Origin of the sequence: Pseudomonas allokribbensis (genome assembly GCF_014863605.1) — a bacterium.
Classification (GTDB): Bacteria; Pseudomonadota; Gammaproteobacteria; order Pseudomonadales; family Pseudomonadaceae; genus Aquipseudomonas; species Aquipseudomonas allokribbensis.
Genome location: NZ_CP062252.1, coordinates 6469175 through 6565027 on the forward strand (window position 1 = coordinate 6469175; position 95853 = coordinate 6565027).

Annotated in this window: 86 protein-coding genes (1 of these 86 running past the window's edge); 34 read left to right on the plus strand and 52 right to left on the minus strand. The window is 60.8% G+C overall.

Features of this window, described 5'->3' with window-relative positions:
• Both IF199_RS29850 and IF199_RS29855 read left to right on the plus strand, forming a co-directional pair.
• Nucleotides 1–724: the 3' portion of an autotransporter outer membrane beta-barrel domain-containing protein gene (locus tag IF199_RS29850; RefSeq protein WP_192559341.1), read on the plus strand. The gene continues 2234 nt to the left of window position 1, outside the view; 724 of the gene's 2958 nt are visible here — the last part of the coding sequence; the start codon falls outside the window, past its left edge; its stop codon occupies nucleotides 722–724.
• A gap of 595 nt (nucleotides 725–1319) precedes the next feature.
• Complete coding sequence (locus IF199_RS29855) at nucleotides 1320–2393, plus strand: autotransporter outer membrane beta-barrel domain-containing protein (RefSeq protein ID WP_341807711.1); 1074 nt, start codon at nucleotides 1320–1322, stop codon at nucleotides 2391–2393.
• A 104-nt stretch (nucleotides 2394–2497) separates the two neighbouring features.
• On the opposite strand, the gene oadA is transcribed toward IF199_RS29855, so the two are convergent.
• Nucleotides 2498–4306 carry a sodium-extruding oxaloacetate decarboxylase subunit alpha gene (oadA, locus tag IF199_RS29860; RefSeq protein ID WP_096817122.1) on the minus strand — a complete coding sequence of 603 codons (1809 nt, stop codon included), beginning with the start codon at nucleotides 4304–4306 and terminating at the stop codon, nucleotides 2498–2500.
• Between the two features lie 11 nt (nucleotides 4307–4317).
• Entirely contained in the window at nucleotides 4318–5733 is a 1416-nt protein-coding gene (locus tag IF199_RS29865) for an acetyl-CoA carboxylase biotin carboxylase subunit (RefSeq protein ID WP_096817120.1), read from the minus strand.
• Between the two features lie 191 nt (nucleotides 5734–5924).
• On the opposite strand from IF199_RS29865, the gene IF199_RS29870 reads away from it, so the two are divergent.
• Complete coding sequence (locus tag IF199_RS29870; protein ID WP_096817118.1) at nucleotides 5925–6887, plus strand: LysR family transcriptional regulator; 963 nt, start codon at nucleotides 5925–5927, stop codon at nucleotides 6885–6887.
• Here the strand turns inward: IF199_RS29870 and IF199_RS29875 are convergent.
• From IF199_RS29875 to IF199_RS29885, 3 genes are all read right to left on the minus strand, one after another.
• Nucleotides 6829–7035: a PA3496 family putative envelope integrity protein gene (locus IF199_RS29875; RefSeq protein WP_096817116.1), complete on the minus strand. Its 207-nt coding sequence runs from the start codon at nucleotides 7033–7035 to the stop codon at nucleotides 6829–6831. The two genes, IF199_RS29870 and IF199_RS29875, sit on opposite strands and share 59 nt — an antisense overlap.
• 108 nt (nucleotides 7036–7143) lie before the next feature.
• Nucleotides 7144–8010, minus strand: a complete 867-nt coding sequence (hexR, locus tag IF199_RS29880; RefSeq protein WP_007954250.1) for a transcriptional regulator HexR — start codon at nucleotides 8008–8010, stop codon at nucleotides 7144–7146.
• Nucleotides 8011–8160: 150 nt separating this feature from the next.
• On the minus strand, nucleotides 8161–11034 hold the full coding sequence (locus IF199_RS29885) for a GGDEF domain-containing phosphodiesterase (protein WP_192559343.1): 2874 nt from the start codon (nucleotides 11032–11034) through the stop codon (nucleotides 8161–8163).
• Between the two features lie 259 nt (nucleotides 11035–11293).
• Here IF199_RS29885 and uvrD point away from each other — a divergent pair, with 259 nt between their 5' ends.
• From uvrD to IF199_RS29905, 4 genes are all read left to right on the plus strand, one after another.
• On the plus strand, nucleotides 11294–13477 hold the full coding sequence (gene uvrD / locus IF199_RS29890) for a DNA helicase II (RefSeq protein WP_192559344.1): 2184 nt from the start codon (nucleotides 11294–11296) through the stop codon (nucleotides 13475–13477).
• A gap of 80 nt (nucleotides 13478–13557) precedes the next feature.
• Entirely contained in the window at nucleotides 13558–13998 is a 441-nt protein-coding gene (locus IF199_RS29895; protein ID WP_016984014.1) for an EamA family transporter, read from the plus strand.
• A 175-nt stretch (nucleotides 13999–14173) separates the two neighbouring features.
• Nucleotides 14174–15049 (plus strand): Tim44 domain-containing protein, encoded by an 876-nt coding sequence (locus tag IF199_RS29900; RefSeq protein ID WP_102620644.1) that lies wholly within the window; start codon nucleotides 14174–14176, stop codon nucleotides 15047–15049.
• Nucleotides 15050–15187: 138 nt separating this feature from the next.
• The gene (locus tag IF199_RS29905; protein WP_007995855.1) at nucleotides 15188–15595 is read left to right on the plus strand and encodes an SMI1/KNR4 family protein; all 408 of its coding nucleotides are present in this window, start codon (nucleotides 15188–15190) and stop codon (nucleotides 15593–15595) included.
• 21 nt (nucleotides 15596–15616) lie between these two features.
• On the opposite strand, the gene IF199_RS29910 is transcribed toward IF199_RS29905, so the two are convergent.
• Nucleotides 15617–17380 carry a cation:proton antiporter gene (locus tag IF199_RS29910; protein WP_192559345.1) on the minus strand — a complete coding sequence of 588 codons (1764 nt, stop codon included), beginning with the start codon at nucleotides 17378–17380 and terminating at the stop codon, nucleotides 15617–15619.
• 283 nt (nucleotides 17381–17663) lie between these two features.
• Between IF199_RS29910 and IF199_RS29915 the strand changes: the two genes are divergently transcribed.
• Nucleotides 17664–18146: an acyl-CoA thioesterase gene (locus tag IF199_RS29915; protein ID WP_003229693.1), complete on the plus strand. Its 483-nt coding sequence runs from the start codon at nucleotides 17664–17666 to the stop codon at nucleotides 18144–18146.
• Nucleotides 18147–18189: 43 nt separating this feature from the next.
• Here the strand turns inward: IF199_RS29915 and pdxY are convergent, their stop codons facing one another.
• A complete protein-coding gene (gene pdxY / locus IF199_RS29920) occupies nucleotides 18190–19062 on the minus strand; it encodes a pyridoxal kinase PdxY (RefSeq protein ID WP_085708787.1) in 873 nt (290 codons plus the stop codon).
• A 117-nt stretch (nucleotides 19063–19179) separates the two neighbouring features.
• On the opposite strand from pdxY, the gene IF199_RS29925 reads away from it, so the two are divergent.
• Nucleotides 19180–19593, plus strand: coding sequence for a DUF3301 domain-containing protein (locus tag IF199_RS29925; protein WP_096817106.1), 414 nt, complete (start codon nucleotides 19180–19182; stop codon nucleotides 19591–19593).
• A 1-nt stretch (nucleotide 19594) separates the two neighbouring features.
• Here the strand turns inward: IF199_RS29925 and IF199_RS29930 are convergent, their stop codons facing one another.
• Complete coding sequence (locus IF199_RS29930; protein ID WP_192559346.1) at nucleotides 19595–20566, minus strand: CobW family GTP-binding protein; 972 nt, start codon at nucleotides 20564–20566, stop codon at nucleotides 19595–19597.
• Nucleotides 20567–20591: 25 nt separating this feature from the next.
• Here IF199_RS29930 and IF199_RS29935 point away from each other — a divergent pair, with 25 nt between their 5' ends.
• Nucleotides 20592–20948: an NADH:ubiquinone oxidoreductase gene (locus IF199_RS29935; protein ID WP_102620641.1), complete on the plus strand. Its 357-nt coding sequence runs from the start codon at nucleotides 20592–20594 to the stop codon at nucleotides 20946–20948.
• A 4-nt stretch (nucleotides 20949–20952) separates the two neighbouring features.
• Here IF199_RS29935 and IF199_RS29940 read toward each other — a convergent pair whose 3' ends face one another.
• Both IF199_RS29940 and zigA read right to left on the minus strand, forming a co-directional pair.
• Nucleotides 20953–21603 carry a DUF1826 domain-containing protein gene (locus IF199_RS29940; RefSeq protein ID WP_192559347.1) on the minus strand — a complete coding sequence of 217 codons (651 nt, stop codon included), beginning with the start codon at nucleotides 21601–21603 and terminating at the stop codon, nucleotides 20953–20955.
• A complete protein-coding gene (gene zigA / locus IF199_RS29945; protein ID WP_192559348.1) occupies nucleotides 21603–22808 on the minus strand; it encodes a zinc metallochaperone GTPase ZigA in 1206 nt (401 codons plus the stop codon). The genes IF199_RS29940 and zigA overlap by 1 nt, the downstream gene beginning before the upstream one ends.
• Nucleotides 22809–23070: 262 nt before the next feature.
• On the opposite strand from zigA, the gene IF199_RS29950 reads away from it, so the two are divergent.
• On the plus strand, nucleotides 23071–23406 hold the full coding sequence (locus IF199_RS29950) for a glutamine synthetase (RefSeq protein WP_244142427.1): 336 nt from the start codon (nucleotides 23071–23073) through the stop codon (nucleotides 23404–23406).
• Here IF199_RS29950 and IF199_RS29955 read toward each other — a convergent pair.
• Complete coding sequence (locus tag IF199_RS29955; protein ID WP_192559349.1) at nucleotides 23403–24602, minus strand: N-acetylmuramoyl-L-alanine amidase; 1200 nt, start codon at nucleotides 24600–24602, stop codon at nucleotides 23403–23405. The two genes, IF199_RS29950 and IF199_RS29955, sit on opposite strands and share 4 nt — an antisense overlap.
• 84 nt (nucleotides 24603–24686) lie before the next feature.
• Here IF199_RS29955 and folE2 point away from each other — a divergent pair, with 84 nt between their 5' ends.
• Genes folE2 through IF199_RS29985 form a run of 6 tightly spaced genes read left to right on the plus strand, consistent with a single transcriptional unit; the run spans nucleotide 24687 to nucleotide 29899 of the window.
• On the plus strand, nucleotides 24687–25583 hold the full coding sequence (gene folE2 / locus IF199_RS29960) for a GTP cyclohydrolase FolE2 (RefSeq protein ID WP_192559350.1): 897 nt from the start codon (nucleotides 24687–24689) through the stop codon (nucleotides 25581–25583).
• Complete coding sequence (locus IF199_RS29965) at nucleotides 25580–26248, plus strand: metal ABC transporter ATP-binding protein (RefSeq protein ID WP_096817093.1); 669 nt, start codon at nucleotides 25580–25582, stop codon at nucleotides 26246–26248. Before folE2 ends, IF199_RS29965 begins: the two co-directional genes overlap by 4 nt.
• Nucleotides 26248–27114, plus strand: coding sequence for a metal ABC transporter permease (locus tag IF199_RS29970; RefSeq protein ID WP_102620635.1), 867 nt, complete (start codon nucleotides 26248–26250; stop codon nucleotides 27112–27114). Before IF199_RS29965 ends, IF199_RS29970 begins: the two co-directional genes overlap by 1 nt.
• An 11-nt stretch (nucleotides 27115–27125) precedes the next feature.
• Nucleotides 27126–28001 carry a metal ABC transporter substrate-binding protein gene (locus IF199_RS29975; protein WP_102620634.1) on the plus strand — a complete coding sequence of 292 codons (876 nt, stop codon included), beginning with the start codon at nucleotides 27126–27128 and terminating at the stop codon, nucleotides 27999–28001.
• On the plus strand, nucleotides 27998–28558 hold the full coding sequence (locus tag IF199_RS29980; protein WP_096817088.1) for a gamma carbonic anhydrase family protein: 561 nt from the start codon (nucleotides 27998–28000) through the stop codon (nucleotides 28556–28558). Before IF199_RS29975 ends, IF199_RS29980 begins: the two co-directional genes overlap by 4 nt.
• Nucleotides 28559–28561: 3 nt before the next feature.
• A complete protein-coding gene (locus tag IF199_RS29985; RefSeq protein WP_192559351.1) occupies nucleotides 28562–29899 on the plus strand; it encodes a dihydroorotase in 1338 nt (445 codons plus the stop codon).
• Between the two features lie 40 nt (nucleotides 29900–29939).
• Here IF199_RS29985 and IF199_RS29990 read toward each other — a convergent pair whose 3' ends face one another.
• Nucleotides 29940–30458, minus strand: coding sequence for a DUF3617 domain-containing protein (locus IF199_RS29990; RefSeq protein WP_096817084.1), 519 nt, complete (start codon nucleotides 30456–30458; stop codon nucleotides 29940–29942).
• A gap of 146 nt (nucleotides 30459–30604) precedes the next feature.
• Between IF199_RS29990 and cls the strand changes: the two genes are divergently transcribed.
• Nucleotides 30605–32044, plus strand: coding sequence for a cardiolipin synthase (gene cls / locus IF199_RS29995; RefSeq protein WP_192559352.1), 1440 nt, complete (start codon nucleotides 30605–30607; stop codon nucleotides 32042–32044).
• Between the two features lies 1 nt (nucleotide 32045).
• Here cls and cfaB read toward each other — a convergent pair whose 3' ends face one another.
• From cfaB to hflK (IF199_RS30020), 5 genes are all read right to left on the minus strand, one after another.
• Nucleotides 32046–33233, minus strand: coding sequence for a C17 cyclopropane fatty acid synthase CfaB (cfaB, locus tag IF199_RS30000; RefSeq protein ID WP_192559353.1), 1188 nt, complete (start codon nucleotides 33231–33233; stop codon nucleotides 32046–32048).
• Nucleotides 33234–33410: 177 nt separating this feature from the next.
• Nucleotides 33411–35318 carry a heavy metal translocating P-type ATPase gene (locus IF199_RS30005; RefSeq protein ID WP_192559354.1) on the minus strand — a complete coding sequence of 636 codons (1908 nt, stop codon included), beginning with the start codon at nucleotides 35316–35318 and terminating at the stop codon, nucleotides 33411–33413.
• Nucleotides 35315–36373: a protease modulator HflK gene (gene hflK, locus IF199_RS30010; protein WP_192559355.1), complete on the minus strand. Its 1059-nt coding sequence runs from the start codon at nucleotides 36371–36373 to the stop codon at nucleotides 35315–35317. Before hflK (IF199_RS30010) ends, IF199_RS30005 begins: the two co-directional genes overlap by 4 nt.
• A complete protein-coding gene (gene hflC / locus IF199_RS30015) occupies nucleotides 36370–37413 on the minus strand; it encodes a protease modulator HflC (protein WP_192559356.1) in 1044 nt (347 codons plus the stop codon). The genes hflK (IF199_RS30010) and hflC overlap by 4 nt, the downstream gene beginning before the upstream one ends.
• On the minus strand, nucleotides 37410–39368 hold the full coding sequence (gene hflK, locus IF199_RS30020; protein WP_192559357.1) for a protease modulator HflK: 1959 nt from the start codon (nucleotides 39366–39368) through the stop codon (nucleotides 37410–37412). Before hflK (IF199_RS30020) ends, hflC begins: the two co-directional genes overlap by 4 nt.
• 193 nt (nucleotides 39369–39561) lie before the next feature.
• Between hflK (IF199_RS30020) and lpdA the strand changes: the two genes are divergently transcribed.
• The gene (gene lpdA, locus IF199_RS30025) at nucleotides 39562–40962 is read left to right on the plus strand and encodes a dihydrolipoyl dehydrogenase (protein ID WP_192559358.1); all 1401 of its coding nucleotides are present in this window, start codon (nucleotides 39562–39564) and stop codon (nucleotides 40960–40962) included.
• A 37-nt stretch (nucleotides 40963–40999) separates the two neighbouring features.
• On the opposite strand, the gene IF199_RS30030 is transcribed toward lpdA, so the two are convergent.
• Nucleotides 41000–41473, minus strand: a complete 474-nt coding sequence (locus IF199_RS30030; RefSeq protein ID WP_007954205.1) for an Lrp/AsnC family transcriptional regulator — start codon at nucleotides 41471–41473, stop codon at nucleotides 41000–41002.
• 144 nt (nucleotides 41474–41617) lie between these two features.
• On the opposite strand from IF199_RS30030, the gene IF199_RS30035 reads away from it, so the two are divergent.
• A complete protein-coding gene (locus IF199_RS30035) occupies nucleotides 41618–42247 on the plus strand; it encodes a LysE family translocator (RefSeq protein ID WP_192559359.1) in 630 nt (209 codons plus the stop codon).
• On the opposite strand, the gene IF199_RS30040 is transcribed toward IF199_RS30035, so the two are convergent.
• From IF199_RS30040 to IF199_RS30070, 7 genes are read right to left on the minus strand one after another with little or no spacing between them, the layout of a single operon-like run.
• Complete coding sequence (locus IF199_RS30040) at nucleotides 42244–44382, minus strand: tetratricopeptide repeat protein (protein ID WP_192559360.1); 2139 nt, start codon at nucleotides 44380–44382, stop codon at nucleotides 42244–42246. The genes IF199_RS30035 and IF199_RS30040 overlap by 4 nt on opposite strands.
• Nucleotides 44369–45562, minus strand: coding sequence for a DUF3142 domain-containing protein (locus IF199_RS30045; RefSeq protein ID WP_192559361.1), 1194 nt, complete (start codon nucleotides 45560–45562; stop codon nucleotides 44369–44371). Before IF199_RS30045 ends, IF199_RS30040 begins: the two co-directional genes overlap by 14 nt.
• Before the next feature lie 48 nt (nucleotides 45563–45610).
• Nucleotides 45611–46429: a class I SAM-dependent methyltransferase gene (locus IF199_RS30050; RefSeq protein ID WP_192559362.1), complete on the minus strand. Its 819-nt coding sequence runs from the start codon at nucleotides 46427–46429 to the stop codon at nucleotides 45611–45613.
• The gene (locus IF199_RS30055; RefSeq protein WP_192559363.1) at nucleotides 46423–47577 is read right to left on the minus strand and encodes an acyltransferase family protein; all 1155 of its coding nucleotides are present in this window, start codon (nucleotides 47575–47577) and stop codon (nucleotides 46423–46425) included. Before IF199_RS30055 ends, IF199_RS30050 begins: the two co-directional genes overlap by 7 nt.
• On the minus strand, nucleotides 47574–48458 hold the full coding sequence (locus IF199_RS30060; protein WP_192559364.1) for a class I SAM-dependent methyltransferase: 885 nt from the start codon (nucleotides 48456–48458) through the stop codon (nucleotides 47574–47576). The genes IF199_RS30055 and IF199_RS30060 overlap by 4 nt, the downstream gene beginning before the upstream one ends.
• On the minus strand, nucleotides 48455–49759 hold the full coding sequence (locus IF199_RS30065) for a glycosyltransferase (protein WP_192559365.1): 1305 nt from the start codon (nucleotides 49757–49759) through the stop codon (nucleotides 48455–48457). The genes IF199_RS30060 and IF199_RS30065 overlap by 4 nt, the downstream gene beginning before the upstream one ends.
• Nucleotides 49753–51315 carry a glycosyltransferase gene (locus IF199_RS30070; protein ID WP_244142428.1) on the minus strand — a complete coding sequence of 521 codons (1563 nt, stop codon included), beginning with the start codon at nucleotides 51313–51315 and terminating at the stop codon, nucleotides 49753–49755. The genes IF199_RS30065 and IF199_RS30070 overlap by 7 nt, the downstream gene beginning before the upstream one ends.
• Nucleotides 51316–51739: 424 nt before the next feature.
• Between IF199_RS30070 and IF199_RS30075 the strand changes: the two genes are divergently transcribed.
• From IF199_RS30075 to IF199_RS30110, 8 genes are read left to right on the plus strand one after another with little or no spacing between them, the layout of a single operon-like run.
• Nucleotides 51740–52654 carry a GDP-mannose 4,6-dehydratase gene (locus IF199_RS30075; protein ID WP_192559367.1) on the plus strand — a complete coding sequence of 305 codons (915 nt, stop codon included), beginning with the start codon at nucleotides 51740–51742 and terminating at the stop codon, nucleotides 52652–52654.
• Nucleotides 52651–53622, plus strand: a complete 972-nt coding sequence (gene gmd, locus IF199_RS30080; RefSeq protein WP_096817063.1) for a GDP-mannose 4,6-dehydratase — start codon at nucleotides 52651–52653, stop codon at nucleotides 53620–53622. Before IF199_RS30075 ends, gmd begins: the two co-directional genes overlap by 4 nt.
• A gap of 3 nt (nucleotides 53623–53625) precedes the next feature.
• Complete coding sequence (locus tag IF199_RS30085) at nucleotides 53626–55068, plus strand: mannose-1-phosphate guanylyltransferase/mannose-6-phosphate isomerase (RefSeq protein ID WP_096817061.1); 1443 nt, start codon at nucleotides 53626–53628, stop codon at nucleotides 55066–55068.
• On the plus strand, nucleotides 55069–55866 hold the full coding sequence (locus IF199_RS30090) for an ABC transporter permease (protein WP_192559368.1): 798 nt from the start codon (nucleotides 55069–55071) through the stop codon (nucleotides 55864–55866). It abuts the gene before it with no gap.
• Nucleotides 55866–57116 (plus strand): ABC transporter ATP-binding protein, encoded by a 1251-nt coding sequence (locus IF199_RS30095; RefSeq protein ID WP_192559369.1) that lies wholly within the window; start codon nucleotides 55866–55868, stop codon nucleotides 57114–57116. Before IF199_RS30090 ends, IF199_RS30095 begins: the two co-directional genes overlap by 1 nt.
• Nucleotides 57113–58480, plus strand: a complete 1368-nt coding sequence (locus IF199_RS30100; protein WP_192559370.1) for a glycosyltransferase family 4 protein — start codon at nucleotides 57113–57115, stop codon at nucleotides 58478–58480. Before IF199_RS30095 ends, IF199_RS30100 begins: the two co-directional genes overlap by 4 nt.
• Nucleotides 58464–59594: a glycosyltransferase family 4 protein gene (locus IF199_RS30105; RefSeq protein ID WP_192559371.1), complete on the plus strand. Its 1131-nt coding sequence runs from the start codon at nucleotides 58464–58466 to the stop codon at nucleotides 59592–59594. The genes IF199_RS30100 and IF199_RS30105 overlap by 17 nt, the downstream gene beginning before the upstream one ends.
• Nucleotides 59595–60725 carry a glycosyltransferase family 4 protein gene (locus IF199_RS30110; RefSeq protein ID WP_102622630.1) on the plus strand — a complete coding sequence of 377 codons (1131 nt, stop codon included), beginning with the start codon at nucleotides 59595–59597 and terminating at the stop codon, nucleotides 60723–60725. It abuts the gene before it with no gap.
• 4 nt (nucleotides 60726–60729) lie between these two features.
• Here the strand turns inward: IF199_RS30110 and IF199_RS30115 are convergent, their stop codons facing one another.
• The 3 genes from IF199_RS30115 to IF199_RS30125 all read right to left on the minus strand — a co-directional run bounded on the left by IF199_RS30115 (nucleotide 60730) and on the right by IF199_RS30125 (nucleotide 64463).
• Nucleotides 60730–62760, minus strand: a complete 2031-nt coding sequence (locus tag IF199_RS30115) for a 2Fe-2S iron-sulfur cluster-binding protein (protein WP_192559372.1) — start codon at nucleotides 62758–62760, stop codon at nucleotides 60730–60732.
• A 45-nt stretch (nucleotides 62761–62805) separates the two neighbouring features.
• Nucleotides 62806–63432, minus strand: a complete 627-nt coding sequence (locus IF199_RS30120) for a glutathione S-transferase family protein (protein WP_192559373.1) — start codon at nucleotides 63430–63432, stop codon at nucleotides 62806–62808.
• 104 nt (nucleotides 63433–63536) lie between these two features.
• Nucleotides 63537–64463, minus strand: a complete 927-nt coding sequence (locus IF199_RS30125) for a LysR family transcriptional regulator (RefSeq protein WP_192559374.1) — start codon at nucleotides 64461–64463, stop codon at nucleotides 63537–63539.
• Nucleotides 64464–64691: 228 nt separating this feature from the next.
• Here IF199_RS30125 and IF199_RS30130 point away from each other — a divergent pair, with 228 nt between their 5' ends.
• The 6 genes from IF199_RS30130 (at nucleotide 64692) to IF199_RS30155 (ending at nucleotide 69883) form a co-directional block, all read left to right on the plus strand.
• Nucleotides 64692–65468, plus strand: coding sequence for an ABC transporter substrate-binding protein (locus IF199_RS30130; protein ID WP_192559375.1), 777 nt, complete (start codon nucleotides 64692–64694; stop codon nucleotides 65466–65468).
• Between the two features lie 89 nt (nucleotides 65469–65557).
• Complete coding sequence (locus tag IF199_RS30135) at nucleotides 65558–66247, plus strand: ABC transporter permease (RefSeq protein WP_096817045.1); 690 nt, start codon at nucleotides 65558–65560, stop codon at nucleotides 66245–66247.
• A gap of 13 nt (nucleotides 66248–66260) precedes the next feature.
• On the plus strand, nucleotides 66261–66959 hold the full coding sequence (locus IF199_RS30140) for an ABC transporter permease (RefSeq protein WP_096817043.1): 699 nt from the start codon (nucleotides 66261–66263) through the stop codon (nucleotides 66957–66959).
• Between the two features lie 9 nt (nucleotides 66960–66968).
• Entirely contained in the window at nucleotides 66969–68081 is a 1113-nt protein-coding gene (locus IF199_RS30145; RefSeq protein ID WP_192559376.1) for a succinylglutamate desuccinylase/aspartoacylase family protein, read from the plus strand.
• Nucleotides 68082–68099: 18 nt separating this feature from the next.
• Entirely contained in the window at nucleotides 68100–68864 is a 765-nt protein-coding gene (locus tag IF199_RS30150; protein ID WP_096817039.1) for an ABC transporter ATP-binding protein, read from the plus strand.
• Nucleotides 68865–68974: 110 nt separating this feature from the next.
• Complete coding sequence (locus IF199_RS30155) at nucleotides 68975–69883, plus strand: MurR/RpiR family transcriptional regulator (protein WP_096817037.1); 909 nt, start codon at nucleotides 68975–68977, stop codon at nucleotides 69881–69883.
• A 46-nt stretch (nucleotides 69884–69929) separates the two neighbouring features.
• Here IF199_RS30155 and IF199_RS30160 read toward each other — a convergent pair whose 3' ends face one another.
• The 24 genes from IF199_RS30160 to rpmH form a co-directional block, all read right to left on the minus strand.
• Nucleotides 69930–71336: an amino acid permease gene (locus tag IF199_RS30160; RefSeq protein ID WP_192559377.1), complete on the minus strand. Its 1407-nt coding sequence runs from the start codon at nucleotides 71334–71336 to the stop codon at nucleotides 69930–69932.
• Between the two features lie 97 nt (nucleotides 71337–71433).
• A complete protein-coding gene (gene hutH / locus IF199_RS30165) occupies nucleotides 71434–72966 on the minus strand; it encodes a histidine ammonia-lyase (protein WP_192559378.1) in 1533 nt (510 codons plus the stop codon).
• Nucleotides 72967–72968: 2 nt separating this feature from the next.
• Nucleotides 72969–74660 carry a urocanate hydratase gene (hutU, locus tag IF199_RS30170; protein ID WP_192559379.1) on the minus strand — a complete coding sequence of 564 codons (1692 nt, stop codon included), beginning with the start codon at nucleotides 74658–74660 and terminating at the stop codon, nucleotides 72969–72971.
• A gap of 410 nt (nucleotides 74661–75070) precedes the next feature.
• Nucleotides 75071–76903 (minus strand): glutamine--fructose-6-phosphate transaminase (isomerizing), encoded by a 1833-nt coding sequence (gene glmS, locus IF199_RS30175; RefSeq protein WP_096822374.1) that lies wholly within the window; start codon nucleotides 76901–76903, stop codon nucleotides 75071–75073.
• 2 nt (nucleotides 76904–76905) lie between these two features.
• Nucleotides 76906–77682: a DeoR/GlpR family DNA-binding transcription regulator gene (locus IF199_RS30180; protein ID WP_192559380.1), complete on the minus strand. Its 777-nt coding sequence runs from the start codon at nucleotides 77680–77682 to the stop codon at nucleotides 76906–76908.
• A gap of 133 nt (nucleotides 77683–77815) precedes the next feature.
• Nucleotides 77816–79183: a bifunctional UDP-N-acetylglucosamine diphosphorylase/glucosamine-1-phosphate N-acetyltransferase GlmU gene (glmU, locus tag IF199_RS30185; protein WP_192559381.1), complete on the minus strand. Its 1368-nt coding sequence runs from the start codon at nucleotides 79181–79183 to the stop codon at nucleotides 77816–77818.
• 118 nt (nucleotides 79184–79301) lie between these two features.
• Nucleotides 79302–79727, minus strand: coding sequence for a F0F1 ATP synthase subunit epsilon (locus IF199_RS30190; RefSeq protein ID WP_007954164.1), 426 nt, complete (start codon nucleotides 79725–79727; stop codon nucleotides 79302–79304).
• Between the two features lie 45 nt (nucleotides 79728–79772).
• On the minus strand, nucleotides 79773–81152 hold the full coding sequence (atpD, locus tag IF199_RS30195) for a F0F1 ATP synthase subunit beta (RefSeq protein WP_096822377.1): 1380 nt from the start codon (nucleotides 81150–81152) through the stop codon (nucleotides 79773–79775).
• 27 nt (nucleotides 81153–81179) lie between these two features.
• Nucleotides 81180–82040, minus strand: a complete 861-nt coding sequence (gene atpG, locus IF199_RS30200; protein ID WP_092297368.1) for a F0F1 ATP synthase subunit gamma — start codon at nucleotides 82038–82040, stop codon at nucleotides 81180–81182.
• Nucleotides 82041–82090: 50 nt separating this feature from the next.
• Nucleotides 82091–83635, minus strand: coding sequence for a F0F1 ATP synthase subunit alpha (atpA, locus tag IF199_RS30205; RefSeq protein WP_096822378.1), 1545 nt, complete (start codon nucleotides 83633–83635; stop codon nucleotides 82091–82093).
• Between the two features lie 21 nt (nucleotides 83636–83656).
• Entirely contained in the window at nucleotides 83657–84193 is a 537-nt protein-coding gene (locus IF199_RS30210) for a F0F1 ATP synthase subunit delta (protein ID WP_007911956.1), read from the minus strand.
• A 12-nt stretch (nucleotides 84194–84205) separates the two neighbouring features.
• Complete coding sequence (locus tag IF199_RS30215) at nucleotides 84206–84676, minus strand: F0F1 ATP synthase subunit B (protein ID WP_007954149.1); 471 nt, start codon at nucleotides 84674–84676, stop codon at nucleotides 84206–84208.
• Nucleotides 84677–84734: 58 nt separating this feature from the next.
• A complete protein-coding gene (gene atpE / locus IF199_RS30220) occupies nucleotides 84735–84992 on the minus strand; it encodes a F0F1 ATP synthase subunit C (RefSeq protein WP_003097235.1) in 258 nt (85 codons plus the stop codon).
• 134 nt (nucleotides 84993–85126) lie between these two features.
• A complete protein-coding gene (gene atpB, locus IF199_RS30225) occupies nucleotides 85127–85996 on the minus strand; it encodes a F0F1 ATP synthase subunit A (RefSeq protein WP_007954148.1) in 870 nt (289 codons plus the stop codon).
• A 16-nt stretch (nucleotides 85997–86012) separates the two neighbouring features.
• Nucleotides 86013–86420: a F0F1 ATP synthase subunit I gene (locus tag IF199_RS30230; protein ID WP_003229783.1), complete on the minus strand. Its 408-nt coding sequence runs from the start codon at nucleotides 86418–86420 to the stop codon at nucleotides 86013–86015.
• 148 nt (nucleotides 86421–86568) lie between these two features.
• Nucleotides 86569–87441 (minus strand): ParB/RepB/Spo0J family partition protein, encoded by an 873-nt coding sequence (locus IF199_RS30235; protein WP_064600630.1) that lies wholly within the window; start codon nucleotides 87439–87441, stop codon nucleotides 86569–86571.
• 9 nt (nucleotides 87442–87450) lie between these two features.
• Nucleotides 87451–88248 (minus strand): ParA family protein, encoded by a 798-nt coding sequence (locus IF199_RS30240; protein ID WP_007954142.1) that lies wholly within the window; start codon nucleotides 88246–88248, stop codon nucleotides 87451–87453.
• A gap of 18 nt (nucleotides 88249–88266) precedes the next feature.
• Nucleotides 88267–88911 (minus strand): 16S rRNA (guanine(527)-N(7))-methyltransferase RsmG, encoded by a 645-nt coding sequence (gene rsmG / locus IF199_RS30245; protein WP_007911906.1) that lies wholly within the window; start codon nucleotides 88909–88911, stop codon nucleotides 88267–88269.
• Complete coding sequence (gene mnmG, locus IF199_RS30250) at nucleotides 88908–90806, minus strand: tRNA uridine-5-carboxymethylaminomethyl(34) synthesis enzyme MnmG (protein WP_096822379.1); 1899 nt, start codon at nucleotides 90804–90806, stop codon at nucleotides 88908–88910. The genes rsmG and mnmG overlap by 4 nt, the downstream gene beginning before the upstream one ends.
• 552 nt (nucleotides 90807–91358) lie before the next feature.
• Nucleotides 91359–92729, minus strand: coding sequence for a tRNA uridine-5-carboxymethylaminomethyl(34) synthesis GTPase MnmE (gene mnmE, locus IF199_RS30255; RefSeq protein WP_192559382.1), 1371 nt, complete (start codon nucleotides 92727–92729; stop codon nucleotides 91359–91361).
• Nucleotides 92730–92810: 81 nt separating this feature from the next.
• Nucleotides 92811–94493 carry a membrane protein insertase YidC gene (yidC, locus tag IF199_RS30260; protein WP_096822381.1) on the minus strand — a complete coding sequence of 561 codons (1683 nt, stop codon included), beginning with the start codon at nucleotides 94491–94493 and terminating at the stop codon, nucleotides 92811–92813.
• Between the two features lie 2 nt (nucleotides 94494–94495).
• On the minus strand, nucleotides 94496–94741 hold the full coding sequence (gene yidD, locus IF199_RS30265) for a membrane protein insertion efficiency factor YidD (RefSeq protein WP_010465488.1): 246 nt from the start codon (nucleotides 94739–94741) through the stop codon (nucleotides 94496–94498).
• Nucleotides 94734–95135 (minus strand): ribonuclease P protein component, encoded by a 402-nt coding sequence (gene rnpA / locus IF199_RS30270; protein ID WP_011336726.1) that lies wholly within the window; start codon nucleotides 95133–95135, stop codon nucleotides 94734–94736. The genes yidD and rnpA overlap by 8 nt, the downstream gene beginning before the upstream one ends.
• Nucleotides 95136–95151: 16 nt before the next feature.
• Entirely contained in the window at nucleotides 95152–95286 is a 135-nt protein-coding gene (rpmH, locus tag IF199_RS30275; protein WP_003213577.1) for a 50S ribosomal protein L34, read from the minus strand.
• Nucleotides 95287–95853: the final 567 nt, after the last annotated feature.

Genomic DNA, 95853 nt, shown 5'->3' on the forward strand with positions numbered 1-95853 from the left:
CGGTGCCGACTGGGCGCTGAATCCACAATGGCGACTGGGCGTGCTCGGTGGCTATTCGAAGACCGATCTGGACGCCACCGGCGTCGATGGCAATGTCGAAAGCTGGCACGTCGGGGTCTATGCCCAGCATCAAAACGGCCCGATAGCCTTGCGTCTGGGCGCGGCTTACAGCGGTCATCAGGGCGAGAGCAAACGCACAGTTGCGTTCAACGGTTTCAGCGACCGACCCAAAGGCGATTACGACGCCAACAGCCAGCAAGCCTTCGCCGAACTCGGCTACGCCATGGGCAGCGGGCGGCTCAGCGCCGAACCGTTCGCCAGCCTCGGCTACCAGCGCTATCACCGCGACCGCTATCAGGAAAAGGGTGGCGCGGCGGCGTTACAAGTCGACAGTCAGACTCAGGACAACGTCAGCAGCACCGTCGGTCTGCGCCTGGCGCACCTGAACTCGCTCGAAAACGGTATGAGCCTGACTCCGCGCATGGCCGCAGGCTGGAAACACACGTATGGCGATGTCAGCAGCTCGACCCGTCAGGCATTTGTCGTGGGCGGTACCGCGTTCAGCGTCGATGGCAGCTCGCTGGATCGTGACAGCCTGGTTCTCGAGGCTGGGCTGGACCTGGGCGTTTCGGCGCGGCATACGCTGGGGCTCGGCTACAGCGGCGAGATTGGCAATAACAGTCGCAATCACGGGTTGATCGGGCAGTGGCAGATGAGTTTCTGAGGTTTCGCCAATCGATACTTCAGCGGGGGTTGTAGGCAAAGGCATCTGGTCGACCAGGTAAACCAGGGCAGGCTCATCACTCGCCACCGACCGGGCTACAAAAGCAGACGTCATCCCCTGCGCCCGGCTCGGAATCGCCCGGCATCGGTGTACCGGCCTCGACTTTTACAGTTTGGCCTCATCCTTCATGAGGCCAAACTGAATGCCCATTCAATGCAAATACAAGCTCCAACATCTTGTCCTGGCGGTTGCGCTGGCTATCGGTTGCGTAGAATTTTCACTGGCGGAGCAATCAGAACCCGACGCGCACGTCGATATCGAGGTGAAGGTCAAAAAGCCGCGCAAGAAGAAGGAAATACCTGCTCCACTCAGTCTCGCCGAAGAAATACCGCGTGAAGAAAGGATCGTTCCGACACCCGAAACAAGCCCCGTCAGCACTGAGGTTCCGGCAGTACCCGCTCACACATCCGATGACATTCAACCCAAGAAAGTCGCCACAACAGAGAGCGGCAGCGCGCTCGAAGAAAGCATCGAAAAACCAACGCCCTTACCCGAACCGGTTCTGGCCGAAACGCCCGCAGCTCAACAAACCCAAGTGGTTGACCAGCCACCGTCAACGGATTCCCCTCCATCCGCCGGCAACGCAGCCATCGAAGCCCTGCTCGCTGCCGACGAAACCACGACCCCCATCGCCTACGATCAACTCGCCGGCGGCAGCAACGCCAACCTCGCCAAGGCAACCCTGAGCAGCGTCACGCCGGTCAGCGCCAGCCTGCTGTCGGCCATGCACCAACTCGATAATGCCCACGACTCACCGGGAAACTCACCACGCCATGCGGCCGGTAACGCAGACACCGGCAGGGTCTGGCTGCAAGCCCTCGGACACGGCGGGAAGCTGGATCGCGATGTGGAGCCCATGCAGCACTCCACCAAGGGACTGCTACTCGGTGCGGACTGGCGCATCGATGAAGCATGGCGTCTGGGATTGATGGGCGGCACCTCCGACACGCGCATCGACAGCAAAGAGCTGGACGGCGATCTCGACAGTTGGCACCTGGGCGCTTATGCCTTGCGCCAGACGGGTCCGTTGTCACTTCGGCTCGGTGCAGCCTGGAGCAGCCATGAAGGCAGCACCCGTCGCGAAGTCTCGTTCGATCGCTTCCATGACCGGCTCAAGGGCAGCTACCACGCCACAACCCAGCAAGCGTTCATCGAGTCGGGATACAACCTTGACCGGGCCAACGTCAGCATCGAGCCGTTTGCCGGCCTCGGCTACCAAGGCTACCAGCGTGACGGCTACACCGAGAAAGGTGGGGCTGCGGCGCTCAAGGTTCACGCTCAATCCCACGGCAACTTCAACACCACTGTCGGCCTGCGCATGGCGAAAGTCAGCACGCTGGATAACGGCATGCGCCTCACGCCACGATTCAGCGCGGGGTGGAAACACGTTTACGGCGAAACCTACACCAGCACCCGCCAACGACTGGCCACCGGCGGCCATGACTACACCGTTTACGGCGCCGAACTGGATCGCAACAGTCTGCAGCTCGACACCGGGCTGGATCTGGCGATCTCGAACAGCCACGCTGTGGGTGTCGGTCTGACCGGAGAAATCGGCACCGACAGTCGCAACCATGGCGTATCGGGCCAGTGGCGAATGGCGTTCTGAGCCCCGGTCGGGCGCTGCCGCTCACTGCGGCAGTGCCTGAAAGGCAAAAAAAAGGGGAGCACATGCCCCCCCGAGGTTTAAAGCGTTGTATCGAGGCCGTTATCTCAGCCTTCGATCTCGATCAGGATTTCGCCCGGGTTCACCCGGTCCCCCTTGGCAACATGAATGGCAGTGACCTTGCCGGCAATCGCGGCCTGGACTTCGGTTTCCATCTTCATCGCTTCGGTGATCAGCACAGCCTGGCCCGCCTTGACGGTGTCGCCTTCCTTGACCAGCACATCGACGATGTTGCCCGGCATGGTGGTGCTGACGTGGCCCGGTGCCGAAGCCTGCTTGCGCTTGCTGCTGCCGCCACCGACGAATTCGTTGAGCGGCTCGAACACCACTTCTTCCGGCATGCCGTCGATGGACAGGTAGAAGTGACGCTTGCCTTCGGCCTTGACGCCGACACCGGTAATGTCCACGCGGTAGGTTTCGCCGTGGACGTCGATGACGAACTCGGTTGGCACGCCTTCGCCGCCGGCCGAAGCCACCTTGCCTGCTTCCGGGATCGGCAGCAGCACTTCCGGGGTGAGGGTGCCGGCGGCACGCTCTTCGAGGAATTTGCGGCCGATGTCCGGGAACATGGCGAAGGTCAGCACGTCTTCTTCGGACTTGGCCAGTGCGCCGATATCGGCACGCAGCTTGGTCATTTCCGGCTTGAGCAGATCGGCCGGACGAACGTCGATCACTTCTTCGCTGCCGATGGCCTGACGACGCAGCTTCTCGTTCACGGTGCCCGGCGCCTTGCCGTAGCCGCCTTGCAGGTAGAGCTTCACCTCGTTGGTGATGGTCTTGTAACGCTCACCGGCCAGCACGTTGAAGAACGCCTGGGTGCCGACGATCTGCGAAGTCGGGGTCACCAGCGGCGGGAAGCCGAGGTCTTCGCGCACGCGCGGGATCTCTGCCAGCACTTCGTTCATGCGGTTCAGCGCGCCCTGCTCTTTCAACTGGTTGGCCAGGTTGGAAATCATCCCGCCCGGTACCTGGTTGACTTGAACACGGGTGTCGACGGCGGTGAATTCGCTTTCGAACTGGTGGTACTTCTTGCGCACGGCATAGAAGTACAGGCCGATTTCCTGCAGCAGTTCCAGGTTCAGGCCGGTGTCGAACTCACTGCCCTTGAGGGCTGCGACCATCGATTCGGTACCCGGGTGGCTGGTGCCCCAGGCGAAGCTGGAGATCGCGGTGTCGATGTGGTCGGCACCGTTTTCAATGGCCTTCAACTGGCACATCGCGGCCAGACCGGCGGTGTCGTGGGAGTGGATGAACACCGGCAGCGATTGCTCGGCCTTGAGGGCTTTGACCAGTTCACCGGTGGCGTACGGGGTCAGCAGGCCGGCCATGTCCTTGATCGCCACGGAGTCGCAACCCATGGCTTCCATTTGCTTGGCCTGGGCGACGAACGCGTCGATGGTGTGCACCGGGCTGGTGGTGTAGGCGATGGTGCCCTGGGCGTGTTTGCCGGCAGCCTTCACCGCTTCGATGGCCACGCGCAGGTTACGCACGTCGTTCATCGCGTCGAAGATGCGGAACACGTCGATACCGTTGACTGCGGCCTTGGCGACGAACGCCTTGACCACGTCATCGCTGTAATGGCGATAGCCCAGCAGGTTCTGGCCGCGCAGGAGCATTTGCAGACGGGTGTTGGGCAGCGCGGCGCGCAGTTGGCGCAGGCGCTCCCACGGGTCTTCTTTCAGGAATCGTACGCAGGCGTCGAAGGTCGCGCCGCCCCAGACTTCCAGCGACCAGTAGCCGACCTTGTCCAGCTTGTCGCAGATCGGCAGCATGTCTTCGGTGCGCATGCGGGTGGCGAGCAGCGATTGGTGGGCGTCGCGCAGGATGGTGTCGGTTACGAAAATCTTTTTAGTCATTGTTCTATTCCTCACAGGCCTGCGTGGGCGGCGATGGCGGCGGCGATGGCCAGGGCCAGCTCTTCGGGTTTGCGCTTGATCGAGTAGTTGGTCAGTTCCGGGTGGCTTTCAACGAAGCTGGTATTGAACTGGCCGCTACGGAATTCCGGGTTGCGCAGGATTTCCTGGTAGTACGCGGCGGTGGTCTTGACCCCTTGCAGACGCATGTCGTCGAGGGCGCGCAGACCACGGTCCATCGCCTCTTCCCAGGTCAGTGCCCACACCACCAGTTTCAGGCACATCGAGTCGTAGAACGGCGGGATGGTGTAGCCGGTGTAGATCGCCGTGTCGGTCCGCACGCCCGGGCCGCCGGGGGCGTAGTAGCGCGTGATCTTGCCGAAGCTCGGCAGGAAGTTGTTTTTCGGGTCTTCGGCGTTGATCCGGAATTGCAGGGCAAAACCGCGATGCTGGATGTCTTCCTGTTTCACCGACAGCGGCAGGCCGGAGGCGATGCGGATCTGTTCGCGAACGATGTCGATCCCGGTGATTTCTTCGGTGATGGTGTGTTCCACCTGCACCCGGGTGTTCATCTCCATGAAGTACACCTCGCCCTCGGCGAGCAGGAACTCCACGGTGCCGGCGTTCTCGTAACCCACGGCCTTGGCCGCGCGCACCGACAGGTCGCCGATGTAGGCGCGCTGTTCCGGGGTCAGTTGCGGGCTCGGGGCGATTTCGATCAGCTTCTGATTGCGGCGCTGAATCGAGCAGTCGCGCTCGAACAGGTGCACCACGTTGCCGAAGCTGTCACCGAGGATCTGGGCTTCGATGTGTTTCGGATTGACGATACATTTTTCCAGGAACACTTCTGCCGAACCGAAGGCCTTGGTGGCTTCGGAAATGACCCGGGGGAAATTCTGTTCGAGTTCTTCGCGGCTGTTGCAGCGACGGATACCGCGACCGCCACCACCGGAAGTAGCCTTGAGCATTACCGGATAACCGATACGGTCGCCTTCGGTCAGCGCCTCTTCAATGCCCGAGACGTTGCCTTCAGTGCCCGGCGTGACCGGAACGCCAGCCTTGATCATGCTGCGGCGTGCTTCGGTCTTGTCGCCCATGCGGCGGATGACTTCCGCCGACGGGCCAATGAATTTGATACCGCGTTCGGCGCAGATGTCTGCCAGCTCGGCGTTTTCCGAAAGGAAACCGTAGCCGGGGTGCAGTGCATCGCAGCCGGTTTCCACGGCCAGGTTCACCAGCTTGCGCGGGTTCAGGTAACCGGCCAGCGGCTCGGCACCAATGCTGTGGGCCTCGTCCGCACGCTTCACATGCAAGGCATGCCGGTCGGCGTCGGAAAAAATCGCAACCGAGCGGATGCCCATCTCGGCGCACGCACGCACGATTCGTACGGCAATCTCACCACGGTTGGCGATCAGGATCTTTGTTATCACTTGGAGGTTCCCTTGAGCCGGTGGTACCCACGACCTGCTAGACCCAGGTCGACGCGTGACCAAATGTTTCAATCTGGTCGCGCCTTCACACTAGCGCTCACAAGGGATTAACAAAAATGAATAAAAATTGGGTCAGGCATAAGTAAAGACTTATAGTCGTTGCACCAGCCAGCGGCCAGAGCCTGTAGAAAATGCGTAAGTCCTTGATGCGTATGACATTGCGTCAATTGCAGATCTTCAACGAAGTGTGTGATTTGCGCTCCTACAGCCGCGCAGCCGAGGAAATGTCTCTCACACAACCGGCCGTCAGCCTACAGATTCGTCAGCTGGAAGAGCTGATCGGGCAGCCGTTGTTCGATTACGTCGGCAAAAAACTCTACATGACCGAGGCGGCAGAAGCACTCCAGCGCGCCAGCCGCGACATCTTCGGCCGCCTGGAAAACCTCGACATGCAGCTGTCGGACATGCAGGGCTCGCTGCAGGGCCAGTTGAAACTGGCGGTGGAATCCAGCGCCAAATACTTCGTGCCGCACCTGTTTGCAGCGTTCAAACGCCAGCATCCGGAAGTGAATCTGCAACTGACGGTGGTCAACCGCGGCCAGGTGATCCGCCGACTCTCCGACAACCGCGACGATCTGGTGATCATGTCGATGGTGCCGCAGGACATGGGTCTGGAGTTCCTGCCGTTCCTCAACAACCCGATCGTGGCGGCCGCCCGACCGGACCATCCGCTGGCACACATGGGGCCGCTTCGCCTTCAGGATCTTGAGCCCTACACCTTGTTGATTCGCGAACCCGGCTCGGGAACGCGACTGGCTTGCGAGGAGTACTTCAAGGAGAAGCGCGTGCACTTCACCCAGACCCAGGAAGTGGCGTCGGCGGAAGCTCAGCGTGAGTGCGTATTGGCGGGTCTGGGCCTGGCACTGTTGACGCGCCACGCCCTGAACCTGGAGCTGGCGACCGGCGGCCTGGTGGAGCTGCCGGTCGAAGAGTTGCCGCTGTTGCGCAGCTGGTGCCTGGTGCAAGCCAAAGCCAAACGGTTGTCACCGGTGGCCCACGCCTTCCTGGCGTTTATCCGCAGCGAACGGGTGCAGATCAGCGCGCTGGTTGAGCGCTTCGACGGGAAGCTGAAGGCGCTGCCTGCCAGTGATTGATGTCCTCGGGAAAATCGCCGATTTCGGCCTGAAGCTGACGGAGTTCGAAGCGATCTTCGATAGCGCGGCGAAATTCCATGCGGCGCTGGTCTTCCTGCTGACGACGGGTTTTCGCGGCGCTGTTGCGTTCTTCGTAAGGCTGAGCCATTTCGAGTCTCCCAAGGCGATTACGGGAGTTTCACGATAGGCGCGAGGGATGACGGTTTGGCTGCGTCGGGGTTACAGGCAGATGAAGATTGCCTTCACCCCATGACCATCAGTCATCCAGCGCTTTCACCGATTTTGGCGACAGCCGCAAGCTGCGCAGGCTGCGTTTGACGCTCTTGAGGTGGTTGACCAGGCTCGGCCCGCGCGCCATGGCCACGCCCATTGCCAGCACGTCGATCACCACCAGGTGGGCGATACGCGAGGTCAGCGGCGTATAGATTTCGGTGTCTTCATGAACGTCGATCGCCAGGTTGACGGTCGACAGCTCGGCCAGCGGCGTCTGGCTCGGGCACAAGGTGATCAGTGATGCACCACTCTCGCGCACGAGGTTGGCGGTGATCAGCAGGTCTTTGGAACGGCCGGACTGGGAAATGCAGATCGCCACGTCGGTCGGCTTCAGCGTCACCGCCGACATCGCCTGCATGTGCGGGTCGGAATACGCCGCAGCAGTCAGCAGCAGGCGGAAGAACTTGTGCTGCGCATCCGCCGCCACCGCGCCTGACGCACCAAAACCATAGAATTCGACGCGCTGGGCCTGGGACATCAGCGTCACCGCTCGCTGCAATTCCAGCGGATCGAGCTTCTCGCGAACCTCCATCAGCGTGTGCAACGTGGTGTCGAAAATCTTCAGGCTGTAGTCGGCGACGGAGTCGTCTTCATGGATCGCGAACTGACCGAAACTGGCACCGGCCGCAAGACTTTGCGCGAGTTTGAGTTTCAGGTCCTGAAAACCGGAGCAACCGATGGCGCGACAGAAGCGCACGATGGTCGGCTCGCTGATGCCGACGCTGTGGGCCAGGTCGGCCATGGAACTGTGCATCACTGCCGCAGGGTCAAGCAGCACGTGGTCGGCGACCTTGAGCTCCGACTTGCGTAACAGGTGACGTGACTGGGCGATGTGTTGCAGCAGATTCAAGGGGCTGGACTCTTGTTATGGAAAGATGTGCTTTGGCCAGATGCCAAGGATGTAGCAAGCTTGTAGTTATACTACATGAATCCGCATTTTGCCTGCTCAATGCGTAACTGGATCGCCCCGGATCAGGCGACATGCGCTGCATGTAGCCCTTTACCGGGGATTTTCCTGCTGGCGTAACAACCCGGCCAGACCGGTAGCCTCCACCGGACGGCTGATCAGATACCCCTGCACCTCGTCGCAGCCTTCGGCCTTCAAGAACTCAAGCTGCTCCGGCCGCTCGACGCCTTCGGCCACCACTTTCAAAGACAAACCATGGGCCATGGCGATAATCGCGCGGGTGATCGCCGCGTCCTCGCTGCCCTCCCCCAACCCACGGATAAAGGCCTGATCGATCTTCACGTAATCCACCGGAATCCGCTTCAGATAGCTCAGCGATGAATAGCCGGTGCCGAAATCGTCGATCGCCAGTTTCACCCCCAGATCCCGCAGCTGCTGGAACGTGGCGATGATGTGTTCGACGCTGTCGAGCAACTGGCTTTCGGTCAGTTCCAGTTCGAGGTAGTGCGGAGCCAGGCCGGTTTCCTCCAGCACTTGTCGCACCAGGCTGACCAGTTTCCCCTGACGCAGCTGATGCACCGACAGGTTCACTGAAACCCGGATCGGTGCCAGCCCCTGACGCTGCCATTCGCAGGCCTGCCAACAGGCCTGGCGCAACACGAACTCGCCAATCGGACCAATCAACCCAGTCTCTTCAGCCAGACCGATAAAGTCCCCCGGCGGCACCCGGCCCATGGTCGGGTGATCCCAGCGCACCAGCGCTTCGGCCGCGTTGAGACGGCCGGTCGCCAGACACAGTTTCGGCTGGTAGAACACGTTCAGTTGCTGGTCTTCGATGGCTTTGCGCAACTGGTTTTCCAGCTGCAAACGCTCCAGTGTGCTGGCTTGCAGGCTGTCGGTGTAGAACTGGAAGTTGTTGCCGCCCAGATGCTTGGCATGTTGCATGGCCATATTCGACTGGCTGACCAGCGCGGAAATCTCCCGGGCGTTGTCCGGCAACATACTGATGCCCATCGAGGCGCTGACCACCAATTCATGCCCCTCTACCGTCAGTGGCAGGCGCAGTTTGGCCGACAGCCGCGTGGCGACCCGCGCCAGGCTCGACAGGTTGCCATAGGCATCGAACAGCACCGCGAACTCGTCGCCGGACAACCGGGCAATCGTGTCGGCTTCCGGCAAGGCACTGACCAGACGCCGCGACATCCTTTGCAGCAACTGGTCGGCAATCTCGTGGCCAAGGCTGTCGTTGAGCAGCTTGAATCGATCCAGATTAATGTGCAGCAGCGCCAGACTCCGCCGCCCGCCCTGCCGCACGCGCTGATGGGCTTCGTGCAGGCGTTCGCGGAACAGCGAGCGGTTGGCCAGGCCGGTGAGTTCGTCATAGTGGGTCAGGTAGCGCATGCGCTCTTCGGATTCGCGCCGCGCCGACAGATCGGCGAAGAAGCCGACGATATGACTCACATTTCCCCGGCTGTCGCGCACCGCATTCAGTTGCAGCCACTGCGGGTACAACTCGCCGTTCTTGCGGGTCTCCACCAGTTCGCCCTGCCAGCTGCCGTGCTGCTCCAGCGCATGACGGATGGCGACATAGTGTCGGCGGGCATCACGACTGCACGGCAGTTCAACGACGTTGCGCCCGAGCATGTCGTCGATGTCGTAACCGGTGACCCGGCTGAAAGCCTGATTGATGGCGATCAGCGAATAATTCGGGTCGAGGATCACGATACCTTCGCTGGCGGCCTCGAATACCGTGGCGGCCAGTTGCTGCTGGGCCTCCAGACTTTTGCTGACACTGATGTCGCGCCGGGTGCCGACCATGCGGATCACCCGTCCGCTGTCGTCACGCTCCACCGCACGGCCACGGTCTTCGATCCAGACCCAGTGGCCGTCACCATGACGCACGCGGTACTCGATCTGATAATCCTCGGTGCGCCCCTTCAAATGCTCGATCAGTGCTCGCTTGAGGGCCGGAACATCTTCCGGGTGCAAGCGTGGGCGCAGATGCCTGAGCAGCCCGGTGACGTATTCCGGGTCAATGCCGAACAGCTCCTGAATCTGCGTGTGGTGAACCTCATCGGTCTGCAGGTTCCAGTCCCACAGCCCCAGCTCACTGGCCTTCAACGCCAGCGCCAGGCGCGCTTCGCTTTTGCTCAGGGCCTGATTGGCGGCGTCCAGCTCACGGCTGCGTTGGGCCACACGATCTTCCAGTTCGACCTGGGCTTCGCGCAATTTGCCCTCGGCGCAGCGGCGGTGCTCGATTTCTTTCGCCAACTCCTGATTGAGCTGTTCACTGCGCGATTGCGCCTGTTGCAGATGCTCGATCAGGTGCTGATTCTGGAAGCGTCGTAGCAAACCGCGGTCGATCAGCCGATTGACCTGCCACGCCACCACGCTCAGGGAGCCGAGCAAAATCAGCCCGAGCCAGCCCCAGCCACGCGCCTGCTCGTCACCACCCCAGAACAGATAGCCGATGGCCGGCAGCAGGCACGGCAAGGTAAAGGAAAGAAAGGCCGGAATGCTCACGGCGTAAGCCACGCTGGCCGACAGGGTCGCGGCACCGATCAGGCCGAACACCCAGGCTTGCTGCATGAAGTTGTCGGCCGGGACCAGGGCGATGCCGGCGCCGGCCAGGGTCAGGCCGGTCATGGTCGAACCGAGCAGGAACATCCGCCCCCAGATCGGCTGGGCCTGGCGATCGGGAATCGCCGAATCGAAGGCCGCGACCTGAATCACCCGCAGTGCCACCAGCGACAGCAGCCACACCATCCAGACGCTGACCACAAAGTAACGCTGCGGGCTCCAGAGCAGACCGGCGCAGACCAGACCATTGATCAACATGAACAGGGTGGGCAACAGCGAACCCTGATAAAGAAGGCGCGTGCGCTCGACCGCCATCTGGGTGGCGTAATGCTTGCGGATCACCCGGGGTTCCACAGAGGGGCCCGACAGGTCGAAGCTGAGGGTCATAGGCAACGTTCTTGTTCTTATAAGTGTGAGCATGCGCCCGGAAACGTGGACGGAGCATACACAAGCCCAACCACTTGCCAAACTGCTCCAGATCATAATTTCGCCGAAACTTTTCGGCCTCCCGACACCCGCGAAAGCCCCGAAGCGAGGCGGGCCAACGCCTGTAGCCGGTGACCGACCGGTCGTCATTGGCAGCACTTTCATCGGCTAATGCAAAGCTCGGTTTGCCCGGGCCTGCGGCGCACCCTAGAATGCCCCGATGCGCGATGATCTCTCCCTTCTGCTGAACTCCCTCAACGATGCCCAACGCCAGGCCGTAGCGGCTCCCGTTGGTCGTCAATTGGTCCTGGCCGGTGCCGGCTCCGGCAAAACCCGAGTGCTGGTGCACCGTATCGCCTGGTTGATCCAGGTCGAAAACGCCTCGCCCCACTCGATCCTGTCGGTGACCTTCACCAACAAGGCTGCTGCCGAGATGCGTCACCGCATCGAGCAATTGCTGGGAATCAACCCGGCCGGCATGTGGGTCGGTACCTTCCACGGCCTGGCGCACCGCCTGCTGCGGGCGCACTGGCAGGAAGCCGGGCTGAGCCAGACCTTCCAGATCCTCGACAGCGATGACCAGCAACGACTGGTCAAACGGGTGATCCGTGAGCTGGGGCTGGACGAACAGCGCTGGCCGGCCCGTCAGGCCCAGTGGTTCATCAACGGGCAGAAAGACGAAGGTCTGCGTCCGCAACACATTCAGGCCAGCGGCGATCTGTACCTGGCCACCATGCGCGGCATCTATGAAGCCTACGAGGCTGCCTGCCTGCGCGCCGGCGTCATCGATTTCTCCGAACTGCTGCTGCGCGCCCTCGACCTGTGGCGCGACCATCCGGGCCTGCTGGCGCATTACCAGAAGCGTTTCCGGCACATTCTGGTGGACGAGTTCCAGGACACCAACGCCGTGCAGTACGCCTGGTTGCGTCTGCTCGGCAAGGGCGGCGACAGCCTGATGGTGGTTGGCGACGACGACCAGTCGATCTACGGCTGGCGCGGTGCGAAAATCGAGAACATTCACCAGTATTCCTCCGACTTCCCGGACTCGGTGACCATCCGTCTGGAGCAGAACTACCGCTCCACCGCCGGCATCCTGAAAGCCGCCAACGCCTTGATCGCCAACAACACAGGGCGCCTGGGCAAAGAGCTGTGGACCGACGGCGGCGACGGCGAAGCGATCAACCTGTACGCCGCGTTCAACGAACATGATGAAGCACGCTACGTTGTCGAAACCATCGAAAGCGCGCTGAAAACCGGCCTGGCTCGCAGCGATATCGCGATTCTCTACCGCTCCAACGCCCAATCCCGCGTTCTGGAAGAAGCCTTGCTGCGCGAACGCATTCCGTACCGCATCTATGGCGGCCAGCGTTTCTTCGAGCGGGCGGAAATCAAGAACGCCATGGCCTATCTGCGTTTGCTGGAAGGTCGCGGCAACGATGCGGCGCTGGAACGGGTGATCAACGTCCCGGCCCGCGGCATCGGCGAAAAAACCGTCGAAGCGATTCGCGACCATGCCCGTCACAGCGATGTGTCGATGTGGGAAGCCATGCGCCAACTGGTGGCCAATAAAGGCCTGACCGGTCGTGCCGCCGGCGCCCTCGGCGCGTTTATCGAGCTGATCGAGAACCTCGCCGCCAAGTGCGCCGAGATGCCGTTGCACCTGATGACTCAGACTGTCATCGAGCAATCCGGCCTGATCGCTTACCACGAAGCGGAAAAAGGCGAGAAAGGCCAGGCCCGGGTGGAAAACCTTGAGGAACTGGTCAGCGCCGCGCGCAACTTCGAGAACACCGAAGAAGACGAAGACCTGACGCCACTGGCGGCGTTCCTCGGCCACGCTTCGCTGGAGGCTGGCGACACCCAGGCCGACGAGCACGAAGACAGCATTCAGTTGATGACCCTGCACAGCGCCAAGGGCCTGGAATTCCCTTACGTGTTCCTGGTGGGCATGGAAGAAGGCCTGTTCCCGCACAAGATGAGCCTGGAAGAACCGGGACGTCTTGAAGAAGAACGGCGCCTGGCCTACGTCGGCATCACCCGGGCGATGCAGAACCTGGTGATGACCTACGCTGAAACCCGACGCCTGTACGGCAGCGAAACCTACAACAAGGTGTCGCGATTCGTACGGGAAGTACCGAAAGGCCTGATTCAGGAAGTGCGCTTGTCGAACAGCGTCAGCCGACCGTTCGGCGGCAACCAGGCGATGAGCGGCAGCAACTTGTTCAGCGGCGCCGAGATCCCGGAAACCGGTCTCAGCCTCGGCCAGGCCGTACGGCACTCGATCTTTGGCGACGGCGTGATCCTCAACTTCGAAGGCGCCGGCGCCCAGGCGCGGGTTCAGGTGAACTTCAGCGAAGGCAGCAAGTGGCTGATGCTGGGTTACGCGAAGCTGGAAGCGATCTAGAGTTGCTCATCGTTCCCACGTCGAGGCGTCTGCGTGGGAACGATCACACGGCAACGGTTCAATCCTGAAAGGTACGAAACATGGGCTCTGGCTTCTTTTCCTCCTGGACATTCTGGGCCCTGCTCTCGGCCACCTTCGCCGCGCTGACGGCGATCTTCGCCAAGGTCGGCATCGAAAACGTCAACTCCGACTTCGCCACCCTGCTGCGCACCATCGTGGTACTCGTCAGTCTGGCCTTGATTTTGTACGCCACGGGCCAATATCAGTCCTTGGGATCGATCTCTGCCAAGAGCTATCTGTTCCTGCTGCTGTCGGGCCTGGGTACCGGGGCTTCGTGGCTGTGCTACTTCCGGGCATTGAAAGTCGGACCGGCCTCGCTGGTCGCCCCGGTGGACAAGCTCAGCGTGGTGCTCGTGGCGGTGCTCGGTGTGATCCTGCTGGGTGAGAAACTCGACCTGCGCCAATGGGGCGGCATCGGCCTGATCACGGCTGGCGTGGTGATGTTGGCGTTTCGACGCTGATCAATTTCCCACTGAACGTACCTACTTTTCCTACAGACAAAAGTACATGGCCTTATTGCCTCGACCGAGCTGAACGTAACCTGTCAGGCAAAAGCCCGAAACACTCTCTCGCTAGCCAGTGACATTTCAGCTGTGCAACATGGCGCGCGTGTCTCCACAAACGGGAATTCCCTTTATGAAACGTTTTCTTAGCATCGCCATGGCGTTGTGCATCGGCCTGACGATGAGCCTCGACGCCAACGCCAAGCGCTTTGGTGGTGGCAAAAGCGCCGGCGCTGCGCCGACGCACCAGACCAGCCAGATGGCTCCTTCTTCTCCAAGCGTCGGCGGCGCGGCAGCGACCGCGGGCGCTGCCGGTGCCGCTGGCGCCGCCGCCAAGGCCGGTGGCGCTTCCAAATGGCTCGGCCCTCTGGCCGGCATCGCCGCCGGTGGCCTGCTCGCTTCCATGTTCATGGGCGGCGGCTTCCAGGGCATGCAGATCTTCGACATCCTGATCATGGCCGTGATCGCGTTCGTGATCTTCCGCTTCATCGCCGCTCGTCGCCGCAAGCAGCAGGAGCAGTTCGCTCCGGCCGGCGCGCCGATGCAGCGTGAAGTGTTCGAGCAGAAGCCGGCTGCCATGGGTTCGATCTTCGGTGGTTCGGCCGCTCCGGCTGCCGCCCGTCCGGTGATCAACGCACCGGCCTGGTTCAACGAGCAGCGCTTCCTCGAAGCCGCCCGCAGCCACTTCCAGGCGTTGCAGCAGCACTGGGACGCCAACGAAATGGACAAGATCGCCGAGTTCGTGACCCCGCAAATGCTCGACTTCCTCAAGCGTGAGCGTGCTGATCTGGGTGATGGCTTCCAGTCCACCTACATCGACAACCTTCAGGTTCAACTGGATGGCGTGGATGATCGTGCGGACAAGACCATCGCGACCCTGACCTTCACCGGTGTGTCGAAAACCTCGCGTTTCGACCAGGGCGAAGTGTTCAGCGAAAGCTGGAACATGGAACGTCCGCAGGGCGACAACCAGCCTTGGCTGGTCGCCGGTATCCGCCAGAACGGCTGATCACCTCCGACGTTTTACCCGCAGCAATAAAAACCCCGGCCTCGGCCGGGGTTTTCTATTTCGCGGTTGCATCTATAGCGAGCTACTGTATAAACCGCCCCATATAAACCGCGCCATTCAAGCAAGAGGATCCCGGACGTGGAAGAAATCATCGAACAACTGCGCGAAGCCAACGAACCCGTACCGGTTCCCCTGGAGTTGCCTGACGAAGACCAACTGGTGGAAGTCGAAGAAGAGCTCTTCATCAACATCCCGTTTGTCTTCAAGGAATTTCTGCTGACCGTCAGCGACGTGGTTTACGGCAGCCTGGAGCCGGTGACCGTCACCGACCCGCAATCCCACACCTACCTGCCGGATGTGGCGGCCAACGCCTGGGACGCCGGCGTGCCGCGCGACCTGATCCCGATCTGCCAGGACGGCGACAACTACTACTGCGTCGAAGAAGACGGCACCGTGGTGTTGTGGTCCGGCGAAGAAGAGCTGATCACCGAAGAGTCCTGGGAATCGGTCTGGCACTGGGCACGGGACGTCTGGCTGGAAAGCTGATCCCCCAGCCGCCCCGCCGGATCAATGCCCCGACGATTCCTTGTGGTTGTCGAGGGTTTCCAGCAAGGCCACCTGCATCCGCGTGTGTACCCGGATGAACCAGCGCCAGAGTAGCGCCGCCACGGCGGCCGCGACCACGGCGACCAGCACCAGCAGCTTGTTGGTCGGCAAGATACTGGCCGACAAGGCTGCCAGCAGCAGGAAAATCACCAGCAGCGAGAGGATCGGGATCACTTCGGCGATCACCCGGCGCACTCGCTGTGTGTGACGCCCCGCCATCTCCGGCTTCACGCCCATCTCGGCCAGCAGCATCGACAGCGCCTTGAGCTTGCGATAGGCCGCGATCAGGAACGGCAGCGACAGCAGCAACGCCCCTCCCCAGATCAACGCCTTCTGCCAGCTCGGATCGCTGATCCAGTCCTGCAGCCACGTCGAGAGGCGCCCGGCAAAGAACGCGCCGGCAAAGAAGATCGCAATCACCAGCGCCAGATTGACCCCGACCTGCAACAGAATCCGCCGGATCATCGACGCCAGCATCGCGCCCTCGCCCTGCGGCTGAATGCTGCGCAGCCATTCGCCATACATCCCGAACACCCGCCCGAGACGCTGCGGCATGGCAGCAGACAGCTTGATCGACAGCGGATCGGCCGCGCGGATCAGGTACGGCGTCAGCAGCGTGGTGATGACAGAGACCGCCACGGCGACCGGATAAAGAAAGTTGCTGGTCACCTGCAGCGTCATGCCCAGCGCGGCGATGATGAAGGAGAATTCGCCAATCTGCGAAAGGCCCATCCCGACCCGCAGTGAGGTGCGTCCGTCATTGCCAGCGATAAACGCACCGAGGCCGCAGGACAACATCTTGCCCAACACTACGGCGACGGTGATCACCGCAATCGGCCACCCGTATTGCAGAAGGATCATCGGGTCGAGCATCAGGCCGATGGCGACAAAGAAGATCGCGCTGAACAGGTCGCGAACCGGTTCGATCAGGCGTTCGATCTTCAGCAATTGCCGCGACTCGGCCATGATCGCGCCGATCAGGAATGCGCCGAGCACCATGCTGTATTCAAGCTTGACCACCAGCAGGCAGAAGCCGAAGCACAGGCCGAGCACAGTGATCAGAAGCATCTCGTTGCTTTCGAACTTCGCCACATAGGCCAGCAATCGCGGGACCAGCAGAATACCGATGACCAGCGCGACGATCATGAACAGCGAGAGTTTGCCGACCGTGGAAAACACTTCACCGGAGCTGACCGTGCCGCTGACCGCGATGCTTGAAAGCAGCGCAATGATGCCGATGCCGAGAATGTCCTCGACGATCAGCACACCGAAGATCAACTGGGCGAAGCGCTCGTTCTTCATCTTCAGATCGTTGAGCGCCTTGACGATGATGGTGGTCGAGGAAATCGCCAGGATGGCGCCCAGGAACAGCGAGTCCATGGTGTTCCAGTCGAACCAGCGGCCGATTTCGTAGCCGATCCAGATCATCAGGATGATTTCCAGGAACGCCGCGATAAACGCCGTGGCGCCGACCTTGAACAGCTTGCGCAGGCTGAACTCAAGGCCCAGGCAGAACATCAGGAAAATCACCCCCAGCTCGGCGAGGGTCTTGATGGTTTCTTCGTCGTGGATCAGGCCGAACGGCGGCGTGTGCGGGCCGATGATGAAGCCGGCGACGATATAGCCGAGCACTACCGGCTGTTTGAAACGGTGGAACAGCACAGTCACCACGCCTGCGACCAGCATGATCACCGCCAGATCCTGAATAAAGCTGATGGCATGCATGGCGTGGGCTCCTTGAATGACGATGCTCGCGGCAGGCGTCTGAAAACGTCTGGGCGAGCTGAGTAAAAATCCGCTTTAGATGTAGGAATCGCCCTTGGGGTGGGCTTTTGCAGGGTAACACCGCGACTTCCGGCTGAAAGGCGGTGCAATATATGGAAACAGATCGATCCGGGCGTGACGGCGGCCAGTTGCCCGGCGTCCCGATAACGGTGGTTTTGAAAAGCGACCAGGCACCCGCAGAGGTGCTTCTTCCAGCAACCCTGCCTTGACCCGTGAGAACGTTATGGAACCCGGAAACGCCCAGCTGTCGATGACGGTACTGATGACCCCCGACATGGCCAACTTCTCTGGCAATGTCCACGGCGGCACCCTGCTCAAATACCTCGACGAAGTGGCCTACGCCTGCGCGAGCCGCTACGCCGGCCGCTACGTGGTGACCCTGTCGGTGGATCAGGTGATTTTCCGCGAGCCGATCCATGTCGGCGAACTGGTGACCTTCCTGGCGTCGGTCAACTACACCGGCAACACCTCGATGGAAGTCGGCATCAAAGTGGTCACCGAGAACATTCGCGAGCGCTCGGTGCGCCACACCAACAGCTGCTTCTTCACCATGGTTGCGGTGGACGATCAGCGCAAACCGGCCGCCGTGCCGCCGCTGCAACCGCAGAACAGCGAAGACAAACGTCGTTACATGCAGGCCCAGCAACGCCGGCAGATTCGCCAGGAGCTGGAAAAGCGCTATCAGGAAATCAAGGGCGACGCCTGAGTGACAGAGCGCTCGCAGGCCATGCCTGCGAGCGCTGCAATGATCAGAGGCTGATCGCCGTCGCCTCGAACTTCACCCGCGGATGAGCGATCCGGTCCTGCGCCCGCACCAGTTGCAGTTCATAGCTGGCGCAGGCCTGGGTTTCCAGCAGCACTTCATGCACCGCCGCTGCGGTGAATTCAAACGCCGCCACCAGACTGTCGCCGAGCAGCACCCGCGCCAGGAACAGGCCGGACGTCAGATCGCCCACACCGACCGGCTGACGTGGGAACGCCAGAAGCGGACGACGCAGGTGCCAACTGCCCTCGGCCGTCACCAGCAGCATCTCGAAGCCATCCGCCGGTTTCCCCGGGTAATCCAGATGCTTGACCAGCACCGCTTTCGGCCCGCGCGCCAGCAGCGCGCGCGCCATCGCCAGGCAATCGAACAGCGACTGCGGCTTGCGCCCGGAGAAGCTGTCCAGCTCGAGCTGGTTCGGGCACATGAAGTCAGCCACCGCTGCGGCTTCGTCGAGCAGGAAGTCGCTGACTTCGGCCGGCACGCTGCAACCTTTCTCCGGATGACCCATCACCGGGTCGCACAGGTACAGGGCTTTCGGATTGACCGCTTTGATCCGCTCGATGCCACTGAGAATCGCCCGGCCCTGCGCCGCACTGCCGAGATAACCGGACAGCACCGCGTCGCAATTGCCCAATTCACCGATGGCGGCGATACCTTCAACCAGTTCCGGGATCCGCTGCGGTGCCAGCACTTCCCCGGCCCACTGGCCGTATTGGGTGTGGTTGGAAAACTGCACGGTGTTGAGCGGCCAGACATTGACCCCGACCCGCTGCATCGGAAAAACCGCAGCGCTGTTGCCGGCGTGGCCGAACACCACATGGGACTGGATGGCGAGCAGATGAGGCGTACGTTTCATTCGGGTTTTTCCGTAAAACGATTGAAATTCAAGCCGCGCAGTATGCGACGAAACGCAGCCTGTACGACAGACCGGCGACGCAGTTAAGCTGATGCCAACTTTTGGAGTTTCTTGTTGATGCTGACCCTGGAAAACATTTTCGTGCTGATGCTGTTCGCCGTTGCCGGCGCGTGGCTGTGGCACAACCACGGCCTGCGTGAGCGGGCGCTGGAACGGGTCAAGCAGCATTGCGTGAATGTCGGCGTCGAACTGCTCGACGGCAACGTGGCGCTGAAGAAGATCGGTTTCATCAAGGATGCCAGTGGCCGTCGACGTCTGGCCCGGGTCTACAACTTCGAGTTCACCGTGACCGGCGAAACCCGTCACAACGGTACCATCACCCAGTTCGGCCCCCACAGCGCTCAGATCGAACTGGCGCCCTACCCGGCACCGTTCGACGACACCCCACCGGTGGTGGAAGTGGCCAAGCCGACCGCGCAAGTGATCGAGCTGAGCCAGTGGCGCCAGGAACACACCAAGTGGAAGCCTTGAGTCAGGCCGCTTGAATCCGACAGCCGGCCAATCCTGCCTGCAACTCGTCGATCGCCTGCGGCTGGTCGAAAATCAGCTCGATCCGTGAATCCTTGCGCCACTCACTAGGCTGCCAGTCCAGTTTGGTGTTATCCAGCGCATTGGCTGACCGCCAGTCGTCCTGGCTGTGGATAACCAGCTTCGCCCGGCGCCAGTGCAGAGATTCCAGCCACTGAGTGATGCGAATCACGTCAAACGTCTGGCTTGGGTGCCAGCGCCAGCCGATGCTCCAACCGCCCTCCTGCGCCTGACTCAGGCAAATCGGTAAAGCCGGATCGCTCCAGACGGCCGGCATCTGCGCCAGCCCCTTGGGCACGATCAACTTATCCACACCCGCTTGCGCTTGAGCTGTCACACCCGGTAATTCGCTCAGGGGCAACGACGCCTGTTGTGTCCAGATCAGCCTGACCGGCGGTAGCTGGCGGACGATCAGCTCACGCTCGGATTCATCGAGGCTTTCTGCCTTGTTCAACACCAGCAGGCCGGCATTCGGGATCGCCTCCTGTTGAGCCGGAGGCAGTGTCTTGCCCGCCACCAGTGCCTGGGCGTCCAGCACCAGAACGCAGGGCTGAACGGCGAGAACGCCTTGCCATGGCGCCTCGCTCAGTTGTTGCAGCAACTGCACCGGATGCCCCAATCCGGAAGGCTCGATGAACAGGCGATCCGGCTGAGACTTGCGCAATAAACGTCCCAGCCCGATCTGAAACGGCGCACTGTTCACGCAACACAAACAGCCCCCGGCCACTTCGCCCAGTGCGATACCATCGGCGTCCCGGGTCAACAGCGCAGCGTCGAGGCCGATCTGGCCGAACTCGTTGATCAGCACCGCCCAGCGCTCACCGGCCGGTCGCTGCGCCATGAGCTGGCGGATCAGGCTGGTCTTGCCGGCGCCCAAGGGGCCTGCGATGACGTGGGTGGGAATGTTCTGCAACATGATCAAGGTTTTCTGGAGGTCGGGAATGCGGTGGATGGGATGGTCGTTGCTGTTGGCGTTGGTGTCGGGCGAAGCACTGGCCCAGGCCTGTGTGGTGCACAGCCAGGCGGAACGCCTCGACGTGAAGGTCTGCCAGCAGAACCGCAACATCCCGGAGAAACTGTTCAATGACGGCTTCTGCAAACCCACTCTGGCGGGGCAGACAGTCGACGTGCAGTACGTCGATCAGTGCCCAACCGGGGCTTTTGGCGTGTGCAGCAACGCGCAAGTCGCCAATATGCCTTATCGCCAGGATATCCACTATTACGGCGTGCCCACCGATGCGGCCTATTTGAAGCCGTACTGCGAAAGCCAGAGCCAGGGCAACTGGCTCAAGCCTTGAGGCATCAGCCCAGCCAGTCGAGGGTCAGCATCAGACGCCGTTCACCCGAAGCCGATTGCGGAGAACGATGGATCAGGCCGAAACCTTCGTTGCCGTGCCACTTTTCTCCTTTGAGCAGCGCCACTTCGCCGCTGACCAGTTGCTGAATCCGCGATTTTTCCTGCGGTTCGGCGAGTGGTTTTCCCAGTTGCCGGCGATCCATTTCCCCTTCCTTCAGCCACTCGCTGCCAATACCGGCGTAGGTGGTAATCAGCCGGACAGGCACATGATCAACGTGAAAACGCGGGCACATCGCCTTGTCCAGCACACGCAAGCGCAGGCCGATCCGCCGTGCCCCGAGCAGGCAGGCGAAGGCGCCGACCAGCCATTTCAGGTCGGCGATAAAACCTTCGTAGCCTTCCAGATCACGGAATCCACTGGCCAGGCCAGTGAGGTCCGGTTCGGTGTCTTCGTCGTGTAATTCGAGGCTCAGCGCTTCGGCGTAGGGCTCATCCAATGACAGCAACAATCTCGCGAAATCGGCGACATGCAGCGGAAGCTGCCGCTGCCAGACGGCAAGGTTGATTTCATCTTCCAGGATGCTCGCCAGCGCTTGTGGGGTCGGGCCGAGGACTTGCTGACGCGTTCTGTTTTGCAACGGTTTGAGGGCAAGCATCACGCGGCCTCGTCATGCCAAGGGCCGAACGGATCGGCCAGTAATCGCCATCCTTCAACACCGAGCGCCATCTCGGCATCGGTGAGCAGGCAGTCATCCAGGGCTGACTTGAGTTGTGCGAAATCGATGTTCTGGCCGATAAACACCAACTCCTGACGACAGTCTCCTACGCTGGCGGTCCAGTTTTCCATGATTGCAGCGGTGCTTTCCTGATCCTGTGGCCACTGATTCTTTGGCACGAAGCGCCACCAGCGCCCGGCGAAACCGTGGCGCATCAAACCGCCCGCCTGGGACCAGCTGCCGGCATCCGTGGGTTTGCTCGCAAGCCAGAAGAAACCTTTCGAGCGCAGCAGCTTGCCGTTCAGCCAGGGCCGATCGATGAAGTCGAAAAAACGCTGAGGATGAAAGGGTCGACGCGCGCGGTAAGCCGTGGACGCGATGCCGTATTCCTCGGTTTCCGGCACATGCTCGCCACGCAATTCCCGTAGCCAGCCCGGGGCCGTTGCAGCCCTGTCGAAGTCGAAGCGGTGGGTGTTGAGGATCTTCTCGAGCGGCACTTCGCCCATCACCATCGGGATGATTTCGGCGTTAGCGTTGAGCCGCTTGAGGATCGCCATCAGCTCTTCCCGTTCGCTGCTGCTGATCAGATCGATCTTGCTGATCAACAGAACGTCGGCGAACTCGATCTGTTCGATCAACAGATCGGTGATCGAACGCTCATCTTCTTCTCCAAGAATTTCGCCACGGGAGGCCAGGCTTTCGGCGGCCTGGAAATCAGGCAGGAAATTCAGGCCGTCGACGACAGTGACCATAGTGTCGAGGCGAGCGATGTCCGCGAGGCTTTGGCCCTGCTCGTCGCGGAAGGTGAAGGTCTCGGCAATCGGCAGTGGCTCGGAAATGCCGGTGGATTCGATCAGCAGATAATCGAATCGACCTTCCCGGGCCAGTTTGGCGACCTCCTCCAGAAGGTCTTCGCGTAACGTACAGCAGATACAGCCGTTGCTCATTTCCACGAGTTTTTCTTCTGCGCGGTTCAGGTCGACATCACGCTGAACTTCGCTGCCATCAATGTTGATTTCGCTCATATCATTGACGATCACCGCCACACGCAGATCGTCTCTGTTACGTAGTACGTAATTCAAAAGTGTACTTTTTCCGGCGCCAAGAAAGCCGGATAAAACGGTCACGGGAAGCGGGGAAGACATGGGGTAAACCTCATCAAACGGTAGCTAAACGCAGGAAACGCTCTCGGCGGCAGGCGTTCTTGGGCTTCGACGAGACCGTCAGAGAAGCAGACGCTTGAATACAGGAGCCACGGAAAGCCCGATTGAATTTATGTTATAGTATAACAATATTAAAGATCCACTTTCTTCTTGCCGGAAATGACAAAGGGCTGGAAGCTGGAAACACTTCGCCCTTGAGCCGTCTCATGAAACTGCGCTGAAATGCTCACTCCTCGGTCTCGCCTTGCTGGCCTTCGACGTATGGGCACAAGTCCCGGGGCTCGCTACCTGCACGCGCAGCGCTAACCTGCTGGCGTGTGTCGATGCCAATGGCAACGCCTATAGCGTCAACACCGCCGGCAAGACGATTTATTTGCGGGGTTTCGAGAAGATTGGCCAACGTTACTGGGCGCAAACCAACAGCATTTACGGGCAACTGACGTTCTTCACCGGGATCGCTTCCGACGGCGAAGCCTGGGTCGGCTACAACCGCCGGGTGGGCTGGACGACGATCAACCGCTTCTCCAGCTCCGGCGGAAGCACCGGGAAGTTCACCTGCAGCCGACTCACAGGCTGCTAGACACGCGCTTGTTGCTGCTCCTGCTGCCAGGCGATATAGCTGTCGGTCGGTGGGTTTTTCTGGAAATAGCGCTGCAACCCTTCAAACAATCCATCAGCCACCGCTTGCTGATGGCGTGCCGTGACCAGCCGCTGACTGTCCCGCGCGTTAGAAATGAACCCGGTTTCCACCAAAATCGACGGCACATCGGGTGACTTCAGCACCGCAAATCCTGCTTGTTCCACACGCTTTTGATGCAGCGTGGTGATGCCCGCCAGACTCCCCAACACCGTGCTGCCCAACTGCAAACTGGCGGCGATCGTGGCGTTCATCGACATATCGAGGATGACCCCGGCGAGCATCGGGTCCTTGTCCTTCAGATTCAGCAGGCTGGTTGCACCGAGCAGATCTGCGCCGTTTTCCCGCTGCGCCATGAAGCGCGCAGTGGCCGACGTCGCGCCACCTTCAGACAAGCAATACACAGATGCGCCAGAAGCGGTCAGGCGCGGTGCGGCATCCGCGTGCACCGAAATGAACATATCGGCCTTGTGCTGACGGGCAATATCAACGCGCTTGCGCAGCGGCACAAAGAAGTCGTCATTGCGTACAAGCTTCACATCGAAACCTTTTTCCCGCTTCAACCGCCGTGCCAGCAGCTGTGAAATCGAGAGCACAACGTCCTTTTCTCGCTCGCCTTTTGCACCGACTGCACCAGGGTCTTTACCGCCATGACCAGGGTCGACCACGACAATAATGTCTCGTTTTGGATGATTGGTTTTCCCGGGTGTTTCACGTGGAACGCTCGGCGTTGCCACTTTTGAATCGCTCAAAAGATCCAGAACCAGGCGATGCCCCTGCCCATCCTGAGGCGCCAGCAAGAAGGTATTGAGCTGAACCGGACCACTCAAATCCAGAACGATTCGGGTATCACCCTTACCAAAGTGCCCGGAGCGGATGCTGCGAATAACCGTTTCGCTGAGCGCCAATTGACTGAAATCGCCACTCAAACTGGCACCACTCAGGTCGATGATCAGACGATCTGGTGCACTCAGTGTGAACGTCTTGTAGCTCACTGGCCCGCTCAAATCGAAGACCAACCGAAGCTTGTCATCCGAACGCCAGAGGCGTGCATCGCGAATTTGTGTGGCGCTGACACTGAAAGGAAAAGCCAAAGCAGCGCTGGCCAACATCAGGTTAAGCAAATGGCGTCTGTGCATATGAAAGCCCGTTCATGAAAAAGGCATCGTGATTTGAATTGTTATAATGTAACATCAAATTCAATCAACACGATGGTACTGAACATGAATGCGCTGACGCTGCCGGATATCGCCGCGCAAGCTGCCCGCCAAGCTTTGCCGCTTGATTGGGTGGGAATGCGTGGCATCGCTCTACCTGTCTTTATCGAGGGCCAACGCCTGGCAGCAAAAGCCGATGCGGGTGTCAGCCTCGATGACGGCGAAGCCCGTGGCATTCACATGTCACGGTTGTATCTGGCGCTGGAAAGGCTGGAACAACAGAACCTCACTCCCGCACTTCTGCACCAGGTTTTGCAGCGTTTTCTCGACAGCCATGAAGGCCTGGCCAACAGCGCCTATTTGAATATCCATACGGATTTGCTGCTCAGAAGGCCCGCATTGGTCAGCCCATTGGCAGGATGGAAAACCTATCCGGTGACCATTGCAGCCACTCTGAAAAACACAGTGTTCCACGTGGAACTGAAAATCGAGGTGGCCTATTCCTCGACTTGCCCCTGCTCTGCCGCTCTGGCGAGGCAATTGATCCAGCAGCAATTCGTCGACGATTTCGCCAACAAGCCGTTGCAACATGCCGAGGTTCTGGCCTGGCTGGGCTCGACACAGGGGATCGTCGCAACACCCCACAGCCAACGCAGCACCGCACAACTGCATCTGCACCTGGATGAATTCGTCGATGGTTTGCCGCTGACCTCGACCATCAACGATGCCGAAGCGGCCCTCGGCACCGCCGTGCAAACCGCAGTGAAACGCGCCGACGAACAAGCCTTCGCCCTCGCCAATGGCCAGAACCTGATGTTCTGCGAAGACGCCGCGCGCCGCCTGAATCTGGCGCTGCGTCGCTCACCCGGCATCCGCGAATTCCACCTATGCGTGATCCACGCCGAAAGCCTCCACGCCCACGATGCGGTCGCCGAAAGTCACTGGCGCCGGGAGACCGCATGATTCGATTCCAGTCCTTGAGTTGGGGATCACCCGGCCAACCCCTCACTCCACCCCTGAGCCTTCAATTGGAACGCGGCAGCCTGACCGCCATCATCGGTGTCAACGGCAGCGGCAAAAGCAGCCTGCTGAAAGTCATCGCCGGACTGCAGAGACCTTTGGCCGGCGCCGTTGCATTAGGCGTCCCTCGCCAAAGCGGCTTGTCATTCCTCCCTCAGCAACAGCACCTGGACCGACAATTCCCGATCAGTCTTCAGGAATTGGTAGCCGCCGGTTTCTGGGGGCGTCGACTGTCAACGCAATTGCGCGCACAACGCCTCACCCAGGCACTTGAAGATTGGCACTTGAGTGGCCTTGAACAGCGCCCGTTGATGGCCCTCTCCGGCGGTGAACTGCAACGCGCCCTGCTCGCTCGCCTGAGTCTCGCCGACACGCCTTTGCTGCTGCTCGACGAACCCCATGCCGCTCTCGATGAACTGGGTCAGGCATTGCTCTGGCAACACCTGCATACCTGGCATGCGCAAGGCCGGACACTGGTCATGGTGGGCCACGACCTCGCCGCTGTCCGCCAACACATTCCACAAACGCTGCTGATCAAACACAGCGGCTGCGTGTTCGGTCCCAGTGTCGAACTGATCCAGCAAACACCCAATGTACAGGTGGCCTGATGCACGCCGCCGCGCATTTCTGGCAACCGTTCCTTGAGTTCGTGTTCATGCGCCGAGCACTGCTCGGCGGTTTGCTGCTGGCGTGCAGCACTGCGCCATTGGGCGTGTTCCTGATCCTGCGACGCATGAGCCTGATCGGCGATGCCGTCGCCCACGGCATCCTTCCCGGTGCCGCGCTCGGCTTCTGGTTTGCCGGCCTGAGTCTTCCCGCGCTGACCCTCGGCGGCCTCGGTGCCGGCCTGAGCATGGCCGGACTCGCCGCGTGGATCACCCGTCGCACAGGCCTGCGCGAGGATGCCAGCCTCGCGGCCATCTACCCGATCTCCCTGGCCAGCGGCGTGTTGATTCTGGGTATCGCCGGCAAACGTCTCGACCTGCTGCACTTGCTGTTCGGCTCGGCACTGGCGGTCGACGGACCGACCCTCAACGGCATGTTGGGCGTTTCGCTGCTGAGTCTGATTGCCATGGCGCTGATCTACCGCCCGCTTCTGCTCGACACTCTCGATCCACTGTTCCTGCGCACCGTCAGCCGACTCGGCCCGATCGCCCACGGCGTGTTCCTGACTCTGGTGGTGCTCAACCTGGTCATCGGTTTTCAGGCCATCGGTGCGCTGATGGTAGTCGGACTGATGATGCTGCCCGCCGCCGCTTCACGCTTCTGGAGCCGGCGCCTGCCAATCCTGATCGCCATCGCCGCAGTCATCGGTTGCCTGTCGGTGTGGCTCGGTCTGTTGCTGTCGTTCTACTACTCGCTGCCCAGCGGTCCGGCCATCGTGCTGGTCGCGGGCATCGGTTACCTGTTGTCCGTCGTGCTCGGGCCGGTACACGGCCTGCTGCGCCGCCCGCCCTTGCTCACATCCCAATGAGGTGTTTCCCGATGCGCGCTCTACTTGTGTTGTTCAGCCTGATGCTGTCGATGTCATTGTCGGCGGCGGAGAAACTGCCGGTGGTCACCAGTTTCAGCATCCTTGCCGACATGGTGCATCAGGTCGGCGGCGAGCATATCCAGATCACCAACATGGTCGGCCCGGACGCCGACGCCCACACCTACGAACCGACGCCGGACGATGCCAAGGCACTTCTGAAAGCCAAACTGATCGTCAAGAACGGGCTGGGTTTTGAACCCTGGCTGGATCGGCTGGTGACCAGCACCGACACCAAAGCCACCGTCATCAGCGCCAGCCACGGCGTGATTCCCCGCTCTCTGGATGAAGATGGCGAAACCGTTCCCGACCCTCACGCCTGGCACAACCTGGCCAACACCGAGCTGTATGTCGCCAACATCACCAAGGCACTGATCGCCGCCGACCCAGCGAACAAAGCCGACTACGAACGCAACAGCAAGGCCTACCTGAAACAGATCTACGCCCTCCTCGCCGAAGCCAAGGCCAAGCTCGGCTCCCTGCCGCCGGGCAACCGCAAGATCGTCACCAGCCACGACGCCTTCGGTTACCTCGGGCAAGCCTACGGGATCGACTTCATGGCGCCGCAAGGTCTGTCCACCGAGCGCGAGCCTTCCGCCGCCGAAGTCGCTGCACTGATCACCCAGATCCGCCAGGCCAAGGTCAAAGCGGTGTTCATGGAAAACATCAAGGACGCCCGCCTGCTCAAACAGATTGCCGATGAAAGCGGCGCACACATCGGCGGCACGCTGTACTCCGATGCCCTCGCCGCGTCGGGTCCGGCCAGCACGTTCACCGGCCTCTTCGAATACAACCTCAACACCCTTTACGACGCCCTGAGCCAACCATGATCCGCAAAAATCCTTCCGGCGATCTGCCGCAAATTGCCGAGTCTGCCTACGTCGATAAAACCGCGATCATCTGCGGCAAAGTGGTGATCGGCGAAAACGTGTTCGTCGGTCCCTACGCCGTCATTCGCGCCGATGAAGTAGACGCTTCGGGCGAGATGGAGCCGATCACCATCGGCGCCAACTCGAACATCCAGGATGGCGTAGTGATCCACTCCAAATCCGGCGCGGCGGTGACCATCGGTGAGTTCAGCTCCATCGCCCACCGCTCGATCGTGCATGGGCCATGCAAGGTCGGCGACCGGGTGTTCATCGGCTTCAACAGCGTGCTGTTCAACTGCGTGGTCGGCAACGGTTGCGTGGTGCGGCACAACTCGGTGGTCGATGGCCGGGATCTGCCGGATGCGTTCTACGTGCCCTCCACCACCCGCATCGGCCCGAACACCGACCTTTCGCAATTCCCGCCGGTGAGCGTCAGCGCTTCGGAGTTTTCCGAAGACGTGGCGCGCACCAACGTCGATCTGGTGCGCGGCTACAAAGCCCTGCAGAACGAGTTCTGAACCATGAACAGTGTGCTGATTCGCAATGCGCGCCTGGTTGATGACGGGCATGAGTTCTACGCCGATCTGCTGGTCAGCCACGGTCGCATCGTCAAGATCGGCCGCAGCATCTTCGGAGAAAACGCCACACTGGAAATCGACGCCAACGGCCAATGGCTGTTGCCGGGAATGATCGACGACCAGGTGCATTTCCGTGAGCCGGGCTCGCCAACCAAAGGCAGCATCTACACCGAATCCCGCGCAGCCGTGGCCGGTGGCATCACCAGTTTCATGGACATGCCCAACACCAACCCGACCACCCTCACCCTCGAAGCGCTGGCCGACAAAAAGCGTCGAGCGGCGATCAACTCGGTGGCCAACTACGGCTTTCACTTCGGCGTCAGTCACGACAACCTGGACACCGTCGCGGCGCTCAATCCCAGTGAAGTGGCCGGGGTCAAAGTGTTCATGGGGGCATCGACCGGCAACATGCTGGTTGATGACCCCAAAACGCTGGAGCGATTGTTCGCCGAGGTGCCGACGATCCTGCTGGCCCATTGCGAACACACGCCGTGCATCGAGGCCAACACCGCCAGATTGCGCGAGCAGTTCGGCGATCATCTCCCTCCCGACGCCCATGCGCTGATCCGTAATGCCGAGGCCTGCTATCGCTCCTCTTCGCTGGCGGTGGATCTCGCCAAACGCCATGGCACTCGCCTGCACGTGCTGCACCTGACCACCGCCCGGGAACTGCAACTGTTCGAGGACAAACCTCTGGCGCATAAACGCATCACGGCGGAGGTTTGCCTGCATCACCTGCTGTTCGATGATCGCGACTATCCGGACTTCGGCAACCAGATCAAATGCAACCCGGCGATCAAAAGCCAGGCTGATCGCGATGCGCTGCGTCTGGCCTTGTCGAGCAATCGACTGGATGTGATCGGCAGCGACCACGCCCCGCATACCTGGGCGGAGAAACAGCTGTCGTATGCCCAGGCACCGTCCGGCCTGCCTCTGGTGCAACATGCGTTGCCGGCGTTGTTGGAACTGGTAGCGGATGGCGTGCTGCCGATCACCACGCTGGTAGCGAAGACCAGCCACCGGGTGGCCGACCTGTTTGCCATTCCGGATCGCGGTTATTTGAGGGAAGGTTATTGGGCGGATCTGGTATTGATTCAGCCAGAGCCCGAGGGTGTCGCGGTATCACGACAACCGATCCTGTCACAGTGCGGATGGACGCCGTTTGCTCGCCGAAGCTTTCGCCATCGGGTGAGTACGACGCTGGTGTCGGGACAGGTTGCGTGGAACGACAATCGGCTGCATGACGGGTGTCAGGGATTGCCGTTACGGTTCATGCGCTAGAAAAAACCGCCCCCACACTGTTGTGGGGGCGGTTCGATTTTCAGGCTCTTGGTTTGACGGTGCCGCAATCCTGGCCCAACCACACGGCGCGGGTTTCCAGACTGCCCTTCTGGTTGATCCCGATGGCATTGAACGTGCCGTTGGCGATGGTGGTGAACTCACGATCGCTGACGAACGTCGCCACACCGGTGCCCGAGGCTCGCGGGCAACTGAAACGGAATTTCCATTGGTTGCCGTTGCGCTCGGTGATCTGCTGTTTGCAGCCCGACTGCGGGTCTGCCAGCGGAATATCATTGGTCGCCACTTGCTGCGGTGTCAGGCAGGCACGGATGCCTTTGCCACCGATGTTGATCCCTTGCTTCTCCAGCGCCGCCCGCTGTTGCGGGGAGATCTGGCCCTGAATCTGGCCGAGGATCGATTGCACGTCCATGGCCTGATCATCGACCTTTACGTTGCTCGACGTCATTTCCCACAACCCCGGCTGCAGCATTTGCGCCTGAGCAACCAACGGCAAGGCCAACCCCAGACCCAGCGCCAAACCCAGCAGACGAACGTTCATTGAAAAACTCCTGATCAGTAGTGGCCGTTAGACGCCGGCCGCTTGTTTCGGTTCATGGCCTGCTTTCATGGCTAAAAAGAAAATAGCGACAACCGCAAAGGAACATGGTCTGTTAAGCATTGAATCTTCAGGAGCAAGGTTGCCCCATGGATTATTTTGGACCGCACATCTTCGGTTATCTGATCGCTCTGATACATAGCCTGGGCACGATTGCCGCCATCCATGCGGTGTTGACCGTCCGTACCGCGCAAGGCTCGATCGCCTGGGCGCTGTCGCTGATCTTCATTCCCTATCTCACCCTCATTCCCTACCTGGTGTTCGGTCGCAGCACCTTCGACGGTTATATCAAGGCCCGGCGTCAGGCCAACGAACAGATGCGTCAGGCCGTTTCCGAACTCAACTGGCGGCCGTGGGTAGAGGAAGCCCTGACCGCTCGCGCCTCGAATGCCTACGACTCACTACGGGCGATGCCGAAGCTGGGCCGCATGCCGTGCCTGGCCAACAATGAAGTGCGATTGCTGATCAACGGCACCGCCACGTTCGACGCGATTTTCCACGCAATCGACCAGGCTCGGGAAGCCGTGCTGATTCAGTTTTTCATCATTCACGACGATCACCTCGGCCAGCGCCTGCGCGAACTGCTGCTGAAGAAAGCCGCAGAAGGCGTTGCGATTCATCTGCTGTACGACCGCATCGGCAGCCACGCCCTGCCCCACAGTTATGTGCAGGCCCTGCGCGATGGCGGAGTCGAAGTTAAAGCGTTCGCTACCCGCAGCGGCTGGCTCAATCGCTTCCAGGTGAATTTCCGCAACCATCGCAAGATCGTCGTGGTCGACGGAATGATCGGCTTCGTTGGCGGGCATAACGTCGGCGACGAATACATGGGCGAAAAACCACCCCTGGCACCATGGCGCGACACCCACGTTCAGGTGCGCGGCCCGGTGGTCGCTTGCATGCAGGAGTCATTTGCCGAAGACTGGTTCTGGGCCGCGCGTACGCTGCCGCCGCTGATCCTGCCGGACGTCTATCCGGAAGACGGCGTGCTCTGCCAACTGCTGGCCAGCGGCCCGGCGGATGCCTACGAAACCTGTTCGCTGTTCTTCGTCGAAGCCATCCATGCCGCGACTGAACGTGTGTGGATCACCAGCCCTTACTTCATCCCCGACGAAGCGGTTTTCGCCGCATTGCGCCTCGCGGTGCTGCGCGGTGTCGATGTGCGATTACTGCTGCCTTCGCGCCCCGATCACCGCATCGTTTACGCAGCATCGAGCCTTTACGCGTTCGAAGCGGTGCGCGCCGGGGTGCGGGTGTTCCGCTACGAACCGGGTTTCCTGCATCAGAAAGTGGTGTTGGTCGACAGCGAAATCAGCGCCATCGGCAGCGCCAATCTGGACAACCGTTCGTTCCGGTTGAATTTCGAAGTGATGTTGCTGACGGTCGATAGCGAATTCGCCGGCCACGTGGAACAGATGCTCAATGAGGACTTTGCCCAGGCCTACGAAATCGCCAAGGAAGAAGGCCGGGAGATCCACCGCCTGCAACAACTCGGCATGCGGATCGCCCGGCTGATTTCACCGATTCTCTAGCTCAAGGGTTATAGATGTCGTCGCGGGTCCACGGCAGTTCATGGCTGCCATCGGGGTGGGCCTTCACCGCGAGAATCTGGTGCAAATTGATCCAGCCCCGGGCAAACGCGTAGGCGCAACCGGCCAGGTACAGGCGCCAGATACGCAGGGCCTGATCCGGCACCAGTTTGCCGGCCGCTTCGAGGTTGTCCTCCAGCCGCTCGCTCCAATGGTCCAGCGTGCGCGCGTAATGCAGACGCAGGCTTTCGACATCGACGACCTCCAGACCGGCCTCGCTGATCTCGGCCGAGATCATCGCCAGGTGTGGCAGCTCGCCATTGGGGAACACATATTTTTCGATGAAGTCGCCAGCACCGCGTCCCACCGGACGGCCATCGGTGTGCTTGGCGGTGATGCCGTGGTTCATCACCAGACCGCCCTCTTTCACCGCGCCGAACAGGGTTTTGCAGTACTCGGCCAGGTTGGCGTGACCCACGTGCTCAAACATGCCGACGCTCACCACTTTGTCGAAACGCCCGTCCTGCGGCAGATCGCGGTAATCGAGCAGTTGCAGTTCGATCTGATCTTCCAGGCCTTCGGCTTTGACGCGCTCCCGAGCCAGCGCCAGTTGCTCCTTGCTCAGGGTGATACCGAAGACTTTGGCACCGAACTCACGGGCGGCGTAACGCGCCAGACCGCCCCAACCGCAACCCACATCCAGCAAGTAGTCACCCGGTTGCAGGCGCAGCTTGCGACACAGGTGCCGGAACTTCGCCTGCTGGGCCTGCTCCAGGGTTTCGCTGCCGGTTTCGAAATAGGCGCAGGAATACGCCATGTCGCTGTCCAGCCACAGCTGATAGAACGCGTTGGACAGGTCGTAGTGGTAGGAAATGGCTTTGGCGTCGGTTTCCTTGTCGTGCACGGTTCGCACCGGCTGACTGTCTTCGTCCTCGTCGAGCAACGCGTTGCTCAATTCATCGCAGACCCGGATGACCTCGCTGATCGAGCCCTCGAGTTCGAGCTTGCCCTCAACGAACGCCGCCCCCAGCGCGTCGAGACTTGGATGGGTCAATTGAGACACCATCAACGGGTCCTTGACCACGATGGTGACGCTGGGCGTCGGGCCCAAATTGAATTCATGGCCGTCCCAGAGTCGCAGGCGAAGCGGAAGCTGCAGATTCTGTAAGGCCGGTGGAAGTTGCGCGAGCATGGAATATCCCCCTGGTTTCAGACGTCTGATCTGAGGGTAGACCATCCTTGAAAATTAGCAGGCTATCGATTCGATAGTCGCCACCTATCAGCCAACGTGGCTGCAACGGCACCGATCTCCGTGCTCCAGTGCGCCTTCTCTGAAGACTTCAAGACCGGCGCACAGTTCGAAAAATGATCAATTCTGCTCGTTCAGCTTCAACAGCGGCTCCTGGAAGCGCAACAAGCGACCGGCATTGCCCAACACCAGCAATGTGCTGAGGTTGTGTAGCAGCGCAGCGATCATCGCCCCGGCGGCACCTAGCCAGCCGAACGCGGCGAACACGACGATGGCCAGCGTCCAGCCCAGACCGATGATCACGTTTACCTGCAGCGTGCGCCGACATTGGCGGCTCAGGCGCACACAAGTGCCGAGACGGCGCAGATCACTGCCGATCAGCACGATGTCGGCGGACGCCAATGCGATGTCCGCACCGCCCGCCCCCATCGCAACCCCCACCACCCCGGCCTTGAGTGCCAGCGAATCGTTGATGCCGTCGCCGACCACCATCGGCCGGAAACCGTTGTCGATTTCCTTCAACACTCGATTGAGTTTGTCTTCGGGCAAGGCTTGGGCTTCGACTTCATGCAGGCCGACATCCCGCGCCAGGGTTTGCGCCACGCTCTGACGGTCGCCGGTCAGCAACAGTTGCCGACCGAGGCCCAATTCGCGCAGTTCGCTCAAGGCGAAGCGTGCTTCCGGTTTGACGCTGTCAGCCAGTAACAACCAGGCGAGAAACTCACCATTCAAGGCCAAGCCGGCGATCGGGCCGTCGTGATCGGGAACCGATGTGGTCGGGATGCCCAGTTGCGCAAACAGCTCCGGGCGACCGAGTGCCGCTTCACCCTGCTCCGTCTTGGCGACCACACCCAAACCTTGTCGTTCGTGAATGTCGGTCAGTACCAGCACGTTGTCTGCATGAACCAGACCCGCCAGTGCACGACTGACCGGGTGACTGCTGGCAGCGCCAAGACTGGCAGCCAGCGCCATCACGGAATCGTGATCCGCCTGCGCGCTGTTGATCGACTGCAAACGCAACGTGCCGTAGGTGAGCGTGCCGGTCTTGTCGACCACCAGGGACGTGAGGTCAGCCAACTCTTCAAGGAAGGCCGAACTGCGGATCAGAATCCCGTGCCGCGCCGCGACCGCCACACCGGCAATCGCCGTGGCCGGTGCCGACAACACCAGCGCGCAAGGACAGGCTGCGACCAGCACCGCCAACATTGCCTGCGCATCGTTGGTGACAAACCAGGTCACCGCCGCCAGCAGCAACACCAGCACCATGTAGCTGCCAGCGTAACGTTCCAGCAGCCGGGTGATCGGTGGTTTGGAACGCTCGGCGTTCTGCATCAGCGCGATGACCTTGCCCAGGGTCGATTCATCGCCGGTGCGGGTCACTTCAATACGCAGCAAACCATCGAGGTTGATCGCCCCGCCAAACACGGTCATTCCGACGCCCGCCTCCACCGGCACCGACTCACCGGTGATCGACGCTGTGTCGAGGCTGGCCTGGCCGGACAACACCCGCCCGTCTGCCGGCACCCGATCACCAGCGCGGACTTCAACGGAGTCACCCGCCTTGAGCGTGCCGTTATCGACTTCGATCACAGTGCCGTCCGCCTGGATTTTCCGTGCATGGCTGCGAGTAAGTTGACCCAACGCGTGAATCGCCTCCTGCGAGCCAATCACGCTGCGCTCCTCCAGCACATGGCCGAAGATCATGATGATCGGCAGCAGCGCAGCGGTGAGCAGGTCACCGGTTGCCCAAGCGCCAAGCATCGCCAGCGCGATCAATTGGTCGGTGATGCCGTGCAGACTCGGATAACGCAAGCTGAACCATGCCGAACGCATCACTGGCACTGCGACCAGCAAAGAAGCAACACCGAGCAGCAACTGACTGACGCCGGTTTGCTCCGGCATCAACCAGCGCCAGATCAATCCAAGCCCAAGCAAGCCAAGGGCGAGCATCGCCAGGGTCAATTGGCGCGCAGCGCGACGTTGCTCAGCCGAGGACAACAGGCTCGGTGCGGCGGTAGTGGCGGTCATTTACTGGCTCCCTGAATGATCAGGCGGGAATCGTCTTTCGGATCGACCGTGGTGACCGAACCGGCCTGGCTGAGAATTTTCGGTATCCGTTCGCGGTACAGGCGCAGCAGCATTTGCGGGTCGGTGCCCTGCTGTCGGGCCTGGGCCAGACTCATGACGGTCGCGGTATCGGCGGAGGCTTTTGCCAACCGCTCACCGGCCTGGGCATGGGCGACCTGCAAGGTACGGTCGGCCAGTTCGTTGGCGGTCTGGGTGATTTTTTCAGCGTCGGTGCGGGCATTGGCCACCGCTTTGTCAGCCTGTTGGCTGGCGGTCAGTACGGCGTTGAAAGCACCGACCGCCGGCTCGGGCAGACTCGATTGCACATCGACCCGTGCCACTTCGATACCGATGCCCTGCCCGCTCGACTTCAATTCAGCCAAGCGACGATTGATGCCTTGCACCAGGTCGCCGCGCAATCGCTCGCGTCGTTCGGCGGCTTGATTGTCGGCGCCGATCAGTTCCGGTCGCGCCACCAGAATGGTGTCCAGATCCCGCGCCGCCGTCAGGGCCACCGCACTGCGGGTCACCAGTCGATCCAGTGCCGGCAGCACATGGTCGCCTTGCAGCACGAAGTCATAAGGATCGGTGACCTTGTAGAACACCCGCACATCCAGCTGCACGACACCGGCATCACCCGTGAGCAAATAGCCTGAACCGGCCAATGCATCGCTCAGCGGTGTGGCGAATGTCGCAACGCGATCGGCCTGTATTGCAGCAGGACTGCGCAACAGGTTTTCCACTCGACGCTCGATGACCCGATCCGCCGCCGGCAGCAAAACAACCTGTTCGAACGGCTGCGGCCAAGCCAATAACAACCCGGCATTCTGGATGCGATCCAGTGCACCGAAATGCATGACCACCGCGCGATTCTGCGGGTCGATCTGCCGCACGTTGGAAAACGCCCAGGCCAACGCCGCCAACACCGTCACCGCGTACAGGGCAAAAAACGCCAGACGTCCCGCCTGAATCCACGGACTGTTCAACGAATTTGTTCCACGTGGAACTTCACTCATGGCTGCGTTCCGGTCTTGCTGTCCATATTCGGCGGGCCATCCACCAGCACTCGGAATGGCGCGGCGTCGGTGCGCAGGATCAATTTGGTGTCCGGCGTGACGATAGTGCCAAGGGTATCCAGCGAACGCAGCAGGTTGTACAGCTGCGGCGATCCAGCATAAGCACGGCCATAAATCTGCGCCGCTTCGACCCGAGATTGCGCTTCGATTTCGGCCGCTTTCACCGTCGCGTCAGCCTGTACGATTCGCGCATCACGTTCAGCGCCGGAACGAATCTGCGCGGCTTCACGCTTGCCGATCGCCGTGCGTTCGGTGGCGATGGTTTCACGCTCGGCGCGCATCCGGTCAACCGTCGCGGTGAGTGTCACCGACGGCAAGGTCAGTCGCTCGATACCCACTTGCACCACGCGCACACCGTAAGTGGCGAGCAACTGCTGATCGATCTGTTGACGCAACTGCGCTTCGAAATCGGCGATGTGCACCTGGTTGGCATCGGTGTTGACCAGATTGGCCAGGTCGAAACTGCTGGCGGTGGTCTCCAGTGCCGAGCCGACAAAGGTACGAATCTGCCGCGCCGCCTCATCTGGCTGATTCTGCACTGCGCGCATGAAACGCTGAACATTGTCCGCGTCACCCTGCACCTGCCACGCGACATACGCTTGCACAATGATGCGCAAACCGTCGCGGGTGCCGACATCCTGCAAACCACTCGATGTGGTGCGCAGACGCAGATCCACCGGGATCGCCGCTTCGAACGGCGCCGGCCAGCGCCAGCTCAGACCGGGCTCCAGCAACACCCGGGACGGATTGCCGAAGCGGGTGATGACCGTGGCTTCACCGGAGCGCACCTGCACCAGACTTGCCGCTGCGATGGCAAACGCCACCAGCAACACAGCCCAGCCCATGTGTCGCCACGGGAAAGGCCCCGCTTCTTCCGGAGCACCATGATGGTGGTGGTGATGCCCGTGATGGTGATGGCCGCCATGAGCATGGTCGTGACCGCTGTGGTCATGGTGATCGTGAGTATGCGACTGGCTCAATGGGTGGCTCCTGGTTGAGCGGTGGTGCGCGCCGGCGTCGGGTCAGCCGGCAGCGTGAACGTACGCAGGTCGATGGTCGGCGCGTTGCTGCTGCCGCCGAGACGATGGTCGAGCACCAACAGTTTGGCTTTACCCAGTCCCTGACTGAGCTGGCTGAGGTACTGCTCCAGCACAAAGGCCTGACCGGCGCTGGCGTAGGCTTTTTGCTCGGCGCTGAATTTCTGGTCCGCCGCGCGGGCGGTCGAGCTGGTTTCGTGGGCATTGGCGCTGGCCTGATCGCGCGCGAGACTGGCCTGCAACTGCGCCTGATTACTTGCTTCGGCAGCCGCGCCACGCTCACGAGAGATCAACGCCTGGGCGCCGATCTGCGCCGCTTGCACGCTGTGGTACGCGTTGGCCGCACCGGCCGGTGGGTGAATTGCCTCGACCACCGTGGCGAGAATTTCTACGCCGCTGTCGAGCTTCTGAAGATCGTTTTGCACGGCGCGGCCAATTTCATCGGCCAGCCCTACCCTGTCTTGCCCCAGCAAACCGTCGAGGGTGCGTGACGCAAAATCGTGGACCAGAATCCGGCTCGCAGTGCTGCGGATCAGCGTCGGCACATCCGCACTGTTGTAAGTCGCGGCCAACGCTGCCTGATCGCTGAGGCCGATGCGGTAGACGAAACGCACGTCCATGTTGACGATCTGGAAGCTCTGTTGCTCGCCACGGCTGCTGGCGATGACCTGGGATTTGTCGTTGACGTGGCTGGCATCCCACAAGCGGTTGGCGGTGATCGGGGCCGGACCTTCCGCCGGATCCGGCAGCACGGGCGCCGGATTTTCGCCCACGCTGGTCGCCAGTTCATGCACCACGCCATTCTCCACGTTCAACACCCGGCCCAGCGGCCAAGGCAGGCCGGCATGCAAACCGGGGCCGAACACCTGCACCGGTTTGCCGAAGCGCTCGTAGATGCCACGACTTTGCAGCGGGATTTCATGAATGCCGGTGAGCAACCAGCCCACCGCCGCCACCAGCACCAACACCGGCAGGAACGCCCGGCGCATGTAACTGAAGGCCCAGATCTGCCGCAGATCGATACCGAAGCGGTTGTGCAATTCGTGCTGCAAGGCGAGCAATGGTTGCGGCGGCCAGCGCAGCAGATCGGCAACAAAACTGCGGGCCAGCAGCACCGGTTCAAGTTGTTCGCGGCGCGGACTGAACAGCGACAGCACGGCACGCAGCAACAACTCCAGCGCGACCAGCCCCGGCAGGATGCCGATCAACACCGCCAGCCGCACAGGCCAGACCGAACTCTCACTGGCGAACAGCAAGCACAATGCACCCAGTACCAGACTGATGATGACCACTCGAACCAGCTGCGCCAGCGCTCCCGCCTCGGGCCATTGCGCCGGGTTTTCCTGAGCCAGTTGCCGCTCCAGCACCAGCAGACCGAACGCCAGCAGCAGCGCAATCGCCGCGCTGACGGAAGCGGACAAACCCACCGCAGCCGAAGGCAATGCCAGGTTCCACATCTGCTCGATGCCGAGCAACGCCAACAGCGCCAGACCGCCCAGCCATAAGGTTGCCGCGCCGATCTGTCCCAGCACATGCAGGCTGCGTCGGCTCAATCGATCCAGCAGTCGCTCGTACCAGCCGTCCGGCCCCGGCGTTTCTGCCTCGACAGTCACCGGCACCACCGGGTTGATCACCCGCGCCCGCCAATCGGCCACCCACCACGCCGATTGCAGCCCGGCAACCAGTACCAGCAACGCCGCACTCTGATTGACCAGCAGCGCCGGCCACAGCGATTGCGAGGCGAACAGGCCAACAAAAAACGCCAGCACCCCTCCGGCCACGGCCAACCCGCCGAGTCCGATGGCCAACCGGCGCAATCGGCGACCCTGAGCCGCCGCCTGCTGAAAGCGCGGCAAACCGGTCACTTGCGTGCCATCAACGTCCAGATCGACTTGCATAACCCCCCAAAACCCTTGGCTCACTGCACAACTCGTTACGATATAACGAAATCCGTGAAATATTTGTACTCAATTTCACATTCAAGGATGCCCAACCTGTCGCGTTCCTGAAGCCTTGACCGAAATGTCCGGAAACGCACATATTACGTACGTAATTTTTAGCGATCCGCATTCTTCAGCCAGGAGTAAGCGCATGAGCAACTATGACGTAGTGATTCTGGGCGGTGGGCCCGGCGGTTATAACGCGGCGATCCGCGCCGGCCAGTTAGGCCTCAAGGCCGCGTGCGTGGAAGGCCGCGCCACGCTGGGCGGCACCTGCCTCAACGTTGGTTGCATGCCGTCCAAGGCGCTGTTGCATGCGTCCGAACTCTACGACGCGGCGATGGGGGCGGAATTTGCCAACCTCGGCATCGAGGTCAAACCGACGCTCAACCTCGCGCAAATGATGAAACAGAAGGACGAAAGCGTCGCCGGCCTGACCAAAGGCATCGAGTTCCTGTTCCGTAAGAACAAGGTCGACTGGATCAAGGGCTGGGGCCACATCGATGGTCCCGGAAAAGTCAGCGTGACCGGCGATCAGGGCAGCCGCATCGAACTGACCGCCACCGACATCGTCATCGCCACCGGTTCCGAGCCCACTCCCCTGCCCGGCGTGGCAATCGACAACCAGCGCATCCTCGATTCCACCGGCGCCCTGTCCTTGAGCGAAGTGCCCAAGCATCTGGTGGTGATCGGTGCCGGCGTGATCGGCCTCGAACTCGGCTCGGTCTGGCGGCGACTCGGCGCGCAAGTGACGGTGGTGGAATACCTCGACCGCATCTGCCCCGGCGTGGACGGCGAGGCCGGCAAGACCCTGCAACGCTCGCTGAGCAAACAGGGCATCAGTTTCAAATTGAGTTCCAAAGTCACCAGCGCCACGTCTTCGGCCAACGGCGTGCAACTGAGCATCGAACCGGCAGCTGGCGGCACCGCCGAGCTGCTGGAAGCTGATTACGTGCTGGTCGCCATCGGTCGCCGTCCTTACACCCAAGGCCTGGGCCTGGAGAACGTCGGCCTGAGCACCGACAAACGCGGCATGCTCGCCAACAAACACCATCGCACCGAAGCACCCGGCGTTTGGGTGATAGGCGATGTCACCTCAGGGCCGATGCTCGCGCACAAGGCCGAAGACGAAGCCATGGCCTGCATCGAGCAGATCGTCGGCAAGGCGGGCGAGGTCAACTACGACCTGATCCCCAACGTGATCTACACCAAACCGGAACTGGCCAGCGTCGGCAAGACCGAAGAGCAGCTCAAGGCTGAAGGCCGGGCCTACAAGGTCGGCAAGTTCCCGTTCACCGCCAACAGCCGGGCGAAGATCAATCACGAAACCGAAGGCTTTGCCAAAGTCATCGCCGACGCGCACACCGACGAAGTCCTTGGCGTGCATCTGGTCGGCCCGAGCGTCAGTGAAATGATCGGCGAGTACTGCGTGGCCATGGAGTTCAGCGCGTCGGCCGAAGACATTGCGCTGACCTGCCACCCTCACCCGACCCGTTCCGAGGCGTTGCGTCAGGCGGCAATGAATGTCGAGGGCATGGCAACGCAGATGTAAGCACTTCGCGGATACTTCCCGCGCAATGCGGGAAATATCAGGACGGCAAATGCCCCAGGGGCAACGCTCCCGGGGTCTTCACCGTGTGAATCGCAAAGTTGCTGCGGATGTCGCTTACCCCCGGCAACTTCAGCAGACAACCGGTTAAAAAACGGTCGTAGGCGCGCAAGTCCGGCACCACCACTTGCAGCAGAAAATCCGATTCCCCTGAGACCAGAAACGCCGAAATCACCTCCGGCAACGCTGTCACCGCCCGGTGAAACGCCTCGGCCTGTTCATCGTTGTGTCGTTCCACCTTGACCCCGACGAACACCGTCAGCCCCAGCCCCACCTCATCACGGTCCAGATTCGCCTGATAACCGCGAATCACCCCCGCCTCTTCGAGCATCCGCACCCGACGCAGGCACGGCGACGCGGACAAACCGATCTCGTCCGCCAGTTGCACATTGCTCAGGCGCCCGTCCCGTTGCAGCGCGGCGAGAATCTTGCGATCGAAGGCGTCGAGTTTCATGGTTGGCAGATCCTGATGGTGTAACCGCAAAAAGAAAGCAGGTTATGCCAATCCCAACAGTTATAGAAGCGAACTACGCAAGCACCTGCCCTGCCCCTCGGTCATAGACTGGTTGCACCGAATCGACAACGAAAGGGGTGCGACATGGCGAGTCTCTGGCTGTTTTTCCTGGCTTTGGCGGTGGTCTATCTGCTGCCCGGTCCGGACATGATCCTGCTGCTACAGACTGGCGCTCGTCAGGGTCGCGGCGCAGCGCTTGCCACGGCAGTGGGGCTGGCGGTTGCCCGAGGTTGTCATGTAGCGCTCGCGGCGCTGGGGCTGGCGGCGCTGTTCAAGGCTGCGCCGTGGACGTTCGATGCGGTGCGGATGGCCGGGGCGGCGTACTTGCTGTGGATCGGCATTCAATGCCTGCGCACCACGCTGCTGCCTGATCTGAACGCCGGCACCGTAATGGACAGCCATGGGCAGTGGCGCGCCGCAATCCGTCGTGGCCTGCTGACCAATCTGCTCAACCCGAAAGCCTTGCTGTTCTGCTCGGTGCTGCTGCCGCAATTCATCGTGGCGAATGGCTCACCGGTGCTGACGCAGTTTGCGGTGCTCGGTGCGATGCTGGTGGCCGCTGGATTGCTGTTCGACAGCGCCTATGCCTTGCTCGGCACGGCGCTGGGCCGCTGGCTGAAACACAGCCCAACGGCCCAACGCGTGCAGCAGTGGTTGTTCGGCAGCCTGTTGATCGGCTTCGCCGTGCGCCTGACGTTCGTCCAGCAGGCTTAGGCTTTGCGGGCCTTGCGCTGGCGGCGGGCAATCAGCAACAACGCCACCGCAGTGAAGACCACAATCGCACCGATCTGCACCGGCCACTTGTATGGCCGCAGTGTCGAACGCACCGAGTCGGTCACCTGAGTGACATAGCGCTTGTCAGCGTTTTCGAAGTCCGGATAAGGGCACTGATGGCCGAAATCCACGGCCCACAGAACGTACGGCCCTTCGTCGACATAACGTTTGTACAACGCGCTCTGTTCTTCCAGGCTGCTGTTCCAGCCGGCGGCCGAACACAGCACGGCGGCGAACGCCTGGCTGGTGTGCGGCAAGTTATCCGCCGCACGGTTGGCCAGCGCTGTGGCAACAAACCGATAGTGATATCGCTCATCCGGCTGCGCTTCGCTGGCCTTCTGACGTTGCACTTCGGCTTCGCTCACCAGAGGCCCGACTTTCAGCTCGGGGGTTTCCAGGCTGTAGTTGCCGCCGAAGGTCGCGTAATCCGGCGCCATTTCGTAACCCAGAATGTCCATGCCCCACTCGCGGGCCGTCCACGCCGCATTGAACAGTGCGCTGGCACGCTTGGTCGGCCACCACGCCGAATCAGCCTTCAGGCGTTGCTCGCCGTAGAGCCGGGCCTTGTTCTGCAGATCGGCATTGTCGAAATAACCGACCGCTTCTTTGTAGTGCCCTTCACGCAACAAACGCCGGCCCAGTAGATTGCGCAGGCTCGCAGCCACCGGCAGCGGCACGTAATTGTCACGATCCTGCTGGCTCAGAGCGGGCGGTGCCGGGACGTTGGTATCGACGTAGTTTTTCAGTTCCTCGACCGTCAGCACCCGCTCGGCCACGGTCGCAGCGTCGAACCAGTAAATGCTCTGGCTGCGATACAACTGATCGAAGGCCTGCAGGTACTCGCCACGTTGCAGCGCCAGAATCGCGCTTTCACCCTCGACCCGGCATTTGGGCTGAAGGGATTCAAGATTCCAGTCGGCGGTACGCCGCTCGCCCCAGGATTCACCCTGCGGGAACGCTTGCGCAGCTTTCGCATAGGCCGCAGCCGCCGCGACCTTGTCGCCATCGCGCACCGCCAGTTTCGCCCGCAGCCACCACGCCAGGCCGCTGTCGCCGGCGTGTTCGAGGAACGCCTTGGCGCTGGCGTAGTCGCCCTGTTGATAATTCATGGCCGCCAGACGATCAGCGTTATCGAGGCTGCCGCGCGTGCTCTCCTGCAACGCCTTGATCAGTTTTTTCTCGTTCGGCGGCTCGTCGCCGAATGACCAGCCGATCCGGCTGATCAGCGACGCGGTCACCAGCTGCTGCACGGCTTTGCCGCGCAACAACTTCTCCAGTCGATCCTCGGGTTCTTCGGCCAGATCGTTCATCAACAGCTTCAGCGAGGTGTAGCCGACGTTCGAGCCATGCAGGTTTTGCGTGGCATAGAGTTCGATGGCCTTGTCCCAACTGCCCGCCGTGCGCAGCGCTCGCGCTTCTTCGCCGAGGCTGGCCACGCCGAGTTCCAGCGGATCGCTGAAACCGTCGATGCTCAGTTGTCGCGTCTGGCGGAAGGCTTCGATGGCGTTTTCCAACGCGTCGAGCGTATCGCCTGCTTCGCTGCTCATGGCAAAGAACGCCCGGCCCAGCGAATAAGCGGCCCAGGTGCTGCGCAACGCGCGTTGATCGGCCGGCAGCGCCAGCAATTGGCGGAAGTACTCGACGGCCAGTTGATGATCACCGGCGCCGAACGCTACCGCGCCCGCCACATACAGACGCAGTTCCGCCGGCAGGCTCGCGCCCTGTACCTCGACCTGACGCGCATCGGTCAGGCTGCGCAGTTGCTTGACCAGCGCCTGCTGCTCCGCGCTCAGGCCTTGCTGCTCGGCCTTCTCACGCAGTTCAGCGAGCTCCTTGGGTTCGCCATAGATGTCATCCGGGTTGTAGGTGACCGCCGTGACGTTCTTCAGCCCGGCAATGGTCTTGCCGAGGCGATTGATCTCGAACTTGAAGTTGCCCTCCGGCAGTTCCGCCAGCGATTGCCCGCGATCATCGAGCAGACGCATCGGGAAATCCGGGCCGCAGGCCAGCGCCGATCCCAGCGGCAGGCTGAGGCTCAGGCAAAGCAGATGGCGGGGCCAGTTACGGGTCAACATGCGAACCTCCTTGATCAATATTTGCGCAACGTGCCCAACCGATCGCACGCTGCCCGCCCGCCGGCAATCGGCCGTCGCGCAGGCGGGTGAAGGTAAGCAGATCCGCTGACTGTTGCAATGCATAACCGGCGAGCGCATCGGCACCATCGCACCCCCGGGCTTTGACGGTGATGCGGGCGGGCCAGGCGCTGTCCAGGTTGCCGACGTTACGCAGGGCGATGTCTTGCAGGCCGTTGTGTTCGGTGAACGTCAGGCTGAGACGGCTGCTCAACGCGTCGCCTCGGGCGACCGCCCGCAGCGTGCTCAGACTCCAGGCCCTGCGGTCGTTGGCCAGCGGCAGGCGAAACCAGATCAGACCGGCCAGATGTTCCGGGCGATTCTCGCGCAATTCATTGGCCAGCCGGCCCAGTTGCTGCGGATCGGCGAGCAACTCGCGTCGCTCGCCGCTGCGATCCAGTGTGACTTCACTCTCCACCACCGGAGCGCCACCGGCGTCCGGCAACAGCGCCACACCGTAGGCGGGCAGCGCCAGGTAGAACGGTCTGTCGGACACCCTCCCCCAGGCGTTGGCCCAGCGTCGAGCCTGCTCGGGGTCGAACAGACCACGACGAGGATCACTGACGGCATGCACCTGCAACACACTGCTGTCGACAGCCGCCAACAGCGCCGGCAATTGCGGGCTGTCGAGCCAGGCGGGTAACGCGGTGATGCTCAAAGGCAGGTTGGCCGGCAATGCGCCGCGCAAATGAATGAGGAAATCGGTGTAGTCCGGCAATCGGGAATTGCCGGCATCATGGTCGATCTCGACGCCGCTCGGGGTCAGTCCCTGCCCTTGCCAGTCGACAAGCACCTGAAGAATCTGCGCCGTGACGGCTTGCTGGTCGAGCGCCTTGAGCTGGCCGTCGAGGCGAATCACCGCAATCAGCGCTCGGGCATCCTGCTTCAGCAGCGCGGAATCGACTCGCGCCCGACTCCATCCGGCATTCGGAAAGGCTTGCAGCACCAGCACCCGAAGCGTCGAGAAGTCGCCATGACTGTCCTTCAGGGCGAGTTCATGGGCCGGCGTCCATTGCCGCTGCCAGACGTAGAGTTGCTGATCGAGCGGCACGGCATCCCGGGGTTCACAACCACACAGCAGCAACGCCGCCACCACGGCTGACCACCCGATAAAAAAGCGCATACCTTGCAGATCCCTGAGACATCAGGCTGCAAGGTTACACAAAAGCGCTCAGGGCTTGCGGGCAATGATCACCTGACTTTTTGCCACCACCGCATCCAGCGCCTGCTTGATCTGCGCCCCGCGCGGCGAGTCGAGCACCGCTTGCCAGGTATCGGCCCAATGGTTGAGCAGCGGATGATCCGGGTTGCTGAATTCGACCTTGGCTTCCCAGAACAGCATCATCCACATCGACCAGTAAAACCCGTACTGGCTGTGGCTGATGATCTCCAGCCCTGCCTCGCTGACCATCGCCTTGAACTGCTCTTCACTGATGATGCGAATGTGGTTGGGCTTCTGGAAATACTCCGGTGCCGCGATGTCTTTCTGCAAATCTTCGGAACTGGGGTGCGGCACGCTCAGCAGGTATAGCGCACCCGACTGGCCGACACGCACCAGTTCGGCAAGAAACTGTGCCGGGTCATCAACGTGTTCGATGACTTCAGTGGACACCACGCGCGTGGCGGTACCATCGGCGATCGGCAGCGGGTTGCAGTCGGTGACGTGACACTCGACGCCGCGGGTCGGTGTATCGCTCAAGCGCTGGCGGGTGGCTTCGACCTTGGCGCCGTCGATGTCGGCGATGATGATTTTCGCCCCGCGCATGCCACAGAAATGTACGTTGCCACCGTCGCCACAACCGACGTCGAGCAAGGTGTCATCGGCGGTCACCGGAAAGCCTTTGAACAGCTCGCCGGTCTCCTGGTTGAACCAGCCACTGAGCACTGCATCGTGCAGGCCGAGCATGTACGGATCGACCTTGTCGGCAGCAGGCTGCGCGGCTACCGGGACAGGCGTCGGTGCTGTGAGTTTCTTCAAAAGGCTCAGCATGAGGTGGCTCCAGAGGATGGGACGGCGTTGCGCGATATACCGAGACGCCGCACCAGGGCGGCGCCGCGATTGCGCATCGGCATTTCGATGAAACGATAATTCAGCTCGCTGAGCAGCACGATCAGGCCACCGGCAATCAGCAGCGTCACGACCGGATGCCCCGCCGGGCTCGGCAGACCGGCACTCTGCAATCGGAACATCAGTTCCCGCACCAGTTGATAGGCCGGTATGTGGATCAGATAAATGCCGTAGGAGCGGCTGCCGATCCATGCCATCAGTCGCTGCACTCTACCGGCCGGCAACAGGTAATCGCGGTTGTACGATGCGATCCACACCAGCAGTGCGCCAAGCACGGCAATCGAGCCGATCCGGTAAGAGGCGAAGGTGAAACGGTCGGTGGCCATGTAGCTCAACAGCAGCGCCAGCACGATCAGCGCAGTCAAACCGGCCCACGGGCGACGAAGGAAGGTTGGCTCCCATCGCCGCCAGGACGGCTGCACGCTCCACATTGCCAGCAACACGCCGAGAGCCAGCGCATCGGTACGGATCACCATCAGCAGCGGCGTGCGCAGGGTGAACAGTTGCACCGCAACCAGCGCCAGCAACGCCCAGACCAGATGCTTGCGGCACACCAGAATCAGCAGCGGGAACAGCAGATAGAACTGCTCCTCCAGCGACAGGCTCCAGTACACGAAACTGCTGCCGTACTCGTAATGAAAAAAGCTGTCGGCAAAACGGAAGTTGGCGTATTGCAACACGCCCGCCAGCGTCGCTTGCAGGTTGGCGGGCAGCGTGCCGAAAGCCCCGGAGCGATTGAGAAACACGCACGCAAGCAGCATCAGCGCCAGCCATAACCAGGCCGACGGCAACAGACGGAAGGCCCGGCGCAACCAGAAGTTACGCGTCTGCTCCCAGTATTCCTGGCGGGTCGAACAGCCTCGCAGCGCCGGAATCAGGCTGCGGGCGATGACAAACCCGGAGATGGCAAAAAACAGGTCAACGCCCCACCACGGCTGTGCCCAGGCATGGACCCTTTCAAGCAGCGGCACCGTGTCGGTGAACAGGCTTCCCTGCAGGTGATGAAACAGCACGCCGAGTACTGCGACCGCACGCAGGACTTCGATGTCCATGATCCGCTTGCCGCTCATGACACACGCCCTGTATCAAGCGGTTTACGGGCAATGATCACCTGACTCTTGGGCATGAACCGGTCCAGCATCTGCTTGATCGCCAATCCGTCGGGCTGCGCCAGCAAGCCCTGCCAGGTTCTGGCCCACCCCTCCATCAAGGGCGGATACGGCGCCTGGATCCGGTCGCGCACGGCACCGCCGAGGTCACGCCCGGCAGCACGTTCGCTGGCCCAGAAAAAGATCATGCCCATGACCCAGAAAAATCCCGTGGCCTGGCGATGCTCGATCACCAGACCGGCGTCCTCCACCAGTGCCGCGAAACGTTCCGGGGTAAAAATCTGCACGTGGTTGGGTGACTGGTAATAACTGGCAGGGGCGATCCCCTGCTGCAAATGCTCACCCACCGGTGCCGGCACACTGAGCAGGTACAACGCTCCGGGACGCCCCATGCGTACCAGTTCGGCCATGAACGGTTCTGGCTGGTCGATGTGTTCCAGCACTTCCATGCACACCACCTTGCTCGCACAACCATCGCTCAGCGGCAGCGGCAGGCTGTTGCTGACCAGACCGAGACTGGGTTTGCGGCTCTGCGCTTCGACTTGCCGGGCGAGGTCACGCACCTTGTCGTGTTCGCTGTCGGTGAAGATCACCGAGGCGCCCTGGCGTACTGCGAACAGTGTCGCCACGCCCTCACCGCACCCCACGTCGAGCAGGGTGTCGTGCGCACCGATGGCAAAGCCCTTGAGCAACTCGCCACTGTCGCCGTGAAACCAGCCGTCGAGCATCGCATCGTGCAGACCGACGTCCCGCGGCGACACACTGGACGCTACCTGTTCAGGCGCAGAGACCGGCACCGAACGCGCAATCGGACGCAAGCGCCTCAGTAATGCGCGGATCATGCGCCTGTGGCTTCCGTTGCAGCGACAGCGCGACACTCGTGCACTTGAGCAAGGAAATCGCGCAAACGCTGCTCGGCCACCGCTTGACTGCAGAACGCCTGGAGACTGGCAACGGCCTGCACCGACATATCCGAATAACGCTGCGGATCGTTCTTCGCCACCTCGTAACTGGCGTGATACGCGCTGCACACCGATGCCCAGTTGGTCACGTAACGCAGCGTGCGGAACGCCTTGCGCGGATCGTGGGGCCACGCGGTGAGTTCGTCGGTGGACTCGACCAGGAACGCATTGTCCTCGCTCAGGTAATCGATCATCGCCGTGGTGCGCGGCGCCACCGCTGGTTTGCCGCAGGACATGAACTCCATCAGCGGCAGGCACTGGCCCTCGCCGTAGGACGTGTTCACCACGTAACGGGTCGCCTGCACCAGTCGCTCGTAGTCCGTGTCCGCGAGGTAGCCGTAGATCAGCACGATGCGGCAGCGGTAGGAGCGGTTTTTGTACAGGTGATGAAGGATGTCGCTGAGGGCCTCTTCGGCATCGTGGTGGGTGAGTTTGAGCACCAGCGTTGCGTCCTCGACCTCACGGAATGTCACGCAGAACGCACTGAGCATGTCTTCCCAGTTCTTGCGTCCGTCGCCGGGGTTGAACACCGAGGTGTACACCACGCCATCCAGCAACAACTCTTGCTCGCGAACCGGCGCCTCGAAATCGATGCCCTTGCCACGACGCAGATGCTTCGGGCCGAAGGCGTCGAGATTGAGTTGGCGACTGTCGGCCACCAGTCCCTTGATCTTCAGGCGCACCGGCCCCGTCGAGGGCTGGCCTTGCAGTTGGGCACCCCGGGCGGCAAAGCGATCCCACACTGGCGCCGGCACCGCGACAATCGGGTAGTCGGCGCCCATGGCCTCGCGCACCGCGTCGACCGTGTAACTGGAATGGGTGATCGCCGCCCCGCAGGCGCGCAACACCGTGCGCCAGTCATTGCGTGGCTCGCCGTCGAAAGGCTCGTTGGGGATAGTGCTGAACTCCCAGGCGAACACCGGCAACGTCGGGCAAGCCAGATGAATCGGTGTGCGATGGGGCGGCGAGAACGACAGGAACACGCACGGCTCGCCACGGGCCAGGCATTCCAGATACAGCGCGTCGACTTCGCGGGCCGGGTCCGTCACTTCCACCACTCGCCCGAGACGCTCGAGCACCGGCCGGTATTCCTTGAGCACGAAGTAATAGCTGTACTCGGAACGGCCAAGATTCTGCGCGATGGTGTGCTGGTTGGTTTCCGAATGAATGATGATCAGCATGAGGCGTTGTCCGTCACGGGGGCGGCATCGGCGGCCGCTGGCTCAAGGCCGAAGAAGTCCGCCAGGCGCTGCTGCACCGGGGCGAAGGCGCAGTAATCGTGCATGCGCTCGACGGCGGCGACCGACATTCGGCGATAGTCCTGCGGTTGCGCCTTGGCCATCCGGTAACTGTTTTCGTAGGCACTTTTGAGCGAGCCCCAGTCCGGTCGGTGACGCAGGGTGCGGTAGATGATGCGGGTGTCCTGCGGCCAGATCGTCAGCTCTTCGCTGGACTTGACGACAAAGGCCACCGAATCGTCGATGTAGTCTTCCATCGCCGTGTGATCCGGAGCGATCACCGGTTTACCGCTGGACATGAACTCCATCAGCGGCAGGCACAGGCCTTCGCAGCGCGAAGCATTGACGTAAAAACTGGCAGCCTGGTAGAGCCGCGCATACTGCGGATCGTCCAGATAGCCGTGCAGCACCAGCACCCGGCAGGCGAACGGCGTCAGTTGCGCGAGCAAGGTCATCAGTTCGCTGTAATAGGACGCCAGATCGTTCTGGGTGATCTTCAGCACCAGCGTTGCGTCAGACGTTTCGCGAAAGGCCCAGCAGAACGCCGTGATCAAGTGATGCCAGTTCTTGCGGCCATCCTTGGGGTTGAACACGGTCACGTAGATCACGCCATCGACCGTGGTTTCGACCACCCCCGAGGTCTCCGGCAAGTCCAGCGGTGGTGGTTCGTCCACCGCCACTTCATGGGGGCCGGCAATGTTCGGCAGGCGTCGTTCGAGCCAGGCATGGGCCTTGTTCGAGAACAGATCGCGAAAGCCTTCCCAGTAGCCGTGATGCAGGTATTTCACACGGGCCATGGGCTCGGGTTGATCGCTAGGGTTCAACACCCACAGACGCAGGTAATGACGGGCAATGACCAGTCGACGCTTGAGTGTCAGGGGTGGCGGGCGGCGCGCCTCGATGTCCGCCAGTTGCTCGGCGGTCAGCGGTTTGGGCAGCAGGTCATCGGCAGAGAGTCCCAGCGTGCGGCTGTCGAAAATGCAGCCCTTGATCGCCAGCGTCGCCCCGGGATTGATCGGCGCGCTGACATGTTGCTCACGAATGGCCGCGAAGTTCTCCCACAGCGGGGTCGGCAATACCAGGACCGGAAAGTCTTCGCCCATCGCTCGTCGGATTGCCCGGGCAGTGTGGCTCGACAGCGTGATGACCCGTCCCTGTCGGGCAAGCATTTGCGTCCAGTCCTGACATTGATCGCCGTCCCATGACTCATCGGGGATGGAATCGAACTCCCACGCAATCACGCAGATCGTCGGGCATTCCAGATCGGTCGGGGTATTTTGCGGCGGGGTGAAGGACAGGAACACACTGCTTTCGCCGGCAGCGAGCAGTTGTCGATACAGTGGATCGACTTCGTCGCGGGTGGACACCACATGCACCCGCCCCAGACTTTCGAGCACCGGGCGATAGGCCTTGAGCACGAAGTAATAGCTGTATTCGGGACGCCCGAGACTCTGGCTGATGGAGCGGTCGTTGACGTCCGAGTAGAGAATGAAATTCATGGCATCCCACGGTGCGACCGCCATCCCGGCAGCCTCACGCTATGACGGCCAGGCATCGGATCGGGTCGGCATGGCCGACAATCGTCCTGTGTCCGAAGCACGTCGTCGTTCTTGTTTTAGTGGTCAGTTTCACCGTATTGCGCAACCACTTGGGCAACGCTCGGGAAACCGCGACGAGGGGCATTCTAAACACATCCGTTCAGGATTCGTGAACCGCCCGGCGAGAAAAACCGGGCTACGCTGACGAGAACTGACCGGTCACGGTTTGGTCGGTTGAAATTGCCGAGCAATTGGCACAGATTGGCAACCAAACAACTACAACAACGACTTCACCCGTCTTGCGACCGGAATTTTACCCGGTCTGACAGACATCCCCTCAAAGCCTGTGGGAAGCGGTGAAAGTTAAAGACCAAGGGGTCGCTGTTTGAAAAAACGTCTGTTCATCACGGGCCTCAGTGGGTTCGTGGGACAACATATCCAGTCGCGCCTGATGCTCGATGACTCGGTGTGGGAACTGCTGCCTGCCGCTTCGCCCTTCGACCTGACGGACCCGCAAAGCCTCATCGACCTCTGGCCGCAATTGCCTGACGCCGTGATTCACCTGGCCGGCCAGACATTCGTCCCCGAGGCGTTCCGCGATCCGGCCCGCACCTTCGACATCAATCTGCTCGGCACCCTGAACCTGTTGCAGGCGCTCAAGGCCAGAGGCTTCAAGGGCCCGTTTCTGTATGTCAGTTCCGGCGACGTGTACGGTCAGGTCGACGAATCCGCGCTGCCGATCACCGAGCAACAGCCGCCCTGCCCGCGCAATCCCTACGCAGTGAGCAAACTGTCCGCCGAATTCCTCAGCCTGCAATGGGGCCTGAGCGAAGGCTGGCCAGTGCTGGTGGCGCGTCCGTTCAACCACATCGGCACCGGGCAGAAAGACAGCTTCGTCATCGCCAGCGCCGCGCGGCAGATCAACCGCATCAAGCAGGGGCTGCAAGCGCCGCAACTGGAAGTCGGCGACATCGATGTCACCCGGGACTTCCTCGACGTCGACGACGTGGTTTCGGCCTATTTCGCGATGCTGGAAAAAGGCACGCCGGGACAGGTCTACAACATTTGCTCAGGCCATGAGCAAAGCATCCGCAGCCTCATCGAGCAGATGGGCGACCTGGCCGAGGTCGAGCTGCAACTGGTTCAGGATCCCGCGCGCATGCGCCGCGCGGATCAGCGTCGTGTCTGCGGCAGCCATCAACGGCTCGCCCAGACCACAGGATGGACGCCGCAAATCTCTATACAACAATCCCTGCGGGCGATCCTGTCCGACTGGGAGAAGCGAGTACGACAAGAATGACAAAAAGTGCATTGATCACAGGGATCACCGGCCAGGACGGCGCATATCTGGCCAGACTGCTGCTCGACAAGGGTTACAAGGTTCACGGCCTGGTGGCGCGGCGCAGCAGCGACTCGCGCTGGCGCCTGCGGGAAATGGGCGTTGAAGCCGACATCGTGTACCTGGACGGCGACATGGCCGATGCCTGCTCGGTGCAGCGCGCGGTCATCAAGTCGGCGCCGGACGAGGTCTATAACCTCGCCGCACAAAGCTTCGTCGCTGCGTCCTGGGATCAACCGGTGACCACCGGCATCGTCGATGGCCTGGGCGTGACTCACCTGCTTGAAGCCATCCGCCAGTTCAGCCCGCACACGCGCTTCTACCAGGCGTCCACCAGCGAAATGTTCGGTCTGATCCAGGCCGAGCAACAGGACGAGAACACCCCGTTCTACCCGCGCAGCCCTTACGGCGTGGCCAAACTCTATGGCCACTGGATCACCGTCAACTACCGTGAAAGTTTCAACCTGCACGCCAGCAGCGGCATCCTGTTCAACCATGAATCGCCACTGCGCGGTATCGAATTCGTGACCCGCAAGGTCACCGACGCGGCCGCCCGGATCAAGCAGGGCAAACAGCAGGAACTGGCCCTGGGCAACATCGACGCCAAGCGTGACTGGGGGTTTGCCGGCGATTACGTCGAGGCCATGTGGCTGATGCTGCAACAGGACAAGCCTGACGACTTCGTGGTCGCCACCGGGGTGACCACCACCGTGCGCGAGATGTGCCACATCGCCTTCGATCACGTGGGTCTCAACTACCGCGACTACGTGAAGATCGACCCGGCGTTCTTCCGCCCGGCCGAAGTCGAAGTGCTGCTCGGCAATCCGGCCAAGGCCCAGCGCGTGCTGGGCTGGAAACCGAAAACCGACCTCGACACCCTGATCCGCATGATGATGGATGCGGACATGAAACGCGTCGCCAAGGAGTAGGCCATGCTGATCCCCGTGATTCTGTCCGGCGGTGCCGGTACCCGTTTGTGGCCGGTGTCCCGCGAGGGCCACCCGAAACCGTTCATGACCCTGCCCGACGGCCAGTCGCTGCTGGGCAAGACCTATCGGCGCGCTGCCGGCCTGCTGGACGGCTGGGGCGACATCGTCACGGTGACCAACCGCGAGTACTACTTCCAGAGCAAGGATCACTATCAGGCCGCGCGCCTGTCCCGGCATCGTGGGCACTTCCTGCTCGAGCCCACCGGGCGCAACACCGCCCCGGCCATCGCGGCTGCGGCGCTGGCACTACAAGCTCTGCACGGCGATGAGGCGATCATGGTGGTGATGCCCGCCGACCACTTGATCGTCAACGAAGACGCGCTCAAGAGTGCGGTCGAACACGCGGTCAACCTGGCAAAGGACGGTTATCTGGTGACCTTCGGCGTAGTGCCGACCGCCCCTGAAACCGGCTTCGGCTACATCGAGACAGGGGCGCCGCTGGATGCCAGGGGCGCGGCCAAAGTGCAGCGTTTCGTGGAGAAACCCGACCTGCAAACCGCCACCCACTACCTGGAAAGCGGCAATTTCCTGTGGAACTCGGGGATGTTCTGTTTCTCCATTGCGACGCTGATCGCCGAACTGCAACTGCACGCTCCGGAATTGCTCGAACAGACCCGCACCTGCATGGCGGCAAGCGAGCCGCTGGAAACCACCGGTTACCTGCAACAGGAACTGTCACCGGCGCTGTTCGCCGAGATCACTGACATCTCCATCGACTACGCGTTGATGGAGCGCTCGGAAAAAGTCGTGGTCGTACCCGCCAGTTTCGACTGGAGCGATATCGGTTCCTGGGGCGCCGTCGCGGCGCTGGTGCCGGCCGACGCCGACAACAACCGCGCCAGCGGCGAAGCGATCTTCATCGACAGCCGCAACAATTTCGTTCAAAGCGAAGGCCGGTTGGTGGCCGCCGTGGGTGTGGAAGACCTGATCGTCATCGACACCGCCGACGCCGTGCTGGTGGCCCACGCCGACCGTGCGCAGGATGTACGGCGGGTGGCCAAACAGCTCAAGGACAAGTCCCACGAAGCCTATCGCCTGCATCGCACGGTCAGCCGTCCGTGGGGCACCTACACCGTGCTCGAGGAAGGCCCGCGCTTCAAGATCAAGCGCATCGTGGTCAAGCCCGGAGGCAAGCTTTCGTTGCAGATGCACCATCACCGCAACGAACACTGGGTGGTGGTCGAAGGCATGGCCAAGGTCACCAACAACGGCAGTGGCACCACACTGGTGGCCAAGAACGAATCGACGTTCATCGCCGCCGGCCACAAGCATCGTCTGGAAAACCCCGGTGTGATCGATCTGGTGATCATCGAAGTGCAAAGCGGCGAATACCTGGGAGAGGACGACATCGTCCGCTTCGAAGACCAATACGGCAGGACGGTGTGAATGCTGCTTTCCCTGTACCGCTCGCTGCACGGCTATCGGGGTTTCATCCTCGGTAGCGTCAAGCGGGAGTTTCAAGCGCGGTATCGCAATTCGCTGTTTGGCGCGCTGTGGACGGTACTCAACCCGCTGTCCATGATCATCGTGTACACGGTGATCTTTTCCCACATCATGCGTGCCCGTCTGCCCGGCGTGGACGACGGCATGGCCTACAGCGTCTACCTGTGCGCCGGGTTGCTGACCTGGGGCCTGTTCTCGGAAATCACCCTGCGCAGCCAGAACATGTTTCTGGAGAACGCCAACCTGCTGAAGAAGATCAGCTTCCCGCGCATCTGCCTGCCGGTGATCGTGCTGCTCAATGCCGGGATCAATTTCGCAATCATCATCGGCCTGTTTCTCGGCTTCCTGTTAATCACCGGGCGCTGGCCGGGCATGGCCCTGTTGGCACTGGCGCCGCTGCTGGCGCTGCAAGTGCTGTTCTGCGCCGGGCTGGGCATGATCCTCGGCGTGCTCAACGTGTTCTTTCGTGATGTCGGGCAGTTGTTCGCCATCTGCCTGCAATTCTGGTTCTGGCTGACGCCGATCGTGTATCCGCTGAGCATCCTGCCCGAGTGGGTGCAGCGCCTGCTGCAACTCAACCCGCTGACCAACCTGATCGGCAGTTACCAGAACCTGTTTCTCTACGGCCAGTGGCCGGTGTGGAGTTCGCTGCTGCCGATCCTCGTGATCGGCGTGCTGTTCTGTGGGATCGGCCTGCGCCTGTTCCGCCAGCGGGTCGGCGAAATGGTGGATGAACTCTGATGGGGCACATACGCGTCACCGGCCTGGGCAAGGCCTACAAGCAGTACCCCACTCGCTGGAGTCGTCTGGCCGAATGGCTGATTCCGTTTTCACCGATGCGTCATCGCCAGCACTGGGTGCTGCAGGATGTGAATTTCGAAATCGCCCCCGGCGAAGCGGTGGGCATTGTCGGGGTCAACGGCGCCGGCAAAAGCACCTTGCTGAAAATGATCACCGGCACCACCCAGCCGACCTGCGGCCAGATTCAGCTACAGGGCCGGGTCGCGGCACTGCTGGAGCTGGGCATGGGCTTTCACCCGGACTTCACCGGCCGGCAGAACGCGGTGATGGCCGGGCAACTGCTGGGCATGCAGGTCGAAGAGATCGAAACCCTGATGCCGGACATCGAACGCTTCGCGGAAATCGGCGAGGCCATCGATCACCCGGTGCGCACCTATTCAAGTGGCATGCAGATGCGTCTGGCCTTCAGTGTCGCCACCGCGCGCCGCCCGGACATCCTGATCGTCGACGAAGCGCTGTCGGTGGGCGACTCGTATTTCCAGCACAAGAGCTTCGACCGCATCCGTAGCTTCCGCAAGGCAGGAACCACGCTGCTGATCGTGTCTCACGACCGCTCGGCGATCCAGTCGATCTGCGACTCGGCGATCCTGCTCGAAGGTGGCCTCATGGCCATGCACGACAAACCCGAAGCCGTCATGGATTACTACAACGCCTTGCTCGCCGAACGCGAAGGCCAGACCGTGCGCCAGGAAACACTCCCCGGCGGCCAGGTACAGACCGTATCCGGCACCGGCGAGGCCGGCATTCTCAGTGTGCGCCTGCTCGATGAACACGAGCGCTCCATCGACGCCGCTGAAGTCGGCCAGCCGGTGGTGCTGGAGGTGCAGGTCGAAGTCCGCCAGGACATCGAGCGGCTGGTGCTGGGCTTCATGATCAAGGATCGCCTGGGGCAGGCCATGTACGGCATCAACACCCATCGCCAGAACCAGGCCCTGGACGACCTGCACGCAGGCGAGCGCATCACCTACCGCTTTGCTTTCGTGATGGGCCTGGGCAAGGGCAATTATTCCGTGGCCCTGAGCCTCTCACGGCTGGACTCGCACCTGGACCGCAATTTCGAATGGCGCGACTACGGGCTGGTGTTCCATGTGATCAATAACCGTCAGGAAGATTTCGTCGGCTGCTCGTGGCTCGGAGCCAGAACATCGATCACCCGGCGCACTGAAGCCCTCGCGGAGCGTGCGCCATGACTCGCCTGCTGGTCGAATGCACCCACGTGTTCCGGCACCCGAAGGTCAATTCCGGGATTCAGCGGGTGGTGCGCAACGTCATCAAGCAATTGCCGCCGAGCGCTGAAGGGGTCGAGTGCGTGCCGGTGGTGTTGCTCAAGGGCAAGCTGTACCGCGTGACGCGCCTGGCGCCACTGGATTCGCCGCTAGTCAACGCCGTCATCACGTTTGGCGAGCGCCTGGAGCGGCTGGCCCATCGTTTCTGGCAACTGCATCAGCGCCTCGACAGTCGTTGCCGGACCCAACTGACACGACGTGCGCTATACGTCAGCTATCGCCTGGCGTCGTTCGGCCTGTTCGGCATTCCGTTGCGGCTGGTCGAGCAGGTCAACCGCTTTCAGTTGCCCCAGCGCTGCGAGCCTTTGCAACACCGGCCGGGCGATCACCTGGTGTTGCTGGATTCGTCCTGGCACTCGGATTTTTTCCTGCATGCCGAACGGCTCAAACGCGAAGGCGTGGGCATCGTTGCAGTGATCTACGACTTGATTCCCCTGACCCACCCGCAGTTTTACGACACGCGGCTGGTGCAGGTTTTCAGCGAATGGTTCGACTGGATTACCCGCACCGCCGACGGCTACCTGGCGATTTCCGCCACGGTGCGCGATCAGGTTCATGAGGAAGTGCAGCGCCGCCTCGGTTCGGCACAGGTCGAAAAACGCTGGTTCGACTATTTCCACCTCGGGTCGGAGCTGGATCTGCAGAGCGTCGAAGCCACCGTCGAGCCGCGCCTGGAACGTCTGTTCGCCACACCGGAGCCGGTGTTCCTGATGGTCAGCACCATTGAGCCGCGCAAGAACCACGACTATCTGCTGGATGCTTTCGAACGTGCCTGGGCGGCCGGTTCGAATGCTCGGCTGGGCATCGCCGGACGCATCGGCTGGAAGTGCGACGCCCTGCTCGCCCGGGTGCGCAACCACGGCGAACTGAACCGGCGCCTGTTCATGTTCAACGACCTGAGCGACACCAGCCTGGAATACGCGTATGCCCATTCCAGCGCATTGGTGTTCCCGTCGTTCGTCGAAGGCTTCGGCCTGCCGCTGGTGGAAGCCATGCAGCGCGGATTGCCGGCGATGGGCAGCGATATCGCGGTGTTCCGTGAGATCGGCGGCGAGTTCATGGCCTATTTCGATTTGCAGGACCCGCAATGCCTCGCCGACCTGGTGATCGCCTTCGAGCGCAGCGGCCAATTCCCCGCTGCCCGCAATGTGGCCGACTGGCAATGGATCGGCTGGCGCGAAGCCAGTCAGCAACTGGCCGAACGCACCGCACGCCATGTGCTGCAAGCGCCTGCGGCGCAAGCGAGGTCCCATGCGCATAGCCCTTAACGCGCGGATTCTCCAGGCACCGCGCACCGGAATCGGCCACTACGTCGCCGAACTGGTGAACGCCCTGCACACCGAGACCGATATCGACGTGGCGCTGTTCCACGGCTGGGGCTGGAGTTCGCAGTTGCCGGAAGCGGCAATGCCTGGTTACTCGCGCCTGACCCCGATGCTGCGCAAGATCCCCGGCGCCTATCAGGCCCGCCGCTGGCTGGAGCAGAAACGCTTCGATCAGGGCCGCACGCCCGACATCGACCTTTACCACGAACCGAGCCTGTGGCCGCTGGCCTTCGACGGCCCGACCGTGATCACCCTGCACGACCTGACGCACCTGCATTTCCCGGACACCCAGCCGCAGGCACGACTCAGGGAAATCGAACGTCGGCTGGCCGACGGCATCCGGCAGGCGCGGGTGATTCTGACCGACTCGCAAGCCATCGCCGACGAAGCCCAAGACTATTTCGGACTGCCCGCCGAACGCTTCGTGGTGGCGCCCCTGGGTGTCGCCGAGCGCTTTCATCCGCGCGAGCCGCAAGCCATCGACGCGGTGCTCAAGGCCCATGCCGTGGAGGCGCGGGAGTATTTCCTGTGTGTCGGCACCCTGGAGCCGCGCAAGAACCTGGGCCTGGCCCTGCGTGCCCACGCGCTATTGCCCGAAGCCGTGCGCCAGCGCTTCCCGCTGTTGATCGTCGGCATGGCCGGCTGGCAGCGTGAGCAGTTCAGTGACGAATTGCGTCAGGCCCTGGCCAGCGGTCATGTGTGCCTGCTCGGCTACTTGCCGGATGAGCAGGTCGCGCAATTGCTGGCCGGCGCCCGGGCGCTGGTTTTTCCCTCGTTGTATGAAGGTTTTGGCCTGCCGGTGCTGGAAGCGATGGCCAGTGGCACGCCCGTGGTGGTCACCCGATCCTCGGCGATGCCGGAAGTCGCGGGTGCTGCCGGCAACTATATTGAAGCTGACGATGCAGAAGGCTTGCGCGATGCGCTGAGCCGCCTGATCGACGATCAAGTGCATTGGCAGGCATGCCGAGAAGCCGGATTGCAGCAGGCACGGCTTTTTTCCTGGAAGCGTTGCGCGCAGGCCACGGCCGGCGCCTACCGCCAGGCTTTGGGAGGTTGAATGAGAGTTCTTCATTTTTTCAAGACGTACCTGCCTGACTCGGTCGGCGGCATCGAGCAAGTGATCTTCCAGCTCTGCGAAAGCGGCGCCCAGCACGGCATCGAGGGCCAGGTGCTGACCCTCAGCGCCAATCCCGAGCCGGCGGTACTGCAACTCGGCCAGCACGAAGTGCATCGCGCCAGGCTCGATATCCAGTTCGCTTCCACCGGGTTTTCCTGGAGCGTGTTCAAACAGTTTCGCGAACTGGCCGCCGAAGCCGACGTGATCAACTATCACTTCCCGTGGCCGTTCATGGACCTGGTGCATTTCGCCAGCGGTGTGAACAAACCGAGTGTGGTGACCTATCACTCGGACATCATTCGCCAGAAGAACCTGCTCAAGCTCTATCGTCCGCTGATGAACCGTTTCCTCGCCAGCGCCGACCGGATTGTCGCGGCCTCGCCGAACTATCTGCACACCAGTGATGTGTTGCAGCAGTTTCAGGACAAGACCCGTGTCATCCCTTATGGCTTGAACAAGGCCGGTTATCCACAGCCCGACGTCGAACGCATGAACCGCTGGCGCCAGCAGCTTGGTGATAAGTTTTTCCTGTTCGTCGGGGTGATGCGCTACTACAAAGGCCTGCACATCCTGCTCGAAGCCTTGAAAGACGTGGACTACCCGGTGGTGATCGTCGGTGCCGGCCCGCTGGAGCAGGAACTGCACGCCCAGGCCGCTGCGCTGGGGCTGCGCAATATCCACTTCCTCGGACGCCTGAGCGATGAAGACAAGGTCGCCCTGCTGCAATTGAGCTACGCCATCGTCTTCCCGTCGCATCTGCGCTCGGAAGCGTTCGGCATTTCACTGCTGGAAGGCGCGATGTACGGCAAGCCGATGATCTCCAGCGAGATCGGCACCGGCACCAGCTACATCAATATCCACAACGAAACCGGGCTGGTCGTGCCGCCAAGTCATCCACAGGCGTTTCGCGAAGCGATGCGCACCCTGTGGGAAAACCCGACCCGCGCCGCTGAAATGGGCGTCAAGGCTGAAGCCCGTTACCGGCAGTTATTCACAGCCGACGAAATGGGTCGCAAGTGGACGGCGCTGTATCAGGAATTGCTGGAGGAAAAGGCGCTGTCCTACGCCTGATCCTCTACAGATCCAGCACCAGCGGCTGGGCACTTTGCGCCGGCACTGCACAGCAGATCAGCACTTGTCCTTCCTCCGGCACTTCGGCCGGGGGCTGTGGATAATTCACCGCGCCGCTGATCAGCCGCGTCTTGCAGGTGCCGCAAGATCCTCCGCGACAGCTGAACTCGGGGCGCAAGCCACGACTTTCCGCCAGTTCCAGCAGACTGCCACCATCGGGCTGCCACCGCGCTTCCTTGGCCGAACGCTCGAAGACCACCGGCACCGAGGTGGTGGCGGCCGGCAATTGTTCGATCACGATGGCGTCCGGGTCGGCCTGCCGCTTGAGGGTCGAGGGGCCAAAGGTTTCGGCGTGAATCTGGTCGTCGCGCACGTCCAGTTCACGCAGGCTGTCGTAAAGGCCTTGGGTAAAGCCGCCGGGGCCGCAAAGCACAAAGTCGATCTGATCGAAGTCCTCGACGTCCAGCAGGTTCCTCAGCAATGAGCCGTCGATGCGCCCGTGCAGGTCGTAATCCTCGCCTTCGACCAGATCAGGCTCCGGCTGGCTGAGCAGGCGCAACACCCGCACCGCATCGCCGGCGTCCTCCAGCAAGCGGTCCAGCTCCGCGCGAAACGGTTGGTCGGCAAGGCTGCGGGAACTCTGGATCAGCCAGGTCGGACGAATCCGCCGGGTGCGCAGGCCCTGATACACCACCTCACGCAGCATCGACAGCAACGGCGTGATCCCGACCCCGGCCGCCAGCAGCACCAAGGGTCGACGCTCCAGCGGCGCCACGGTGAAATGCCCTTGGGGCGAGCGCGCCTCTAGTACGTCACCGACGCGCACCTGATCGTGCAGGTGCGTCGATATCCGCCCTTCACGCTTTACGCTGATCCGGAAGAAGTCGTCGGATGGCGCACCCGACAGGCTGTAGGTGCGGATATACACCTCGCCATCGAGATTGAAGCGCAACGGCAGATGCTGCCCGGCCTGGAACACCGGCAAACCGGCCCCATCCACGGGTTCGAGGTAGAACGAACGAATGTGCTGGCTCTGCGCTTCAATCCGCGCCACCCGCAGCGGCCGACAGCTGTCTCCCAGGGCCTGGGCCTGCAAACGTGCGTCGGCCTGAGCCCAGGTGCCGGTCAACAAACTGGTCGGCGACATGCCGTCGAAGCGCCAGCGCAGGGCCAATGCGCCCGGACGCCGCACCGCTTTTTCCACCTCGAACGTCCACAACCGCTCGGCGCCTTGGAAGGCTGCGATCTGCGGCCCGTCGAGAATGACCTCGGTGCGGCCGCTGAGCTGTAACAGGTCGCCTGTGGAAAAGTCGATGAACAGCAAGCCGGCCCGGGGATTGAGCAGCAGGTTGCCGAGAGTGTTGAAGTGCAGGTTGCCGGCAAAATCCGGGATGGTCAGGCGATTGCCTTCCACCCGCACGAAACCGGCCTGGCCGCCACGGTGCGAAACATCCACCGAACGCTCGCCGTCGACATCGACGTAACTGGCGACGAAGAAGGTGTCGGCCGTTTCGATCAGCGCGACCGCCGCGTCATCGAGCCCATCGAAATGCTCGGCACGCCGGGTCTGCGGATCCGTCAGCGGCACCCGCTGGAACTGGCGCAACTGAATGTACTGCGGGCAGTTACCGAAGGACTGATCGACCGTCAAATCGAAACCCGTAGCCCCCAGATTGCCGATGTGGCCATTGAGGCGATTGCGCCGACGGGTGTGCAACTCGATGCCGAGCAGCCCGATCGCCGCACCGGCCTGCAACTGTGCCGGGTCATCGGTGGCGGGCAGACTGTCGAAGTGCAATTGCGTTGGCTCGGGAGAATGAGCGAAACCCGCCTCGCCCTCCAGCACGCTGGCCCACGGACGGCCCTCGGCATCCACCGCGCCGTACAACATGAAAGGCAATTGCTGATAGAACTGACGATGCTGGTCCGGCATCCAGGTGCGAATCACCTTACGACCGAATTCCTCCATGCGCTCGGCAACGCCGACCTGCGCTTGCAGTTGTCGCTCGCCGGCGTGCCAGGGTGAACGTTCCATGACGACCTCTCCCCCACGCCAGCGGCGCAGTCTGGATGGTGAACCTCAGGCGCTGGTTTGCAGACCGGCGACGGTACGTGGCATGCCGATGAAACCGGGCAATGCTTCAACCCGCGCCAGCCAGGCGCGCACGTTGGCATAGTCGTCCAGCGACACATTGCCTTCCGGCGCATGGGCGATGTAGCTGTAGGCCGAGACGTCGGCGATGGTCGGCTCGTTTCCGACCAGATACGGGGTCTTGCCCAGTTCCAGATCCATCACCTTCAGCAGGTTGTGCGCACGGGTGATCGCTTCATCGGCGTTGAGTTTCGCCCCGAACACCGTAACCAGCCGCGCCGCCGCCGGACCAAAGGCAATCGGTCCGGCCGCTGCCGACAGCCAACGCTGGACGCGCGCCGCGCCGACCGGGTCGCTCGGCAGCCAACGACCGTTGCCGTACTTCTGCGCCAGATACACCAGAATCGCATTGGAATCGGCCAGCACCACGCCGTTGTCATCAATGGCCGGCACTTGCCCGAAGCTGTTGATCGCCAGGTAGTCGGGTTGTTTGTGCTCGCCCTTGGCCAGATCGACGAAGATCAGTTCGGTCGGCAGTTGCAACAGGGACAGCATCAGCTCGACCCGGTGGGCGTGGCCGGAACGCGGGAAGTTGTAGAGTTTGATCGCTTGCATGGTCGACTCCGCAGGGCTTAGGTGCCGCTCAGGAGGGTCGGCGGCCGTGGCAGTCATCTTCCACCTATCGCGAAAACAACAGAATCACCAGCAAACGCAATCCATTATTTCTCTGGATGAAATAACGCTGCGTTTTTCAGGGCCGGATGCTCACGCAAGGCGTTCACGGTGTAATCGACAAAACTGCGCACCCGGGCCGGCGCCTTGCGCCCGCCCTGATACACCACGTGGATCGGCAAGGGCGGCAACTCGTACTCGGCGAGAACGATTTCCAGCTCACCGGAGGCGATCTTGCCGGCAACCTGATAAGACAGCACCCGGGTCAGCCCAAGCCCCAGGCAAGCGGCCGCAATCGCGGCCTGATTCGCGGTGACCACCAGCCGAGGCTCGGGCCTGACGCTCAAGGGTTCACCGTCCTCCAGAAATGGCCAACTGCGCAGTTGGCCGATGGCCGAAGTCGCCACCACCGGCGCGCCCGCCAGCGCTTGTGGATGGGTTGGCCGACCGTGAACGGTAAAATACCCAGGCGAGCCGCAGATCACCCGGCGCACCTCACCGACCCGGATCGCATGCTGGTTGCTGTCCGGCAAGTCACCGATGCGGATCGCCACATCGACCCCTTCCTCGACCATGCTCACCACGCGATCCAGCAGCAAGGCGTTGATGGAAACGTCTGGGTACTGCGTCAGATAACCCGCCATCACCGGTGTGACAAACAGCTCACCGAACAATACCGGCGCAGTCACCGTCAATTGCCCACGGGGCTGGGTGTGGCTGCCGGCGGCGGAGTCTTCCGCTTCCTGCACCTCGGCAAGAATCCTCCGACAGTCTTCCAGGTAACGCTGGCCCGCCTCGCTCAGATGCACGCTGCGGGTGGTGCGAATCAGCAATTGCGTACCGATCCGCTGCTCCAGCGCCGCCACCGCCCGGGTGATGCTGGCCGCCGACAGACCCAAGCGCCGCGCCGCCGCGGAAAAGCCCTGCTCCTGAGCAACGGCCGCGAAAACCTGCATTTCCTGGAAGCGATCCATGGTGTCCCCGAAGTGGATGAAAAACCGCCTCGCATTATAGGCAGTACCCGATCTTCAACGGGCATGGCCGAACGACCGCCGATCCAGAATTGATATTTTTATTTTCAGTTGTATTGATGAATGATTTATTTCGTGTCATTTATAGCCTCGCCGATCACAGGAATGATCCAGCGCGCCACCCGGATGGCGGGCACCTGTTTTCCTAACGCCCTCCCAGGAGTCGACAAAATGAACAAGACAGAACTTCTAGGTGCTCTGGCGCTGTGCGCATTCAGCTTCATGGCTCATGCCGATGAAGACAGCCTGCGTATCGGTATCGAAGCCGCCTACCCACCCTTTTCCTACAAAACGCCGGAAGGCAATGTCAGCGGGTTCGACTACGACATCGGCAACGCCTTGTGCGAAGAGATGAAGGTCAAGTGCGAGTGGGTCATTCAGGAGTTCGACGGCATGATTCCGTCGCTCAAGGTGCGCAAGATCGACGCCGTGCTGTCGTCGATGTCGATCACCGAAGACCGGATGAAGTCGGTCGACTTCAGCAAAAAGTACTACCACACGCCGGGCAAGTTCGCGATGAAGGCCGGCAACGTGATCAACGACCCGCTGGTGGACCTCAAGGGCAAGAAACTCGGCGTGCAACGCTCATCGACCTATGACCGGTTTGCCACCGAGCAACTGGAAAAGGCCGGCGTCGTCGTGGTGCGCTACGGCTCGCAGAACGAAGCCTTCCTCGACCTTGCCTCGGGTCGCCTGGACGCTACCCTCGCCGACATCGTCAACACCGACGAAAGCTTCATCAAGACACCGGCCGGACAAGGTTTCGCACTGACCGGGCCGGACATCAACGACCCGAAATACTTCGGCCGTGGTGCCGGGATCGCGGTGCGCAAAGGTGACGTCGCCAACACGGCGCGCCTGAACGCGGCGATCGACGCCATCCGTGCCAACGGCAAATACCAGCAAGTGATGGGCAAGTATTTCGCCTTCGATATCTACGGCGAATAAACCGTCGTCTCCGCCCGGCGCCAGCCCGCTGCGGGCGCCCTTCGGGCTTGTCTTGCGCGCCTTCGGGCGCACGCTTGAGGAACTTCATCATGCTCCACGGCTACGGATCGAGCATTCTCGATGGTGCCTGGCTGACCATCAACCTGGCCCTGACCTCCATGTCGCTGGCCATTGCCCTGGGCCTGATCGGCGCGGCGTTTCGCCTGTCGCCGCTCAAATGGCTGGCCATGCTCGGGGAAGGCTATACCACCCTGATTCGCGGCATTCCCGATCTGGTGCTGATCCTGCTGATCTTCTATGGCGGCCAGGATCTGGTGAACCGCATCGCCCTGGCGTGCGGTTACACCCGCTACATCGACATCAATCCCTTCATCGCTGGTGTCTGCACCATGGGCTTCATTTTTGGCGCCTATCTCTCGGAAACCTTTCGCGGTGCCTTCATGGCCATCCCCAAAGGTCAGGCAGAAGCCGGTGCGGCCTATGGCATGCGCGGCACGCAAGTGTTCTGGCGGATTCTGGTGCCGCAGATGATCCGTTTCGCCATTCCGGGATTCACCAACAACTGGCTGGTGCTGACCAAATCCACCGCGCTGATTTCGGTCATCGGCCTGCAGGACATGATGTTCAAGGCCAAGAACGCCGCCGACGCCACTCACGAGCCGTTCACGTTTTTCATCGCGGTGGCGGCGCTTTACCTGATGCTCACCAGCGTGTCGCTGCTGGTGCTGCGCGCTCTGGAAAAACACTATTCGGTCGGCATCAAAGCCGCCGAGTTGTGAGGAGAACCTGCCGATGATTCTCGACTACAACCTGATCTGGGAAAACCTGCCGCTGTATTTCGACGGCGCCTTGTTGACCCTCAAAGTCCTGCTCATTTCCCTGAGCCTGGGGCTGGTCCTGGCGGTTCCGCTGGCGCTGATGCGGGTGTCGCGCTCGCCACTGCTCAGCTTCCCGGCGTGGCTCTACACCTACGTGATTCGCGGCACGCCGATGCTGGTGCAACTGTTCCTGATCTATTACGGCCTGGCGCAGTTCGAATCGGTGCGCCAAAGCGTGCTCTGGCCCTACCTCTCCAGCGCCACGTTCTGTGCCTGCCTGGCGTTCGCCATCAATACCAGTGCCTACAGCGCGGAATTGCTGGCGGGCAGTCTGAAGTCCACGTCTCACGGCGAAATCGAAGCCGCCCGGGCGATGGGCATGTCCCGCCTGACCCTGTACCGCCGCATCCTGCTGCCATCGGCCTTGCGCCGGGCATTGCCGCAGTACAGCAACGAAGTGTTGATGATGCTGCAAACCACCAGCCTGGCCTCGATCGTCACGCTGGTGGATATCACCGGCGCGGCGCGCACGGTGAGCTCGCGGTTCTATATGCCGTTCGAAGCGTTCATCACCGCCGGCCTCGTCTACCTCGCCCTGACTTTCATTCTGGTGCGCCTGTTCAAGCTGGCCGAACGCCGCTGGCTGGCCTACCTGGCACCGCGCAAGCACTAAGGAGCTGACATGGAAAAGATTCAATACCTGTTGCCGTGGAGCGCTTCGGGCACCGAGCGGACACTGTCGGTGTTCCGGTTTGGCGCCGGCCCGCGCAAGGCGTACATCCAGGCCTCCCTGCATGCCGACGAGCTGCCGGGGATGCGCGTGGCCGTCGAGCTCAAGCGCCGCCTGCTGCAACTGGAAGCACAGGGTCGCCTGAACGGCGTGATCGAACTGGTGCCGATGGCCAATCCGATCGGCATCGCCCAGATGTTCCAGGCCACCCATCAAGGTCGCTTCGAGTTCGCCAGCGGCAAGAACTTCAATCGCGACTTCCCGGAGCTGGCCGAAGCCGTGGCGCCATTGCTCAAAGGCCGGTTGGGCGATGACGCCGACGCCAACGTCGCGCTGATCCGCCGCGCCTTGATCGACACCCTCGCCGACATGCCGCCACCGACCTCGGAACTCGATGGCCTGCGTCGCCTGTTGCTGCAACATGCCTGTGACGCCGATGTGGTGCTCGACCTGCACTGCGATTTCGAGTCGGTGATGCTGCTCTACACCATGCCGCAACACTGGGGACGCCTGCATTCACTGGCCGCACGCCTCGGTGCCGAGGTCACGTTGCTGGCCGAAGACGCTGGCGGCAGTGCTTTCGACGAGGCCTGTGCGGTGCCGTGGCTGCGCCTGACCGAACTGTTCCCGGAAGCCAACATTCCCTTGGCCTGCGCGGCGACCACCATCGAATTGCGCGGCATGGCCGACACCGAACGCGAGCAATGCACCCACAGTGCGCAGGCGATTCTCGGCTACCTCGCCGAACAGGGATTGATCAGCGGTGAATGGCCGCCAGCACCGTCGAGTCGTTGCGAAGCGATGCCGTTCGCCGGCGCGCAGTACGCCTGTGCGCCGCACCCGGGCGTGGTCAGTTTCCTGCAACCGCTGGGGGCGCGGGTCAAGGTCGGCGATCCGCTGTTCGAAGTCCATGATCCGCTCAACGACCGTCACAGCATCGTCCGCGCCTGCACCGACGGCGTGCTCTATGCCCGCGAACGCCTGCGCTTTGCCCAGCCCGGTCTGTGGCTGGCCAAGGTCGCCGGTTTCACCCCTATTCGCCAAGGCCGCTTGCTCAGCGACTGATGCCAGAGAGTTCACATCATGTACAAACTTGAAATTCAGGACCTGCACAAAAGCTACGGCGCCCACCAGGTGCTCAAGGGCGTGTCCCTGCAGGCCCAGGCCGGAGACGTGATCAGCATCATCGGCTCCAGCGGGTCAGGCAAAAGCACCTTCCTGCGTTGCATCAACCTGCTGGAACAACCCAACGCCGGCAGCATTGTGCTCAATGGCGAACCGCTGAAACTGGTGGCCAACAAACTGGGCGGGCTCAAGGCAGCCGAACCCCGGCAGTTGCAACGCATGCGTTCACGGTTGTCGATGGTGTTTCAGCACTTCAACCTGTGGTCGCACATGAGCGCCCTGGAGAACGTCATGGAAGCCCCGGTGCATGTGCTGGGTGTGGGCAAGAAAGAGGCCCGGGAAAAGGCTGAGCACTATCTGAACAAAGTCGGCGTGGCGCATCGCAAGGATGCCTGGCCCGCCCACATGTCGGGTGGCGAACAGCAGCGTGTGGCGATTGCCCGTGCACTGGCCATGGAACCGGAAGTGATGCTGTTCGACGAGCCCACTTCGGCGCTCGATCCAGAACTGGTGGGTGAAGTGCTGCGGGTCATGCAGGACCTCGCCCAGGAGGGTCGTACCATGGTGGTCGTGACCCACGAAATGGGCTTCGCCCGCGAGGTTTCCAATCAATTGGTGTTCCTGCACAAAGGGCTGGTCGAGGAGCGCGGAGATCCACGTGAAGTGCTGGTCAATCCGCAGTCAGAACGCCTCCAGCAGTTTCTGGCCGGGAGCCTGAAGTAAGCCCGACCGCTTCGCCCGGCGTTGTCCTGCAACGGTTGGCTTCGGATACACTCCAGCCAACCTTGTCAGGCGCAGCCCTTCTCTCACTTTCAGGAACTGTTGATCCGGATATGCCCAGCCCATCGAAAGACACCACGGTCTACGCCGCACCGGTCATGCGCAAACTGGCGGAAATCGTTGCCGATCTGCCGCCGTCGCTGCGCAAGGTGGCTGACTTCATCCTGCGTCATCCGCTGAAAGCCGCGACGCTGACGATCGAGGAAATGGCCCACGAAACATCGACCTCGCCCGCCGCCGTCAACCGACTGGCCAAGGCGATGGACCTCGGTGGTTATATGGGCATGAGGGCTGAACTGGTAGCGACGTTGCAGCAGATGGTGTCGCCGGTCGACAAGCTGCGTAATGAACTGGCTCATCGTCCGGGCGGAGCGTTCGGCCTGCATGAGCAGATCGAGAGCGCCAGCAGCAACCTGGCCACGGCGGCGACCAACAACCATGCCGAAGCCTTCGAAGCGTTCGTCACCCGGCTGACCACTGCGCGCAAGATCTACATCCTCGGGTTCGGCAACAGCGTCTACTTCGCCGGCCTCGCCGCCTCGACCCTGATGCCGTTCTGCGCCGACGCCACCGCCATCAGCATGGAGGGCGGCAACGAAAACGCTGCGTACCGACTGGCCGCGATCACCGATCAGGATGTGTTGCTGGCGATTTCCCTGCCGCGTTATTCCCTCGACACCCTGCAACTCGCCCGATTCGCCAACCAACGCGGCGCGTCGGTACTGGCGATCACCGACTCACCGGCCTCGCCGCTCACCAGCATTGCCGAGCATGTGCTGTTTGCACCCTGCGATCATCCGGTGCTGACCAGCTCCAACGTGGCCATGCTGGCGTTGATCGAGGGACTGGTCGCGGGCGTAATGGCGCGCAACAAGGAAGCGGTCAAACTGGCGACCGAGCTGACCGAAAGCGTGATGTCTTACCTGCACATCCCCAACGGCAGCAAATCGCCGAAGAAGTGATGCGTGAAGGGGGCGCCGGCAAATCCCGGACGCCCCTTCATTCAGATCAGGGCTGAGAAACCGGCTGATCGCTGGTCACCCGCGCAGCCTGCCCGGCCGCCGGTTTGACCCACGTCAGATAAGCCAGCACCAGCAACACGATCCAGACCACGCCGACGATCAGCGCTGCCTGGGTGTCCGGGAAGTAACCCAGCACGCCGAACACGAACAACATGAAGGCAATCGCCGCCATCGGCGCATACGGCCAGAACGGTACCGGGAATTTCAGTTGCGCGACCTGCTCGGCCGTCATGGAACGACGCATGGCCACCTGGGTGAACAGAATCATCAGCCAGACCCACACCGTGGCGAAGGTCGCGATGGAAGCGATCAGCAGGAACACGTTTTCCGGGATCAGGTAGTTCAGCAACACGCCCAGCAGCAGCGCGCAGCTCATCACAATCACCGTCAGCCACGGCACGCCATTGCGTGACAGGCGGGCGAAGCCTTTCGGCGCATGCCCTTGCTGAGCCAGGCCGTACATCATGCGACCCGCACCGAAAATGTCGCTGTTGATGGCCGACACCGCCGCCGAGATCACCACAATGTTCAGAATCGTGGCCGCCGAGCTGATGCCCAGGTGGTCGAAAATCTGCACGAACGGGCTGCCCTGGCTGCCAATCTGCTGCCACGGGAAGATCGACATCAGCACCAACATCGTCAGCACATAGAACAGCAGGATGCGCAGCGGCACGGCGTTGATCGCCTTGGGCAGCACACGGTGCGGGTCCTTGGCTTCACCGGCGGTCACACCGATGATTTCGATACCACCGAAGGCAAACATCACCACTGCAAACGAGGCGATCAGGCCACCCACGCCATTGGGCATGAAGCCGCCCTGGGTCCACAGGTTGCTGATATCGGTCGCCTGCCCGGGGGCGGTGCTGATGCCGAACAACATGATGCCGAAGCCGCCGAGGATCATCGCGACGATAGCCGCGACCTTGAGCAACGACAGCCAGAACTCCATTTCACCGAAGACTTTGACGTTGCACAGGTTCAGGCCGCCGACCACCGAAACGATGCCCAGCACCCAGATCCAGCGCGAGACTTCCGGAAACCAGAAGCCCATGTAGATGCCGAACGCCGTCACATCGGCCATGCCGACGATGACCATTTCGAACGCGTAGGTCCAACCGAGGATGAAGCCCGCCATCGGGCCGAGATAGGTGCTCGCGTAATGCCCGAACGAGCCGGCGACCGGGTTGTGCACCGCCATCTCGCCCAGGGCGCGCATGACCATGAACACCGCCGCGCCACCGATCAGGTAAGCGAGCAGAACCGCAGGACCGGCCATCTGGATGGCCGAGGCAGAACCGTAGAACAACCCGGTACCGATTGCGGATCCCAGGGCCATGAAGCGAATGTGTCGGGCCGAAAGCCCGCGTTTCAAACCTTTTGCTGGCTGCTGCATTTTTCGTCCTTATTTATTGTTATTCGACGCAAAAATCGAAACGCCAACAGGCCGGCCTCCACGCAGTGTGGAAGACAGCCTGTTGGCGAAGAGGCACTTACAGACTCGGCAGCAAGTTCGCCGGAACCAACTCATTCAGCGTGCGCGAAGCCAGCAGCTCGGTCGCTGCATTGATGTCCGGCGCGAAGAAGCGGTCCTTCTCGTAGAACGGCACTTCGCGACGCAGAATCCCCCGGGCCTTTTCCAGTTTGGTCGAGGTCTTCAGGCCGTTGCGCAGGTCCAGACCTTGCGCCGCCGCCAGCCATTCCACCGCGAGAATCCCGCGGGTGTTTTCGGCCATTTCCCACAGACGCTTGCCGGCGGCCGGGGCCATCGACACGTGGTCTTCCTGGTTGGCGGAAGTCGGCAGGCTGTCCACCGAATGCGGGTGAGCCAGCGCCTTGTTCTCGCTGGCCAGTGCGGCCGCAGTCACTTGGGCAATCATGAAACCGGAGTTCACCCCGCCATTGGCCACCAGGAACGGCGGCAGTTGCGACATGTGCTTGTCCATCATCAGCGAGATGCGACGCTCGCTCAGGGAACCGATTTCGGCGATGGCCAAAGCCATGTTGTCAGCGGCCATGGCCACTGGTTCAGCGTGGAAGTTACCGCCGGAAATCACGTCGCCTTCGGCCGCGAACACCAATGGGTTGTCGGACACGGCGTTGGCTTCTATCACCAGCACTTCAGCGGCCTGACGGAACTGAGTCAGGCAAGCACCCATGACTTGCGGCTGGCAGCGCAGCGAGTACGGGTCCTGAACCTTTTCGCAGTTCTGGTGCGAGTCGGAGACTTCACTGCGCTCGCCCAGCAGATCGCGGTAAGCGGCAGCGGCGTCGATCTGGCCTTTCTGGCCACGGGCAGCGTGGATACGCGCGTCGAACGGCGAGCGCGAGCCCAATACCGCTTCAACTGTAAGACCACCCAGCGCCAGCGCGCCAGCAAACAGGTCTTCACCTTCGAACAGGCCGCGCAGCGCGAATGCAGTAGAAACCTGAGTGCCATTGAGCAGCGCCAGACCTTCTTTCGCCGCCAGTGTCAGCGGGGTCAGACCGGCGACTTTCAGCGCTTCGGTCGCTTCCATCCACTCGCCCTTGTAGCGCGCCTTGCCCTCGCCCAGCAGCACCAGCGACATGTGCGCCAGCGGTGCCAGGTCGCCGGACGCACCGACCGAACCTTTCAACGGAATGTGCGGGTAAACCTCGGCGTTGATCAGGGCGATCAGCGCATCGATCACCACGCGGCGGATGCCAGAGAAACCACGGCTCAGGCTGTTGACCTTGAGCACCATCACCAGACGCACCAGCTCATCGCTGATCGGCTGACCAACGCCAGCGGCGTGGGACAGCACCAGCGAACGCTGGAGGTTTTCCAGGTCTTCGCTGGCGATGCGGGTCGAGGCCAGCAGGCCAAAACCGGTGTTGATGCCGTAGGCAGTGCGGTTCTCGGCGAGGATCTGCTCGACGCAGGCGACGCTGGCTTCGATCTGCGCAGCAGCGCTGTAATCAAGGCTCAGTTTGACCGGGTTCTGGTAGACGTCACGCAGTTGGGACAGGCTCAGTTGGCCAGGGATCAGGTTCAGTGCAGTCATGTTCAGGCTCCTTTAACCGAAGTAATCATTGGCAGGTTCAAGCCCTGCTCCTTGGCGCAGTCGATGGCGATCTGGTAACCAGCGTCGGCGTGGCGCATCACACCGGTGCCCGGGTCGTTGTGCAGCACGCGAGCGATACGCTCGGCCGCTTCGTCGGTCCCGTCGCAGACGATCACCATGCCCGAGTGCTGCGAGAAGCCCATGCCGACGCCGCCACCGTGGTGCAACGACACCCAGGTCGCGCCGCTCGCGGTGTTCAGCAGGGCGTTGAGCAGTGGCCAGTCGGAGACGGCATCGGAGCCATCCTGCATCGATTCGGTTTCACGGTTCGGGCTGGAGACCGAGCCGGAGTCGAGGTGATCGCGACCGATCACGATCGGTGCCGACAGCTCGCCGCGACGGACCATTTCGTTGAACGCCAGGCCGAGCTTGGCGCGCTGGCCCAGGCCGACCCAGCAGATCCGCGCCGGCAGACCCTGGAAGCTGATGCGCTCGCGGGCCATGTCCAGCCAGTTGTGCAGGTGCGCGTCGTCCGGGATCAGTTCCTTGACCTTGGCGTCAGTCTTGTAGATGTCCTGCGGATCACCCGACAGCGCCGCCCAGCGGAACGGGCCGATGCCACGGCAGAACAGCGGACGGATGTAGGCCGGGACGAAGCCCGGGAAGTCGAAGGCGTTTTCCACGCCCTCTTCCTGAGCCATCTGACGGATGTTGTTGCCGTAGTCGAAGGTCGGGATGCCTTGCTTCTGGAAGTCGAGCATCGCCTTGACGTGCACGGCCATCGATTGCTTGGCAGCCTTGATCACAGCGGCCGGTTCGGTCTTGGCGCGGGCGCGGTATTCGTCCCAGCTCCAGCCGGCCGGCAGGTAGCCGTTGAGCGGGTCGTGGGCGCTGGTCTGGTCGGTGACCATGTCCGGGCGCACGCCGCGACGGACCAGTTCCGGGAGGATTTCCGCAGCGTTGCCCAGCAGCGCGATGGAGATCGCCTTGCCTTCTTTCGTGTACTTGGTGATGCGCGCCAGGGCATCGTCGAGGTCTTTGGCTTGCTCGTCGACGTAACGGCTTTTCAGGCGGAAATCGATGCTCACCTGCTGGCATTCAATGTTCAGCGAGCAGGCACCGGCCAGGGTCGCGGCCAGCGGCTGAGCGCCACCCATGCCGCCGAGGCCGGCGGTCAGGACCCAGCGGCCCTTGAGGTTGGAGTTGTAATGCTGGCGACCGGCTTCGACGAAGGTTTCGTAGGTGCCCTGGACGATGCCCTGGCTGCCGATGTAGATCCAGCTGCCGGCGGTCATCTGGCCGTACATGGCCAGGCCTTTGGCGTCGAGTTCGTTGAAGTGTTCCCAGGTCGCCCAGTGCGGCACCAGGTTGGAGTTGGCGATCAGTACGCGCGGGGCATTGCTGTGGGTCTTGAACACGCCGACCGGCTTGCCGGATTGCACCAGCAGGGTCTCGTCGTCGTTCAGGTTGGTCAGGCTTTCGACGATCTTGTCGTAGCACTCCCAGTTGCGCGCAGCGCGGCCGATGCCACCGTAGACCACCAGCTCTTTCGGGTTCTCGGCCACTTCCGGGTCGAGGTTGTTCATCAGCATGCGCAGCGGCGCTTCGGTCAGCCAGCTCTTGGCGGTCAGCTTGTTGCCGCGGGCGGCGCGGATTTCGACATTGCGGAATTTTGTAGGCTTATTGTCAGTCACGAAAAAGACTCCTCAGCGATCAATTCAAACCAACCCTGGCGATGGGCAAGCGGCTTGTGCGCCTCAATGCGCGACAAGCGAATCAGTGGACGTGATGCTCGGTTTCTTTCAACTCGTATGCATACGTCTTTACTTGTACATACAAGCATATGCAATTGAACGGCCAACTTGTTGAGAAGCTATCCAACAAGAACCGCAGACATGGCTGGAGAGCGCCAAAATCAAGGGTTGCGGCGTATTTCAGTTTTTTTACAGGGAGTGTTTTGAGCGGCGGGAGACTGTTACAGAAGCGTGGCGTTGCGCCTCGCTGGGGTGTTCGGTAACAAAAAGTGGGGAACATGCCACAACCTGGAGGCCCCAATAGGCCTTCAGGCTGTGACCGTTTATTACGGGTTACCCTTGTGGATAACTTATTCCACGGTCACCGACTTCGCCAGATTACGCGGCTGATCCACGTCGGTGCCTTTGAGTACAGCGACGTAGTACGACAGCAGTTGCAGCGGGATGGTGTAGAGGATCGGCGACAGGATGTCGTGGATGTGCGGCATCTGCACCACGTGGGTACCTTCGCCGTTGGTCATCCCTGCCTTCTCGTCAGCGAACACGATCAGTTCGCCGCCACGTGCACGGACTTCCTGCAGGTTGGACTTGAGCTTCTCGAGCAGTTCGTTGTTCGGCGCAACGGTCACCACCGGCATGTCGTTATCCACAAGCGCCAGCGGGCCATGCTTCAGTTCGCCGGCCGGATAGGCTTCGGCGTGGATGTAAGAGATTTCCTTGAGCTTCAGCGCCCCTTCCATCGCTACCGGGTATTGCGCACCACGACCGAGGAACAGGGTGTGGTTCTTGTCGGCGAACAGTTCGGCGATTTTTTCCACGGTGCTGTCCATGGCCAGCGCTTCGCCCAGGCGAGTTGGCAGGCGACGCAATTCTTCGACCAGTCGGGCTTCAACGCCTTTTTCCAGAGTGCCGCGCACCTGGCCCAAGGACAGGGTCAGCAGCAGCAGGCCGACCAGTTGCGTGGTGAACGCCTTGGTCGAGGCCACGCCGATTTCGCGACCGGCCTGGGTCAGCAGGGTCAGGTCGGATTCGCGCACCAGCGAACTGATGCCGACGTTGCAGATTGCCAGGCTGCCCAGGAAACCCAGCTCCTTGGCGTTGCGCAGGGCGGCCAGGGTGTCGGCGGTTTCGCCGGACTGGGAGATGGTGACGAACAGTGTGTCCGGCTGCACCACCACCTTGCGGTAGCGGAACTCACTGGCAACTTCGACCTGGCACGGAATCCCCGCCAGCTCTTCGAGCCAGTAACGGGCAACCATACCGGCGTGATAACTGGTGCCGCACGCCACGATCTGCACATTACGCACCTTGGCGAACAGCTCGGCGGCCTGCGGGCCGAACGCCTGCACCAGCACCTGATCCGAGCTCAATCGACCTTCCAGCGTGCGTTGCACCACGGATGGCTGCTCGTGGATTTCCTTGAGCATGTAGTGGCGGAACTCGCCTTTGTCAGCAGCTTCGGCACCGTCGGTGTACTGCACGGTCTGGCGCTCGACGGCTTTGCCGGTCACGTCCCAGATCTGCACCTTGTCACGCTGGATTTCGGCGATATCGCCCTCTTCCAGGTACATGAAACGGTCGGTGACCTGACGCAAAGCCAGTTGGTCGGAAGCGAGGAAGTTTTCGCCCAGGCCCAGACCGATCACCAGCGGGCTGCCACTGCGAGCCGCGACCAGGCGATCCGGTTGCAGCGCGTGGATAACCGCCAGACCGTAGGCGCCATGCAGTTCCTTGACCGTTGCCTTCAGGGCGTCGGACAGGTCCGGCAGCGCCTTGAGTTTTTCGGTCAGCAGGTGGGCGATAACTTCGGTATCGGTGTCGGAAGAGAACACGTAACCCTGCGCCTTGAGTTGTTCACGCAGCGCTTCATGATTTTCGATGATGCCGTTGTGCACCACCGCGACGTTGCCGGAGAAATGCGGGTGGGCGTTGCGTTCGCTCGGCGCGCCATGGGTTGCCCAGCGGGTGTGGGCGATACCGAGACGGCCAATCAGCGGATGTTCAGCCAGGGCTGCGTCCAGTTCGCTGACCTTGCCCACGCGACGGGTGCGTTCCAGCGTGCCGTCATTGGTGTACACCGCCACACCGGCACTGTCATAACCCCGGTATTCGAGGCGCTTGAGGCCTTCGACCAGGATGGCGGTGATATTACGTTCAGCTACCGCGCCGACAATTCCACACATGCTTATTTCTCCTGACTGACCGTCGCGCAAATCAAATTGATACCGCGAGCCTGAATCTGATCCCGTGCCTCCTGAGGCAGGCGATCATCGGTGATTAGGGTATGGACACTGCTCCACGGCAGCTCCAGGTTTGGAATCTTGCGGCCGATCTTGTCGGCCTCGACCATCACGATCACTTCCCGCGCCACTTCCGCCATCACCCGGCTCAGGCCGAGCAGTTCATTGAAGGTGGTGGTGCCACGCACCAGATCGATGCCATCGGCACCGATAAACAACTGATCGAAGTCGTAAGAGCGTAGTACCTGCTCGGCGACCTGGCCCTGAAAGGATTCAGAATGGGGATCCCAGGTGCCGCCGGTCATCAGCAGGACAGGTTCGTGTTCGAGTTCGCTCAGGGCGTTGGCGACGTGCAGGGAGTTGGTCATCACCACCAGGCCCGGCTGTTGGCCAAGCTCGGGAATCATCGCGGCCGTGGTGCTGCCGCTGTCGATGATGATGCGGGCGTGTTCGCGAATACGGCTGACCGCCGCACGGGCAATCGCCTGTTTGTATTTGGAAACGTTCTGACTGACGTCGGCCACCAGTTCCTGAGGCATGGTGATCGCTCCGCCGTAACGGCGCAGTAGCAGACCATGGCTTTCCAGTGCGGCCAGATCCTTGCGAATCGTAACTTCCGAGGTTTCGAAACGCTTGGCGAGCTCGTCGACACTGACTTCGCCCTGCTCATTGAGCAAGGCCAGAATGTTGTGGCGACGTTGGGGTGTGTTGCGTTTCGACATAGCGCGCTAAGTTTCGATTCGAAAGATAATGAAAGCAATCAAAACCTATCGCAGCAAAACCGTCAAGACGGGGGATGAAAAAAAATCGCTGCCCGTAGGCAGCGATTTTTCAGATCGAAGCGCTGTGGATAACTCAGCTCTTCTTGATCTTCTCCGGCCGCTTCCAGCCATCGATGTTCTTCTGCCGCGCACGGCCGACGGCCAACTGGGCGTTATCCACATTCTGGGTGATGGTCGAACCGGCTGCGGTGGTTGCACCTGCGGAGATATCCACAGGCGCCACCAGCGAATTGTTGGAGCCGATGAACACATCTTCGCCCAACACGGTTTTCCACTTGTTGGCGCCATCGTAGTTGCAGGTAATCGTGCCGGCGCCAATGTTGGTGCGGGCACCGATCTCGGCATCGCCCAGATAGGTCAGGTGCCCGGCCTTGGCGCCCTCGCCCATGCGGGCGTTTTTCAGTTCGACAAAGTTACCCACATGGGCGCGAGCCTCCAGCACAGTGCCCGGGCGCAGGCGTGCAAACGGGCCGGCATCGCTGCCTTCACCGAGCACTGCACCTTCGATATGACTGTTGGCCTTGATCACCACGCCTTTGCGCAGAGTACTGTCCTTGATCACGCAGTTCGGGCCGATCACCACGTCGTCTTCGATGACCACCTTGCCTTCGAGAATGACGTTGACGTCGATCAGCACATCGCGACCGGCGGTCACTTCACCACGCACGTCAAACCGCGCCGGGTCACGCAGGGTCACACCCTGAGCCATCAGACGACGGCCAGCGCGCAACTGATAGTGGCGCTCCAGTTCGGACAGTTGCTTGCGATCGTTGGCGCCCTGCACTTCCATCGGATCATGGGGTTGCTCGGTCGCAACCACCAGGCCATCACCGACCGCCATTTCAATCACGTCGGTCAGGTAATACTCGCCTTGGGCGTTGTTGTTCGACAGACGACCCATCCAGTCAGCCAGATGGCTGGCAGGCACCGCAAGAATACCGGTATTGCCTTCAGTGATCGCTCGTTGTGCTTCGCTGGCGTCCTTGTGCTCGACAATCGCCGCGACCTTGCCGCCGGCGTCGCGCACGATGCGGCCATAACCGGTCGGGTCGTCCAGTTCGACGGTCAGCAATCCCATCTGCCCTGGTACAACGTGCTTGAGCAGACGCTGCAGGGTTTCGACTTCGATCAACGGCACGTCACCGTAGAGAATCAGAACGGTGTCGGCGGTGATGAACGGTACAGCCTGGGCAGTCGCATGGCCGGTGCCCAACTGCTTGTCCTGCAACACGAAATTGAGATCATCGGCGGCCAGCCGCTCGCGCACCACATCGGCGCCATGGCCGATGACCACGTGAATGCGCTGTGGATCAAGTTGACGGGCACTGTGGATAACATGGCCGAGCATCGAGTCACCGGCAATCGGGTGCAGCACTTTCGGCAGTGCCGAACGCATACGGGTGCCTTGACCGGCCGCGAGGATAACGATTTCAAGAGACATGACTGGCTACCAATCCTGGGTGGTCAGCAACTGCGACCGGGTTTTTGAAAGTCGGAAAAGAAAAAAGGGTAGCCGAGGCTACCCTTTTTAATCAATCGCACAACAAGTGGCTGACGGATTAACCGCCAAACTTCTTGCGGATCTGCTGGACGGTGCGCAGCTGAGCTGCAGCCTCGGCCAGACGTGCGGACGCAGCTCCGTAATCGAAATCTGCGCTCTTCTCATGCAGAGCAGCTTCGGCAGCCTTGAGAGCTGCTTGAGCCTGAGCTTCATCCAGGTCGGCGGCACGTTGCACGGTATCGGCAAGCACCTTGACCATGTTCGGCTGAACCTCGAGGAAACCACCGGAGATGTAGAACACCTCGGCTTCCCCGCCTTGCTTGATCAGGCGGATCGGACCCGGCTTGAGATTCGTGATCAGCGGCGCGTGGCCCAGAGCGATACCAAGATCACCCAGAGCACCGTGCGCAATCACCATCTCGACCAGGCCGGAAAAGATTTCTCCTTCCGCGCTGACGATATCGCAATGGACTGTCATAGCCATCTGATTGCCTCAACCTAAATGAGCGCCCGTTGCCGGGCGCCGGGATTACAGTTTCTTGGCTTTCTCGATCGCTTCTTCGATGCCGCCGACCATGTAGAACGCTTGTTCTGGCAGGTGGTCGTAGTCACCGTTGAGGATGCCTTTGAAGCCAGCAATGGTGTCTTTCAGGGAAACGTATTTACCCGAAGCACCGGTGAAGACTTCAGCCACGAAGAACGGCTGCGACAAGAAACGCTGGATCTTACGAGCACGGTTTACCAACTGCTTGTCGGCTTCCGACAGCTCGTCCATACCCAGGATCGCGATGATGTCCTTCAGTTCTTTGTAACGCTGCAGCACGTACTGAACACCACGAGCGGTCTCGTAGTGATCGTTGCCGATCACGTTCGGGTCCAGCTGACGCGAAGTCGAGTCCAGTGGGTCTACCGCTGGGTAGATACCCAGGGAAGCGATGTCACGGGACAGAACGACGGTGGCGTCCAAGTGAGCAAACGTGGTCGCTGGCGACGGGTCAGTCAAGTCGTCCGCAGGTACGTATACGGCCTGGATCGAAGTGATCGAACCTTCCTTGGTCGAAGTGATACGTTCTTGCAGAACGCCCATCTCTTCAGCCAGGGTCGGCTGGTAACCTACTGCCGAAGGCATACGGCCCAGCAGTGCGGATACTTCAGTACCGGCCAGGGTGTAACGATAGATGTTGTCGACGAACAGCAGAACGTCGTTACCTTCGTCACGGAACTTCTCGGCCATGGTCAGGCCGGTCAGTGCTACGCGCAGACGGTTTCCCGGCGGCTCGTTCATCTGACCGTAAACCAGTGCCACTTTGTCCAGAACGTTGGAGTCCTTCATCTCGTGGTAGAAGTCGTTACCCTCACGAGTACGCTCACCCACACCGGCGAACACGGAATAACCGCTGTGCTCGATGGCGATGTTACGGATCAGTTCCATCATGTTTACGGTTTTGCCTACACCGGCACCACCGAACAGACCGACTTTACCGCCTTTGGCAAACGGGCAAACCAGGTCGATAACCTTGATGCCGGTTTCCAGCAGGTCGTTGCCGCCTGCCTGTTCAGCGAACGAAGGCGCTGGACGGTGAATGCCCCAACGCTCGTCGGTGTCGATCGGGCCAGCTTCGTCGATCGGGTTACCGAGGACGTCCATGATCCGGCCCAGGGTCGCTTTACCGACCGGTACGGAGATGGCTGCGCCAGAATCGGTAACTTCCAGACCGCGCTTCAAGCCCTCGGTGGAACCCATCGCAATGGTGCGAACCACGCCGTCGCCCAGCTGTTGCTGAACTTCCAGAGTGGTTGCGGCCGCGCTTTGAACTGTCAGCGCGTTGTAGATGCTCGGTACGCTGTCGCGTGGAAATTCCACGTCGATAACGGCGCCGATGATTTGAACGATACGTCCGCTACTCATAGCTGGATCCTCTGAATATTTGAACCGTTAAACCGCGGCAGCGCCGCCGACGATTTCCGAGATCTCTTGGGTGATCGCAGCCTGACGCGCCTTGTTGTAGATCAGCTGCAAATCGCTGATCAAATCACCGGCGTTGTCGGTAGCGTTCTTCATCGCGATCATCCGCGCAGCTTGTTCAGCCGCGTTGTTCTCGACCACCGCCTGGTAGACCTGCGACTCCACGTAACGGACCATCAAGCCGTCCAGCAGCTCCTTGGCATCCGGTTCGTAGAGATAGTCCCAGTGGTGCTTGAGTTCTTGATCCGGGGTTGCCACCAGTGGAATCAACTGCTCCACGGTAGGCTGTTGCGTCATGGTGTTGATGAACTTGTTGGATACCACGGACAGGCGGTCAATACGGCCGTCCAGATAAGCATCCAGCATCACCTTGACGCTGCCGATCAGATCATTGATCGACGGCTCTTCACCCAGGTGGCTGATAGCTGCAACGACGTTACCGCCGAAGTTGCGGAAAAAGGCCGCACCCTTGCTACCAACGACACACAGATCAATCTCGACGCCGTTTTCGCGGTTTACCGCCATGTCCTTGACCAGGGCCTTGAACAGGTTGGTGTTCAAGCCGCCGCACAGACCACGGTCACTGCTCACTACGACATAACCAACGCGCTTGATGGCGCGGTCGATCATGAACGGGTGGCGGTATTCCGGGTTGGCGTTGGCCAGATGCCCAATTACCTGGCGGATACGCTCCGCATAAGGACGGCTAGCAGCCATGCGCATTTGTGCCTTGCGCATTTTGCTGACCGCCACTTTTTCCATGGCGCTGGTAATCTTTTGCGTGCTTTTGATGCTCGCAATCTTACTGCGAATCTCTTTTGCGCCTGCCATGTAACACCTATCAGGTTAGCAAGCGGGAGCCTTGCGGCTCCCGCTGCGGCTTACCAGGTTTGGGTGGCCTTGAACTTCTCGATACCGGCTTTCATGCCAGCGTCGATTTCGTCATTGAAGTCACCCTTCACGTTGATCTTCGCCATCAAATCGGCGTGATCGCGGTTGAAGAAAGCAATCAGCGCTTGTTCGAAGCTGCCGATCTTGGCGATTTCAACGTCAGTCAGGAACCCACGCTCAGCGGCATACAGCGACAGCGCCATGTCAGCGATCGACATTGGTGCGTATTGCTTCTGCTTCATCAGCTCGGTAACGCGCTGACCATGCTCAAGTTGCTTACGGGTCGCTTCGTCCAGGTCAGAAGCGAACTGGGCGAATGCCGCCAGTTCACGGTACTGAGCCAGAGCGGTACGGATACCACCGGACAGCTTCTTGATGATCTTGGTCTGAGCGGCACCACCCACACGGGATACCGAAACACCGGCGTTCACTGCAGGGCGGATGCCCGAGTTGAACATGGCCGATTCCAGGAAGATCTGACCGTCGGTGATGGAAATCACGTTGGTCGGAACGAACGCGGAAACGTCGCCAGCCTGGGTTTCGATGATCGGCAGTGCGGTCAGGGAACCGGTTTTGCCGGTCACTGCGCCGTTGGTGAACTTCTCTACGTATTCTTCCGAAACGCGGGATGCGCGCTCCAGCAGACGGGAGTGGAGATAGAACACGTCGCCTGGGTAAGCTTCACGGCCTGGTGGACGGCGCAGCAGCAGGGAAATCTGGCGGTAAGCCACTGCTTGCTTGGACAGATCGTCATAAACGATCAGCGCGTCTTCACCGCGGTCGCGGAAGAATTCACCCATGGTGCAACCGGAGTACGGTGCCAGGAATTGCAGCGCAGGAGATTCCGAAGCACTGGCAGCCACGATGATCGTGTTGGCCAGGGCGCCGTTTTCTTCCAGCTTGCGAACCACGTTGGCGATGGTCGATTGTTTCTGACCGATTGCAACGTAGACGCAGAAAATGCCGCTGTCTTTCTGGTTGATGATCGCGTCGATCGCCAGAGCGGTCTTACCGATCTGACGGTCACCGATGATCAGCTCACGCTGGCCACGGCCGACAGGGATCATGGCATCGACAGCCTTGTAGCCAGTCTGTACAGGCTGGTCTACCGACTTACGCCAGATCACGCCTGGAGCAACTTTCTCGACCGCGTCGGTCAAGGTGTTGTTCAGCGGACCTTTGCCGTCAACTGGGTTACCCAGTGCGTCGACAACGCGACCCAGCAGTTCCTTACCAACCGGAACTTCGAGGATGCGGCCGGTGCACTTGGCGCTCATGCCTTCAGCCAGAGACTGGTAGGAGCCCAATACAACGGCACCTACGGAGTCTTGCTCCAGGTTGAGGGCCATACCGTAGACGCCGCCCGGAAACTCGATCATCTCGCCGTACATGACGTCGGCCAGACCGTGAATCCGCACGATGCCGTCAGATACGCTGACGACAGTGCCTTCGTTACGGGCTTGGGAGGTCACATCGAGCTTGTCGATGCGGCCCTTGATAATTTCACTTATTTCGGAAGGATTGAGTTGCTGCATTGCTCTGCTGCCCCTTCAAACTCAAGATTTCAATGCTTCGGCAAGTTTCGCGATTTTGCCGCGAATCGAGCCATCGATAACCAGGTCGCCGGCGCGGATAACGACACCACCTATAAGGGCAGCATCCTCCGCAACTTGCAGGCGCACTTCCCGGTTGAGTCGTGCACTGAGAACCTTGGCGAGTTTGTCTTGCTGTTCTTGGTTCAATGCAAAAGCACTGGTCACTTCAACGTCTACCGATTTCTCTTGTTCGGCCTTGTACAGGTCGAACAGAGCAGCAATCTCCGGCAGAAGCGGGAGACGGTCGTTTTCGGCAACGACATTGATGAAGTTCTGTGCCTTGGCATCAAACTTGTCGCCGCACACGTCAATGAACGTGGCGGCCTTTTCTGCGCTCGTCAGTCGCGGGGCCTTGAGCACGCGCTGCATGGTGTCGTCTTGCGACACCGCTGCAGCCAGGCCGAGCATGGCTGACCAATTGGCCAGTTGCTGGTGGGCCTGAGCGTGCTCGAAGGCCGCCTTAGCGTAAGGTCGGGCCAACGTGGTCAGTTCTGCCATGATCGCCCTCGCTTAGATTTCAGCAGCCAGTTGGTTAACCAGCTCTGCGTGCGCGTTTTGATCGATTGTGGCACCCAGGATCTTCTCGGCGCCGCCGACAGCCAGCAAGCCCACTTGGGCGCGCAGCTTGTCTTTGACACTGTTCAGTTCCTGTTCGATCTCGGCTTGAGCCTGAACCTTCACACGGTCAGCGTCGACGCGGGCCTTTTCAACGGCCTCTTCGACAATCTGGTTACCGCGTTTCTTGGCTTGCTCGATGATTTCAGCTGCCTGAGCTTTCGCTTCGCGCAGTTGCTGACCCGCTTTCTCTTGGGCCAACTCCAGGTCGCGAGCTGCTCGGCTGGCAGCGTCCAGACCATCAGCGATCTTCTTTTGACGTTCGTGCAGAGCTGCGATGACCGGAGGCCATACGAACTTCATGCAGAACAGTACAAAAATCAGGAACGCAACGGACTGGCCAATCAGGGTCGCATTAATGTTCACGCCAACACCTCGCAGTTACGTTGTCCATCACACCAAATCACTCGGAAAATCCGAATGATTAGCCAGCGATTTGACCAACGAACGGGTTCGCAAAGGTGAAGAACAGAGCGATACCAACACCGATCATGGTTACGGCGTCGAGCAGACCGGCAACGATGAACATTTTAACTTGCAGCATTGGAACCATTTCTGGCTGACGCGCTGCGCCTTCCAGGAACTTGCCGCCCAGCAGGCCGAAACCAATTGCGGTACCCAGTGCGCCCAGGCCGATCAACAGTGCAACAGCGATAGCGGTTAGACCAACTACAGTTTCCATCTTTCCTCCCGACTTTTACGTCGTATGGTTTAGGTTTTTTAGATTAAAGCGGTAAAACAAATCGTTTCATGGTGCCCCGTGAGGAGCCCCTTCCCGTTTTACCGGGAAGGACATCAGACTAGTCGAGACTGGTCTTAATGGTTTTCTTCGTGCGCCATCGACAGGTAGACGATGGTCAGCATCATGAAGATGAACGCCTGCAGGGTGATGATCAGGATGTGGAACACAGCCCACGCCCACTGCAGAACAACGCCCAGGCCGCTGAGCCAGAGCAGGCCGCTGCCGAACATCACAGCGATCAGGATGAACACCAGCTCGCCGGCATACATGTTGCCGAACAGACGCAGAGCCAGAGAGATCGGTTTGGCGATCAGGGTCACGAATTCCAGCAGGAAGTTCACCGGGATCAGCAGCGCCTGAACGAAGATGTTCTTGCTGCCGAACGGGTGCAGGGTCAGCTCGCCGATGAAGCCGCCGAGGCCCTTGACCTTGATGCTATAGAAAATGATCAGTGCGAAAACCGAGAACGCCATGCCCAGGGTCGCGTTCGGGTCGGTAGTCGACACGGCGCGGAACGGGATGTGGTGATCGCCGGAAATCAGGATGGCCAGCTGAGGAATCCAGTCGACCGGTACCAGGTCGACGGCGTTCATCAGGAACACCCAGACGAAGATGGTCAGTGCCAGCGGTGCAATCACCGGGCTACGGCCATGGAAGCTGTCTTTCACGCTGCCATCGACGAATTCGACCAGCACTTCAACGAAGTTCTGCAGTGCACCTGGCTGACCGGAAGTCGCCTTCTTGGCCGCCATGCGGAAAAGAAGAACGAAAATCAGACCCAGCGCGACCGACCAGCCGAGGGTATCGACGTGGAAAGCCCAGAAGCCCATTTCCTTGGCTTCTGCTGCGGTGTGGGCAAAGCCCCAGCCGCCGTTGGGTAGCTGACCGAAGGTCAGGTTCTGCAAGTGGTGCTGGATATAGCCCGAAGCGGTTGTTTCTGCCATGGTTGCCTCAAACGCCCTAAGGTCTCGAAAGTCTTGTTCTCATCAGCAGGGGAGCGAACCAGCTGACCGACTGAGTCAGCACGAAGGCGCCGAATACAGCAATCGGCGCCAGTGGCTTCACACCTGCAAACACCAGTGCAAACAGCACTGCCGTCAAAATCAGTTTGCCTGCCTCGCCGGCGTAGAACGACCGGACGATGGACTGGGCTGCTCGGGCGCCGGAAAACCGAAATGCCTTGTGAGCGAAATAAACATTGGGCAGCAAGGCTATCAGGCCTCCGCAAAGTCCCGAGTATCCGGCAACGACTCCGTGCCATTGCCAGAGCGCCAAAGCGGCAATGAGCAAAATGACAAATTGAGCCATTAACACCGGAAAAACCGCCAGGCGATGGAACGGCAGGCGGTTTGGCTTGCGGGTTTCCATCACGATTGCTCTCCAATGGTCGGCTGCCGAAATTCAATAACTTGGCATAATTTGTGCCGACAAAATGCGCGCAGAGTATAGGGGCGGTTCTGCCCCTATTCAACTGTCAGGTAGTGATTTCCGACTGCGCGCTACAAGAGGAATTGTTTCAGCGGATGTGTGCGAGCACACCCTGAAGCTCGTCGAGGGAGTTGTAACCGATCACCAACTGACCCTTTCCCTTCTTCCCGTGGCGGATCTGCACCGCAGAGCCTAGGCGCTCGGCCAGACGTTGCTCGAGGCGAGCGATATCCGGGTCGGGTTTGGAGGGTTCGACAGGCTCGGGTTTGCCACTCAACCACTGACGAACCAGTGCTTCAGTCTGGCGCACGGTAAGACCGCGTGCGACAACATGTCGCGCCCCTTCCACCTGCTGATTGTCCGGCAGACCGAGCAATGCACGGGCATGGCCCATTTCCAGGTCGCCGTGGGACAGCATGGTCTTGATGACTTCCGGCAGCGCAATCAGGCGCAACAGGTTGGCTACGGTGACGCGGGACTTACCCACAGCCTCGGCCACCTGTTGCTGGGTGAGCTGGAATTCCTGCTGCAAACGCTGCAGCGCTACCGCTTCTTCGATCGGATTGAGGTCTTCGCGCTGGATGTTCTCGATCAACGCAATGGCGATCGCGGTTTCATCCGGCACATCACGGACCATGGCCGGGATGGTTTCCTGGCCGGCCTGCTGGCTTGCGCGCCAGCGACGCTCACCGGCGATGATTTCAAAGCGGCCACCACCAATCGGGCGAACCACGATCGGCTGCATCACGCCCTGGGCCTTGATCGACTGCGCCAGCTCTTCCAGCGCCTGCGGATCCATGTCCCGGCGTGGCTGATACTTGCCGCGCTGCAACAGGTCCAGTGGCAGGTGCTGCAACTCACGGCTGTCAGCCTGCGCCGCTTGTTCTTCCAGCGAGCTGACAGTCGGACCGCTCAGCAGTGCATCCAGTCCTCGTCCGAGACCTCGTTTCTTGACGGCCATGGGGATTCCTTAAGTTGGCTGAGCAGCGGCGATGCGTGAATTTTTGCGCTGACGGCGAACCATCTCGCCCGCCAGGGCCAGATAGGCCAGCGCGCCACGCGATTGCTTGTCGTAGGCCAGCGCCGGCATGCCGTAGCTCGGAGCTTCGGCCAGGCGGATGTTGCGCGGGATCACCGTGTCGTACAGCTGATCGCCGAAGTGTTCCTTGAGCTGGGCCGATACATCGTTCATCAGGCTCAGGCGCGGGTCGTACATGGTCCGCAGCAGACCTTCGACTTTCAGGTTCGGGTTCAGCAGTTCGGCAATGCGCTTGATGTTATCCACAAGGTCGCTCAAACCTTCGAGCGCAAAGTACTCGCACTGCATGGGGATAATCACCCCGTCAGCGGCGACCAGTGCGTTCAGCGTGAGCATCGACAGCGACGGCGGGCAGTCGATCAGAATGTAATCGTAGTTTTCACGGATCGGCGCCAGCGCGCTGCGCAGACGACTTTCCTTCATCTGCATTTCCAGCAGCACCACTTCGGCCGCCGTCAGATCGCGGTTGGCCGGCAGCAGTTGATAACCACCGTGTTCGGAGTAGTGCATGGCCTGGGCCAGATCGCATTCGCCGATCAGCAGGTCGTAGACCGAGTTTTCCAGGCCATGTTTATCCACACCGCTACCCATGGTGGCGTTGCCCTGTGGATCGAGATCGATCAACAGCACCCGGCGCTTGGTCGCGACCAGGGATGCTGCGAGGTTGATGCAGGTGGTGGTCTTGCCCACACCACCCTTCTGGTTCGCTATCGCGAATACCTTAGCCATTCTTGCTTGTGTTCCCAATCATGCCGTGCGGCGCAGTATCAGCAGATGGCGTTGGCCTTGGCAACCGGGTACGGCCAGGGCGTGTTCGCTATCGAGTTTGAAGTCTGCCGGCAATGCTACCAGCTCATCGGCCGGATGGACGCCCTTCATTGCCAGCCAGCGTGTATCGGCGTCGCCAAGGTGGCGAGTCCAGTTGGTGAAGTTCTCCATGCTGCTGAACGCCCGGGAAATGATCCCGTTGAACGGCTGTGCAGGCTGGAACGCTTCGACGCGACTGTGGATAACTTGCAGGTTATCCAGTTTGAGTTCGAGTTTGACCTGGGTCAGGAAGCGGGTTTTCTTGCCGTTGCTGTCCAGGCAGGTCACTTGCGAGTCTGGATACAGGATCGCCAAAGGGATCCCCGGCATGCCGCCGCCGCTACCGACATCCAGCCAGCGGCCGTTTTCGATGAACGACATCACGCTGAGGCTATCGAGCAAGTGACGGGAAACCATTTCGTCCGGATCGCGGACGGCAGTCAGGTTGTAGGCCTGGTTCCATTTGATCAACAGGGCCAGATAACCCAGCAGCAATTCGTGCTGGGTTTCAGTGAGATTGACACCGAGCTCGCGGGCTCCTGTGGATAACTCTTCGGCGTGTTGCGAAGTGACCTTAGAACTCAAGCGCTTTGCTCCAACTGACGGCCCGCGCCGCGTTTTTTCAAATGAATCATCAACAGCGAAATCGCTGCCGGGGTCACACCCGGGATCCGAGAAGCCTGGCCCAGCGTCTCGGGACGAGTCGCGCCAAGCTTGCTCTGGATCTCCTTGGAGAGACCGGAAATGTTGGTGTAATCGATATCCACAGGCAGTTTCGTGTCTTCGCTTGCACGCAGACGGGCGATTTCGTCCTGTTGACGGTCGATGTAACCGGCGTATTTGGTCTTGATTTCGACCTGTTCGGCGACCTGTGGATCTTCGGCGCCCTGCCCGGTCACTTCGACCAGACCAGCGTAGTCGATTTCCGGACGACTCAAGAGGTTGAGCAAGTTGTATTCGTGAGTCAGCGGCGTGCCGAATTTCTCGGCAATCGCATCGCCCTGCTGCGTATTCGGGCGAACCCAAGTGCTTTTCAGGCGCTGTTCTTCGAGTTCGATGCTTTCGCGTTTCTTGCAGAACGCTGCCCAACGCGCGTCATCGACCAGACCCAGTTCGCGACCTTTTTCGGTCAGACGCAGGTCCGCGTTGTCCTCACGCAGGATCAGGCGGTACTCGGCACGGGAAGTAAACATGCGGTACGGCTCTTGGGTGCCGAGGGTAATCAGGTCGTCGACCAATACTCCGATGTACGCCTCATCGCGACGCGGGCACCAGGCTTCTTTGCCTTTCGCACGCAGTGCGGCGTTCGCGCCGGCCAGCAAACCCTGGGCGCCGGCTTCTTCGTAACCGGTGGTGCCGTTGATCTGGCCAGCGAAGAACAGACCGCCGATGACTTTGGTTTCCAGGCTGTACTTCAGGTCGCGTGGATCGAAGTAGTCGTATTCGATCGCATAACCCGGACGCACGATGTGCGCGTTTTCCATGCCGCGGATCGATTGCACGATCTGCAATTGCACGTCGAACGGCAGGCTTGTGGATATCCCGTTCGGATACAGCTCATGGGTGGTCAGACCTTCCGGTTCGATGAACACCTGATGGCTTTCCTTGTCGGCAAAACGGTGGATCTTGTCTTCAATCGAAGGGCAATAACGCGGACCAATGCCTTCAATCTCGCCGGCTGCGGAATACATCGGCGAACGGTCGAGGTTCGCGGCAATGATTTCGTGGGTGCGGGCGTTGGTGTGAGTAATCCAGCAGCTGACCTGACGTGGATGCTGTTCCTTGTTGCCCATGAACGACATCACCGGGATCGGCGTATCACCCGGTTGCTCGGTCATCACCGAGAAATCCACAGACTTGCCGTCGATACGAGGTGGCGTACCGGTTTTCAGGCGACCGACACGCAGCGGCAGTTCACGCAGACGGTGCGCCAGGGCGATCGACGGCGGATCACCGGCGCGACCGCCAGAGAAATTCTGCAAACCGATGTGGATAAGTCCGCCCAGGAACGTACCGGTAGTCAGCACAACGGAATCAGCGAAGAAACGCAGACCCATTTGCGTGACAACACCGCGTACTTGTTCCTGCTCGACGATCAGGTCATCAGCGGCCTGTTGAAATATCCACAGGTTCGGCTGGTTTTCCAGAATTTCGCGGACAGCGGCCTTGTACAAAATCCGGTCGGCTTGCGCACGGGTCGCCCGTACGGCCGGGCCTTTGCGGCTGTTCAACACGCGAAACTGGATGCCGCCCTTATCGGTGGCCATGGCCATCGCGCCGCCAAGGGCGTCGATTTCCTTGACCAAATGGCTTTTGCCGATGCCACCGATGGCCGGGTTGCAACTCATGGCTCCGAGGGTTTCCACGTTATGCGTCAGCAGAAGGGTTTTTGCACCCATGCGTGCTGACGCCAGTGCTGCCTCGGTACCGGCATGACCGCCGCCGATGACGATCACTTCAAAACGGGAAGGGAAATCCACCACGCACCTCGTGCCTGCTTAAGTAGGTAATTCAGGAATAGTTTGAGATCAGGTTTCTGGACCTGGTCGATAAGTATAGGGACTTCGCCCTTCCTAAAGAACCCTTTGCACAAAAATTAACCAGCTGTGGAGAACTCGCGGTTAAAAGAATAAAAAAGAGAGAAAGTTATAAAACCTTTGTTTTAAAGCTTATTCTTACTGCCCCACATTTCTGTGGATAGATTGCTACAGGCCTTAATATTCAAAATGTACAGCGATTTAAAACCCTGTGCCCATGTGGTCAGGAGGCCCTTGGATAACCGGTGTAAGCCTGTGGATGAATGAGGAGGTTATCCACAGAGGCAGTTATGTTCAGTTTTCAAGCCCTGTTATCAACTGCCCTCAGCGGCAGTTATTCACAGGGCTTAATCCACAGAAATCGGACGAATGAAGGAATCGCGGACGCGGAAAATCCGCTCAGGAACAGAAAATCTGTCCGGCACTGGAGGAAGGGAAGTCAAAGAGGAGAGACAGACAGGTCGCGAATGGACCTGTCTGTGGACAACGGAAGGGCTATTTACCGATGCAGAAGCTGGAAAAGATCCGTCCCAGCAGATCATCGGAGCTGAACGCTCCGGTAATTTCCCCGAGGGAATGCTGAGCCTGGCGCAGATCTTCTGCCAACAGTTCGCCGGCACCCGCCAGAGTCAGCTGCGCGCGACCGTGTTCAAGGGCCGCACTGGCATGACGCAAGGCTTCCAGGTGACGACGGCGTGCGCTGAAGCTGCTTTCCGAGGTCTGCTCGTAACCCATGCAGGCTTTCAGGTGATCACGCAGAAGGTCCAGGCCTTCACCGGCAGACTTGGCGCTCAGGCTGATGGTCACGTGGCCATCGTCACTGACTTCCAGGGCAATGGCTTCACCAGTGAGATCAGCCTTGTTGCGAATCAGGGTGACCTTCGCCGGATCTGGTCGGGTTTCAAGGAATTCTGGCCACAACGCGAACGGATCCGCAGCTTCCGGGGCCGCAGCATCGACCACCAACAGCACTCGATCGGCTTCGCCGATGGCTTTCAATGCTCGCTCGACACCGATCTTTTCCACATGGTCGTCGGTATCACGCAAACCGGCAGTGTCCACGACATGCAGTGGCATGCCGTCGATGTGGATATGTTCGCGCAGGATATCCCGGGTGGTGCCGGCGATTTCAGTCACGATGGCGGCTTCTCGACCGGCCAATGCGTTGAGCAGACTGGATTTGCCGGCATTCGGACGACCGGCGATCACCACGGTCATGCCGTCACGCAGCAATGCACCCTGTCCGGCTTCGCGCAAGACGGTGGATAACTCGTCACGAACCTTGTCGAGCATGCTCAGCACGTGGCCATCGGCGAGGAAGTCGATCTCTTCTTCCGGGAAATCGATGGCTGCCTCGACATAAATCCTCAAACCGATCAGTTGTTCGGTGAGGTTATGCACACGCTGGGAAAACGCACCCTGTAAGGAACGCAACGCGTTGCGTGCAGCCTGTGCAGAACTGGCTTCGATCAGGTCGGCAATGGCCTCGGCCTGGGCGAGGTCGAGTTTGTCATTGAGGAATGCTCTTTCGCTGAACTCGCCGGGACGGGCCAGGCGGCAGCCCAGTTCCAGGCAACGCTTGAGCAACATGTCGAGGACGATCGGACCGCCGTGGCCCTGCAGTTCCAGCACATCTTCACCGGTGAACGAGTTCGGCCCGGGGAAATACAGCGCCAGACCTTCATCCAGCACCTGTTGATCGTCACTGAAGAACGGGCCGTAGTGGGCAAACCGCGGTTTCAGTTCGCGGCCGCTGATCGCTTTGGCCGCAATGCTGGCCAGCGGCCCGGAAATTCGAACGATGCCCACGCCGCCACGGCCCTGAGCGGTGGCGACGGCTGCGATGGTTTCACGAGGTGCGCTCATAAACCGGTATCCAGACAAAAGTGGCAGATAGCAAAACGCCCCACTAGGGGGCGTTTTGAGTGGTGTTATCCACAGAGTAAGTTACGCCTCGGCTTTTTTCGTCGCCGCTTCGATCTTACGCGTGATGTACCACTGTTGAGCAATCGACAGGCAGTTGTTCACAACCCAGTACAGCACCAGACCAGCCGGGAACCACAGGAAGAAGAACGTGAAGATGATTGGCATCATTTTCATGACCTTGGCCTGCATCGGATCCGGAGGAGTCGGGTTCAGACGTTGCTGGATGAACATGGTCGCGCCCATGATGATCGGCAGGATGAAGAACGGATCCTTGATCGACAGGTCGGTAATCCACAGCATGAACGGCGCCTGGCGCATTTCCACGCTTTCCAGCAGAACCCAGTACAGCGAAAGGAAAACCGGCATCTGCACCAGGATCGGCAAGCAGCCACCCAGCGGATTGATCTTCTCTTTCTTGTACAGCTCCATCATGGCTTGCGACATTTTCTGCCGGTCATCGCCATGTTGCTCTTTCAGTGCAGCCAGTTTCGGAGCCACGGCACGCATGCGGGCCATCGACTTGTAGCTGGCGGCCGACAGAGGGAAGAAAATCCCCTTGATCAGCATGGTCAGGAAGATGATCGACCAGCCCCAGTTGCCGACGATGGCGTGGATATGTTGCAGCAGCCAGAAGATTGGCTGGGCAATGAACCACAGAATGCCGTAGTCGACGGTCAGTTCCAGACCTGGGGACAACTCTTTCAGCACAGCCTGGCTTTTCGGACCTGCGTACAGAACAGCGCTGGTCTCGACTTTTGCACCCGGTGCAGCGGTCAACGAAGGACCGGTGTAACCGATGATGTAGTTGCCTTTGCTGTCTTTACGGGTCTGAACGACGTTGTTTTCGCCCTTCGGAGCAACCCATGCAGTCACGAAGTAGTGTTGCAGCCAGGCTACCCAGCCACCGGTGACGGTTTCCTTGAGCTGACCTTTGTCCATGTCCTTCATGGACACTTTCTTGTACGGCTCGGAACTTGTCCACAGGGCGGCGCCCAGGTAAGTCGCGGTGCCGGTAGCAGTGGTCGACGATGGATCTGCGCTTGCATCGCGTTTCAGCTGGGCAAACATCGAACCGGACCAAGGCTGAGCGCTCTGGTTGTCGATCAGATAAGTGACGGTCACGTCATACAGGCCACGTTTCAGGGTGAAACGCTTGATGTAGTTGACGCCGTCTTTGCTGAACTTCAGGTCGACGACCAATTGGTCCTGACCGTCAGCAAGTTGATAAGTCTTCTTCTCCGAGGAGTAGATCGGGCGACCGGCCGGGCTTGCGTCCGGACCGTTGGTGCCGATCAGACCGCTTTGCGCCAGATAAGTACGTTCGCCGCCGTTGTCGAACAGCTGGAACGGAACGTCCGGACGATCCTGACGACGTGGATACAGAGGCAAGGTCAGTTGAGCAACATCGCCACCCTGTGGATCGATCGACAGATCGAGCACGTCGGTTTTGATCTGGATCAGATCCTTGCTGGCGGCGACCGGCGTTTCGGCAGGTGCGCTGGTATCGCTTGCGGCGCGCGGAATATCGTCACTGGCGGCAGCGTTATTGCCAGTGGCGGTGTCCGGCAAACCGGATGTAGTCGTACTGGAAGCAACATTCTGAGTCGGCAGGGCAGCCTGACCATAGTCCTGGTTCCATTTAAGAACCATGACGTAGGACACGATTGCCAGGGCGACGATCAGGATCGTGCGTTTGATATCCATGATTACTCGGCCATCGAAGAAGAACGGGAGGTAGGGATAGGTGGAACCGGGTCATAACCACCGGGATTCCACGGATGACAGCGACCTAAACGACGAAAGGTCAGCCAGCCACCGCGCAGAAGGCCATGATTTTCGATGGCTTCATACGCGTAGCAAGAACAACTGGGGTAGAAACGACAGTGACTGGCCATCAAGGGACTAATGGCGTAGCGATAAAACTGGATCGGAACGAGTGCCAGTTTACGCATCTGGACTGTCTACCCCTACAGTTTCGGTTTTGACTGCTGGTACCGGCTTGTTGCGTGCCAGACGTTTCCAGAGTTTGCCGAAATGCTGAATCAATTCGGGGTTTTCTACGTCACCCAAACCTTTGCGCGCGACGATAACGATGTCCCAGCCGACCAGTGAATCCTGGTGCAGGCGAAACGATTCGCGCATCAGACGTTTGAGGCGATTGCGCTCAACGGAGAGCTTTACGCTCTTTTTCCCGATAACCAGCCCGAGACGGGGGTGATCGAGGTCGTTGTTGCGCGCAAGGAGCAGGAGATTTTTCCCCGGAACCTTGCCGGTAGGGGAGTCAAAGACTGCCTTGAAATGCCGAGGAGTAAGCAGACGCTTTTCCCGACTGAAGTCCTGACTCACCTCCAGTGCCGGATTATCAAACTGCCAGACGTGCGCGGCCTTTGGCGCGACGACGCGACAGTACGGCACGGCCGTTCTTGGTAGCCATGCGAGCACGGAAACCGTGGGTACGAGCGCGTTTGATAGTGCTTGGTTGGAAAGTACGTTTCATGTCGTGTTACCTGGTTCGTCCACAACGGGCCGGAATGGCCCCCGTTTTAAGAGACCGGGGATTCTAGAGAAAGCAAGCCAATAGGTCAATTTCCAACCAACGTTTCCTTATAAATAGATCTCCAGAGCTGTCAGCTCGTGAATTCCGTCCAGCCAGATATAAAAATAAAGAAGCGAAGTATTTAAAGCTTTTCTGTAAAGCTTATAAAAGCTAGGCCCGGCCTCATCTGTGGATAACTGACTCGAGGCCTTGTTTTCAGCACTGTACAGAGAATGACAACTACAGTGGAAAACCGTGTTCAGCCTGTGCTGCGCTATCGGATAACCTGTGGGTGGAAACGGTGTTTATCCACAGGCTGGTTATCCACCGGGTTCGACCCCCAGTTGTCCAGTGTGCTCAGATGGGGTTATCCACAGAGCTTATTCACACACCGTTGGTCGCTTTTTCACCGGATAAGGCATTGATAAATCATGTCCACCGGACAACCTGCATGTGGATAAGTGGACGGCTGGCCGCTACAATGGCCGCTTGTTTTTGCCTCACCGGCTTTCAAATTAGGGGATTTCC

Bases quoted from the DNA above. Each gene is read 5' to 3' on its own strand.
- IF199_RS29885 (WP_192559343.1), bottom strand. From the start codon at position 11,034: ATGACCCTCAGCTTCGACCTGTCGGGCCCCTCTGTGGAACCCCGGGTG.
- atpA (WP_096822378.1), bottom strand. From the start codon at position 83,635: ATGCAGCAACTCAATCCTTCCGAAATAAGTGAAATTATCAAGGGCCGC.
- IF199_RS30160 (WP_192559377.1), bottom strand. From the start codon at position 71,336: ATGCAGCAGCCAGCAAAAGGTTTGAAACGCGGGCTTTCGGCCCGACAC.
- IF199_RS29875 (WP_096817116.1), bottom strand. From the start codon at position 7,035: ATGGCTCAGCCTTACGAAGAACGCAACAGCGCCGCGAAAACCCGTCGT.
- hutH (WP_192559378.1), bottom strand. From the start codon at position 72,966: ATGACTGCACTGAACCTGATCCCTGGCCAACTGAGCCTGTCCCAACTG.
- IF199_RS30240 (WP_007954142.1), bottom strand. From the start codon at position 88,248: ATGGCTAAGGTATTCGCGATAGCGAACCAGAAGGGTGGTGTGGGCAAG.
- gmd (WP_096817063.1), top strand. From the start codon at position 52,651: ATGACAAAAAGTGCATTGATCACAGGGATCACCGGCCAGGACGGCGCA.
- IF199_RS29970 (WP_102620635.1), top strand. From the start codon at position 26,248: ATGCACGCCGCCGCGCATTTCTGGCAACCGTTCCTTGAGTTCGTGTTC.
- hflK (WP_192559357.1), bottom strand. From the start codon at position 39,368: ATGCAAGTCGATCTGGACGTTGATGGCACGCAAGTGACCGGTTTGCCG.
- IF199_RS30085 (WP_096817061.1), top strand. From the start codon at position 53,626: ATGCTGATCCCCGTGATTCTGTCCGGCGGTGCCGGTACCCGTTTGTGG.
- IF199_RS30110 (WP_102622630.1), top strand. From the start codon at position 59,595: ATGAGAGTTCTTCATTTTTTCAAGACGTACCTGCCTGACTCGGTCGGC.
- IF199_RS30090 (WP_192559368.1), top strand. From the start codon at position 55,069: ATGCTGCTTTCCCTGTACCGCTCGCTGCACGGCTATCGGGGTTTCATC.
- lpdA (WP_192559358.1), top strand. From the start codon at position 39,562: ATGAGCAACTATGACGTAGTGATTCTGGGCGGTGGGCCCGGCGGTTAT.
- IF199_RS30120 (WP_192559373.1), bottom strand. From the start codon at position 63,432: ATGCAAGCGATCAAACTCTACAACTTCCCGCGTTCCGGCCACGCCCAC.
- IF199_RS29895 (WP_016984014.1), top strand. From the start codon at position 13,558: ATGGGCTCTGGCTTCTTTTCCTCCTGGACATTCTGGGCCCTGCTCTCG.
- atpG (WP_092297368.1), bottom strand. From the start codon at position 82,040: ATGGCAGGCGCAAAAGAGATTCGCAGTAAGATTGCGAGCATCAAAAGC.
- cfaB (WP_192559353.1), bottom strand. From the start codon at position 33,233: ATGCTCGCGCAACTTCCACCGGCCTTACAGAATCTGCAGCTTCCGCTT.
- zigA (WP_192559348.1), bottom strand. From the start codon at position 22,808: ATGTCTTCCCCGCTTCCCGTGACCGTTTTATCCGGCTTTCTTGGCGCC.
- glmS (WP_096822374.1), bottom strand. From the start codon at position 76,903: ATGTGTGGAATTGTCGGCGCGGTAGCTGAACGTAATATCACCGCCATC.
- folE2 (WP_192559350.1), top strand. From the start codon at position 24,687: ATGAATGCGCTGACGCTGCCGGATATCGCCGCGCAAGCTGCCCGCCAA.
- IF199_RS29870 (WP_096817118.1), top strand. From the start codon at position 5,925: ATGCGTAAGTCCTTGATGCGTATGACATTGCGTCAATTGCAGATCTTC.
- IF199_RS30140 (WP_096817043.1), top strand. From the start codon at position 66,261: ATGATTCTCGACTACAACCTGATCTGGGAAAACCTGCCGCTGTATTTC.
- IF199_RS30190 (WP_007954164.1), bottom strand. From the start codon at position 79,727: ATGGCTATGACAGTCCATTGCGATATCGTCAGCGCGGAAGGAGAAATC.
- IF199_RS29915 (WP_003229693.1), top strand. From the start codon at position 17,664: ATGGAACCCGGAAACGCCCAGCTGTCGATGACGGTACTGATGACCCCC.
- IF199_RS29910 (WP_192559345.1), bottom strand. From the start codon at position 17,380: ATGCATGCCATCAGCTTTATTCAGGATCTGGCGGTGATCATGCTGGTC.
- IF199_RS30045 (WP_192559361.1), bottom strand. From the start codon at position 45,562: ATGCGCTTTTTTATCGGGTGGTCAGCCGTGGTGGCGGCGTTGCTGCTG.
- IF199_RS29975 (WP_102620634.1), top strand. From the start codon at position 27,126: ATGCGCGCTCTACTTGTGTTGTTCAGCCTGATGCTGTCGATGTCATTG.
- IF199_RS30030 (WP_007954205.1), bottom strand. From the start codon at position 41,473: ATGAAACTCGACGCCTTCGATCGCAAGATTCTCGCCGCGCTGCAACGG.
- IF199_RS30230 (WP_003229783.1), bottom strand. From the start codon at position 86,420: ATGGAAACCCGCAAGCCAAACCGCCTGCCGTTCCATCGCCTGGCGGTT.
- IF199_RS29935 (WP_102620641.1), top strand. From the start codon at position 20,592: ATGCGGTGGATGGGATGGTCGTTGCTGTTGGCGTTGGTGTCGGGCGAA.
- mnmE (WP_192559382.1), bottom strand. From the start codon at position 92,729: ATGAGCGCACCTCGTGAAACCATCGCAGCCGTCGCCACCGCTCAGGGC.
- IF199_RS29940 (WP_192559347.1), bottom strand. From the start codon at position 21,603: ATGCTTGCCCTCAAACCGTTGCAAAACAGAACGCGTCAGCAAGTCCTC.
- IF199_RS30005 (WP_192559354.1), bottom strand. From the start codon at position 35,318: ATGACCGCCACTACCGCCGCACCGAGCCTGTTGTCCTCGGCTGAGCAA.
- IF199_RS30040 (WP_192559360.1), bottom strand. From the start codon at position 44,382: ATGTTGACCCGTAACTGGCCCCGCCATCTGCTTTGCCTGAGCCTCAGC.
- IF199_RS30050 (WP_192559362.1), bottom strand. From the start codon at position 46,429: ATGCTGAGCCTTTTGAAGAAACTCACAGCACCGACGCCTGTCCCGGTA.
- uvrD (WP_192559344.1), top strand. From the start codon at position 11,294: ATGCGCGATGATCTCTCCCTTCTGCTGAACTCCCTCAACGATGCCCAA.
- cls (WP_192559352.1), top strand. From the start codon at position 30,605: ATGGATTATTTTGGACCGCACATCTTCGGTTATCTGATCGCTCTGATA.
- hflK (WP_192559355.1), bottom strand. From the start codon at position 36,373: ATGAGTGAAGTTCCACGTGGAACAAATTCGTTGAACAGTCCGTGGATT.
- IF199_RS30125 (WP_192559374.1), bottom strand. From the start codon at position 64,463: ATGGATCGCTTCCAGGAAATGCAGGTTTTCGCGGCCGTTGCTCAGGAG.
- atpB (WP_007954148.1), bottom strand. From the start codon at position 85,996: ATGGCAGAAACAACCGCTTCGGGCTATATCCAGCACCACTTGCAGAAC.
- IF199_RS30155 (WP_096817037.1), top strand. From the start codon at position 68,975: ATGCCCAGCCCATCGAAAGACACCACGGTCTACGCCGCACCGGTCATG.
- IF199_RS29985 (WP_192559351.1), top strand. From the start codon at position 28,562: ATGAACAGTGTGCTGATTCGCAATGCGCGCCTGGTTGATGACGGGCAT.
- IF199_RS30035 (WP_192559359.1), top strand. From the start codon at position 41,618: ATGGCGAGTCTCTGGCTGTTTTTCCTGGCTTTGGCGGTGGTCTATCTG.
- glmU (WP_192559381.1), bottom strand. From the start codon at position 79,183: ATGTCTCTTGAAATCGTTATCCTCGCGGCCGGTCAAGGCACCCGTATG.
- IF199_RS30135 (WP_096817045.1), top strand. From the start codon at position 65,558: ATGCTCCACGGCTACGGATCGAGCATTCTCGATGGTGCCTGGCTGACC.
- oadA (WP_096817122.1), bottom strand. From the start codon at position 4,306: ATGACTAAAAAGATTTTCGTAACCGACACCATCCTGCGCGACGCCCAC.
- IF199_RS30070 (WP_244142428.1), bottom strand. From the start codon at position 51,315: ATGAATTTCATTCTCTACTCGGACGTCAACGACCGCTCCATCAGCCAG.
- yidD (WP_010465488.1), bottom strand. From the start codon at position 94,741: ATGCGTAAACTGGCACTCGTTCCGATCCAGTTTTATCGCTACGCCATT.
- IF199_RS30065 (WP_192559365.1), bottom strand. From the start codon at position 49,759: ATGCTGATCATCATTCATTCGGAAACCAACCAGCACACCATCGCGCAG.
- IF199_RS30145 (WP_192559376.1), top strand. From the start codon at position 66,969: ATGGAAAAGATTCAATACCTGTTGCCGTGGAGCGCTTCGGGCACCGAG.
- IF199_RS29980 (WP_096817088.1), top strand. From the start codon at position 27,998: ATGATCCGCAAAAATCCTTCCGGCGATCTGCCGCAAATTGCCGAGTCT.
- rpmH (WP_003213577.1), bottom strand. From the start codon at position 95,286: ATGAAACGTACTTTCCAACCAAGCACTATCAAACGCGCTCGTACCCAC.
- atpE (WP_003097235.1), bottom strand. From the start codon at position 84,992: ATGGAAACTGTAGTTGGTCTAACCGCTATCGCTGTTGCACTGTTGATC.
- IF199_RS30105 (WP_192559371.1), top strand. From the start codon at position 58,464: ATGCGCATAGCCCTTAACGCGCGGATTCTCCAGGCACCGCGCACCGGA.
- pdxY (WP_085708787.1), bottom strand. From the start codon at position 19,062: ATGAAACGTACGCCTCATCTGCTCGCCATCCAGTCCCATGTGGTGTTC.
- IF199_RS30100 (WP_192559370.1), top strand. From the start codon at position 57,113: ATGACTCGCCTGCTGGTCGAATGCACCCACGTGTTCCGGCACCCGAAG.
- IF199_RS30095 (WP_192559369.1), top strand. From the start codon at position 55,866: ATGGGGCACATACGCGTCACCGGCCTGGGCAAGGCCTACAAGCAGTAC.
- IF199_RS29925 (WP_096817106.1), top strand. From the start codon at position 19,180: ATGCTGACCCTGGAAAACATTTTCGTGCTGATGCTGTTCGCCGTTGCC.
- IF199_RS30210 (WP_007911956.1), bottom strand. From the start codon at position 84,193: ATGGCAGAACTGACCACGTTGGCCCGACCTTACGCTAAGGCGGCCTTC.
- IF199_RS29990 (WP_096817084.1), bottom strand. From the start codon at position 30,458: ATGAACGTTCGTCTGCTGGGTTTGGCGCTGGGTCTGGGGTTGGCCTTG.
- yidC (WP_096822381.1), bottom strand. From the start codon at position 94,493: ATGGATATCAAACGCACGATCCTGATCGTCGCCCTGGCAATCGTGTCC.
- IF199_RS30130 (WP_192559375.1), top strand. From the start codon at position 64,692: ATGAACAAGACAGAACTTCTAGGTGCTCTGGCGCTGTGCGCATTCAGC.
- IF199_RS30180 (WP_192559380.1), bottom strand. From the start codon at position 77,682: ATGTCGAAACGCAACACACCCCAACGTCGCCACAACATTCTGGCCTTG.
- IF199_RS29955 (WP_192559349.1), bottom strand. From the start codon at position 24,602: ATGCACAGACGCCATTTGCTTAACCTGATGTTGGCCAGCGCTGCTTTG.
- IF199_RS30235 (WP_064600630.1), bottom strand. From the start codon at position 87,441: ATGGCCGTCAAGAAACGAGGTCTCGGACGAGGACTGGATGCACTGCTG.
- IF199_RS30115 (WP_192559372.1), bottom strand. From the start codon at position 62,760: ATGGAACGTTCACCCTGGCACGCCGGCGAGCGACAACTGCAAGCGCAG.
- IF199_RS29965 (WP_096817093.1), top strand. From the start codon at position 25,580: ATGATTCGATTCCAGTCCTTGAGTTGGGGATCACCCGGCCAACCCCTC.
- atpD (WP_096822377.1), bottom strand. From the start codon at position 81,152: ATGAGTAGCGGACGTATCGTTCAAATCATCGGCGCCGTTATCGACGTG.
- IF199_RS29930 (WP_192559346.1), bottom strand. From the start codon at position 20,566: ATGTTGCAGAACATTCCCACCCACGTCATCGCAGGCCCCTTGGGCGCC.
- IF199_RS29900 (WP_102620644.1), top strand. From the start codon at position 14,174: ATGAAACGTTTTCTTAGCATCGCCATGGCGTTGTGCATCGGCCTGACG.
- IF199_RS30060 (WP_192559364.1), bottom strand. From the start codon at position 48,458: ATGATCCGCGCATTACTGAGGCGCTTGCGTCCGATTGCGCGTTCGGTG.
- IF199_RS30150 (WP_096817039.1), top strand. From the start codon at position 68,100: ATGTACAAACTTGAAATTCAGGACCTGCACAAAAGCTACGGCGCCCAC.
- IF199_RS30055 (WP_192559363.1), bottom strand. From the start codon at position 47,577: ATGAGCGGCAAGCGGATCATGGACATCGAAGTCCTGCGTGCGGTCGCA.